This window comes from Shinella sp. GW821-FHT11G07 (genome assembly GCF_058808115.1).
This window is the reverse complement of sequence record NZ_JBXARJ010000011.1, coordinates 164,404-246,532: the sequence shown is the minus strand read 5'-3', so window position 1 is coordinate 246,532 and position 82,129 is coordinate 164,404. Positions and strand designations below refer to the sequence as shown.

Sequence of the window (82,129 nt, the reverse complement as noted above, 5' to 3'; positions counted from 1 at the left end):
TCTTCATCAAAATCTCCTCATGCATATTGCCGAGAAAATTCTACTTTTGAACCCGATTAGTGCGCGGGAGGATTACCCTGCAGGCCTTTCAGAAACTAGAAAAGTCGGCTTAACTTATTGAAAAAAATGGCGCACCCGACAGGATTCGAACCTGTGACCTTTGGAATCGGAATCCAACACTCTATCCAGCTGAGCTACGGGTGCTTGCCCTAGGCGATGACTCGCCTGTCCGATGAGAGGGTTCTTAGCCTAGCTGGGGGCGGGCTTCAATCGGGAAAATGCGGAAATCGGCGTTTCCGGTGGTGTTGAAAGGATAGAGCCGCCGGCGGGGTCGCGGGCGGCTCTTTGTTTTCGGCTTGAACCGGTCAGGCGGTCTGCATCGCGCCGGGGCCGGGGATGGCTTTTTCGGGGACCTTGCCGAGGATGATCATGCCGAGCACCTCGTCCTTGGTAACGTCTTCGGTACGGGCGTGGCCGACCACCTGGCCGTTCTTCATCACCGAGACGCGGTCGGCGAGGTCGAAGACGTCGTGGATGTCGTGGCTGATCAGGAAGATGCCGATGCCTTCCTTCTTCAGCTGCTTGATCAGCTCGCCGACCTGCGCCGTCTCCTGCGGGCCGAGCGCTGCGGTCGGCTCGTCCATGATGAGGATGCGGGCGTTGAACAGGATGGCGCGGGCGATGGCGACCGATTGGCGCTGGCCGCCGGACAGCGCCTTTACCGGCTCCTTGAAGCGCTGGAAGTTCGGGTTGAGGCGGCCCATCACTTCGCGGGTTTTCGCTTCCATCGCCACGTCATCGAGCGTGCCCCAGGGGGTGCGCAGCTCGCGGCCGAGATAGAGGTTGGCGGCGGCATCGACATTGTCGGCGACGGCGAGCGTCTGGTAGATCGTCTCGATGCCGTACTTCTTGGCGTCGCGCGGGTTGTTGATGTCGGCGGGTTCGCCATTGATCAGGATCTCGCCGCCATCGCGCTTGTAGGCGCCGGAGAGGATCTTGATCAGCGTCGACTTGCCGGCGCCGTTATGGCCGAGAAGTGCGACCACTTCGCCGGGATAGAGGTCGACCGAGGCATTGTCCACGGCGTGGATGCCGCCGAAGGAGATGGAGATGTTCTTCAGCTCCACGAGGGGCGTACTTGTGTCCGTCATTGGATGGGCTCCTCTTACTTGGCGCGGGCGCGGTAGACCGTGTCGAGCCAGACGGCGACGACAAGGACCATGCCCACCACGATGCGCTGGAACGGGGTGTCGATGCCGACCAGCACCATGCCCGATTGCAGCGATTGCATGACGAGGGCGCCGAGCATGGCGCCTGCGATTGTGCCCATGCCGCCGGCAAGCGACGTGCCGCCGATGACGGCTGCGGCGATGGTGTAGAGCTCGTCGAGCTCACCCTGCGCGTTGGTTGCGGCATTGAGGCGGGCGGTGGAGATGGCGGCGGCGATGGCGCAGAGAATGCCCATCAGCGCGAAGATTTTTACCGTCACCCAGCGGGTCTTGATGCCGGCGAGTTCCGCGGCTTCCTGGTTGCCGCCGATCGCGAAGACATAGCGGCCGAAGCGCAGGCGTGTCGAGATGAAGGTCATGACGATGCCGACGACGATGGCGATCAGCACGGGGATGGCAATGCCGTGCGGGATGAACAGGCCGCCCTCCGGCCAGGCGATGCCGTTGGCGTCGGCATATTTGCGGGCAATGGCGACGGGCCAGGGATAGGCATTGACGACCGCGATCGCACCGAGCACCAGCGCACAGCCGACGGCGGTCAGAAAGTATTCCGCCCACATCGGGCGCTGCGGGAAGCCGAAGCGCTGGCGCTGCTTGCGTGAATTGATGATGGTGGCGACGATGGCGATGCAGGCGAGGACGCCAACGATCCAACTTGCCGTGGCACCGATCGAGCCCTCGGTGCCGCCGCCCATCAGGCGGAAGGTGGCATCCATCGGCGCGACCGTGCGGCCGCTGGTGACGAACCACGTGGCGCCGCGCCAGACGAGCAGGCCGCCAAGCGTCACGATGAACGAGGGCACGTTGAGGAAGGCGATGATCGAGCCGTGCAGCGCGCCGATGGCCGCGCCCAGCGTGATGCCGGCAAGCAGCGTGATGACCCAGATCGCCGGGTGATTGAAGCCAAGCAGCTGCGGCAGCAGTTCGGCCTGCAGCACGCCCATGCTCATGCCCACGAAGCCGAGGATGGAGCCGACGGAAAGGTCGATGTTGCGGGTGACGATGACGAGCACCATGCCGGTCGCCATCACGGCGACGGAGGCCGTCTGGACGGAGAGGTTCCACAGGTTGCGCGGCGTCAGGAACAGGCCGCCGGACAGGATGTTGAAGCCGATCCAGATGATCAGCATGGCGCCGATCATGCCGAGCAGGCGCGTGTCGATCTCGGTGGCGCGAAAGAAGCGCTTTACCGGGTTCTCGCCCGCCGATCGCGCGCGGTTGGCATGTGCGGTAGTCGTGATGTCGGCCATGGCTTTGCCGTCCCCCCACTTTTGTTGACGTGTCCTTCGGGCGCTCGGATTTTTATCCGTTTCGAGGATGTGTCGCCGTCGCATCCTCCGCCCGCTGCCCATCTTGCGCAAGCGCCGCAACGTATGACGTTGCGGCGCCTGGTGATGGTCAGGTCATTTGCGGTTCATGGCCCGTCAGTTGCAGGCCGCAACCGAGCCGGCAGCGACGCCCTGGCAAGCCGTTTCCTTCGGGATCCAGCCGGCGTCGATGACGACGTTCAGGTTGTCCTTCGTGATCGGCAGCGGTGCGAGGAAGACCGACTTCATCTCGACGCCCTTCGGGCCGCCGTTGAAGGTGGTCACGCCTTCGATTTCGTCCATGGTCTTGCCGCTGGCGAGCGTTGCTGCAATTTCCGCAGCGCGCTTGCCGAGTTCACGGCTATCCTTCCAGACCGACACGGTCTGGGTGCCGAGTGCGACGCGGTTCAGCGCAGCGTGGTCGGCATCCTGGCCGGAGACCGGTACGGAGCCGGCGAGGCCCTGGGCAGCCAGGGCCGCGATTGCGCCGCCGGCCGTGCCGTCGTTCGAGGCGACGACCGCGTCGACCTTGTTGTCGTTCGCCGTCAGGAACTGTTCCATATTCTTCTGGGCGTTTTCCGGCTTCCAGCCGTCGGTGTAGGCTTCACCGACATTCTTGATCTTGCCGGCATCGACCGCTTCCTTCAGCACTTCCTGCTGGCCTGCGAAGAGGAAGTCGGCGTTCGGATCGGACGAGGAGCCCTTGATGAAGACGTAGTTGCCTTCCGGCTTCACCTTGAACACTTCGCGGGCCTGCATGCGGCCGACTTCCTTGTTGTCGAAGGTGATGTAGAAGGCAGCCGGGTTTTCGATCAGGCGGTCGTAGCCGACGACCGGGATGCCTTCTGCGGCAGCCTTCTCGATGGCCGGGCCGATGGCTTCCGAGTCCTGGGCGAGAACGATGATGGCGTTTGCGCCCTGGGCGATCAGCGATTCGACGTCGGTCAGCTGCTTTGCGGCAGACGACTGGGCATCAGCCGAAATGTACTTGTCGCCGGAGGCTTCGAGCGCTGCCTTGATGGCGGCTTCGTCGGTTTTCCAACGCTCTTCCTGGAAGTTCGACCAGGAAACGCCGACCACGAGGTCCTTGGCGTGTGCAACGGAATGCAAGGAAACGATGATGGCAGCCCCTGCCATCAGCTTCAAAACGAACTTCATAATATCCTCCCAAGTGAACACCGGCCGCCTGGACGAACCTCCCGTCCAATCAACGACCGGCCACGATCTTACTGTCTCGATACCCCTCCCGACGGTGCCGGGACTTTTTTCTCGACAGTCGAGAAAATAAATGTCAGAACTTTTGCAGGCTGTCAACATGGCTTGAAAGGCCTTGAATGACGGCACGACAGATGCTTTGGGAGGGGCATGTGTTGCAGCATGTGAGAGTGAGTGGAATCCGGGGATGCTGACCAAGTCGAGCACGGAGCTTGTGCGTCAGCAGAACAGCGCGCTCGTGCTCGCCTCTCTGCGCCGGCACGGGCCGCTCGCCCACACCGATATTTCCCATCATACCGGCCTTGCGTCCGCGACCGTTTCGGCAATCACCGCCGATCTCGAAAAGGCGGCCGTGCTGGAGCGCCGCGAGCAGCAGGTATCTGCGTCGCGCGGGCGGCCGCGTGTCATCTTCGGCCAACGGCGCGATGCCGGCTACCTCATCGCCGTGCGCATCGCCTCCGACATCGTGCAATATTCGCTTGCCGACTATGGCGGGACGCTGCTCGACCGCTTCGAGGAGGCGCGCAATCACGCAGATACCGCGACGCGGCCGTTTGGCGAGGCCTTCGTGGCGGCACTCGACAAGCTGGTGAGCCGCTCGCGGATCGACCGCGCGCAGGTGCTTATCGTCTCGATCAGCAGCAAGGGTCTCGTCGATCCCGCGACGGCGCGTCTTGTCTGGTCGCCGGTCTTCGGTTCGCAGCAGGTCGATTTCGCAGCCCTGCTGCAGCCGCACTGGCGGGCCAAAATCCTGCTCAACAACGAGACTTTGCTCGTGGCGCATGCCATGGCGCAACGCATGGAGAAGGCGGGGGTCAAGAATTTGCAGGCGGTCGCGGCCCTCTCGCTCGGCCACAGCATCGGGCTCGGCATCGCGCGGTTCGATCGCACCAGTGAACTGTCGGTCACGGCGCCGAATTTTGGGCACATGCTGAATTCGTCGGATGGCAAATTGTGCCGCTGCGGCTCGCACGGCTGTATCGAGGCGTCGGCCGGCTTCTACGGCATCCTGCGCACTGCCTTCGAAGTGCCACCGGATACGATCCCCGCAAAATTCGTGCCGCTTGCGGAAATGGACAAGATCGCGCTGCGCGCCCGGCAGGGCCATCGCATGTCGGAATATGCCTTCCGTCAGGCAGGCCTCGCTTTGGGGCAGGGGCTGTCGCGCGTTGTGAGCCTCTACGAAAGCATGCCGATTGCCATCACCGGCCCCGGCACACGCTATTTCGACCTGATCCGGCGTGGCCTGGAGGAGGGTCTCGCCCAGTCACAGCAGGTCCGCCTGTTCGGCGCCCCGCCGATCTCCGTGGTGCCGGAGGAGGCAACGCTGGTGCTGGAAGGTCACCTCGACCGCGCGCTTGCGGAGATGGATCACGATGTCATTGCTGCTCGGACGATCAGCGAGTGACTGCGGCAAGCGGGCCATAGGCTCGAATCCTGTCGCACGCACCACTTTCTTCTTCCGGAGGATCTAAGTATGTAGAAGAAATTGTTGTTAAGGGTGGGAAATGGGTAAGCCGCTACCGGTATTTTTTCATGTCGGCCACGAACTAAATTTGAAGACCAAAGCCCGAAAAGGTTTGGCGCAACTGGATGGCCCGTCGCTGAAAATTTGCGAGAGTGGCACCGGAGCTGAGATCAATTTCCTCACAGAGACTATGAGGAGTGTAGCCTTTGTTCGCCCTCATATGATTGGCTCTGTGATTAAAATCGACTTAGGTTCGGAATATTTATTTATGTCAGTAACAAGATTTATGGTCGGGCAATTTGCGCTGGTGAATCACTTTGGGACCGCTCGCCTCTTTAACGCGCTAGCGGTGACGAGTGCTGGGCCTTCGACATCAGAGTTTCCTATTCGCCGGTCGCTGTCTAAGAAGCGGCGTTTCGCGATATTTATGATCTCTGCCCTTGTTAGTTTTTCATGTATCGCCGGGCTCAGTTTCCTTAAGCGTTATTGGTAGAGGGTTTTTATCGCCATTGACCACGGTCACCACGACGCCTGCGGCGAATCTTAATCCATCCAAACCAGCACGGATCACCTGGATAGGGCGGCCGCCGATCATCTCGGGTCGATACTCCACTGTGGCACGATTCTCTGATGACTTGGGGTGGCCGGGCGGAGAGGCGTGGAGTGTGGTTATCGAAGTAGTCGATGGCGAGGCGCGGGCAAGCTTTTTGGTGCCCGATGCCCCGCATGGGCGCCTCGAAGAGGGGGCCGTGTTTGAACTATTCGAGGGCAGGAATCTCTCCGCCTCTGTGCTCATTCTTGACGAGCCGAGCATATGAAATGCCGTCGGTCCGCACAGTGGCTCGGGTTAACCGCTAAACGGGGAGACGTTGCCCTGGCTGAGCTCCAACAAAAAGACCGGGCGACAGAATCGCCCGGCCAGTTGCTTGGGAGGAGGGTTTCGTCAGGCGACGGAGATCTGGCGCTTTTCCTGGACCGACTTCACGGCCGCATCGGCGAGTGCCAGTGCTGCGAGACCATCGGCGCCTGACGGCGAGATTACGGCGCCCTTTTCGATCGCCGCGATGAAGGCGGCGATCTCGTTGGCATAGGCTTCGGTGTAGCGGGTCATGAAGAAATCGTGCAGCGGCGGACGGGTGTAGCCGTCGCCGTTGGCGATTTCGATCGAGACCGGGCGCTGGTTTTCGGCGGAGACGACGCCCTTGGAGCCGTGCACTTCGATGCGCTGGTCATAGCCGTAGGTGGCGCGGCGGGAGTTCGAGATGATCGCCTGCTTGCCGGACTTGGTCTGGAGGATGACCGAGACGCTGTCATAGTCGCCGGCCTTGCCGATTTCGGGGTCGACCAGAACGGCGGCGGTCGCCGACACCGAGGCGACCTCTTCGCCCAGCAGGAAGCGGGCCATGTCGAAGTCGTGGATCGTCATATCGCGGAAGATGCCGCCGGAGCGCTTGATGTAGTCGACCGGCGGGGCGCCGGGATCGCGGGACGTGATGGTGACCATCTCGACGTCGCCGATCTTGCCGTCATCGATCGCCTTGCGCACAGCCATGAAGTGGGGGTCGAAGCGGCGGTTGAAGCCGACCATCAGCTTGCCCTTGGTTTCTTCCACCACCTTCATGCAGGCGCGCACGCGGTCGACGTCGAGGTCGATTGGCTTTTCGCAGAAGATCGCCTTGCCGGCGCGGGAAAAGCGTTCGATGAGGTCGGCATGGGTGTCGGTCGGCGTGCAGATCACGACGGCGTCGATGTCCCTGGCGGCTTCGATCGCCTCGATCGTGCGCACGTCGCAGCCATACTGCTTGGCAATGGCGTCGGCGGCGGCCGGGAAGGCGTCAGCGACGGCGACGAGCACGGCATCGGGATTGCCGGTCACGGCCTTGGCATGCACCTTGCCGATGCGGCCTGCGCCGAGAAGACCAAATCTCACAGTCATCTTCATACTCTCTAGGTGGACCGCAGGTTTCAGCCTTGCGGGGTAGGGACGGGGCGATGCGCTCGCCCCGCAAAAGCGCCGCGGGAGTTCGCGGAATGGATGTCAGGTCTTGCGCTTCTTCTGGCGGTAGACGTCGACGACGACGGCGGCCACGATGATCAAGCCCTTGACGATCTCCTGGTAGAAAGCATCGACGCGCAGGAAGGTAAAGCCCGATGTCATGACGCCGAGGATGACGGTGCCGATGACCGTGCCGGTGATGCGCCCGACGCCACCGGCAAGCGAGGTGCCGCCGATGACGGTCGCGGCAATGGCATCGAGTTCATACATCACGCCCATGCCGGCCTGTGCTGTCTGGGCGCGGGCGGCGGTGACGACGCCGGCGAGGCCAGCGAGTGCACCGGCAATCGCGTAGACCTTCACAAGGTGCGATTCGACGTTGATGCCGGAGACCCGGGCCGCCTGCACATTGGCGCCGATCGCATAGGTGAACTTGCCGTAGCGGGTGTAGCGCAGCGCGATGTGGAAGATCACGGCGACGACGAGGAAGATCACGACGGGCCAGATGCCGGTGCCGATGAAATTGAACTGTTCCGTCAGGCCCGAGACCGGCTGGCCCTTGGTGTACCACTTGGAGATGCCACGCGCCGAGACCATCATGCCGAGGGTGGCGATGAAGGGCGGGATCTTGGTCTTGGCGATGAGCTGGCCGTTGACGAAGCCGGCAAGCAGGCCGACGCCGACCCCGACCGCCAGAGGCACGATGAAGGGCAGGTCCGTCAGCGAGGGATAGAGTGCGCGCGGCCAGGTGGAGGCTTGCGCCAGCGAGGCGGTGAACATCGCCGTCATGCCGACGACGGAGCCGGACGAGAGGTCGATGCCGCCCGTGATGATGACCTGCGTCACGCCGACCGCGATGATGCCGATGACCGAGACCTGCAGGATGATGATCGTCAGGCGCTGCGGGTTCATCAGGAAGCTCTGGCCGACGAAGATCCAACCGAGGATTTCGTAGACCAGCGCAATGCCGATCAAGACGAGAAAGATGTTGAGTTCCGGCGGGAGCCGGCGGGCAGATTTCTGCGCAGCGGCCTGGGCCTGCGCGGCGGAATTCGTGCTCATGATTACCTCCCTTGGGGCCGCTCGGCGGCCTTAAATCTCACTGGCCCAATCTTGGGACCCGCTGTTACTGGGCTGCCAGTTCCATGACCTTGACCTGCGTCGCCTCCGCGCGGTCGAGAATGCCGGTGACGCGGCCCTCGTGCATGACCATGACGCGATCGCTCATGCCGAGCACTTCTGGCATTTCCGACGAGATCATGATGACTGCGACGCCGTCCTTGGCGAGTTCGGTGACGAAGCGGTGGATTTCCGCCTTGGCGCCGACGTCGATACCGCGGGTCGGCTCGTCGAGGATCAGGATGCGCGGGTTGGTCAACAGCCAGCGGCCGATCAGCACCTTCTGCTGGTTGCCGCCCGACAGGTTCTCGATGCGCTCCGACAGGTTGGGCGTCTTGACCCTGAGCTTCTTGCTCATCTCCTCGCAGACTTTCGTCAGCGCGCCCTCGGAAACGAAGCCGTTCTTGACGAATTTGTCCTGTAACACCGCAATTTGCATGTTTTCCAGGATGTCGAGGATCAGCAGACAGCCGGTGTCCTTGCGGTCTTCGGTCAGGAACGCCATGCGATGCTTGATCGCCGTGTTCGGGCTGTCGATGCTGACTTGCTTGCCGTTGATCGAGATCGTGCCCGAGGTCGCCGGCGTCACGCCGAAAATCGTTTCGGCGACATTCGAGCGGCCCGAGCCGACGAGGCCTGCAACACCGAGGATCTCACCGGCACGCACATCGAAGGACACGTCGTGGAAAACGCCCTTGAGGTTGAGGTTTTTGACCGACAGCACGACATCGCCGATCGGCACGTCCTCTTTCGGGAACATCTGGGTGATTTCACGACCGACCATCATGCGGATAATATCGTCGCGCGTCACGTCGGTGGAGGCATGCGTGCCGATATACTTGCCGTCGCGGAACACCGAAAACTCGTCGGCGATTTCGAACAGCTCGTTCATCTTGTGGGTAATGTAGACGATGCCGATGCCCTGCGAGCGCAGGTCGCGGATGATCGTGAAGAGGTGGTCCACCTCGCGCTCGGTCAGCGCGGAGGTCGGCTCGTCCATGATGAGGACGTCGGATTCGTAGGAAACGGCCTTGGCGATCTCCACCATCTGGCGGTTGGCGACGGAGAGGTCACGCACCTGCACTTCCGGGTCCATCGCGATGTTGAGGCGTTTGAAGAGTTCGGCCGTCTTGCGGTGCATCTCGCCGTGGTCGACGAAGCCGAAGCGGTTCTTGGGTTCGCGGCGGATCCAGATGTTTTCCGCAACCGTCATGAAGGGCATCAGGTTCAGCTCCTGATGGATCATGGCGATGCCGTTCTCCAGCGCGTCGAGCGGCGATTTCAGGCGGATCTTCTGGCCCTTGAGCAGCACTTCGCCCTGGTCGGGCGTGTAGATACCGGCAAGGATCTTCATCAGCGTGGATTTTCCGGCACCGTTCTCGCCCATCAGCGCATGCACGGAGCCGCGCCTCAGCTTGAACTGGACGTCGTCAAGCGCGACGACCCCCGGGAATTCCTTGCGGATACCCTCCGCAGACAAGAGATATTCAGCATTCGGAATGGCGCCGCTAGCACGAACCGCGGCCATGGTGGTCGGACTGACCATCGTCCCCTCCCTCCCGGAGCAACCTGAAACGGGTCGGACGCGCGCACGCCAGCGTGCGCGCGTCCTTCATAGTCTAACTGGCTTTCAAGAGATCGGTGAGCCGATCAGTTCTTGGCCTGGAAGTCGGCGATGTTGGCCGGCGTCACGAGCTGGAAGGGGATGTAGACCTTGGTGTCTACCTTTTCGCCCTTGGCGAGCTTGAGTGCGGCATCGACCGAGCCCTTGCCCTGGCCGGCAGCATCCTGGAACACCGTCACGTCGAGGTCGCCGGCTGCCATGGCGGCAAGGGCGTCCTGCGTGGCGTCGATGCCGGCAATGACGACGCTGTCCATCGAGCGGCCAGCAGCCTTCAGCGCCTGGATAGCGCCGATGGCCATTTCGTCATTGTTGGAGATGACGGCATCGAATTCCAGACCGGCGGAGAGCCAGTTGGTCATAAGGTCGGAACCCTGGGTACGCGACCAGTTGGCGGTCTGCTCCTCGACGATTTCGAGACCCTTGCACTCGTCGGTTGCGATCACGTCCTTGATGTCCTGCGTGCGCACGCGGGCGGCCTGGTTGGACAGTTCGCCCATCATGACGATGACCTTACCCTTGCCGTTCAGCAGGCGGCAGACTTCCTTGGTTTCCAGCGTGCCGGATTCCACTTCGTTGGACGCGACGAAAGCCTGCTTTTCCGGCAGTTCGTTGACGTTCGCCGGCTCGCGATTGACGTAGACGAGCGGGATGCCGGCGTCCGCTGCGGCCTTGGAGAGAGCGGCCGTCGCGTCGGTGTCAACCGGGTTCACGATGATGGCGCTGACGCCGGAAGCGATGAAGTTCTGGACTTGGCTCTGCTGCTTGGCGACGTCGTTCTGGGCGTCTTCGATCTGCAGTTCGACGCCGTCGAGCGTCTTGGCATAGTCGGTCATGCCGTTGCGCAGAACGGTCAGGAAGTTGTCGTCGAACAGCGCCATCGAGACGCCGATCGTTTCGGCGTGGGCGGCGGTGGACATCATCACGGCAAGCGCCGAGCTCAGAATGAATTTTTTCATGTCGTTCTCCTCCTCAACGTGGTGTCCGGCGGCACCACCGACTTGGCCGGAAAGCTGACCCTTGGGCAGCCCGGCCCTTGCTCCTCCCGGGAGGCAGGGGCCAAAACAGAATAAACAAACCGCGAATTCCGTCTTACGGAATGTTTATTCCATTTTCTCGATACAACGTCAAGCCCGTTCCATTTTTTCCGGCGCGGCATCGTCCCATGCTTGGGGAAAAGTGCCGGCGGGCTCACCGCCGGCAAGGGAACTCAGACGTTCTCGCTGATATAGGCGACGCTTTGCGTGACCGCAGCCTTGGGGTCGGCGACGCCGTGGACGGCCGGCGAGAACGGCTCGAAGGACAGTGGACCGGTATAGCCCGCGGAAAGCAAGGCCTTGATCTGGCTGATATTTTCGAGCAGGTCTTCCGGTCCGACCAGAACGCGATGGCCGTCCCGCATGTCGGAAACGGAGACGGCAGGGTCTTCGACGCCGGAAATGTGGACCAGGCCGGTCAGGTCGGCAAAGAGATCTGGCTCGCCGGCCAGATGATGATGGAACGTGTCGTGCACGAGGCGGAATGTCTGTTCCCCGCCCACCGCCTTGATCGCTTCGGCGGCCTCGCGCTTCGAGCGTAACGAGCAGATTTCGAAGCCGAGCGGCTCGACCAGGCCGATGATGCCGGCGGCATCCAGCAGGGGCTTCAGGGCGGTCAGCGCTTCGCGGAGGTTTGCCTGCCGCTCGCCATCCGCCTGGCCGGTGCCGTCGTTCTTGGGCACGAGCACGAGCGCTCGGGCACCACAGGCCGCGGCGTAGTCGATGAGCTCCTTTGCTTCGGCCGCGCGGGCCGGCGTCCACTCGTTGAAACGCTGGAGGGCATTGATCGAGATGATCGTGACGCCGTGACGCTCGGCAAGGGATTTCACGTCGCTCGGCGTCGTGCCGTCGAGAATGGCGTTGCCGTCGAGGTCGTTGCGGATTTCGACGGCCGTCATGCCCAGCGAGACGGCAAGGGAGAAAAAGGCGTCGAGCTTCAGGGCGGGGGCGGTCATGTGGTTGAGGGCGAAATTCAGGGCGGGCATAGAATGGGTGTCCTCCGGTCGTCGAGGCTGCCGACAGGGCGCCTCGCATGCACGCATGAGGATCGGCAAGGCTTTTGCAGGCGTCAAAGGCGAAGGCGGAAAGACCGCCCTCATTGCTGAAAGATTAGTCGTGAGAATGACGGAAAACCATCATTCCCCGCTTCAGATATTCTCCGGCAGGAAGATGTCGAAGGGCAGGAAGGTCTGCCCCGGCACGGCCGAAGGGCCCTTTTCTATGGCGCTGACCATCAGCGAAACGAGTTCACGGCACAGGGCGGGCAGGGGGGTGTTGATCGCCATTGTGACGATATCGTCCGCCAGCCCTGCCTTCGATTCCGGCGTCAGTTCATTGACGATCAGCTGTACCTTGCCCGCAAAACCCTCCTCGCGGATTGCTGAAATCGCCCCTTCCATGCCGCCGCCGGCGACATAGAGGCCGACGAGGTCGGGATGCTGGGCGAGCAGGTTGGCGGTCGCCTCGTGGGTGATCTCGCTGGTGTCGAGATTGACCAGCGTATCCAGCACCTCGAAATCCTGGCCTTTCTCGCGGAAGAAGGAGCGGAAGCCCATTTCGCGCAGTTCATGGCCGTGGAACCGGTGGCTGCCGACGAAAATCGCCACCTTGCCCGGCCGTCTGGCGCCCTTGGCGATCATCCAGGCCGCCGTGCGCCCGACCTTCATATTGTTGAGGCCGATATAGCCCTGGCGCACGTCCATGGCGAAGTCGGAGAGCAGGCAGAACAGCGGGATGCCGCGGGTTTTCAGGTCTTCCGCCATCGTCGTGGTTGCCGGGTAGTCGGGGGCGACGACGGCGAGTGCCTGGTTGCGTGCTGAAAGCTGGCGCAGCATTTCCGTCATCGCAGCCGGGGTCTGCGCATTGATGAAGTCGATCTGCGGAATGATGCGCGCAGTGGTGCAGGCATTGCAGGCGATTTCGATCTCGCGGGCAAAGTTCTGGTAGAAGGCCTGGCTGGGGCGCTGGAAGCTGAAGCCCAGCCGGTATTGCGGCAGGTCCTCGAAGACCCGCTGCCGGATGAGGCCGATCGCGTGATAGCCGATCGCGTTGGCGGCGTCATAGACGCGGCGCGCGGTCTCCTCGCGCACCTTGTGGCGACCGTTCAGCACCCGGTCGACCGTTGCCACGCTGACGCCGGCTGCGTTGGCCAGGTCCGTTATGGTGGGCCGCGACGCCATGTTCCCCTCCCTGAAAGTTTCCATCAGGATCGAATGATAGTGAATGATGGAATTTGACGCATTCTATCATGGCAGGATTGAGAGATGCAAGCAGCGGCGCTATCGTTTGTGCATGAGACGAGACGGGCCGCTGGAGAGCGCCCCGCATGGAGGAGAGAGCGATGAAGCCGACGAAGCGGGACTACAGCCTTCTTGGCCGCGATGCCGAAGCTGCCGTTGCCAATGGGCTGGCTGCCGCCGAGTGGTATCACACCGACATCCCGCGCAAGGAGATGAAGGCACTGATGCAGCGCAGCGACGGGCCGGCGATCCGCGATACCGCGATCTGGCTCGGCACGATGCTCGTCACGGCCGCCGCCGGGATCTGGTTCTGGGGAACCTGGTGGGCGGTGCCGTTCTTCCTGGTCTATGGCGTGCTCTACGGTTCGGCGTCGGATTCCCGCTGGCACGAATGCGGCCATGGTACGGCCTTCAAGACGCTGTGGATGAACGACGCGGTCTACCAGATCGCCTGCTTCATGATCATGCGCAATCCCGTCACCTGGCGCTGGAGCCATACGCGCCACCACACCGACACGGTCATCGTCGGCCGCGACCCGGAAATCGCGGTCATGCGCCCGCCGGATCTTCTGCGCCTGGTGCTGAACTTCTTTGGCCTGCTCGACGCGTGGCACGCCGTCGTCGATATGGTGCGCAATGCATCAGGCGTGATGAGTGCTGCGGAAAAGACCTTCGTGCCGGAATCGGAGCAGCCAAAGGCGATCCGTATCGCCCGCATCTGGCTTGCGATTTATGTCGCGACCATCGCCCTCTGTTTCGCCACGGGGTCGATCCTGCCGGCCATGCTGATCGGCCTGCCACGCCTCTATGGTGCCTGGCATCACGTGCTGACGGGCCTGCTCCAGCACGGTGGCCTGGCGGACAATGTCACGGACCATCGGCTGAACAGCCGCACGGTCTACATGAACCCGTTCAGCCGGTTCATCTACTGGAACATGAACTACCATGTGGAGCACCACATGTTCCCGATGATCCCCTACCACGCGCTGCCGCGGCTGCACGCCATGATCAAGCATGACCTGCCGACGCCGAACCCGTCCATGTGGCACGGCTACCGTGAAATGATCCCCGCCTTCCTGCGCCAGCTGCGCAACGAGGACTACTTCCTGAAGCGCGACCTGCCTGCGACGGCACGGCCCTACAAGGAAGAGTTTCATGCCGAGCCAGCCGTCGTGGCTGCCGAATAACAAGCATTCACTGGAGGAGATGACCATGAGCGATACCTGGATCGAGGTCTGCGCGGCAGACGAGATCGACGAAGAGGATGTCATCCGCTTCGATCATTCCGGACGCACCTTTGCGATCTATCGCAGCCCGGAAGACACCTATCACGCGACGGACGGCCTCTGCACCCATGAGAAGATCCATCTCGCTGATGGGCTCGTGATGGATCACGTCATCGAATGTCCCAAGCACAACGGCCGCTTCAACTACAAGACCGGCGAGGCCAAGGGCGCCCCCGTCTGCGTCGATCTCAGGACCTATCCGGTCAAGGTCGAAGGCGGCACCGTCTTCATCGGGCTCTAGTATCTCTCGGGAGGATCGTTTCATGGCGAATTTCGTCATCGTCGGCGCCGGTGAATGCGGCGCGCGCGCGGCTTTTGCGCTCCGCGAAAAAGGGTTCGATGGCGCGATCACGCTGATCGGCAGCGAAGTCCACCTGCCTTACGAGCGCCCGCCGCTGTCCAAGGATGCCCTGGTCGCCGGGGCCGCCCCGAAGCTCGTTGCCGAAGCGGTGCGCTATGTCGAGGCACGGATCGACGTGCTTACCGATCGCACCGTTCTGGAAATCGACCGTGCCGGCAACCGCATCCTGTTCGATGACGGCGCCGCACTCCCCTATGACAGGCTGCTGCTTGCCACCGGCGCCCGGCCACGCGCCTTGCCGGGCACGCGCCATGGCGGGCGCATCGCCGCGCTGCGCAGCCATGACGATGCTGCACGTATTCGCGCGCATCTGGTGGAGGGCAGCCATGTCGCCATTCTCGGCGGCGGCTTCATCGGCCTCGAGCTCGCCGCAAGTGCACGCACGCTCGGCGCGACCGTGACCCTCATCGAAGGCCTGCCGCGCGTGCTGAGCCGCGGCGTGCCGGCTGAGATCGCAGCGATCGTCGCAAACCGGCATGTCGCCGAAGGGGTGGAGATCTTGTGTGGCGCCAAGGTCGCCGGGGTCGAGGAATTGCCGGGCGAGGTGTGCATCACGCTGGAAGGCGGGCGGATCGTTTCGGCAAACCTGCTCGTTGTGGGTATCGGCGCTGTGCCGAACACGGAGCTGGCGGAAGCGGCCGGTCTTGCGGTTGAAAATGGCATCGCGGTGGATGGCCTGCTGCGCACGTCCGATCCCGATATCTTTGCCGCCGGCGACTGCACGTCCTATCCGTTGCCGCTCTATGGCGACCGCCGCATTCGCCTCGAATCCTGGCGCAATGCGCAGGAACAGGGCCAACTCGCCGCGGCTAATATGCTCGGCGGCGCGGAAGCGCACGCCGCCGTTCCGTGGTTCTGGTCGGACCAGTACGACATGACGCTGCAGATTGCCGGGCTTGCCGATGGTGCGGCCATGACCGTGCGGCGCGAGGTGGGCGAGGGGGCCTTCATCCTGTTCCACCTCGACGCCGAGGGCCGGCTGATCGCGGCGAGTGGCATCGGGCAGGGCAACGTGGTTGCCCGCGACATCCGGCTTGCCGAAATGCTGATTGCCGCGCGCGTCCATCCCGACCCGGCCGAGCTTGCGGCACCCGAAACCAAGCTCAAGAAACTGTTCGCCGCCTGACCGGCGATACCCTGGGAGATGACAGTGAAGACCAAGAGACCGACGGTCGCCGACCTTCAGGCTATGAAGGGCAAGCGCCAGCTCACCATGCTGCGCGTCGTGACGCTGGAAGAGGCCGCGGCCGCCGAGCAGGCGGACATCGACCTCGTCTCCGTGCCGCCGGCACTGCTCGGCCCCGCCTTCCGCGAGGCGGCACCAACCGTCTTTGCCTTCCCCGGGCTCGAATATGGTGATCTCGTCACGACGGACGACTATCTGCGCGGCGCCTTCCAGGCGATGAAGGCAGGTGGGGATGCCGTCTATTGCGCGGCCGGCCTTTCGACGGTGCGGCGCCTGCGGGAGGAAGGCATCCCGGTCTGCGGCCATGTCGGCCTCATTCCCTCCAAGGCGACATGGACGGGCGGCTTCAAGGCCGTCGGCAAGACGGCGGAAAGCGCACTGGAAATCTGGCGCCAGGTCAAGGCGCTGGAAGAGGCTGGCGCCTTTGCCGCTGAAATCGAGGTTGTGCCAGGCGAAATCGCCGCCGCAATCAGCGCCAAGACCTCGCTCGTCATGCTCTCGATGGGGGCCGGCACCGGATGTGATGCGCAATATCTCTTCGCGGACGACATTCTCGGCCAGAACCGTGGCCATTATCCGCGCCACGCCAAGGTCTACCGCAACTTCGCGGCTGAACATGACCGGCTCCAGCAGGAGCGCATCGCAGCCTTCAAGGAATATGCCGAAGACGTGCGCTCCGGCGCCTATCCGGAGAAGGGGCATCTCGTCGGCATCGAGCCTGCGGAACTGGCCTCGTTCCTCGACCGTCTCGACGCCTGAAAAGCCGGTTCCCTCCTGTGGGAAAACCGCCTATGTAGGCGGTCGAAGGCCTGAGGAGACGTTCATGAAAATCATCGACACCGACCATCCGTTCTACCGTCCACTCTGGCGGCGGGTGCTTCTGGTCGCGGTCTGTGCAGCCTGGACGGGTGTGGAATTCTACAACAACGAGCAGACCTGGGGCACGATCTTCCTCGTCGTGACGGCCTATGTGTTCGCGAACCTCATCCTGTTCTTCAAGCCCTCCGATCCGGCGGAAAAGCCGCCGGAACAGGGCGGCGAGACAAAGAGTTAACGCAGCCCAAAACTCTTCTCGACATTGATCCGCCGGATCGTCTCGTCGATCAGCATGTTGGCGATCTTCATGCGCAGCGTTGCATTGATGCGCAGATCCTCCGGCGCGCGGTCGGGATGGTTGTCGCGCGCAAAACTGCGCCGGCGCGCCAGCAGGTCGTCCACGCTTTCCTTGCCATTCAAGGCCAGGTCTTCCGCGACCTGGTCTGGTTCCGTGCGCAGCAGATGCGGCGGCGGTGCGGGTGGGGGCTCGATCATCGGCGGGCTTTGCGGCTCGGGCGGGATTGGCGCGGGATCTTCATAAAGATCCAGATAGGCGGCAGCGGCCTGCGAGCCGGACATGAAGGTCGCACCCGTGCCCAGACCGGCAAAGCCGGAGGTCAGGCCGCGGATTTCTCCAAGGCCTTCGTCTTCAAAAGTGTCGTGGTCGCCATTCTCTTCAGCGGCTTCGCGTGCCTCGGCCTTCAGCCTTTCGAGCACGGATTCAAAAACGGTCAGGCCGAACATGGTGTCTCCTTCGCTCAGTCGGGCGAAAGCATCCGGCTGCGTTGCAAGATCAGATCATAGAGCAGTTTGGCGCTCGGGGGCAGCGCCCTACCTTTCACGGAAATGAGGCTGTATGGCTTGATGTCGATTTCGAAGTCGGTGTTGAGGATGCTGATTTCACCCGCCTGCGCGCCGACATCGGCGATGAAGACCGCCATGTCGCGGGCGACGGGGGCGATCGCGTTCGAGCCGCAGACGATGGCGGTGGTCAACAGGATGGACGAGGTGTTGACGACTGTGGAGGGCAGGGCGACGCCCGCCGCGATGAACAGTTCCTCGATGCGCCGCCTAAGCAGCGTGCCGGCCGGCTGGAACACCCAGTCATAATGCGGCAGGTCGGCAAGGCCGACGACGGACTTTTCCGTCAGCGGGTGACCCTTGCGCACGATGAGACAGGCCTTTTCGATGCCGATCTCGGTGACGTTGAACAGGCGCGGGTTAAGATCGTCCGGTACGCGGGCGATGATGAAATCCTGCCTTGCGGCAAGCAGTTCGTGGGCGAGAACGTTGCTTGTCTCCACGCGCACGTTCACCTCGATGCCGGGATAGGCGGCACTCACCTGCTGGATGGCCGGCACGGCAAGGCTGATCGCCGGCGCCGTCACCGAACCGAGGAAGACCGAACCGCCGGTGCCGGATTTCAGCGCGGAAAGCTCGCGGTCGACCTCACGCAGCTCGAGCAGGATGGTGCGGGCGCGCCGCGCGAAGGCCCGGCCGAAGGCGGTGAGCGCGACACCGCGCGATACACGCTCGCAGAGCTGGGCCTTGAGGATCGTTTCCATTTCCGTCAGCATGCGGGAGGCGGCGGGCTGCGAGATGTTCAGCGCATCGGCGGCGGCACTCACCTGGCTGTGCTCCTCGATTGCCACGATCATGCGGAGATGGCTGAGCTTCAGGCCGCTGCGCAGCAGGGCGACGCCCTGAAGGTTGTCGCCATCTTCGCCTGGAAAAAGTGGCTCGTCCCTGTCCTCTTGCAAGCGCATGTTTACCTCGTTTCATAAAATAGTACATTTGCCCCATGGTATATCAAATTTGATATCACTTTAGAAGCTTATTGCATTTGACAGTTATGGCAATTCGTACGACGTTGCGGCAATGTGCGCTGGGGTCCTTGGGAGTGGGGATCGGCGGGCTTTTGGCCCACCAGTCCAGGCCGTCGCCTGAAAGCGACCCCGCCCGTGCACAGAACAATGCCTGGCCGCAATTCCGGTCAGTGCGCACAAGGGAGAGACCTTTCAATGAAACTGATCACTTCGCTTCTCGCCGCCGCTGCCATCAGCGTTGCGTCGTTCGTTGCGCCGTCCTTTGCCCAGGACAAGGGCATGGTCGGCATCTCCATGCCCACCAAGACCTCGACCCGCTGGATTTCCGATGGCGAGACGATGGAAAAGTTGTTCAAGGACGCCGGTTATACGCCGGACCTGCAGTTTGCTGACGACGACATTCCGAACCAGCTCGCCCAGATCGAAAACATGGTCACCAAGGGTGCCAAGGTTCTCGTCATCGGCGCCATCGACGGCACGACGCTGTCCGACATCCTGCAGAAGTCTGCCGATGCCGGCGTGAAGGTCATCGCCTATGACCGCCTCATCCGCGACTCGGGCAATGTCGACTACTACGCCACCTTCGACAACTTCCAGGTCGGCGTTCTGCAGGCCACCAGCCTCGTCGACGGCCTGAAGGCTAAGTTCCCGGATACCAAGCCGTGGAACGTCGAACTCTTCGGCGGTTCGCCGGACGATAACAATGCCTTCTTCTTCTACGATGGCGCGATGTCGGTCATCCAGCCGCTGATCGATAGCGGCGCGATCGTCGTCAAGTCGGGCCAGACCGGCATGGAAACTGTCGGTACGCTGCGTTGGGATGGTGCCGTTGCCCAGGCCCGCATGGAAAACCTGCTGTCCTCGACCTACACCGACGGCCGCGTTGATGGCGTTCTGTCGCCCTACGATGGTCTCTCCATTGGTATCCTGTCGGCCCTGAAGGGCGTCGGCTACGGCTCGGGCGACCAGCCGATGGCGATCGTCACCGGCCAGGACGCCGAACTGCCGTCCGTCAAGTCGATCCTTGCCGACGAGCAGTACTCGACGGTCTTCAAGGACACCCGCGAACTGGCCAAGGTCACCGTCAGCATGGTCAACGCCATCCTGGAAGGCAAGGAGCCGGAAGTGAACGACACGAAGACCTATGACAACGGCGTCAAGGTCATCCCGTCCTACCTCCTGAAGCCGGTTGCCGTCGACAAGTCCAATGCCGAGAAGATCCTCGTCACGGACTCCGCCTACTACACGGCCGACCAGCTGAAGAACTAATCGTTCTTTCCACTCTCCGGGGTTCGCGCCATGTTGCGCGAACCCTCTTTTCTCCGGATCGCAGAGCGAATAGGCTCGGTTTCCCCGCCTCATGGTGGCGGATGGCCGCTGGAAACTGTCAATGAGCAAAACCCTTCTCGAAATGCGTGGCATCACGAAGACGTTTCCGGGCGTAAAGGCGCTCGACAACGTCAACCTGAAGGTCCGCGAGGGCGAGATCCACGCCCTTGTCGGCGAGAATGGCGCCGGCAAATCTACCCTCATGAAAGTGTTGAGCGGCGTCTATCCGGCCGGCTCCTATGAGGGGGAAATCCATTTCGACGGCGAAGTCCGTCGCTTTTCCACGATCTCCGACAGCGAGCATCTGGGCATCATCATCATCCACCAGGAGCTGGCGCTCGTGCCGCTTCTGTCGATCGCCGAAAACATCTTTCTCGGCAACGAGGTGGCGACGAACGGCATCATCGACTGGAAACTGGCGTTCCGCCGCACGCAGGAACTGCTGAACAAGGTGGGCCTCAAGGAGCCGCCAGGCACGCTGATCACCGATATCGGCGTCGGCAAGCAGCAGCTCGTCGAGATCGCCAAGGCGCTTTCGAAAAAGGTGCGCCTGCTCATTCTCGACGAGCCGACCGCCTCGCTCAACGAGAAGGATTCCGACGCGCTCCTGAAGCTGCTGACGGAGTTCCGTGCACAGGGCATGACCTCGATCATCATCTCGCACAAGCTGAACGAGATCAAAAAGGTCGCCGACCAGATCACCATCCTGCGCGACGGCGGTACGGTCGAGACGCTCGACTGTCATAACGAGGATATTTCCGAAGACCGCATCATCAAGGGCATGGTCGGTCGTGCGATGGAAGATCGCTACCCGGCGCGCGAGCCGAAGATCGGCGAGACGCTGCTGGAAGTGAAGAACTGGAACGTCTTCCACCAGCACCACCGCGACCGGCAGTTCCTGCACGATGTCAGCTTCAACGTGCGCGCCGGCGAAGTCGTCGGCATTGCCGGGCTGATGGGCGCCGGCCGCACCGAAACGGCGATGAGCATTTTCGGCCGGTCCTGGGGCCACAAGATCACCGGCGATGTCCTGATGCACGGCAAGCCTGTCGATGTCAGCACGATCCAGAAGGCGATCAAGGCGGGTCTCGCCTATGTCACCGAGGACCGCAAGCATCTCGGTCTCGTGCTGATCAACAACATCATGCACAACACGACGCTGGCCAATCTCAAGGGCGTGTCGAATGCGACGGTGATCGACAACCACCAGGAAGCCAAGGTCGCGGCGGGCTACCGCTCGAAGCTGCGCATCCGCTCGCATTCGATCTATCAGGAAGCGGTCAATCTTTCCGGCGGCAACCAGCAGAAGGTCGTGCTGTCGAAGTGGCTCTTCACCAATCCCGAGGTTTTGATCCTCGATGAACCGACGCGCGGCATCGATGTCGGCGCTAAGTTCGAAATCTATACAATCATCAACCAGCTTGCCGCCGAGGGCAAGGGCATCCTGATGATCTCGTCGGAGATGCCGGAACTGCTCGGGACCTGCGATCGCATCTATGTCATGAACGAAGGACGCATCGTGGCCGAGCTCTCCAAGGCCGAAGCAAGCCAAGAATCCATCATGCGCGCCATCATGCGCTCCGGGGAGAAACACTAATGGCCACCGATACATCGACCCAGAGAGCCCAGCCTTCGGTGGGAGAGTACCTCAAGAAGAACATCCGCGAATACGGCCTGTTGGTCGCGCTCGTGGTGATCATGATCTTCTTCCAGATCCTCACCAACGGCGTGCTCTTCCGCCCGGTCAACATCACCAACCTGGTGCTGCAGAACTCGTTCATCGTCATCATGGCGCTCGGCATGCTGCTGATCATCGTGGCGGGACATATCGACCTGTCGGTCGGCTCCATCGTCGCCTTCACCGGCGCCATATCGGCAATCATGCTGGTGAAATGGGGGTTGCCGGCGGTCATTGTCGTGCCGCTCTGCATCCTCGTCGGCGCGATCATGGGGGCGGCGCAAGGCTATTGGGTCGCCTACCAGAAGATCCCCTCCTTCATCGTGACGCTCGCCGGCATGCTGGTTTTCCGCGGCATGACCTATGTCGTGCTCGGCGGCCGCCCGGTCGGCCCGTTCCCGAAGGATTTCCAGATCCTCTCCACGGGTTTCGTGCCGGACTTCCTGTCGATCACCGACCCGGCGACGAGCCTGATCAAGAACTACTTCGCCCTCGTGATGATCGTCCTGCTCGTCGCCTACGCGGTCTATGCCGGCCTGCGCGAGCGGCGCATGAACGCCGTGCATGAGACCGAAAACGAGCCCTTCGCCTTCTTCGCCGTGCAGATGGCGATCATCGGCGCAGTCGCGATCTTCCTCGGCTTCCAGCTTTCCACCTATCGCGGCCTGCCGAACGTGCTCGTCATCATGGGCGTGCTGATCGTGCTCTACACCTTCGTGACGACCCGCACGACGATCGGCCGACGCATCTACGCGATGGGCGGCAACGAGAAGGCAGCGAAGCTTTCGGGCATCAACACCGAGCGGCTGACCTTCTACACCTTCGTCAATATGGGTGCGCTCGCGGCCCTTGCCGGCATGATCATCGCGGCCCGCCTCAACTCGGCGACGCCGAAGGCCGGCGTCGGCTTCGAGCTCGACGTCATCGCGGCCTGCTTCATCGGCGGCGCGTCTGCATCCGGCGGCGTCGGCAAGATCACCGGCGCGGTCATCGGCGCCTTCATCATGGGCGTCATGAACAACGGCATGTCGATCATGGGCATCGGCATCGATTACCAGCAGCTGATCAAGGGTCTGGTGCTGCTCGCTGCCGTGTTCTTCGACGTCTACAACAAGAACAAGGGCTGATCGGGCAACCGGCCAGCCATCTGAATTGCATGCGTGTTTGACGGGCTGCTTGAGGCGGCCGGTGCGGTGGCGTCTGTCCACCGCAGGTGCGGAGCTTTGGCGCGAGCCGGCTCCAGGAAGGACTAGGAAATGCTGATTTCGCAGGTAGCAAATGCTGACGGCTCGATCACCGTGGTCGTGCGGGAAGAGGGCGGCACGGGCCGCGCGGTGAACGGTGCGGACAGCGTCTATGCGCTGGCGCTGGAAGCCGCCAACAGAGGCCAGTCTCTGAAGGCCGTCATCGAGGCCAAGGGCCTTGGCGACGAGGTCAACCTCGAATCGGCCTATTCCGACGGCCGTCTGCTGTCGCCGATCACCCATCCGGACGCGGCACACCTGCACCTGACCGGTACGGGGCTCACCCATCTCGGCTCCGCCGCGACCCGCGATTCCATGCACAAGAAGACGTCGGAAGCGGCTGAAGAGACGCTGACGGATTCGATGAAGATGTTCCGCATGGGCCTCGAAAACGGCAAGCCGAAAGCCGGAGAAAAGGGCGTGCAGCCGGAATGGTTCTACAAGGGCAATGGCAGCCAGGCCGTCGCACCCGGTGCAGCCTTGACCTCGCCCTCTTTCGCGCTTGATGGCGGCGAAGAGCCGGAGATGGCCGGCATCTACATCATCGCCGCCGATGGCGCGCCGTTCCGTATCGGCTTTGCCGTGTCGAACGAGTTCTCCGACCACGTAACGGAGCGCATCAACTACCTCTATCTCGCCCATTCGAAGCTGCGGCAGGCGAGCTTCGGTCCGGAAATCCGCGTGGGTGCGGCACCGGACGATATCCGCGGCTTCTCGCGCATCGTGCGTGGCGGCAAGGTGCTCTGGGAAAAGCCGTTCGTCTCGGGCGAGGCGAACATGTCCCACACCTTCGCCAACCTGGAATACCATCATTTCAAATACGGCCTGTTCCGTGCGCCGGGGGACATTCACGTCCACATGTTCGGCACGGCGACGCTATCCTTCGGCGACGGTATCCGCACGGAAGAAGGCGATGTGTTCGAAATCGGCGCCGATGGTTTTGGCCTGCCGCTGCGCAATCCGCTGGCAATCGCCAAGGAAGAAGAGATCGAAATCCGCCAATTGTAATCGATGCGACGGCCTATCGGGCCGCCATGGCACACAGGAGGCTCGACAGCCCATGACCATCCACCAGAACCTGATTGCCGGCGAATGGGTCGGCACGGATGCGATCAGGAACATCAACCCGTCGAACACCAACGACGTGGTGGGCGAATATGCCCGCGCCTCCGTCGAGGACACCAAGGCGGCAATCGCGGCGGCGAAGGCTGCCTTCCCGGCCTGGTCGCGCTCCGGCATCCTCGAGCGCCATGCGGTCCTGCGCAAGACGGCCGACGAGATCCTCGCCCGCAAGGACGAACTCGGCCGCCTGCTGTCGCGCGAAGAGGGTAAGACACTGGCGGAAGGCATCGGCGAGACGGTGCGCGCCGGCCAGATCTTCGATTTCTTCGCAGGCGAGTGCCTGCGCCTTGCCGGCGAAGTGCTGCCCTCGGTGCGCCCGAACATCGGCGTCGAGATCACCCGCGAACCGATCGGCGTCGTCGGTATCATCACGCCGTGGAATTTCCCGATCGCCATTCCCGCCTGGAAGATCGCGCCGGCGCTGTGTTACGGCAACACGGTGGTCTTCAAGCCGGCCGAACTGGTGCCCGGCTGTTCCTGGGCGATCGTCGATATCCTGCACCGTGCCGGCCTGCCGAAAGGTGTGCTGAACCTCGTCATGGGCAAGGGTTCCGTCGTCGGCCAGATCATGCTCGACAGCCCCGACGTGCAGGCCATCACGTTTACCGGCTCCACCGGCACGGGCAAACGCGTCGCACTCGCCTCCGTCGACCATAACCGCAAATACCAGCTCGAAATGGGTGGCAAGAACCCCTTCGTCGTGCTCGACGATGCGGACCTCACCGTCGCCGTGGAAGCCGCTGTGAACTCGGCCTTCTTCTCCACCGGCCAGCGCTGCACGGCCTCCTCGCGCGTCATCGTGACGGAAGGCATCCACGACAAGTTCGTCGCTGCCGTCGGTGAGCGCCTGAAGAGCGTCGTCGTCGATGATGCGCTGAAGGCCGGCACGCATATCGGTCCGGTCGTCGATGAAAGCCAACTGAAGCAGGACACGGACTACATCGAGATCGGCAGACAAGAGGGCGCGAAACTCGCCTTCGGTGGTGAGTTGCTGAAGCGCGACACGCCCGGCTTCTATCTGGCGCCCGCGCTCTTCACCGAGGCGACGAACGACATGCGCATCGCGCGCGAGGAAATCTTCGGCCCTGTCGCCGCCGTCATCCGCGTCAAGGATTACGAGGAGGCGCTGGCCGTCGCCAACGACACGCCGTTCGGTCTGTCCTCCGGCATCGCCACGACGAGCCTCAAGCACGCCACGCATTTCAAGCGCAATGCCGAGGCTGGCATGGTCATGGTCAACCTGCCGACGGCGGGCGTCGATTTCCACGTGCCGTTCGGCGGCCGCAAGGGCTCGTCGCATGGCTCGCGCGAGCAAGGCCGCTACGCCAACGAATTCTACACAACCGTCAAGACCGCCTACACCCTGGCGTGAGACAAAGGCCGTCCGACCTTTCGGGCGGTCCCTTCAAGGACTGGAAAGATGACGAAGAAAGCGGAATGGCCACGCAGGCTGAGATCACAGGAATGGTACGGCGGCACCAGCCGCGACGTGATCTATCACCGTGGCTGGATGAAGAACCAGGGCTATCCGCACGACCTGTTCGACGGTCGCCCGGTTATCGGCATCCTCAACACCTGGTCGGATATGACGCCGTGCAACGGCCATCTGCGTGAGCTTGCCGAAAAGGTGAAAGCCGGTATCTGGGAAGCTGGCGGCTTTCCGATGGAAGTGCCTGTTTTCTCAGCCTCCGAAAACACCTTCCGCCCGACCGCGATGATGTATCGCAATCTTGCGGCGCTTGCGATCGAGGAAACGATCCGCGGCCAGCCGATGGATGGCTGCGTGCTGATGGTCGGCTGCGACAAGACCACGCCGTCGCTGATCATGGCGGCGGCCTCCGTCGACCTGCCGTCGATCGTGGTTACCGGCGGTCCGATGCTGAATGGCTATTTCCGCGGCGAGCGCGTTGGCTCCGGCACGCATCTGTGGAAGTTCTCCGAGATGGTGAAGGCCGGCGAGATGACGCAGGACGAGTTCCTCGAGGCGGAAGCGTCGATGAGCCGCTCGTCGGGCACCTGCAACACCATGGGCACGGCCTCCACCATGGCCTCCATGGCGGAAGCGCTTGGCATGGCTTTGTCAGGCAATGCCGCAATCCCGGGCGTCGATTCCCGCCGTAAGGTCATGGCGCAACTCACCGGCCGGCGCATCGTGCAGATGGTCAAGGACGACCTGAAGCCCTCCGACATCATGACGAAGCAGGCCTTTGAAAACGCCATCCGCACCAACGCGGCGATCGGTGGATCGACAAATGCGGTCATCCACCTGCTGGCCATGGCCGGCCGCGTCGGCATCGACCTGACGCTGGACGATTGGGATCGCTGTGGCCGCGACGTGCCGACCATCGTCAACCTGATGCCGTCGGGAAAATACCTGATGGAGGAGTTCTTCTACGCTGGTGGTCTGCCCGTCGTGCTGAAGCGCCTCGGCGAAGCCGGCCTGCTGCACAAGGACGCGATCACGGTCTCTGGCGAAACCGTCTGGGACGAGGTCAAGGATGTCGTCAACTGGAACGAGGACGTCATCCTGCCCGCCGAAAAGGCGCTGACGCAATCCGGCGGCATCGTCGTCGTGCGCGGTAACCTCGCGCCGAAGGGGGCGGTGCTGAAGCCGTCCGCAGCCTCGCCGCACCTGCTAACGCATCGCGGCCGCGCCGTGGTGTTCGAGGATATCGACGACTACAAGGCCAAGATCAACGACGACAGTCTCGATATCGACGAGACCTGCGTCATGGTCATGAAGAACTGTGGCCCGAAGGGGTATCCGGGCATGGCCGAGGTCGGCAATATGGGGCTTCCTCCGAAAGTGCTGAAAAAGGGCATCACCGACATGGTGCGCATCTCCGATGCGCGCATGTCGGGCACGGCCTATGGCACGGTCGTGCTGCACACCTCGCCGGAAGCTGCAGTGGGCGGTCCCCTTGCAGTCGTGCAAAACGGCGACATGATCGAGCTGGACGTACCGAACCGCCGCCTGCATCTCGACATTCCCGAGGAAGAGCTGGCGCGCCGGCTCGCCGCATGGAAGCCGAAACACGAATTGCCCGCGTCGGGCTATGCCTGGCTGCACCAGCAGCACGTCCAGGGCGCCGACACCGGCGCCGACCTCGACTTCCTCAAGGGCTGCCGCGGCAGTGCGGTCGGCAAAGACAGCCACTGAGGCGCATCAGATTCAGGTCGATATCTTAGTGATGAGGCGGGGCGAAAACCCCGCCATCTTTGTGGGGCAGTCGTATCAGCTCTGGCTTTGCGACTGGCTCTGACCGGCCGATGCCACCGTGATGGATACGCTCATCGTTTCCGCCGCCTTGCCCACCACCATGCCGGAAATCGGGGCGGCGTCCTGGTAGTCGAGGCCGGTCGACAGCCGGACATAGCGGGCGTCCGGGCAGATATCGTTCGCCGCATCGAAGCCCACCCAGCCGAGGCCCTGAAGGTGCACCTCCGCCCAGGCGTGGCTTGCGGTCTGTTCGGGTGCTTCCATCAGCAGGTAGCCCGAGACGTAGCGGGCAGGAATGCCGAGGTGGCGTGCCGCGGACAGGAGGATATGTGCATGATCCTGGCACACGCCCTGCTTCATCTCCAGTGCCTGTTCAGCCGTCGTTTCTGATCCGGTTTCGCCCGGCCTGTAGGCGACGGTCGCATGGATCGTCCCCATCAGGGCGTGCATGCGCGCCAGCTCGTTTTCGCCGGCCGACGCCTTGGCAAGCTCGCGGATCAGCTTGCTCGGTTTGGTCAGCGGTGTTTCGCGCAGATAAAGCCAAAGCGGCACGAAACCCTGGTGCGGGCCGAAGACGCCGGCCCGGTCCTCCGTATCGACCTCGCCCTCGGCGACGATGCGGATCGTCACTTGTTCGGCATTGGTGCTGACCAGATCGACGTGGTTGCCGAAATGGTCGGTGTAGCCGGCCTCAAGGCGGGCGCCGTGCACGGTGGTCTTCCACGCGCGCACGGTTTGTCCCGGCTGGGTCTTCGGCGTGAGCCGGAGCCGTTGCAGCGAATACTGCACCGGATCGTCATAGTGATATTCCGTCGTGTGGCTGATCTTCAGTCGCATGTTCGCCCCCGTGTCAGCCCTAGCGATTGAAGCGGTAGCCTTCGGAGATTTCTTCCCCGAGGCGGTTGTTGTGCACGATGAATTCCTCGATGAACTCATGGAGGCCCTGTTCCATGATGTCATCGATGGTTCGGCTTCGGAGCAGCATCAGCGTGGCCGAAGCGGTCTCGTGCGCTGCATGGTTGTCGCCGTAGAGCTTGGCGAGATAACCGAGATTGCTGACGATCTTGTCGTAGCTGTAGGCGAGCGAGCGCGGCATGCGGTCGTTGAGGATCAGGAAGTCCGCGATGTTGGCCGGCGAATAGTCGCCATCATAGACCCAGCTGTAGGAGCGGTGCGCCGAAACCGAGCGCAGGATCGATTCCCATTGCTTGTTGTCGAGCGACGAACCCACCTTGGCGATCGCCGGCAGCAGCACGTAATACTTCACGTCGAGAATACGCGCCGTGTTGTCGGCTCGCTCGATCGAGTTGCCGATGCGCGAGAAGTTGTAGACGTCGTCGCGTAGCATCGTGCCGTGGAAGGCGCCGCGGATGAGGCCGGTGCGGCGCTTGATCGTGTCGATCACCTCGGGCATTTCCGCCGGGCGGACGCGTTTGGACAGCATCTCCTTGAACTCGATCCAGCACTCGTTCATCGCTTCCCAGGTTTCCCGGGTCAAGGCGGTGCGCACCATGCGCGCGTTGTTGCGCGCGGAGTCGATGCAAGACAGCACGCTTGATGGGTTCGCCCGATCGCGCAGCAGGAAGTCGATGGCGTCCGCGCTCGTCAACCTTTCGTGCACGGTGTCGAAATCGTCGCGCACGCCGGCACTTTGCAGCACGCCGTCCCAGTCGTCGTCGGTGGAGCCGCTGCGCGTCAGCGCCATGCGCAGGCCTGCGTCGATCAGGCGGGCAATATTCTCGCCCCGCTCGATATAGCGGAACATCCAGTACAGGCCGTTTGCAGTTCTTCCGAGCATCGGTATCAGTCCTCCAGTACCCAGGTGTCCTTCGTGCCGCCGCCCTGACTGGAGTTCACCACCAGCGAGCCTTCTTTCAGCGCCACGCGGGTCAACCCGCCCGGAATGATCTGCACCTTGTCGGAAACGAGCACGTAGGGCCGGAGGTCGACGTGCCGGGGCGCGATGCCCTTGTTGACGAGGATGGGGACTGTGGAAAGCGACAGCGTCGGCTGCGCGATGTAGTTCGATGGCCGGGCCTTCAGCTTTTCGGCAAAGGCGGTGCATTCCTTCTTGGTGGCTGTCGGGCCGACGAGCATGCCGTAGCCGCCGGAGCCGTGCACTTCCTTTACCACCAGTTCGTCGAGATGCTCGAGCACGTATTTCAGGCTGTCTTCCTCCGAGCAGCGCCAGGTCGGCACGTTTTCGAGCAGCGCCTTGCGACCGGTATAGAACTCGACGATTTCAGGCATGTAGGAGTAGATCGCCTTGTCGTCGCAAATGCCGGTGCCCGGTGCGTTGGCGATGGTGATGTTGCCGGCCTTGTAGACATCCATGATGCCGGGAATACCAAGCGCGGAGTCCGGCCGGAAGGTCAGGGGATCGAGGAAGTCGTCATCGACGCGGCGATAGAGCACGTCGATCGCCTCGTAGCCGCGGGTCGTGCGCATCTTCACTTTGCCATCGACGACGCGCAGGTCCGAGCCCTCGACCAGTTCCACGCCCATCATGTCGGCGAGGAAGGAATGTTCGTAATAGGCGGAGTTGAAGATGCCTGGCGTCAGCACGGCAATGCGCGGCTTGCCGGAACAGCCGGGGGGCGCAAGGGACGCGAGGCTCTGGCGCAGGGTCTTCGGATAGTCCTCCACCGGCCGCACCTTGTTCAGATGGAACAGCTCCGGGAACATCTGCATCATGGTTTCCCGGTTTTCCAGCATGTAGCTGACGCCGGACGGGGTGCGGGCATTGTCTTCCAGCACATAGAACTGGTCTTCGCCGGTGCGCACGATGTCGGTGCCGACGATGTGGGTGTAAACGCCGCCCGGCGGCTTGAAGCCGATCATCTGCGGCAGGAAGGCGACGTTGCGCTCGATGAGCTCACGCGGCACGCGGCCGGCCTTGATGATTTCCTGCTTGTGGTAGATGTCGTCGAGGAAGGCGTTGAGGGCGATGACCCGCTGTTCGATGCCCTGGGCGAGCTTGCGCCACTCTCTGCCGGAAATGATGCGGGGAATGATATCGAAGGGGATGAGCTTTTCGGAGCTGTCCTCGTGTCCGTAGACTGCGAAGGTGATGCCGGTTTTTCGAAAGAGGTTTTCTGCGTCCCTTGATTTGGCGATCAGGCGAGCCCGATCCTGTCCTTCGTACCAGTCATGGTAGTTGTCATAAGGTTGCCGCGGGTTGGAGTCCGCGTTCATCATTTCATCAAATGCCAAAGGCGTGTTCCCCATTTTTCGCCATTTGAGTACAACATCAGGGGCAATGCAAGAACCATGCTCAATTAGCGGGAAAGAATTCTCACACCGCTTTGGGAATGGTCAAACCGGCCGGCAGGACGGTTTTTTCGTGTGGAGTGAACAGGTCGGGGCGCCTGCTGTGCGGTTTCCTGCGAGGGGTCGAAACCGGTGCTGCCGAAAATAGAGGCAGATGCCGAAAAGCTGTCCCGCCCTGTCTTTCCCTGAACCTAATCATCAAGGAAATTCCTTTGACCATCATCGGCGTCGCGCCTATCGCTCGCGCACCGATTGTTCTTCTGCCGGAAGCCGCATGTCCCTCGATCGCCTGGCGCCAGTCATCTTCGTCCTGCTCTGGTCGACCGGCTGGGTCGTTGCGAAATTCGGCGCCATCGTTTCCGAACCGCTCACCTTTCTCAGCATTCGCTACCTTGCCGCCGCAATCCTCTTCGGCGGCCTGTGCTGGGTGTCAGGTGTTTCCTGGCCGCGCGACACGCGCGCAATCGTGCACGCCGTCGTCTCAGGCGCCTTCCTGCATGGGCTCTATCTGGGAGCGGTCTGGTGGGCGATCGGCGAGGGCGTTCCAGCTGCGCTCTCCTCGATCATCGCGGCTCTCCAGCCGCTGATGACGGCGCTGGCCGCCCCCTTCTTCATCGGCGAGCGGCTGAACGGGCGGCAGAAGGCCGGTCTCTGTCTTGGCTTTCTCGGCGTGTTGCTGGCTGTGCTGCCGAAATTCTTCGGTCACGGTGCTGCGGAAATCCCGACCTTCGCCATCATCGTCAACATGCTGGGCATGGCCGCCGTCACCTATGGCACGATCTACCAGAAGCAACATCTGCCGACCGGCGACATCCGCGCCATTGCGACCTTGCAATATATGGGAGCGTTGATCGTCACTGTGCCTTTCGCACTCGGCCTGGAAAGCCTGCACGTCGATTTCGGCTGGGCCTTCGTCGCGTTGCTCGCCTGGTCGGTGCTTGGCATTTCGATGGGCGCAATCCTGCTGCTGCTCTATCTGCTGCGCAGAGGGCAGGTCTCGCGCGCCGCCTCCCTCATCTATCTTGTGCCGCCCATCGCCGCCCTCCAGGCGGCCGCCATCTTCGGCGAGGAACTGACGGTCCCGATGATTGTCGGTACGCTGATCGTCGTGGTCGGCGTCTACCTCACCAATCGCAAGGACCCGGCGCCGGCGGAATGATCAAACGAAAACGGCGGGCCGAAGCCCGCCGTTTCCTCATTCAGTTGTGATGTCGATTACGCCTGTTCGCGGCGCTGGCCTTCAGAGCGGCGCGGCTTGCCGTTCTGGTTCGGACGACCCTGGCCGTTGCCGGCACCGTGGTTGCGGTTCTGGCGCTCGCCCTGCTTCTGCGGCGGGCGGCCGCCGTGGGGGCGCTTGCCGGCGCCCGGTGCGCCGTCGGAGGCTGCGTGTGCACCTTCGCCGAAGGGCTTACGCGGCGGACGCTGGCCGGCGCGACCTTGGCTGGCGCGATGACCGCTGCCGCTGCGGGGCTTGCGCGACTTGCCGCCCGGGCCTGCCGTGATGACGGCCGGGGCTTCGCCGCTTGCGACGGCGATCTTGATGCCCATCAGCTTCTCGATGTCACGCAGCAGGTGTGCTTCGTCCGGGGCGCAGAAGGCGATCGCGATGCCGTCGCGGCCGTTGCGGGCCGTGCGGCCGATGCGGTGCACGTAGGCGTCCGGCACTTCCGGCAGGTCGTAGTTGTAGACGTGGGTGACGCCAGGAATATCGATGCCGCGGGCGGCAACGTCGGTGGCGACGAGCACGCGGATCTCGCCGTCACGGAAGGCCTTGAGGGCGCGCTCGCGCTGGCCCTGGCTCTTGTTGCCGTGGATCGAGGCGGCCTTGTAGCCGACCTGCTCGAGATGCTTCATCAGCTTTTCGGCGCCATGCTTGGTGCGCGAGAAGACCAGCGACAGGCCGTCAGGATTGGCGTTGAGCGTCTGCTTGAGGATCTGGGTCTTGTGGTCCTTGCCGGGCACGAAGTGCACGTACTGCTCGACCTTGTCGGCAGCCTTGCCGGGCGGGGAGACTTCGACCTTCTTCGGGTTGACGAGGTATTCGCCGGCGAGTTCGGCGATCAGCTTCGGCATGGTGGCCGAGAAGAGCAGCGTCTGGCGGGTCTTCGGCACGAGGCGCGAAATCTTGCGCAGGTCGTGGATGAAGCCGAGGTCGAGCATCTGGTCGGCTTCGTCGAGCACGAGATAACGGGCCTGCGTCAGCGTCACGGCCTTGCGGGCGATGAGGTCGAGCAGACGGCCGGGCGTGGCGACGAGGATGTCGGTGCCGCGGTTCAGCATTTCCGTCTGTTTGTTGATGGAAGCGCCACCAACGACAGTGACGATGCGCAGCGGCGTCTTCTTCACGAAGTCGCGCAGGTTGTCGGCGATCTGGTTCACCAGTTCGCGGGTCGGCGCCAGAATGAGGGCGCGGATGTTGCGCGGATCGGGACGGCGCGGATCAGCCAGAAGCTTTTCGATCATCGGCAGGCCGAAGGCGGCCGTCTTGCCGGTGCCGGTCTGGGCGAGGCCGATCAGGTCGGAGCCTTCCATGACGAGCGGAATGGCCTTTTCCTGGATGGGGGTAGCGGTGGCGAAACCGAGGGTGGAAAGGGTATCGACAATGGTCTTCGAGAGGCCGAGGTCGTGAAAAGTGGTCAAGTGCATACCTTTCGGGGCGCCAAACGCGATAAGCCGGAACGCACCATGCGTTTCCGGTTTCGTTCGGCGTCAAGAACCCCGCGTGAATTGGGAACTTGTGGGTTGGTTGGCAGTCGTCGGCGCAGTCATCCGCAAATGGGAGGCGGATCGTCTCTTGCGCTTGTCCTTCTTAGCATCCCGTTGCAGGGACGTCGGTGGCTCGCTCACGCGGCGGCCGAAGGGCGACGCTGGGGGTCATGTCGTTGTTTTGCGGTGAAAAGTCAAGCCCTAGTTTTCGCAGGTGCGAAAGGATTTGGCCTCAACCCATGCGAAGATCGAACTCCGCGGTCGCGCAAACAGCGCCGTTGATCAGGATTTCGATCCGGTGCGTGCCGGGATAGTAGACCCGCGTGGTGATCGGCCGGATGGCATGGTCCTTGGCGATTGTCTGGCGCCCGCCCGCCGGCAGATCGAGCTGCTTCCACTTGAAGACTTTTGGCGCCAGCGTGCCGTTCGCCTTCACATGATGGATCGCATAATCGATCATCAGCCGTTGCGGGGCTGCATCCTCGTTTGTGACCGTGATGGAAAAGCCGAGCTTGTCGCCGAAAACGACGACCGGTGTGGCGATCGAAAGCGTCGCGACTATGCCCTTTGCGGCCGCGAAGCCGAAATTGGCCAGTGCTTTTGCATCACCCTTCTTCAGGAGGGTGCGCGAGGCGTGCCGCAGCAATTGTCGCCGCTCGGTGGATGCGCCGTCGATATGGCGCTCGACGAAATCCGCCACCAGCGCCGGATGATCCTTGGCGATATCGTTGAGACTGTTGGCGACGGAGCGGCGCACATAGTCCTCGGGGTCGTCGAGGAGGGCGACGAGGATCGGCAGGATCGGCTGCGGGTCCTTGACGAGCGCCGGCAGGCGCATCGCCCAGGGCAGGCGGGGACGGGTACCTTCGCTGGCAAGCCGGCGCACATGATGATTGGCGTCGATGGTCCAGCCGGAGATTTCGGCGAGTGCGCGGTCCTGTTCGGCATGGATGAGGCGGCGGATGCCGAATTCAGCGGTGAAATGCGGCGTCAGGGCCTTGAGGAGGGCGAGTGACAGGTCAAAATGCTCAAGACCATGCTGGGAAACGAACTGGTTGACCGGCAGCAGTGCCCAACCGGAAAGGCCCGGCTTGCCGTCGTTCGGCAGGGCTTGCCGCAGGACGTCTGCCGCTACGACATAGTCGGCGGGCAGCGTTTCGGCGAGTGCCTCCCGAATTCGTTCCGACCGCTGCATCAGTTCCAGCGCCTCCATGCCATCGGTGGCGAGACGGGTGAAGCGGGCGGTGTCGAAGTCTGGCGCATGGCGGGAGATGTGGCGCGCCATGTCCGTCACCGGTCCGGGATGCAGCAGGTTTTTCAGCGGTTCGGCCACGGGTTTCTCCAGTCGTTTGCGGCACCCTAACGAGCCTGGCCGGCACGGGGATAGGGGTGAACACGTCTTTCCAACAGCTTCGTGATCTTCGCCACCCGGAACATGCGGATGACCTGTTGCGTTCGGTCAACGTGCATCCTGCCACAATGCTGGCGGATGCTGTTCGGCGCAGATTCGCTTCTGCGCATCCATAACCTCGCTACGGGAGTGAAACATGACCGCTACGACTTGGATTCTCGCCGCCGACGGCAACCAGGCCCGCTTGCTCAAGGGGGTGAACCTGTTGATCGATGGCCAGCAGAGCCCGGAGCAGGAAGTCTTTCGCTGGGAGCCAAAAAGGGCGCAGGACATCATGGCCGACAAGCCCGGCCGCAGCCACTCCTCCGTCGGCCGTGGCCGGTCCGCCATGGAATATTCGAGTGATCCGGTGCGGGAAGAGCAGCAGAAATTCACCGCCGAAGTGGCCGGCCGCATTGATGACTATGCCGCCGAAGGCGCGTTCGACCGTCTCGTCGTCTGCGCGGCACCGCAGACGCTCGGCGATCTGCGCACGAAGCTTTCGGATAAATCCCGCACCTTGACGATGGCCGAGATCGACAAGAACTTTTCGAACCTGCCGACGGAAAAGCTGATCTCCTCCGTCCGCTCGATCATGTTCGATGCGTAGGCCCTAGCTACGCGGATATGGATCAAATCCGTGCCGCTTGACCCTTCTCCCCGTCGGGGAGAAGGGAAGATGGGTAACATCCTGCCAAACTTAGAAATCGGTCGGAACGCCGCCCTCTTCCTTACGCCTGGCGACGAACGCATCCAGTTCGTCCTCGATCGCCGGGTCGAGCGGCGGCTTTTCGTAGGTGTTGAGCTTTTCCTTGAACACCCGGTTGGCGTGGTCGTAGGTCGTCGGTCGGCCAGCCTCCGTCCATGTCTCGAAATTGCGCCAGTCCGATAGGATCGGCGAATAGAAGGCGGTCTCATAGCGCGCAAGCGTGTGCGGCGTGCCGAAGAAATGTCCGCCCGGACCGACATCGCGCACGGCATCCAGCCCGAGTGCGTCGGCGCTGACATCGAGCGGCGTCAGGTATTCCGCCACCATCTGCAGCATGTCGACGTCGAGGATGAACTTTTCGAAGGAGGCGGTCAGGCCGCCTTCGCTCCAGCCTGCCGAATGCATGATGAAATTGCCGCCGCCCTGGGTCAGCGCCCAGAGCGAGAAGGCGGATTCATATGCCGCCTGCGCATCGATCGTGTTCGAGGCATTGGTGTTCGAGGTGCGGTAGGGAATGTTGTATTTGCGGGCGAGCTGGCCGCCGGCCACCACCGCCTTCATATATTCCGGCGTGCCGAAGGCAGGCGCGCCCGTCTTCATGTCGACATTGGAGGTGAAGCCGCCATACATGACCGGCGCGCCCCTGCGCACCATCTGCGTGAAGGCGATTCCGGCCAGCGCCTCGGCGTTCTGCTGCACCACCGCACCGGCGATCGTCACCGGCGCCATGGCGCCAGCCAGCGTGAAGGGTGTTACCACCACGACCTGGTTGCGCGAGGACATTTCGATGATGCCCTGCAGCATGGGGCCATCGAGGCGCAGCGGCGATGACGTGTTGATGATGGTGAAGAGCGAGGGTTCGCGCTCCATCTGCTCCATCGAAATGCCGCGGCCGATGCGAGCGATCTCGATACCGTCGACGTTGCGCTGTTTTCCCAGCGAATAGACGTGAAAGACCTTGTCGGTCAGCTTTACCATATCCGACAGGCAATCGAGGTGACGCACCGAGGCGTGGATATCGACAGGCTCGACCGGATAGCCACCGGTGGTGTGGATCACGTCATAGGACTGCGCGAGCTTCACCAGCTTGCGGAAATCCTCCTGGTTGCCGGCGCGCCGGCCGCCTTCGCGGTCTGCCACAAAGGGGGCGGAGGCGACCTGCGCGAAGACCAGGCTGTTGCCGCCGATCTCGACATTCCGCAGCGGGTTGCGGGCATGCAGGGTGAAGGCGGGCGGCACGGAGGCCATCATGTCGAGGATGAGGCCGCGATCGAAACGCACGCGGTCCGTACCGGGCGTCACGTCGGCGCCGGCAGCCTTCATGCGATCGCGCGCCTCCGGCAGGATGACGTCCATGCCGATCTCTTCGAGGATCGTCAGCGACGCCTGGTGCACGGCCTCCAGCGCATCCTCCGAAAGCACGGTGGACTTGGCGGTCGTGTTGACGAGATTGAGATATTTCGACGTGGCCGGTGCGCGGCGGGTGCGCTCGGCACCCCGCCCGCCGCCGCGTCGCCGGCGTTCGACGGGCGTGTCGGCGACGTCCGCCTCCGGTTGTTCGAGGTGATTTTCGAGTTTGATCACGTCGCCCATATGCAGTGCAGCCCCGGTCTGGTTTGCCTATTTCCCTTGTTGCACATCCTGCGACGCCATGGCCCATCATTTGCGACAGGGAAATGCTCTCTCGGATAAGAGGCCTGCATGCGGCATTTCCGGCAACGAACGGTTAACCATCCGTTCAAGGATTGCTGGTACTCCCCAAGGGGTACGAATCCCTCCTTCTGTCCCGCTTCGGGGAGTACATGGCGTGGCTGAATCTCAAGACGAATTGCTGGTGGCGGCCTGCGCGCGCGTTTGCGCGCATCCGCATCCGGCTTACGTCAAGAGCAGCGAACTACGCTATCTCGCGGTAAACGATGCCTATGCGCGGCTTTTCGATCACCGGCCCTCCGAGATGATCGGCCTGCGCAGCGACGAAGTGGGCGAGCCGCTCGGCCATGGCGACCGGGACGATCCGGAACGCCGCTGCCTGATCTTCGGCAATCCCGAGCGCGCCCGTTACGCCCATCCCTTCGGTGGCGGCAGCTTCGACATTGCATTGAAGCGCGAGCGGATTTCCCACACGCTTTCCATTCTCATCGGTCTTTTCACCCCTTCGATCGAGGCCTTGGCAACGACGGTTCGCAGCGTTGCGAACGGCAATGGCAATCCGCTGCAGGCGACGAACTTTGCCCCCGTCGACCGCACCGCGACGAACGAAACGCACGTCGTCGACAAGATCGAAGACGCGCTCGATACGCTTGGCGCTGGCATCGCCGTCTTCGGTGCGGACAACCGGCTGAGCTATGCCAATGCCAGCATGCGGGAGTTCTACCGGGTGCTCGTCGGCGACCTGGCGGATGGTCCGGTCAGCCTTGCGGCGTTGACCGAGGCGCTGCACGACCTCGAAGTCGGGCGCAAGCCATCGGCCGAGCGCGAGCGCTGGATGGCCGCCCGGCTCGCCAGCTACGACCTGCCACTCTACGAATCCGCCGCGCGCCACCCCGCCGGCGGCTGGACACGCCTCGTCACGCAGCGCCGGCCGGATGGCGTGCTGGTCGCGCTGCGCCTCGACGTGACGGCGTTGAAGGAGAGCGAAGGGCGGCTGAAGCAGCATGCACAGGAGATCAGCCTCTACCGCGCGCTGCTCGACGAGTTGCCGGTTGCGAGCTTCATGCGGGACGAAAACCAGCGCATGATCTTTGCCAACCGCGCCTATGTCGAGATGACGGGACGGCAGCCGGAAGAGTTGCTGGGCCTCACCACGCTGGAAATGTATCCCGAGCAGGGAGAGGAATTCCACCAGCAGAACCAGCTCGTGCTCGACAGCGGGGAGTTGGTGGAGTCCGAGATCGAGTATCTCCGCCCCGATGGCTCCATGCTGCCGACGATCTCGCGGCTCTACCGCGTCACGACGCTCGATGAAAAGAGCTACCTGATCGGCTCGATCACTGACACGACCGTGCTGAAGAAGCGCGAGGAGCAGTTGATCGAGGCGCAGCGCCAGGCCGAAGCCGCGCGCTCCGATCTTGAAAGCGTCGTCGAGTCGCTGCCTGTCGGGATCGTCGTGGTCGATGAGGACGGTTTCATCGAACTGGTCAACGGCGCCTTCGAGGAGCTTTGGGACGGTGCGTTGCCGCCGATGAAGGGCCAGCCTCTCGGCACGCTTCTCGCCTTTCAGCAGGCGCAGGGGGGAATTTGCGGCGAGGGCGGCCCTGACGTAGAAGGTTACGAGCAGTGCCTTGCCGGCATCCGGGCCGGCGACATGCCGGCGCGCGAGGTTGCCTATGCCAACGGGCGGGCGGTGATCGAAGCGGGTTGTGCGATTTCCGGCGGCCGCTGCCTGCTGACCTATATCGACATTACCGAACGGCGCGAACGCGAGCGCGAAGTGCTGCAGGCCCGCAGCGCGCTCGAGGATATCGGCAGTCTGATGAAGGACGCCGTCTCCTCGATGAGCCAGGGCCTGCTGATCATCGAAGACGACAGGGTGGTGCTTTCGAACGAGGCGTTGTCCAGCATGATCGCCATGCCGGCGCACTTGCTGCAATCCGGCGCCCTGATCAAGGATGTTCTTCAGAGCTGCGTCGATCGCAAGATTGCTGGCTTTGCCGACGAGACGCCGGTCGACGCTAGCGAATTCGGCAAAATCCTCTTCACGGGCAAGCCGGCGACGCTGACCGTCTTCAGCGGTTACCAGCGCTGGCTGCGCCTCGACGTGACGCCGACGGGTCGCGGGCGCTCCGTCATGGTGTTCTCCGATATCACCGATCTCAAGAACCGCGAAGACGAGTTGCGCCGGCTGGTCACCCGGGCCGAGACGGCCGACAAGGCGAAGTCCGAATTCCTGGCCAATATGAGCCATGAAATTCGCACGCCGATGAACGGCGTGCTCGGCATGGCCGAACTGCTGGCCAAGTCCCATCTCGATACGCGCCAGAAGACCTTCATCGACATCATGGTGAAGTCCGGCAACGCGCTGTTGACCATCATCAACGACATTCTCGACTTTTCGAAGATCGATGCCGGCCAGATGACGCTGCGCAACATCGCCTTCAACCCGGTGGAGGCGATCGAGGACGTCGCGACGCTGCTTTCGGCCAAGGCGGCGGAAAAGGATATCGAGCTTGTGGTGCGCGGGGCGGCAAACATGCCGTCGTCCGTCATGGGCGATGCCGGCCGTTTCCGCCAGATCGTCACCAACCTCGTCGGCAATGCCGTGAAATTCACCGATCGCGGCCATGTGCTGATCGACCTGACCTCCCGGGCAACCGAGGGCGGTGTCGAGATCGTCATCCGTGTCGAGGATACCGGTGCCGGCATCCCGACGGAAAAGATGGAATCGATCTTCGAAAAGTTCTCGCAGGTCGACAGTTCCTCGACGCGCCGGCACGAGGGCACCGGGCTTGGCCTCGCCATCACCGACGGGTTGACGCGCCTTTTCGGCGGCACGCTGGAGGCGACAAGCGAGATAGGCAGGGGGTCCGTCTTCACCCTGCGCCTGCCGATGACGCTTGCGGTCGCGTCGATGCCCGCCCGCATCGTACCCGCCCCGACGCCGGGTGCTCGCATTCTTGTCGTCGACGCGCACGATCTTTCCCGCAAAGCCTCGCATGATATGCTGCTTGACTGGGGTTTCGATGCGACGGCGGTCGGGTCGGAGGCCGAGGCGCTTGCCGTACTCGCCGCCGCCGGGGATATGGGCGTTTCGGTGGACGTAATCCTGCTGGATTACCGGCCGGATCGTTCCGCGGATTTCGTCCGGTCGCTGCGGCAAAGCCCTTCGACTGCCGGCATTGCGCTGATCGTGCTCACCTCCATGAACTTGCCGACGGACGACAAGCTGTTTTCGTCGCACGATGTGCACGCCCATCTGATGAAGCCGGTTCGCGCGGAGCTTTTGCGCGAGACCGTGTCCGAAGTGCTGCGCGTGATGCGCAGCGCCAGAACGCCCGCAGTGGTGCCCGCCACCGAGGAATCCAAGGTGCTGCCGCTCCGGCCGCTCGTGGCCGCGTCCGTTGCCCCGGCGGTGGAGGGCAACGTGCTGGATGTGCTGGTCGCCGAGGACAACGAGGTCAACCAGATCCTCTTCACCCAGATGCTGACGGCCGCGGGTGTCAGCTTCCGGTTGGTGGGCAATGGGGAGGAGGCCGTCGAGCTTTACCGTAATACCCGTCCGGGCATGATCCTCATGGACATGTCCATGCCCGTCATGAACGGGTTGCAGGCCAGCCGGGCGATCCGCGACATCGAAAGCGGCACCGGTCACCGTGTTCCGATCGTCGCCGTCACCGCCCATGTGCTCGATGGCGACCGCGAGCAATGCCTTGCCGCTGGCATGGATGATTACCTGGCGAAGCCGATCAGCATCGAGAAACTGGAAGAAAAGCTCGACCGCTGGCTGAAGCGCAGCACGGCGCTGGCGGCCAGTCGTTCATAGAACTGAGTCTCACGCCGGCTTTTGCCCGCAGAGCATTTCGCGCTTTCCGGTAAATCCCGGTCGGCGTTCGACGATGAAGCCGGCGCTACCAAGATTGCGTCGCACGAAGCCGGCCGCTGCATAGGTGCCGAAGCGCCCGCCGGGGGTGGTCAGGCGAAAGACTTCGGCCATCAGTTCCGCCGACCACATGTCCGGATTGCGCGACGGCGCAAAGCCGTCGAGATACCAGGCATCGAAGGGTGTTGTTTCCCGGCCGAGGCTTTCGAGCGCCGGGCCGCAGACGACGGTGAGGTGGACACGCGACTCAAGATCGATCTCGATGCGGCCTGCCGGTGCATCCGGCCAGCTCGCGGTCAGCATCGCGCGTTCCTGCTCGATCTCCGGCCAATGCGCCAGCGCTCGTCCGATATCGGCGCGCGCCATCGGAAATCGCTCGAAGGAGGTGAAGTGCAGGCTTGCGCCTTCCGGCGCGGTTTCCCGCCATTGCCGCCAGGTCTCGCAGAGATTGAGGCCAGTGCCGAAGCCGAGTTCGGCGATGCGGAACGGTGCTGCGCGCTGCCAGCGCGCGGGCAGGTCGTTGCCGGACAGGAAGACATGGCCGCATTCCAGTCGGCCGTCGCTGCGGCAATAAAAATGATCGTCAAAGGCGCGGGAATAGGGCATATCGCCCTCGTGCCAGTCGAGGACTGCTTCGCTCGGCGGCGCTTTTTCAGGAACGTGTTCAGCCATGGCATATGCCGATAGTCGCGCGAAGGCCGCCGGTCAACCGATCGTGGACCTCCTCGTCGTTGGCGGTGGGGTCATGGGCTTGTGGACCGCACTTTTTGCCGCCCGCGACGGGTTTTCGGTGCGCCTTGTTGAAAAACGGACAATCGGTGCAGGCGCCAGCGGCGGCGTGCTCGGCGCGCTGATGCCGCACTTACCGGATCGCTGGAATGCCAAGAAGGCGTTTCAGTTCGCTGCCCTCGTTTCGCTTGAGGGGGAAATTGCGACGCTGGAGGCTGAAACCGGCCTCTCCGTCGGCTACCGCCGCTCCGGTCGTCTCATCCCGCTGGCAAAGCCGCATAACCGGGAACTTGCGCTCGGCCAGGCCCAGGATGCGCTCGCTGTCTGGAAGACGCCGGACCGTTCCTTTGCTTTCGACGTGCTGGAGGCGGCACCGTTGGCCGGTTGGCCGGGAGACGATGCGATGGCGCACGGGCTCGTGCGCGACGGTCTTGCTGCGCGCCTTGCGCCGCGCCGCTTGCTGGACGCCTTGCGATCGGCACTCGACTGTCATCCGAAAGTCGAGGTCACGGAAGGCGTGGGGCTCAAGGCGATCGACCCGGCTGCCGGTCTCGCCCGTCTGGACGAGGGAAGCGATGTCGCTTTTGAAAACTGCGTGCTGTCGGCGGGTGTCGAGACCTTCCCTCTGCTGGCGCCCCTCAATCCGCCGATCGCCCGGCCGGCTGGCACTGGGGTCAAGGGGCAGGCGGCCTTGCTTAAGGCCACCATCGACCCTGCGCTGCCGGTGATTTTTACGGGTGGCCTCTACATCGTGCCACACGAAGACGGCCTGGTGGCCGTCGGCAGCACCAGCGAAAACACTTTTGCGGAACCGACGTCCACCGACGGCCTCCTCGACGCCTTGATCGACAAGGCGCGGGCAATGGCGCCGCTGCTTGCCGATGCGCCTGTGGTGGAGCGTTGGGCTGGGGTGAGGCCGAGGGCGGTCGGTCGCGAGCCGATGGTTGGCCGGCATCCGGATCACGCCAATATCAGCCTGATGACAGGTGGCTTCAAGGTCAGTTTCGGCATCGCGCACAAGCTGGCGCGCGAAGTTCTGAACGAAATCAAGGGCGGCACGCTTGGCGTACCACCCTCGTTCACCTTCGAGGCCCACCTTGCGGAAGCCGGACGGCTTTAGGCATCGCTTACATCCAGTAGGGCGGCACACCGTAATAGTCGTAGATCACCTTGCCGTTGCGACGGTTCCAGTCGTACTCCGCGTCGCTTTCATAGTGCGGCGCTTTTTCGACCTGTTCCTTCGTCAGATCGACGCGGTAGCCGGCAAGGCCTTCGTCATAGTTCAGCTTGCCCCACGGCAACGGATAGTGGTCCTGGCCGATGCCGAGAAAGCCGCCGAAACTCAATACGGCGTAGGAGACCTGGCCGCTGCGCTTGTCGAGGATCAGTCGCTCCACCGCGCCGATATGCTTGCCGTCGGCGCCGTAAACGCTGGTACCTTCGACCTTGTCACTGGCAATGAGGTCCTGGGTTTCGCGAATGTTTGCATCTTGCATGGCCATAGGTGTTTCTCCTTGGTTGTCATGGACAGGAAACGGGCCAAGGCGCTAATGGTTCCTTTTCAAGAGCTTTTGCACGCGGCTCGAACCCGTGTGTGCGACGGCTTCTGCCATTGCCGAGGTGACCAATGACCGACAAGACTTATCCGCGCGACCTGATCGGCTACGGCCGCACCCCGCCGCAGGTGCGCTGGCCGGGCGATGCGAACATCGCCGTGCAGTTCGTGGTGAACTACGAAGAGGGCGCTGAAAGCTGCATCCTCGATGGTGACGCGTCGTCGGAAAACCTGCTCTCGGAAATCGTCGGCGCGGCGGCTTGGCCAGGCCAGCGCAACCTCAATATGGAATCGATCTACGAATACGGTTCGCGCGCCGGCTTCTGGCGCCTGCACCGGCTGTTCACCAGCCGCAACGTCACCACGACGGTCTATGGCGTGACACTTGCGATGGCGCGCAATCCGGAAGCCGTTGCCGCCATGAAGGAAGCCGGCTGGGAAATTGCCAGCCACGGCTATCGCTGGCTGGAATACAAGGATTTTTCGGAAGAGCAGGAGCGCGAGCATATCCGCGAGGCTGTGCGCCTGCACAAGGAACTGACGGGCTCGCACCCGCTCGGCATGTACCAGGGCAAACCCTCGGCCAACACGCTGCGCCTTGTCATGGAAGAGGGCGGCTTCGTCTATTCCTCAGACTCCTATGCCGACGATCTGCCCTATTGGGTACCGGGTCTCGATGGCGAACCCTTCCTCATCATCCCCTATACGCTCGAAACCAACGATATGCGCTTCGCGACGCCGCAGGGTTTCAACACGGGCGACCAGTTCTTCACCTACCTGAAGGACGCCTTCGACGTGCTCTACCAGGAAGGCAAGGACGGCAGTCCGAAGATGCTGAACATCGGCCTGCACTGCCGCCTCGTCGGCCGCCCTGGTCGTGTCGCGGCACTCGCCCGCTTCGTCGACTACGTGCTTGGCCACGAGAAGGTCTGGATCCCGCGCCGCATCGACATCGCCCGCCACTGGATCGAGAACCACCATCCGTCGAAGGCCAAGGCATGATCGACCGCGTCGATTTCCTCGACCGCTTCGGCGGCGTCTTCGAGCACTCGCCCTTCATTGCCGAACGGGCGCTCGATGCCGGTGCTGTTTCGGAACCGCTGACGGCGGGTGGAGTGCATGCCGCGCTCACCGATGCCTTCCGCAAAGCGTGCCACGCGGAACAGCTTGGTGTGCTCACCGCCCATCCCGACCTTGCCGGCAAGCTGGCCATTGCCGGCGGGCTCACCGAGGATAGCCGCAAGGAGCAGGCGGGTGCCGGCCTCGACCGGCTGAACCCGGCCGAACACGCCCGCTTCACCGAACTCAACACCGCCTATACGGAAAAATTCGGCTTCCCCTTCATCATCGCGGTCAAAGGCCTTGACAAGGACGACATCCTCGCGGCTTTCGAAAAGCGCGTAGGCAATACGGCCGATGAAGAATTCGAAACTGCGAAAGGCCAGGTGGAGCGTATCGCGCTCCTCCGGTTGAATGCTCTGCTCCCCGGAGATTAACAATGCCCGACTACCAAAGACCGCCCTTCCTCTCCCCGGGAGGGCTGTCCGATGGCTGAGACACTCACGATCCAACCTTTGACCCAGGCGGCTTTTGCGCCCTTTGGTACGGTGATCGAAGCCGACCCCGCGTCGATGCGCTACATCAACGGCGGCACGACCGAGCGTTACCACGCGCTCGCCGAAGCCGAAGCCGTCGGCGAGGATGCGCGGGTTATCATCAACCTCTTCCGCGCGGCGCCGCGCACCTTCCCCTATACGGTCGACATGATGGAGCGCCATCCCTTCGGCAGCCAGAGTTTTTCACCGATCGACGACCGGCCCTGGCTGGTCGTGGTGGCGGAGGACGAGGGCGGCAAGCCGGGCCGGCCGCAGGTCTTTCGTGCCGGCGGGCGGCAAGGGGTCAACTACCGCCGCAATGTCTGGCACCATCCGTTGATCGCGATCGGTGCCGTCAGCGACTTCCTCGTCGTCGATCGCCTTGGTGGCGGTGTCAACCTGGAGGAGCTCGTCTTCGAGACTCCGTTCATCATCGAACAGCCCTGAGAGGGATTCATGAACAAGCCCGGCCGCCTCACGACCCACGTTCTCGACACCGCACTCGGCAAGCCCGCCGTGGGCCTGAAGATCGACCTCTACTGGATCGAGAACGAGGAGCGCCAGCACATCACGACCGTCACGACCAACAGTGACGGCCGGGTGGACGGCGCGCTGGTCGAGGGCGTCGGCTTCATGCCCGGCATCTACGAACTGGTCTTCCACGCCGGCGACTACCTGCGGGCAACCGGCGCCGCCGTCACCGAACCCGCTTTCCTCGACCGCATTCCACTGCGCTTCGGTGTCGCCGATCCGTCGAGCCATTACCACGTGCCGCTGCTGCTTTCGGCCTACAGCTACTCGACCTATCGCGGGAGCTAAAGCACAGCCTTCATCGGCTTGCCCGCCACATAGGTCTCGTGTACCGCACGATCATCCCCCATCGTCTGGAGCAGGAAAAGTTCGTCGGTGAGCGAGCGGACGACCTCCATCTTCAGCGCCATGGCGGGCGTGGCGGCAGCGTCGAGCACGACGAAGTCGGCATCCGTGCCGGCGTCCAGCGTGCCGATGCGGTCTGCGAGTGACAGGGCTTCGGCGTTACCGAGGGTCATGTGATAGAAGCTGTCGTACGGGTTCAGCCGCTCGCCGAGCAACTGCTGGATCTTGTAGGCCTCGTCCATCGTCTTCAGCATGGAATAGCTCGTGCCGCCGCCGATATCTGTCGCGACGCCAATGCGCACCGGCTTTTCCCGCCGCGAGAGCGCCTTCAGCGGAAACAGGCCGGAGCCGAGGAAGAGGTTGGAGGTGGGGCAATGCACGGCCACCGCGCCGGCCTCGCTCATCGCATCCGCCTCGCGCCCGGAGAGATGGATGCAGTGGCCGAACAGGCTTCTGGGTCCGAGCAGGCCGTACTGCGCGTAGACGTCCGTATAGTCGATCGCATCGGGATAGAGTTCGCTGGTGAAGCGGATCTCGTCGTGGTTTTCGGACAGATGCGTCTGGATGTGCAGGTCCGGGAATTCGCGGGCCAGTGCCGCCGTCATTTCCATCTGCGCCGGCGTCGAGGTGATGGCGAAGCGCGGGGTGATGGCGACGTGGTTGCGGCCCTTGCCGTGCCATTCGGCGATGACCGCGCGGGTCTCGTCATAACCCATCTGCGGCGTGTCGAGCAGGCCCTGCGGGGCGTTGCGGTCCATCATCACCTTGCCGCCGACCATGCACATACCGCGCTTTAGCGCTTCGGCAAAGTAGGCATCGGCCGAGGCCTTGTGCACGGAGCAATAGGCGACCGCCGTCGTCGTGCCGTGGCGGATCATCTCGTCGTAGAAGTGACGCGCGATGCGGGCGGCATGGGCGCTTTCGACAAAGCGGCATTCTTCCGGGAAGGTGTAGGTGTTCAGCCATTCGAGCAGGTTGGCGGCATAGGAGCCGATCACCTGCATTTGCGGGAAATGCAGGTGCGTATCGATGAGTCCCGGCAGGATGAGGTGCGGCCTGTGGTCGATCTCGTCCACATCGTCCGGGCTGGCGGCGCGTATCTCGGCATAGGGACCGATGGCGGCGATCTTTCCGTCCTCGATGAGCAGCCCGCCATCCTCCTCGTAGCGATAGCTCGCCGCATCGTCGATCGTTTCCGGCCGGCGGAGGAAGGAGAGCAGGCGTCCACGGATGAGGGTTTGGGTCATGGGCGGTCAGCTTCCTTCTGCGGCGGTTTCGAACCAGGCGGTGATGAGGGCGCGCTCTTCCTTCGTCATGCCGGTGACATTGCCCGGCGGCATGGCGTGGCTGCGGCCTGCCTGCAGATAGATCTCGCGGGCATGCAGGGCAATCTGAGATTCGCTTTCGAACACAACGTCTTTCGGCGCGACGCGCAGGCCCTCCCAGACAGGCTCGGCCGCATGGCACATCGAACAGCGCGTCGAGACGAGATCGCGCACCGCCGGGAAGTGGCTGTTTGCGGCGAAGCGCTGGGCTGAGGGCGCAAGGCCTGCATCGGCGCTTTCACCGGTCAATACCTTCGGCACGGTGGAAAGCCACATGATGAGCAGGAAGAGGAGGGCCGTGACGAGCCAGGTCCAGGTGGGTTTGCCCTTGCGCGCGTGGGTCGTGTTGAACCAGTGGCGGATCGTCACGCCCATCAGGAAGACGAGGGCCGCGATGATCCAGTTGAAGGCCGTCGCGAAGGCCAGCGGATAGTGGTTCGACAGCATGAAGAAGATGACGGGCAGCGTCAGGTAGTTGTTGTGGGTGGAGCGCTGTTTGGCGATGGCGCCATATTTCGGGTCCGGCACGCGCCCTGCAATCAGGTCGGCAACAACCACCCGCTGGTTCGGCATGATGAGGAAGAAGACGTTCGCCGACATGATCGTCGCGGTGAAGGCGCCGAGATGCAGGAAGGCGGCGCGGCCGGTGAAGACCTGCGTATAGCCCCAGGCCATGGCGACGAGGATGAAATAGAGGACGATCATCAGCCCCCAGGTGTTTTTGCCGAGCGGCGATTTGCAGAGCAGGTCGTAGAGGATCCAGCCCACGGCCAGCGAGGCGAGCGAGATGAAGATCGCCACCGGCGTCGAGACGTCCAGCACATTGCGATCGATCAGGAACAGATCGGCGCCGCCGTAATAGACCAGACAGAGCAGCGCGAAGCCGGAAAGCCAGGTCGTATAGCTTTCCCATTTGAACCAGGTCAGGTGCTCGGGCATCGAGGCGGGCGCCACGAGATACTTCTGGATGTGATAGAACCCGCCGCCATGCACCTGCCACTCCTCGCCGTAAGCGCCAGCCGGCAGGTGCGGCCGCTTCACAAGGCCGAGGTCGAGCGCGATGAAATAGAACGACGACCCGATCCAGGCCATGGCGGTGATGACATGCAGCCAGCGGACCGCAAAGGTCAGCCACTCCCAGGCGATGGCATATTCGTACATGTGGGCGCGTCCCTTTCGTCTTGTCTTCCGGCACGTACATTGCGCAATATTTACGGGTGAGGGAAGGGCGGACCGAACGCCTTGCATCCACCGGTTCACTTTGAACGGAACCTCTTCGGGACCAAGGGTATTTCTGCGCTATGGCATACGAACTCTATTATTGGACCGGCATTCAGGGGCGGGGGGAATATATCCGCCTAGCATTGGAAGCGGCCGGCGTGCCCTATCGGGATGTCGCACGGGAAGAGGGCGACCAGGTCATCGCCGCGGTGAGCAGCGAGGTTTCGACGCCGTCCTTCGCGCCGCCCTTTCTCAGAGACGGTGATGTGGTCGTGGGCCAGGTGGCAGCGATCCTGCTTTATCTCGGCGACAAACTCGATCTTGCGCCCAAGGATGCGGCGCTCAGGCTCTGGACGCATCAAATCCAGTTGACCATCGCCGACTTCGTGCTCGAAGGCCATGATGTTCACCACCCGATCGGCGCTGGAGAATATTACGAGGACCAGAAGCCCGAATCAAAGCGGCGTGCCGTGGAGTTCCGTGAGCAGCGCGTTCCGAAATTCCTCGATTGGTTCGAGCGCATTCTGGCCAGAAACCCCAAAGGCCCCGCGCATCTCGTCGGCAGCCGGCTCAGCTATGTGGATCTGTCTCTGTTCCAGGTCATGGATGGCCTCATCTACGCCTTCCCGACATTGATGGGCGAGCTTGCTCCTCGGTATCCGCATATCAAGGCGGTCTGCGCAACTGTTGCCGACCACCCGAAAATCCGTGCCTATCTTGCGAGCGATCGCCGTCTTCCGAGCAATGAGAACGACCTGTTTCGGCACTATCCAGAATTGGACGCCAAGCCTTAGCGCCGCCGCGGACGGCTTTTTCGACGGTGGAAGGAAGTTCAGGATTTCGCCAGTTTTCAGGTGGGCCTTTGTGGGTATTTTTTGACTGGAGCGCTGCTAACGCCAGTCAGGTAACGCCACGGTTTTTCCGTCCTCTACGGACCAATCCCGATACATCTCATAGGTGACTTTTCCCGCGGTCATACCTTTCACCAACCTGCGGCATGCCTCCTGAACTACCTCTTCGGCACCGATTGAGTTGAGGCTTTCAAGTTCATCTCCCAGTCTTCCGTCCTGTTTCAATTCGGATTGGCCATCTTCAATGCAACGGGCGATTAACCGGGCGTGAGAGTCGGGATTTTGCTTTAAGCGCGTGACGATTTCCTGGAATTCTTGCTCGATCCATCGGGGTCCTTCGGCGAACGCACTGGCGGGCAGCAGCAACGAGAGCAGAAGGTTTGTGGCAACAAATCGATCTAGCTTCAATCTGTACGTCCTATTGTTGGTCCGGGCCGGTACTTCCTAGCTTATGGAGACAATCTCAAGTTCCTGCCCGCCCATGCTCACGACGTCGCCCACGGCCTTGCCCATCAGCAGCCTTGCCACCGGCGCGACGTAGGAAATCGTTCCTGCCTTCGGGTCGGCTTCGTCTTCGCCGACGATGCGATAGGTCTGTACCCGGCCGTCGTCGCGGCTGAAGGTCACCGTGTTGCCGAAGGCGACGGTGTCGTTTGATGTTGGTTCGGCCATGACCTGCGCCGTGCGGACGCGTTCCGCGAGATAACGCAGGTCGCGCAGCGGGCCGGCCGATTGGCGCCGCCGTTCGTTGACGTCCTCGATCGTGTTTGCGGCCTCGTATGCCGTGCGCGCCGCGGCGAGTTGCGTTTCGAGTGCGGTCAGGCCCGCTTGCGTGACGAGATTGGGATGGGGAGAAATCGGCCGGTCGGGCAGCAGGGTTTCCGATGCCGCCTCGGCGCTTTCTTCCTTTACGAACGCAACGCTCAATGTCCCACTCCATTCAAATGCGGCTTACCCCCGACAGGCTCAGCGGGTCCTTGCTGGCCAATCTAAGCTTCCTTCGGCATCGTCGCCAGAATCCATTCGCGAAACGCGCGGATTTTCACAATGTTGCGACGGTTCTCCGGATAGGCGAGCCAATAGTCGCGGCCATCGTTACAGGTGATATCGAAGGGCTGGTAAAGCAGGCCGGCCGCGATCTCAACGCGAAAATGGCCGGGGTTGAGGATCGCGACCCCCTGGCCGTTCATGGCCACCTGCGCATCGATCGTCTGAACGCCCAGTTCGTTGCGTGGGTAACGTTCGAGGCCCGGCTTGTCGATTCCGGCTGCGGAGAACCAGATGGGCCACCAGACGTCCGGGGCACTGATGATCGGCAGTTTCAGCAGGTCGGCCGGTTCCTTGACGCCGCCGATCGTTTCGGCGAGCGCCGGGCTCAGCAAGGGGGCGAAATCCATTCGCATGACGCGGTGGCATTCGAGGCCCGGCCAGTCGCCCTTGCCCCAGCGGATCGAGATATCCGCCTCTTCCCGGGCGAAATCGATCACCTCCTGCGACGTGGAAAGCCGGACCGCGATGTTCGGGTGCTTGAGCTGGAAATCGCCGAGTGTACGGCTCAACCATTGCGTGGCGAAGGTGGGCGTCGAATGGATGTGCAGCTTCTGTTCGGTTGCGCCGCGCAGATCGGCTACCGCCTCCGCGAGTTTAGCGAGCCCTTCGGCCACCTTGGGCGCCAGCCGCTCTCCGGCCTCGCTCAGCATGACCTGCCGGGGTTGGCGCAGGAACAACGTTTCGCCAAGCGTCTCCTCGAGCAGCTTGATCTGGTAGCTGACGGCCGTCTGCGTCATGCCGAGCTCGTCGCCGGCGCGGGTGAAGCTCGCATGCCGGGCTGCCGCCTCGAAAACACGAAGCGCATTGAGCGGGAAGTTGCGCGACATCTTCAAGGCTGAGTTCTCTTTATGCATGCAGACGAAGGTTCGATTGGAGTTCCATCACCTTTCGGCGCACCCTGCAAGCAATGGAAACGAGTTTTTGAGGTTTCGCCATGACATGCATTACCGATCACGGGCCGGCGGACGCCCTGCAGTTTCGCGAGCCGAGCCTTTGGCATAAGCTCTCTCTCGTCTTTCGTCGGCGGACGGCACAGCGCCTCCCGCGGCTCTACCCGCAGGAGCTTTCCGATCACATGAAGCGCGATCTCGGGTTCCTTGAGGGCCGCGGCCGCTAGAGCATTTCCGATTTCCAGGCGGCGAAGGCGAGCAGCACTTCGGCGGCGGTCATTGCGGCGATGACTTCCGGCCGCTTGTCATCGACCGCCGTGCCGCCGATCGGCAAGACCAACCGCTCGGCCTCCGCGCGATCCACGCCCTGTTCGTCGAGATAGTGGAGGAACGTGCCGCGCTTCGACTTCGAACCGACCATGCCGATATAGGCGAGGTCGGTGCGGGCGAGCGCTTCGCGGGCGATCAGGAAGTCGAGTGCGTGGTCATGGGTGACGATGACCACGGCCGAGCCGGCCGGGATATCGGCGATCAGTGATTCCGGCATGGCGTTCAACCGGTGATGCACCTCGGAGGTGAGGCGGTCCAGTTCGGTCTCGCGCGTCTCGACGACGAACACCTTCAAGGGCAGCAGTGTCAGCGATTCTGCAAGTGCGCGCCCGACGTGCCCGCCACCGAACACCCAGACCTGCGGCTTCTGCCGTTCGTCCGTCGCGATCCGCCGGTCGAGGGCCTGGCGTGCTCCCTCGTCGGCAAAGGTGAAGGTGAGTTCGACACGACCGCCGCAACATTGGCCGATATCGGGGCCGAGGGGGATGTCGAGCTTCGCTTCACCGCCGGCACTGCCGAGCATTTTTCGCGCGTTTTCGATTGCCACATATTCAAGCTGGCCGCCGCCGATCGTGCCGTGGATTTCGGTCGGTGCCACCAGCATGAACGTGCCTTCGTCGCGCGGTGCAGAGCCTTTGACGGCGGTAACATCGACGATGACGACACGGTGTTCCCGGGCGAGAAAGCCCTCGAGACTATCCTGCAGAAAGTTCATTTTTGCTCTTCTTTTTGGGCCGCGAGCCGTCCGGGTCAATCAGCAAGTGATCGGAACCAGACAGGCCGGAGACCTTAAAGGCCGGACCCGTCGACCCGCTGAAGGCGAAGAAGACGGTGTTCGGTCATCCTCTATTGGGCGGTCCAGCCGCCATCGACGGAGATGTGGGTGCCGTTGATCGACTTTGCCGCATCGCTGGCGAGGAACAGGGCGATCGCCGCCACCTCGTCGACACCGACGAACTCCTTGGTCGGCTGGAACTTCAGCATGACGTCGGACTTCACCTGCGCCTCGCTGATGCCGCGCGCCTTGGCCGTGTCGGGGATCTGCTTTTCGACGAGCGGTGTCAGCACATAGCCGGGGCAGATGGCATTGGCGGTGATGTGGTCTTCGGCGATTTCCAGCGCGACCGTTTTCGTCAGTCCCAGGATACCGTGCTTGGCCGCGACATAGGCGGATTTGAACGGCGAGGCGACGAGGCCGTGCGCGGAGGCGACGTTGATGATGCGCCCCCAGCCCTTGCGCTTCATGTGCGGAATGGCGGCGCGGATGGTGTGGAACGAGCTGGAGAGATTGATCGCAATGATCTGGTCCCACTTCTCGACAGGAAAGTCCTCGATCTTTTCGACATGCTGGATGCCGGCATTGTTGACGAGGATGTCGACGCCGTCGAACTCTTCCACTGCCGTCTGGATGAGGTCGGCAATCTCGTGCGGCTTGGTCATGTCGGCCGGATGATAGATGACGCGGCCCTTGCCGAGGCCGTCCAGCTTGGCGCGGGTCGCCTCGATCTCGTCCGCCGGGCCAAAACCGTTGATGACGACATTGGCGTCGCCTTCCGCAAAGGCCGTGGCGATGGCGAGGCCGATGCCGCTGGTGGAACCGGTTACGACGACACTCTTCATGTTTTTCATCTCCGATATGCTGCTTTGCGGTAGCCTACGCCTAAAACTCGAGCGATGACAATTGCGTTTTCCGCGCGGTAGAGTGGCGGTGAGGGCAGAGCGCGGCTTGCGTTTTATTTTCCTTTGACATTCGTTTTGATGTTGTATTGAAGATTCCGAAGGGCCTGGGAGCGGCCTTCAGCTGGGAGGAAAGCATGGGCGGATATGTTCTCGCGATCGATCAGGGCACGACATCGAGCCGGGCGATCGTCTTCGACGGCAGCCAGAAGGTCGTCGGCTCCGGCCAGAAGGAATTCACCCAGATTTTTCCGCAATCCGGCTGGGTCGAGCATGATCCGGAGGAAATCTGGGACAGCGTCGTCTGGTCGGTCAAGGCCGCGCTGAAGAAGGCCGGCCTCACCGCCTCCGACATTTCCGCCATCGGCATCACCAACCAGCGCGAGACGGTCGTCGTCTGGGAGCGCGAGAGCGGCAAGCCGATCCACAATGCCATCGTTTGGCAGGATCGCCGCACCGCCTCCTATTGCGAAAAGCTGAAGAAGCAGGATCTCGAAAAGACCTTCACCAAGAAGACCGGCCTGCTGCTCGACCCCTATTTTTCCGGCACGAAACTCTCCTGGATGCTGTCCAACGTGAAGGGCGCGCGTGCACGGGGTGCCAAGGGCGACCTCTGCTTCGGCACGATCGACACGTTCCTGATCTGGCGGCTGACGGGCGGCAAGTCGCATGTCACCGACGCCACCAATGCCAGCCGTACGCTGATGTACAACATCGCAGCGAACGACTGGGACAACGAATTGTTGGACATCCTGCGCGTGCCAAAGGCCATGCTGCCCGAAGTGCTGGATTGCGCGGCCGATTTCGGCGTGACGGAGAAGGCGCTGTTCGGCGCGGAAATCCCGATCCTCGGCGTTGCCGGCGACCAGCAGGCCGCGACCATCGGCCAGGCCTGCTTCGAGCCGGGCATGATGAAATCCACCTACGGCACGGGCTGCTTTGCGCTGCTCAACACCGGTCCCGACATGGTGCGTTCGAAAAACCGCCTGCTCACCACCATCGCCTATCGGCTCGACGGCGAGACGACCTATGCGCTGGAAGGCTCGATCTTCATTGCCGGTGCCGCCGTGCAATGGCTGCGCGACGGGCTGAAGGTCATCAAGGCCGCACCCGATACCGGCGACCTTGCGGCACAAGCCGACCCGACGCAGAACGTCTACCTCGTGCCGGCCTTCACCGGTCTCGGCGCACCGCACTGGGACCCGGACGCCCGTGCTGCGATCTACGGCATGACGCGCAACACGGGACCCGCGGAATTTGCCCGCGCAGCCCTTGAGGCCGTCTGCTACCAGACGCGCGACCTGCTCGACGCCATGCACAAGGACTGGAAGGCCAACGGCAAGGAAACCGTGCTGCGCGTCGACGGCGGCATGGTCGCCTCCGACTGGACCATGCAGCGCCTGGCCGACATTCTGGACGCACCGGTCGACCGCCCGACAATCCTGGAGACGACGGCGCTTGGTGCAGCGTGGCTTGCCGGGCAACGCGCGGGCGTATGGCCGGATCGCAAGGGTTTCGCCAAGTCCTGGGCGCGCGATACGCGTTTTGAGCCGAAGATGGACGAGAAGACACGAGCGGTGAAGATCAGGGGTTGGAAGGACGCGGTGCGGCGGACGTTGAGCGCGGAGTAGGGGAACTCAAGTATTCTCTGCCGTTGCAATGAGCGCCCCCAATGCCATCTGCACCGACAATTGAACGACTTTCCTACTTGGTCTTCTCGTCGTTTTTCATCATGGGCTCGGGCACATGGTGGACATGGACCGGCATGACGTAGCGATGATTCTTGCGCGGCTTTTTAACCTGCCTTCTGAAGTTCATTGACGCTGCATAGACGGCTGCTTGGTCCGCTTCATCATGCCCAGAGGACTTTACGATATAGGTGCTCGCATGTTTGCCATTCGCATCCGTTCGGATGCCAACGGTCGCGATTTTTGTCGTGTCGCAGCCCGACAGGGCAAGCACCGCCAAGCACAGTGCCGACGTAATGATTTTTCTCACGATGATCCCCGATTTCCCCAAATGCGTGCAATCTCCTACGAGAAGTTTTCTACTTCGGCAAGAGTCAATTTGTGGCTGTTGCCTCAAGTAGTTGACCGCTCTTCAGTGCGTCGCTTTCAGGTGCTATCGGTTGGGGCATGTACCCATCTCCGACCATCGTCCCCGGCCGATCCTGCGGCACCTGCACGCTCTGTTGCCGGCTGCCGGACATTGATCTTTTCGAGAAGCCCGCGAATGTCTGGTGTCGGCATTGCATCGCGGACAAGGGCTGCTCGATCTATGCGGATCGGCCTTCGGTCTGCCGGGATTTCCTCTGTCTGTGGATGACCGATGAGGCGCTAGACGAGGCATGGGCGCCATCCCGCTCGCATATGATGATCTACCGGCAGGGGCCGCAGATTACAGTGCTTGTCGATCCTGACCACCCCGACATCTGGCGAAGCGAGCCGTATCACGCGCAATTGCATCGATGGGCTCGCAAGGCCGAACCGGCTGGCGGCTACGTTATCGTCTTCTGGCGTGACGACGTGTTCAAGCTCTGATTCGCGCCGGCAGCCACCGTCATGGTCTTTGGGGGCGACGCCCGAAGACAGCGGTTTTTCCCGGGGTGGAGGCGACCTGCCGGATCGATGGCGGCGTCGGTGAGCGTTCGCGTGCTGCCGATCCTGGCAAGCGATAATGGGTGTGCGGCACGTAGATAAGGTCGTGTTCCGCGACGATCACGACCATGCTGTGCGGCAGGTCGAGGTTCGCCAGGCAGTCGCGCATGAAGCGGTGAAACTCGACGGCGATCAGCGCGTTGAAAACCACCTCCGCATAGGCCAGCGGTTCGTGGGCAACTGTGCTTGTGCCTGTCGGCGTGACCTCGGTCACAAAGCCATATTGGTAGTGGTCGCCGCGCGGGATCGTCCCTGCCAGCGCCAGCACGTCGTGCATGCCGTCGATCGGGGCGGATTCGATTGCATCGAACGCGCCCTGCCATGCGCTACCGACCGCGTTGCACTCATCCGCGATCTCGGCATCGGTCTTCGCCAGGAAATCATAGACCCCACGGTTGTAGAGACTGACCTCGACACCCTGGTGGAAACGCCCCGCCGCATCGACGGCGCGCTCGTGCGCGGAGAGGTCAAAGCCAAGACCGGTGAAGGTCTCGGGCATTCCCGGCTGGTAGCCGGCGTGGCGAAAGGCTGCATTGGTTGTCCGCGGGATCTCGCCTGCCTCGTCGCTGATGCGAAGGTCGAGAACCGGATCGAAATTTCTGACGGGCAGATCTTTCAGAATTGCTGCAAGCTTGTCCTTGCCGTTCGAAAAGGCGCGTTGCGCGACGATCTCCCGGGTGAGAGCGAATATCTCGGATTTCCACGCGCGGAACGCCTCGATGAGCCTTGCGCGCTCGCTGTCCATCGTCATGGGAGGGGCCTCCGTTTCGACCTTTCCTAACATTCCGGAATTAAGATATTTCCTGCTCCGTCGCGCAGACTGAGACAAGCCGGGCTGATGGCCGGCGCTGCCGGCTGTTTCTGCCGATCATCAAAAATATTCCGGTGCGCCCTGTCGGCTGAGACGCTACTCCTACGTCTTTCAGCCAACGGGAGTTCACCATGCTGTATGCCGTTCTTTGTTACGATGACGAAAATGAAGTCAACGCCTGGTCGAAGGATCTGGATGACAGGGTCATGGCCGATCTCGGTGCGGTCAACCAGAAATATGCCGAGGCCGGCAAGCTGGGACCCGTCGCGCGGCTGATGCCGACGACGGCGGCGGTCACCGTGCGCAAGGGCGCGACGGACGACATCGTCATGGACGGGCCCTTTGCCGAAACCAAGGAGCAGTTCCTGGGGTTCTTCGTGCTCGATGTGGAAACGCTGGAGGAGGCGATTACCTTCGCTCGCGAGCTTTCCGCGGTCAATCCGGCCAACGGCACTTATGAAGTCCGGCCGCTGCAGTTCTTCAATCCGGGAGTACCCATAACATGACAGAGCTTGCCTGGATCGATCTGGCACTGACTTCGGCTCGGCCGCAGGCCATGGGGGCGCTTCTGCGCTACTTCCGCAACCTCGACCTCGCAGAGGAGGCCTTTCAGGAGGCCTGCCTTCGTGCGCTGAAGACCTGGCCCGACAAGGGCCCGCCGCGCGATCCGGCAGCATGGCTGATCTTCGTCGGCCGCAACAGCGGTATCGACCAGGTGAGGAAGCGCGCCAAGCACCAGCCGCTTCCGCCCGAGGAGGTGCTGTCCGATCTGGAGGATACGGAAAGCGATCTCGCCGACCGGCTGGACGGCGCGCATTACCGCGATGATATCTTGCGGCTGCTGTTCGTCTGCTGCCACCCGGACCTGCCGGCCACACAGCAGATCGCGCTGGCGCTGCGCATCGTTTCCGGCCTTACGGTCAAGCAGATCGCCAAGGCGTTCCTCGTTTCGGAAGCGGCGATGGAGCAGCGCATCACCCGGGCGAAGGGGAAGGTGGCGGCCGCCGGCATACCCTTCGAGACGCCGGATGCCGTGGCGCGGGCCGAACGGCTCGGCATCGTCGCGGCGATGATCTATCTCGTCTTCAACGAGGGCTATTCGGCCGGCGTGCCGGAGAGGGCGGATGCGCCCTTCTGTGCGGAGGCGATCCGGCTTTGCCGATTGCTGCTAAAACTCTTTCCCTCCGAGCCGGAGATCATGGGGTTGACGGCGCTCATCCTCATCCAGCACTCGCGGCTGGCGGCGCGCTTCGACAAGGACGGCCAGATCGTGCTCTTGGAAGACCAGGACCGTGCGCTCTGGGATCGTGGGCTGATCGACGAGGCGCTGGTGCTGATCGACAAGGCGATCCGGCACCGCACGCCCGGCGCCTTCCAGATCCAGGCGGCGATCGCAGCCCTTCATGCGCGCGCCGCGACGGCGGCGGAGACGGACTGGCTGCAGATCGACCTGCTCTACCAGACGCTGGAACGTCTTCAGCCGTCGCCGGTGGTGCGGCTCAACCGTGCCGTTGCAGTTTCGAAACGCGAAGGGCCGGAGGCGGCGCTGGCGCTCATCGAGCCGCTGGCGGACAAACTCAACGGCTACTTCTATTTTCATGGTCTGCGCGGCGGCCTGCTCAAGCAGCTTGGCCGCTACCGCGAAGCGCACGAGGCTTTTGACCGCGCCATCGCGCTTGCCACCACGTCGGCGGAGGCGGCGCATATCCGCCAGCATCTCGACAGCGTGCAGCGTGAGATGGCTGCCGCCGAAAAATAATCGGCTTTCGATGTCGGGTTGGCCGCCTGCCGGGCGTCCTTGATACGAACCGACCAATCATATTCCACCGAGGAGACAGACATGACCGACACCGCCGAAATCAAGCCCGCCAACAACCGCGAACTGGTGCTGACCCGCGTGCTGAACGCCACGCCCGCCCAGCTCTTCAAGGCGTGGACGACGCCGGAAATCCTGAAGGAGTGGTTCATGCCGAAGCCCTACGCGATTGCCCTTGTCGAAATGGAGCCGCGTGACGGCGGCAAGTTCCGCACCGTCATGACCGGCCCGGACGGTTTCCACATGGACAGCACCGGCGTGTTCCTCAAGGTGGAGAAGGATCGGCGCATCATCACGACGGATGCCTTCGGCCCGGACTGGAAGCCGACCCAAAAGGCCTTCTTCAGCGCCGAAATCCTTTTCGATGATCTCGGCAACGGAAAGGCCCGCTACACGGCAATCGCCCGCCACTGGACTGTCGAGGACTGCGAGGCGCATGAGAAAATGGGGTTCCACGAGGGCTGGGGCCAGGTGGCAGGCCAGCTCGAAGAGGTCGCCTCCAAGCTTTGAGGTGATGAACGGGGCGGGGAAACCGCCCTGTTTTCGTTCGGCCGCGATCGTCCTGTAAACACACTGTTTCCCGATCTGCCCTTTCAACCTGCCACTGCCGGCCATATCTCTGGGAAAATCCCTCTCTTCTGGAACATCCCATGGAACTTGGCCTCTATACATTTGCCGATGTCGATCCCAATGCCGCCGACAAGGGGCGGGAAGGGGAGCGGCGGCTGAAAAACCTTCTCGAAGAGATCGAACTTGCCGATCAGGTGGGGCTCGATGTCTTCGGGCTTGGTGAACATCACCGGGCGGATTATGCCGCCTCGGCGCCGGCCGTGGTGCTGGCGGCTGCTGCGGCGCGCACGAAAAACATCCAGCTCACGAGTGCGGTGACGGTGCTGTCGTCGGACGATCCGGTGCGGGTTTTTCAGCAATATTCCACCGTCGATCTCATTTCCGGCGGTCGGGCCGAGATCATGGCGGGGCGGGGCTCCTTCATCGAATCGTTCCCACTCTTCGGCTATGCGCTCGATGACTATGACCAGCTTTTCGAAGAGAAGCTCGACCTGTTGCTTGCGCTGAACGAGAGCGAGAAGGTCTCGTGGACCGGCGTGATGCGGCCGCCGCTGGCGGGGCTTGGCGTCTATCCGCGCCCGACGGATGGCAGGCTGCCGATCTGGATTGCCGTCGGCGGCACGCCGCAGTCGGTGGCGCGCGCGGGCGCCTATGGCCTGCCGCTGGCGCTTGCCATCATCGGCGGCACGCCGTCGCGCTATGCGCCGCTGTTCGATCTCTACCGCGAGGCGGCACGCCGGGCGGGGCAGGACGAGGCGAAATTGAAGACCAGCATCAATGTGCACGGCTTCATTGCGGACAGCACGCAGGCGGCGGCCGATGCCTTCTACGGGCCGCAGGCCGAGGTGATGAACCGCATCGGCCGCGAGCGCGGCTGGGGGCCGACGAGCCGGGCGCAGTTCGACCAGTCGATCGGTCCGACCGGCCATCTCTTCCTCGGCGATCCGGAAACGGTGGCGAAAAAGATCGTCGACCATCAGCGGATTTTCCGCAACGATCGCTTCCTGCTGCAGATGGCGATCGGGTTGATGCCGCATGACCAGATTCTGCGCGGCATCGAGCTTTACGGCACCAGGGTTGCGCCCCTGGTGCGCGACATGCTGGCGGCGGAGCAGAAGGACGCAGTGGCCGCTTCCGCCTGACAGCAGCGCGCGGGCGTGATAGACACGCCCGCGAAAGAGAGATGCGATGACCCTCGAGAATGACGATGACCTCAACGGCCTGAAGGCGATCGGCCGGATCTGCGCCAATGTGCTCCAGCACATGTCGACCTCCATCCGGCCGGGCATGACCACGGCCGAACTGGACCTGATCGGCCGGAGAATGCTGGAGGAGGCGGGTGCACGTTCGGCGCCGGAAAGTTGCTACGCCTTTCCGGGTGCGACATGCATCAGCGTCAACGAGGAGGTGGCGCACGGCATTCCGGGTGACCGGGTGATCAAGGACGGCGATCTCGTCAATATCGACGTTTCCGCCGAGCTCGACGGCTACTTTGCCGATACCGGGGCGTCCTTCACCGTCGGGCGCTCGACGCCGGCTGTGGAGCGTCTTTGCCGGGATGGCAAGCGGGCGCTCTGGGTCGGCCTGAAGGAAGTCAAGGCCGGCAAGCCTCTGGCGCAGGTCGGCAATGCCATCGGCGAATTCGCGCGCAAGAACCGTTACACGCTGATCGCCAACCTCGCGAGCCATGGCGTCGGCCGCTCGCTGCACGAGGAGCCGACGGAAATCGCCACCTGGCCGGACCCGCAGGAAAAGCGCCGCATGACGGACGGCCTCGTCTTCACCGTCGAGCCGTTCTTGTCGCTCGGCGCCAACTGGGCTGAAAGCGGCAAGAACGACGAGTGGACGCTCTACAGCGATCCGCGCGCACCGACGGTGCAGTTCGAGCACACGGTAGTGGCGACACGGAACGGACCGCTCGTGGTGACGCTGCCCGGTTGAACCTTCACCGGCGCTGATCCGACGATCAATTAATCTTGTTTGTCGGCGTTATGTTGCAGTGCGATGGTCGCAGCATGATGCAACAAACGCCCGCCCTGTCGCGCGAGCCCGTCCGGGCGGCCATCGCCGGTGCTATCGCCATGGCTGTGGCTATGGGGCTCGGCCGCTTCTTCTATACGCCGGTGCTGCCCGGCATGATGGCCGGCCTCGGGCTCAACGCTGCGGACGCCGGCATCATCGCGGCGGCGAATTTTGCGGGTTACCTGCTTGGCGCGGTGCTGGCCGCCTATGGCTGGGCGGCGGGTCTGGAGCGGCGACTGGCGATCGGCGCGCTGGTTTCGACGGTGCTGCTGCTTCTCGTGATGGCTCTGATTTCCGACATTGCGGCACTCTCCGTCGTGCGGTTCCTGGCGGGGCTTGCCAGTGCCTTTGCCATGATTTTCACCTCCGGCATCGTGCTTTCGATCGGGCTCCGGCATCAGGATGCGCGCGTGCAGATGGCGCATTTTTCCGGCGTCGGCCTGGGCATCGCAGTGTCGGCCGTTCTCGTCTACCTGCTGTCGCTCGTCCAGTTCCCGGCCATCGCCGCCTGGCGCGCGGACTGGCTTGCCGGGGCCGTGCTCGGCGCCATCGGTCTTGCCGCCGTCCTGGTTCTGCTGCCGCGACCGAAAGGTGGCGCCTCGGGCTTGCGCGAGCCGCCGATCGTCTGGACCCGGCCGCTCGTCGCGCTGACACTGAGTTACGGTCTCTTCGGCATCGGCTATGTCGTGACCGCCACCTTCATCGTCGCCATTGCGCGGGAGGGGGCGGAGAGCCCGTTGCTCGAATGTTTAACCTGGCTCGTCACCGGTGCCTCGGCGGCGATTTCCCTCGTCGCGTGGAAGCCGGTCGTGCGGCGTTACGGCGTGGCGATGGCCTATCTCGCGGCGATCCTCGTCGAGATGGTGGGCGTCGCCGTCACCGTCACGCTACCCTTCCCGGCCTCGGCACTGATCGGCGGCGCGCTGCTGGGCCTCACCTTCATCGTCATCACCGCCTATGGCCTCCAGCTCGGGCGGGTTCTGGCGAGCGAGAGCCCGCGGCAGGTGCTGGCGCTGATGACGGCGGCGTTCGGTGTGGGGCAGATCCTGGGACCACTCGGCGCAGGCTTCCTGGCAGCACGCACGGGAAGTTATGTGCTGCCGAGCCTCGCGGCCGCAGGCATCCTTCTGCTTGCCGCAGCCATCACCGTCGCGGGCGGCGCGCTTTCCATTAAATCTCGGTAATACAAGGTTGCGGCGATTGTTGCGCTGCGCAAACTCCTTTAGTTTCAGCGCGAACCGGCAGCACGGCTGCCCCATGCAAACGAGAGTTTCGCACCTTGTTCCACTCCTTCTTCCCGCAGCCAAAGCTGTTTTTCACCTCCGCCGCTATCTGGACAGCGATCTGTATCGCCGTCTGGTATACGGTCGGACCGCAAATTGGCGCCGCGATCGGATTGCCGCCGCTTGCCCCGGGGGAGAAAGCCCCGCTCGGGCTTGCCTTCTTCCTCTCTCCGGACAATCTCTGGTTCTATCTCTACTTCTTCATTTTCGTGCTGGTTTTCGGCTTCGCCTGGAAAATCATCGCGCGTGACCATCCCTGGACCAACTGGTCTATCTGGGGCAGCGCGTTCATCGTTTTCATTGCCTATTTTGCCGTGCAGTTGCAGGTGGCGCTCAACAACTGGCGTGGTCCATTCTTCGACATGTTCCAAAAAGGTCTTTCAGGCGACAAGAGCGTCACTGCGGGGCAGCTTTGGGGCCTGCAATGGTACTTCCTTGAAATTGGTATCGTTTTTGTTGTGGTCAACGTTGTCACCGCATTCTTTACCAACCACTATGTCTTCCGTTGGCGAACGGCCATGAACGACTACTATATGTCGCTCTGGCCGAAACTGCGTCACATCGAGGGTGCCTCGCAGCGTGTGCAGGAAGATACGATGCGCTTTGCCAACATCCTTGAAGGACTGGGCGTCGTCTTCATCAATTCGATCATGACGCTCGTCGTCTTTCTGCCGTTGCTTTTCCAAATGTCGGAATATGTCGGCGACGTGCCGATCCTCGGCGCGATTCCGCATTCTTTGTTCTGGTTGGCCATCGGCTGGTCGCTGTTTGGCACCGCGTTGCTGGCATTCGCGGGCATCAAGCTTCCCGGGCTCCAGTTCCGCAACCAGCGGGTGGAAGCGGCTTATCGAAAAGAGCTCGTCTATGGTGAGGACCACGCGGAGCGCGCGGATCCCGTGACCGTGCGCGAACTCTTTGTGAATGTGCGGCGCAACTACTTCAGGATGTACTGGCACTACTGCTATTTCAACGCCGCTCGCTTCACCTACAACCAGCTGGACGCGATGTTGCTGACCTTCATTCTTATTCCCACCGTTGCGGCAGGTCGTATCACGATGGGTGTCTGGCAGCAGATTGCCACCGCCTTCGGCGAGGTCAGCAATTCCTTCCAGTATCTCGTCAGCTACTGGTCGACGATTGTCGAACTTCTGTCGATCCACAAACGTCTGAAGGCCTTCGAAGCGGCGATCGAGGGCGAGCCCTTGCCGGAGATCGACCAGCGCTATCTTGAAACTCAGATGGAAGAAGAGGGCCGGCCGGCCTGATCAAGCGACTGCCAAACGAGACATCAGAGGGCGGCGCCAGTCGCCCTCTTTTCTTTTGCGAGAATGTCCATCGCCTCGGCATAGCTGACGCAAGCGACGTCCTTTTGTCCGCAGGTCTCCGTCAGGAACCGGTCAAGGGCGCGCCAGTAGGCGCCGGCGTTCATCTCGACGAAGTGGAAGCCGAGCTGGAGGGGGATGCGTTCGCCGTCATATTGTCTGGCGAAGGCGTCGCGATAGGCTTTCAGCGTGCTTTCCTCGAAGGCGGTGCTTTTCTCCGGGGCCTCCTTCGCCTTGGAATGGCGGACATAGAGATTGTAATCCATCGCGATGACGGGGCGTTGTGATGCGCCTTCCGGGACGAGGGGTAGCGCGAAGCGGGCGAGCTTGCCGCTGGCGACCGGCATTGCCGGTCCCTTCGAGACGAGGCTGGCGTCGTAGGTGAAGCCGTTGTCCTCCAGCGCCTTCACCAGTCCGCTGCCGGCGGAAAGATAGGGTGCACGAAAGCCCTTGATGTCTTCCGCGACGAAGCGTTGCCAGTCGGCGGGCTCGCGCTCGCCCACACCGGCATTCTGCCAGCCGTTCTTCAGCGCCTCGTGGAAGAAGGTGAATTCGGCCTTCCAGTCCGCAGCACTCCACTTGCCGCCATCGAAATGGCCGCAGGCGTGGCTACCGATATCGTGGCCTTCCAGCTTCGCCAGCCAGATTTCGCCGAGCCGCAGGATCGTGTCCTCCTTGTCCGGCGAAAAGCCGACATTGGAACGGCCGCGTTTTTCGTGTGGCGCCTGGTAGTTGGCGCGTTCGTCCTTGGGGAAGAGGAAGGTGCAGGAGAGGAAATAGGTGAAGTGCGCGCCGGTGCGCTTGGCCATGGCGCGGCTCTTCTCCCAGAGCAGGTTGTCGTGCGCACCGTCGAAGGAAACTATGACGAGCTGCTTGCGCTTCGGCGTTTCGATCGCGTCGTCCTTGGCAAGCGCCGTGCCCGAGACGAGCCCGGCGACGAGGAGGGGGAGGACGATTCGAGACGATAGTTGAGACAAGATGGGCACCCGCGACAATTTGCAAAGGGTCTGTCATCGGTTCCGAATGCGGCAATCCTTTGATCGGACTGGAATTGTCGCCCGGTGAAGGCTATTCCAAAGAGAACGGCCAGGGGCCGACTTTTCTTCAAGGGGCTTTTTCATGACGTTGCTCATCGCCGGTCTCGTTCTCTTCATCGTCACCCATCTGCTGCGGCCCTTCGCGCCCGGCCTCCGCAATGCAGGCATCGCAGCACTCGGCAAGCCGGGCTGGATGGCGCTGCACGGCGTGCTGTCGCTGGTAAGCCTCGCGCTCATCGCCTACGGCTTTGTCGATGCGCGCGAAAACGGCGGCACTATGCTTTATTTCCCGCCGACCTTCATGGCGCATATCGCGCTGACGCTGATGTTGATTGCCTCGATCTGTCTCGTCGCCGGCTTCCTGCCGGCCGGCCATATCCGCACGAAGATGAAGTTCCCCATCCTTGTCGCGATCAAGATCTGGGCGCTGGCGCATCTTCTGGCGAATGGCGAGAGCTATTCGGTGCTGCTGTTCGTGACGATCCTTGCCTGGGCGGTCATCCTGCGCATCACGCTGAAGAAGCGCATCGCCGCCGGCGAGACAAAACTGCCGGTTTTCGTCTCGGCGAAATACGACCTGATTTCGGTCGTCGTCGGCCTCGCGCTCTATCTGGCCATCGTCTTCTGGCTTCACGAGTGGTTGATCGGCGTGGCGCCGCTGCCCTGATCCCGGGCCTGATCCTCGCCTGATCCCGGGCTTTTCGCGCCTGCCCCCTTACAACGCGGCCAAAATGGAGTAGAAGGCGCAAACTCCAATCGTCAGCAAGAGCCGGGCAGGGAATGGTAAATCAGGACGACAGCTTTATCCGCGAGGTCAACGACGAACTCCGGTCCGACCGGATGCGTCTGGTCTGGCTGCGTTTCGGCCGGATCTTCATCGGCATCGCCGTGCTGGTCGTTCTCGGCACGATCGGCAAGGTGAGCTACGAATACTGGCGCGACAGCGAAGCGTCCGCCGCCGGCGACAGCTTCCTCGCGGCACTCACGCTTGCTCGTGAAGGCAAGAACGAAGAGGCGCTTGCCGCACTGACCGCGCTGGAAAAGGATGGCTTCGGCTCCTACCCGGTGCTCGCCCGCATGCGCTCTGCGTCGCTTCTTGCCGAGACGGATGCACAGGGTGCCGTCAACGCGTTTACCGCGATCGCCAAGGATACGTCGGTGCCGGCAGCGCTGCGCGATGCAGCCCGCCTGCGCGCCGCGTACCTCCTCGTCGATACCGGGACGTATGAGCAGGTCTCGGCCGAAGCCGAGCAGCTTGCGACCCCGCAAAGCGCGCAGCGCCATTCCGCGCGCGAAGTTCTCGGCCTCTCCGCCTTCAAGCACGAGGACTACGCCCGTGCCAAGGAATGGTTCGATGCCATCATCAATGACAGCGAAAGCCCGCGCAACGTTGCCAACCGCGCGCAGATGCTGCTTGACCTGATTGCCGCAAGCGGCAAGCTGTCCTCCTGATCCGGTATCCACCGGACCACCGAAACGGAACACGTTCATGAGCTTCACCGTCGCCATTGTCGGACGACCCAATGTCGGCAAGTCCACCCTGTTCAACAGGCTCGTGGGCAAGAAGCTCGCGCTTGTCGATGACACGCCCGGCGTCACCCGCGACCGTCGGCCGGGCGATGCCCGCCTGATCGACCTGAAATTCCGCATCATCGACACCGCCGGTCTCGAAGAGGCAGCACCCGAGACGCTGCAGGGCCGCATGCGCGCCCAGACGGAAGCCGCGATCGACGAGGCGGACCTGTCGCTCTTCGTCGTCGATGCCAAGATGGGCCTGACGCCCGTCGACCAGGCGCTGGCCGACATGCTGCGCCGCAAGGGCAAGCCCGTCGTGCTCGTCGCCAACAAGTCGGAAGCCCGTGGCTCCGATGGCGGCTTTTACGATGCCTTCACGCTCGGTCTTGGCGAGCCGACGGGGATTTCGGCCGAACATGGCCAAGGCATGCTGGATCTGCGTGACGCGATCGTTGCCGCAATCGGCGAGGAACGCGCCTATCCCGAAGAAAACGAAGCCGTCACCGATGTCGACCTGCGCGCCGAGGCGGCTGCCGAAGGCGTGGAAAAGGACGACGACTACGAGCCGGAATATGACGAGACGAAGCCGCTGCGCGTCGCCATCGTCGGCCGCCCGAATGCCGGCAAGTCCACGCTGATCAACCGCTTTCTCGGCGAAGACCGGCTGCTGACCGGCCCGGAAGCCGGCATCACGCGCGACTCGATTTCCGTCGAATGGGACTGGAAGGGCCGCACGATCAAGATGTTCGACACGGCCGGCATGCGGCGCAAGGCCAGGGTGCAGGAGAAGCTGGAAAAGCTCTCCGTCGCCGACGGCCTGCGCGCCATCCGCTTTGCCGAGACGGTGGTCATCATCTTCGACGCGACCATTCCGTTCGAGAAACAGGACCTTCAGATCGTCGATCTCGTGCTGCGCGAAGGCCGCGCGGCGGTGCTCGCCTTCAACAAGTGGGATCTGATCGACGATCCGCAGGCCGTGCTTGCGGAGCTGCGTGAAAAGACCGAGCGGCTGCTGCCGCAGGCGCGCGGCATTCGCGCCGTGCCGGTGTCCGGCCAGACGGGCCGCGGCCTCGACAAGCTGATGCAGGCCGTCATCGAGACGGACCGCACCTGGAACCGCCGCATCTCGACAGCCAAGCTCAACCGTTGGCTCGATGCACAGCAGACGCAGCATCCACCACCGGCCGTTTCGGGCCGCCGCCTGAAGCTGAAATACATGACGCAGGTGAAGGCCCGCCCGCCGGGCTTCATGATTTCGTGCACGCGCCCCGATGCGCTGCCGGAATCCTATATCCGCTACCTGACGAATGGCCTGCGCGCCGACTTCAACCTGCCGGGCGTGCCGATCCGCATCCACTTCAAGGCGGCGGATAACCCGTTCGCCTCGAAGGCGAAGAAGCGGCGCTGAGCGCAGCCCTTTCGATCAGTCTTTCGGCAGCTTGTCCTTGGGGACCAGCGCGCCGTGATGCTGGATGACGGCGGCGGCGGTTTCGGCAGCGAAGCGTGCTGCCTCCTGCGGGCTTGCACCTGTTGCAAGGCGGGCCAGGAAGGCACCGTTGAAACTGTCGCCGGCGCTCGTGGTGTCGACAATGGTCCTGACCTCGGCAGACGGCACATGGCTGCGCTCACCGCCGAAGACGAGCGTTGCGCCCTTCTCACCATCCTTCACCACCAGGTTTTCAACGCCGAGCGCCCGGTAGCGGGCAAGCGTTTCCTCCAGCGAGGCATCGCCGAAATGGGTCGTCTCGTCGTCGAGGCTGGGCATGACCAGCGTTGCGGCGCGCGCGCCTTCGGTGATGGTGGCGCGCATGCGTTCGGTATCGTCCCAGAGGCGTGGGCGGATGTTCGGATCGAAGACGACGCGCTTGCCCGCGGCCTTGGCGCGGCGAAGCTCTGCGAGCAGGGTGTCGAGATTCTCCGGCTGCACGATCGCTAGCGTGATGCCGGAGAAGACGACGATGTCGGAGGCTTCGATGGCCGTGCGCAGCCGGTCGCCGTTGTGGGCCAGCAGCTTTGCCGCGGAGACGGAGCGCCAGTAGGAGAAACTGCGCTCACCATCCTTCAGGTGGATCATGTAGAGGCCGGGCGAACGGCCCTCGATGCGGGCGACATGGGTGGTGCCGATGCCGTGCGCTTCCATGAAGGCGAGCATTTCGTCGGAAATCATGTCCGTTCCGACGGCGGAGACGTAGTCGACGCTCCAGTCCGCCGGCAGGTATTGGCGGGCATAGTAGGCGGTGTTGAAGGTGTCACCGGCAAAACCCTTGCGCAACAGGCCGCCTTCGGCCTGCATCAGTTCCACCATGCACTCGCCGATCGAAAGCAGCCGTCCTGCCATGTCCTGAAATCCTCCGGTTCACTCCGCCGGAAAGAGGAAATACGATCAAAGAGTTGGCGGGGCAAGGCTATGCCGGCGCTTTCTGCGCAGCGGATGGAATGGGCCGCCGTGAAGACCGGCCTCGACCTGTTTGATCGCGCTGATGCAAGACGAATCTTGACGCGCGGCGGATCATTGCTCCATCCGTAACCAGCAAGTCCGCGCTCCGAAGGACAACCGACCCCTCCGGTCGAGCCGCGTCCATGGATCGTGATCAACTCTCACCCGTCAAAGGTGCCGGCCTCATGAACATCAAGCAGCTCGAAGTGTTGCGCACGCTTCTCGCCACGGGTTCGACCATTGCGACGGCCAAGGCCATGGGGCTCAGCCAGTCGGGTGTGAGCCGGCTGTTGGCACAGCTCGAATCCGATCTGGCGCTGACGCTGTTTGCCCGCGACAAGGGACGGCTGATCCCGACGCCGGAGGCGACGATTTTGGCGCGGGACGCAGAGAATGTTTTGCTCGCCGTCGATCGCATGTCCGGGCATGCGGAGGATCTGCGCAACGGCGCCTCGGGGCCGGAAACCGTGCGGATCGGCCTGCCGAGCAGCATGTGGGAGAATTTCGCGCCCGCCATGCTGATCGATTATGTGCGCGCCTTTCCCGGCGTGCGCATCGAGACCTTCTTCGAATCGACGACGGCCATCAACAAGCTCGTCGAGGAGCGAACCATCGATCTCGGTTTCCTGCGCATGGAAGGGGAGGTCGGGCCGGGCATCGTGGTCGACAGGGTTGCCAGCGGCCAAAGCGTTTGCGTCATTCCGGAGGGACACCCACTCGCCGAACTGGAGGAAGTCACCGCAAAGCACCTGCGCAACGTGCCGCTCATCCTCATCGGCCGGCAAAGGCCGAACCGCATGGCGCTCGACCAGGCGTTCAAGCGGGCAGGGGTGAAGCAACTGGTCAAGATCGAGACCCACACCAACAGTTCTGCCTGTTCCTATGTGGCGCACGGACTGGGCATCACGATCATCAGCAGCTTCTATGCGAATCTCTATCGTCACCTTCCGGTGGTGCACCGCCCGTTCGTGCCGCGCAGTACGCAGGAATTCGGCCTCGCACGCGCCGATGGCGTTCCGTTGTCCATCGCCGCACAGGCGCTGAGCGACGCTCTGAAGAGGCAGATTCAATTTTCGCAGAATAGCAAATGAAATCAGCTAAGTGAGGCGGTTCCTGTGCCTTGGCTGATGCGGGCGAGGATGGGCCGAGTCTGCATAGGTATATGACAAAAACGCATAATATTGCGCGTTTTTGTTCAATCACTCATAGTCGTTCCCAACGAAACCGATGACGGCCGCCGGGAATGATGGCCATCAATCGTGGGGAAACAATGCTGAGATTCATCCTGAACCGCCTGGTGATGGCGCTTCCGACGATCGCGCTCGTGTCGATCACGGTTTTCGCGCTGATCCGCTTCATTCCGGGCGACCCCGCCGCGCTGATGCTCGGCGACATGGCCGAGCCGGACCAGATTGCTGCCATGCGCACCGAGCTTGGTCTCGACAAGCCGATGCCGCAGCAATTCCTGATCTGGGCCGGCAATGTGCTGCAGGGCGATTTCGGCCAGTCGATCGTCAACGACGAGGCGGTGCTGCCGCTGGTCGTGTCGCGCTTCATGGTCAGTGCCGAGATCGTGCTCGTCGCCGTGCTTCTGGCCAGCCTGATCGCCGTGCCGGCCGGCGTGATCGCCGCCTGGCGCCAGAACAGCCTGACGGATCTGGCTCTTGTCGGAACGGCGACCGTTCTCCTCTCCATCCCCACCTTCTGGCTCGGCCTGTTGCTGCTGCTGTTCTTCGGGCTGGAACTCGGCTGGCTACCGGTGCTGGGTTACGTGTCGATCCGCGAGAATTTTGCCGGCGGCCTGCTCTATCTGGTGCTGCCGATCATGACGCTGGTTATCCATGAGGCGGGCGTGCTGATCCGCATGGCACGCGCCTCGACGCTGGAAGTGCTGCGCCTCGATTATATCACTCATGCCCGGGCCAAGGGGCTTTCCGAAAGTGCGGTGCTCTGGCGCCACGCCTTCAAGAACGCCTTCGGCCCGACTTGGACGATGATCGGCCTCATCCTCGGCAACCTGCTTGGCGGCATCGCCGTCATCGAGACGGTGTTCACCATTCCGGGCCTCGGCCGGCTGATGGTCGACAGCATCTTTGCCCGTGACTACCCGGTCATCCAGGGCTGCCTGCTGTTCGTTTCGCTCTCCTACGTGCTGGTCAACCTCGTGATCGACCTTCTGTATCCCCTCTTCGATCCGCGGGTTGTTGCCGAATGAAAAAGGTCTCTCTCAACGCACTTATCGGCGGCATCCTCATCGCCCTGCTGCTTGCCACCGCTGCCCTTGGCCTCGTCTGGACGCCCTTCGATGCGATGCAGCTCTCCTTCACTGCGCGCCTTGCCGCGCCCGATGCGAGCCACCTCCTCGGCACCGACGAATTCGGCCGCGACGTGCTGAGCCGCCTGATGGTCGGCGCTCGCGCCAGTGTGTGGATCGGCCTGCTGACCGTCGGCTTCGCCACCATCTGCGGCACGCTGATCGGCCTTGTCAGTGGCTATGCGCGCGGTTGGGTGGATGGCGTCATCATGGCCGTCAACAATGCCTTGCTCGCCTTTCCGGGCATCCTGCTGGCGCTCGGCCTGCTCGCGGTGTTCGGCGCCAACCAGTACGGCATCATTTTTGCGCTCGGCATCGCCTATACGCCGTCGATGGCGCGCGTGGTGCGCGGGGCGGTGCTGTCGCTGCGTGAGCGGGAGTTCATCGAGGCCTCGCGGGTGATGGGCAATGGCGAGCTCTACACCATGGCCCGCCATATCCTGCCGAACTGCCTGGCGCCGATCACCGTGCTCGCCACGTCGATGTTCGGCTGGGCGATCCTGTCGGAAAGCGCGCTGTCCTTCCTCGGCCTTGGCGTACCGCCGCCGGCGCCGACCTGGGGCAACATGCTGGCCGCCGGCCGGCCCTTCATCGAGCAAGCTGTCTGGCTCGGCCTGTTTCCCGGCCTCTGCATCGCGCTGACGCTGCTCGGCATCAATCTCCTGGGCGATGCCCTTCGCGACAGGCTCGACCCGCGCATGAGAGGTCTGAAATGACGGATACGCTTCTGACCGTTCGCGACCTCTCTCTGGCGGTTGCGCTGAACCACCGGGCGGTCGTCAAGTCCGTCTCCTTCGACATCGCGCCCGGCGAGATCTTTGGCATTGTCGGCGAAAGCGGCTCGGGCAAGACGCTGGCGACGCGCGCCCTGATCTCGCTGTTGCCGCCGGCCATCAAGGTGACGGGCGGCTCGGTCCTCTACAAGGGCCGGGACGTTCTGAAGATGAAGAACCGAGAGTTGCGCAGCCTGCGCGGTGCCGAGATCGGCGTCGTCTTCCAGGAGCCGATGACCTCGCTCAACCCGTCGATGACCATCGGGCGGCAGCTGGAAGAGGGGCTCATCCTGCACAGCAAGGCGTCTCCCGAAGAGCGTCGTGCGCGCATCCTCGAGATGCTGAAGCGCGTCGGCATCCGCGATCCCGAGGGTGCGCTGACGGCTTATCCGCACGAGTTTTCCGGCGGCATGCGTCAGCGTATTATGCTGGCCTCGGTCATGCTGCTGAAGCCGGCGCTGCTGATTGCCGACGAGCCGACGACAGCACTCGACGCCGTCATCCAGCGCGACGTGATGGAACTGATGGTGGAGCTGACGCGGGCCGAGGGCACCGCCGTGCTGTTGATCAGCCACGACCTTCCCATGGTGGCACGCTATACCAGCCGCATCGTGGTGATGGAGCAGGGCGCGATCGTCGAGCACGGCCGCACCGAGGACCTGCTGGAAGCACCGCAGCATCCCTACACGAAGAAGCTGCTCTCCTCGCTGCCCTTCCGCGGCGAGGTGCGGGCGATCGATACGGCGAAGGCGCCGATGGTGTCGGCCCGCGATATCGTCGTCGACTATGCGGGTCGCAAGTCGCTGCTCCGCAGAGGCAAGGCGAAGCGGGCGCTGCATGGTGTCAGCATCGATATACACGAGGGCGAGGTGGTGGCACTCGTCGGCGGTTCCGGCTCGGGCAAGACGACGCTCGGCCGCACCATTGCCGGCCTCGTCAAGGAAAGCGGCGGCGAAATCCGCTTCCAGGGCCGGTCGCGTGATGCCGACTGGACCGACTACCGCCTGAACTGCCAGATGGTGTTCCAGGACCCCTATTCCTCACTCGATCCGCGCATGACCATCCAGGCGCTGGTCGAGGAGGCTTTGCGGTTGGTGCCGGGCTTGGATGCCGCGGCCAAGCGCAAACGCGCGCTGGAAACACTGGAGGAGGTCGGCCTTGGCACCGACTACGCTGAGCGGTATCCGCACGAGCTTTCCGGCGGCCAGCGTCAACGCGTGGCGATCGCCCGTGCGATTGCCCGCCGCCCGCGCTTCCTGATTGCCGACGAGCCGGTCTCCGCGCTCGACGTGACGGTCCGGGCGCAGGTGCTCGACCTCTTCTCCGATCTGCAACGCCGCTACGGCTTCTCCTGCCTGTTCATCAGCCACGACCTCGGCGTGGTCGAGCAGGTCGCCGACCGCGTCGTCGTCATGCAGGACGGCCGGATCATCGAACAGGGCGACCGCGACACGATTTTCGACAGCCCGAAGGAGGCCTATACGCGCCGGCTTCTCTCGGCCATTCCCGCGCTCGACCAGAACGAACGGGGCGGCGTGACCCTGAAATGGCGCCTGGAGAATTGATGTGAACACGTCTTCGAACGCCCCTTCCGTCGCCGAGCAGCTTGCCGGGATCTGCGACGCACAGCCCTTCGTGACGCGCTTTGCGATCCGCAATCTCCGGACCGGCGAGACGATCGAACGCGGTGCCGGCGAGGAAACGCCGTCGGCCAGCACGCGCAAGACCTCTATCATGATGGCCGCGCTGAAGGCGGTGCATGAGGGCCGGCTCGATCTTGACGAGCAGATCACCTACGAGGCGCGTTTTGCCGAGGAAGTGGCGAGCGGCATGTTCCGCTACCTGACGCCCGGCATCGTCATTTCGCTACGCGATGCCATTACCGGCATGATGGTGCTGAGCGACAATGTCTGCACCAAGATGGTGTTCGAGCGCCTGACGCTGGAAGAGGTCGGTGCCTATTGCAAGGCGATAGGCATGGAGGGAACGCACCACCGCTTCCTCATCCCGCCGCTGGCGCTTTCGCCGGACCATGCGCTGACCTCCGTCACTACGACGACGGCGCACGACCAGATGTTCCTCCTCCAGACGATCCTCGACGCGCAGTCGGCTGCCGAGGCGGTGGCGCGGCTCGGCACCTCGCCGGAACTCTGCGCCTATGCCCTGCAGACGCTGAAGAACCAGATCCTGCGCTACGCCATCCCCTCGCGCCTGCCGTTCGGCACGGTGGTGGCGCACAAGGGCGGTACTGGCAAGCGCGGCCGCATGAATGCCGGCATCGTCTACCGCGACGGCGCACCCTTCTACATCATCGCCGCCTTTACGGACGCGGTGCCGCTGGTCATGCCCGACGGCACGCCGGGCTACACGATGGCGCTCGAGACCATCGGCAGGCTTTCACGCACCTGCTGGGACGGATTCAACACATGACAATCAACGACAGAACAGAGGGTAGAACAATGAAAAAGCTTCTTCTTTCGGGTGTGGCCCTCATCGCCGCAACCCAGATCGCCACCGCGCGCGACGTCACCGTGGCGCTGAGTTCGGACCTGCGCAGCAGCAATCCCGGCGTCAACCGCGACGGCAACACCGACAGCGTGATCCTGCACATCGTTGAGGGCCTCGTCGGCTACAACAATGGCGGCGAAGTGAAGCCGCTGCTTGCCAAGAGCTTCGAGACCTCGGCCGACGGCCTCACCTATACGTTCAAGCTGCGCACCGACGTGAAATTCCACAACGGCAAGCCGCTGACGGCCGACGACGTGGTGTGGAACTGGACGCGCTACCTGAAGCCCGACACGAAATGGACCTGCATCAAGGACTTTGCCGAGGGCGGTGCTGCGGCAGTGACCGGCGTGACCGCGGTCGATGCCGGAACGGTCGAGATCAAGCTTGCAAAGCCGTCCGCCGTCTTCCTCGGCCTGATGTCGCGGCCGGAATGCGGTTTTACGGGGATCATTTCACCGGACTCCGTCGCTGCGGACGGCAGCTTCGCCAAGCCGATCGGCACCGGCCCCTTCCAGTGGGACGAGTGGAAGAAGGGTGAATACATCCACCTCACCAAGTTCGCCGACTACGTCTCGCCGGAAAACAATGGCCAGCCGGACGGCATGGTCGGCTCCAAGCGGCCGCTGATGGATGGCGTCAAGTTCATGATCATTCCGGACGCCTCGACCATCAAGGCAGGTCTGCAATCCGGCGTGCTCGACACGGCGGAAATCTCGCCGGACCTCATCCCGGAATTCAAGGATAGCGAGAAGACCCAGCTCATCGTCGCGCGCAACAACGGCAAGAACCTCCTCTACATCCAGACCCGCGACAAGGTGTTGAGCAAGCCCGGCGTGCGCCGCGCCATGGCGATGGCGCTCGACCTCGACCAACTCGTCGCTGCCGCCTCCAATGGCACCGGCGAGGCGAACGGCTCGATGGTCTCGCAGGACTCCGTCTACTTCAGCGAAACCCAGAAGAAGCGGCTGCCCTATGACATCGAGGCCGCCAAGAAGGAACTGGCGGATGCCGGCTACAATGGCGAGCCGATCTCGATCATCGCCAACAAGCGCGGCAACGTGCCGAGCTTCCCGGCTGCCGTCATGGCGCAGGCCATGATGCAGCAGGTGGGCCTCAACGTTCAGATCGAAGTACTGGACTACGCGACCCAGGTCGACCGCCGCCGTTCCGGCAACTACCAGGTCATCTCCCAGTCGGTATCACCGCGCCTCGACCCGGCGCTGATGTATGCCTTCTATGTCGGCAACAAGGACGAGAACGCCTCGCTGATGTGGGACGATCCGAAGGCGATCGAACTGATGAAGGCGGCCTATGTCGAGGCCGACCAGGCCAAGCGCCAGAAAATCTTCGACGAATTCCACGAGCTGATGCTGAAGGAAATGCCCGGCATCTTCCTCTACGACATGGTCGATGTGTGGGGCGCGACGAAGGCGCTTAAGGGCCAGCCGGTCTGGCAGTCGAATGCCCGTCTCTGGGAAGTGTCGGTCGAGGAATAGGCCCGGTTTCCGCGCCGCAGGCGGCCCCGGCGCGGGCCAGTTTGATCATCATCATTGCGGCCCGGCGGCCTATCCGCCGGGCGCCTGGCCCGCTGTTGTCTGCGGGTGGATAGAAGCGAGGACGGATTATGGATCGGGATGCCGTGGCGGCACTTTCCGCAGCAATCGAGGCGATGGCGCCCGATTTTACGACGATCAGCGACAGCATCTGGGATTTCGCCGAGCTGAAATTCGAGGAGCAGCAATCCTCGACACTTCTGGCGAAGGCGCTTGAGGACAACGGCTTTGCCGTGCGCCGTGGCGTCGCCGGCATGGAGACGGCGTTCATCGGCGAGGCCGGCAGCGGCGCCCCGGTCATCGCCTTCCTGGGCGAATTCGATGCGCTGGCCGGCATGAGCCAGCTCGCCGGCATTGCCGAGGCGAAGCCGGCTGTCGATGGCGCCACCGGTCATGGCTGCGGTCACAACCTGCTCGGCGTCGGTTCGCTGATGGCGGCCATTGCGCTCTCCCGTCATTTGAAGACGCATAACCTGCCCGGTACGGTGCGCTACTACGGTTGCCCGGGTGAGGAGGGCGGCTCCGGCAAGACCTTCATGGTGCGGGCCGGCCTGTTCGACGATGTCGACACCGCCCTGACCTGGCATCCGGCCCCCTTCAACGGCGTGCGCTCGACCAACAATCTCGCCGTGCTCGAATATTTCTACCGCTTCAAGGGCATTGCCGCCCATGCGGCCAACGCCGCCCATCTCGGTCGCTCGGCGCTCGACGCGGTAGAACTGATGAATGTCGGCGTCAACTTCCTGCGCGAGCACATGCCGCAGGATTGCCGCGTGCACTACGCCATCACCGATGCGGGCGGCAAGGCGGCGAACGTCGTCCAAGCGAAGGCCGAGGTGATGTACCTGATCCGCGCGCCGGAAATGGCGCAGGCGCTGGCTCTCGCGGCACGGGTGGACAAGGTTGCGCGCGGCGCGGCGATGATGACGGAGACGGAGGTGGAGATCGTCTTCGACACCGCCTCGACCAACCTCCTGCCCAATCTCGCGCTGGAGACGGCGCTGCACGAAAATCTGGTGGCGCTCGGCCCCGTCGCTTTCGACGAGCGGGACATCGCCTTTGCCCGGTCGATCCAGGAGACCTTTACGGAGGAGGCGATCAGCAGCAGCATCCGGCTCTACCGGATCAAGGACGACGTCTTCTCCAACGCCCGGATCGACGGCTCGACACCGCTGCATCTCGGCCTGCGCGCCTTCGAAGGCGAATCCCATTTCCGCGCCGGCTCCACCGATGTGGGTGACGTCAGTTGGGTGACGCCGACGGCGCAATGCTGGACGCCCGCCTGGGCCATCGGCACCAATCCGCACACCTGGCAGGTGGTGGCGCAGGGCAGAAGCCCCGCCGCGCACAAGGCGATGGCGCACGCCGCCAAGGCGCTCGCCGCCACCGGGCTTTCGCTGCTGACCACGCCGGACCTGCTTGCCGCAGCGAAGGCCGAATGGCGGGAGAAAACAGACGGAAAACCCTATGTCTGCCCGATCCCGGCCGATGTAATGCCGGGTGTGGGGCTAACGGAACGACCGTAAAGCCGGACGAGACAGGGCGGGTTCGTCCGGCGGTATTTCACGCCGGACACTGTCCAATCAGTCTCGCGATGTCCTCGCGCCGGAACGGAACCTGATTGACGTCGACGGGCTCCTGATAGGTGCGGGCATATTGGTGGCCGGAATAGACGGCTGCCGCGATCAGGCCCGGCGCGAGGCAATCGCCGAGCCGGGTCACGGTCCTGATGCCGGCATCGGCCCACTCGTCTTCCCGCGCCTTGAGCGCCAGCCAAAGCGTTTCGTCCGGCAGGCGGGCGGTGACGGGCACGAGCGTGGCGCAATCGACCGGCCGGATCTTTCCGCTGTAGATGCAGGACAGCTTCAGCTGATCCTTCGTGCGGCCGCCCAGTGCTTGTGCCGTGATGATCTCGACGCCGAGATCAATGAGGCGGCGCTGAACGCGGCCCTGTTCCAGCGTGTTCTTGCTCCACGGGGATACCTGGGCTTCGGGCGTCACGAAGATCACGGTGCGGCCGGCCTTCGCGAGCAGTTCGGCAAGCACGCTGCCTATGTAGAAACAGTCGTCGTCGAACACGACGACCGGGCCATCGGCGGGCACTGCCTGGGCGCCGTCGGAGAGGATGGCATCGGGCGAGACGACGGTGCCTTCCGCCAGGAAATCGAGCGGCGTGCGGTGGGTGCGGCCGACGCCGTCGGTGCGCCAGCGTGCGCCGGTGGCGATCGCCACATGGGGGATGGCGTATTGCAGCACGTCGTCGGCGGAAAGCGGGCTGTGCAGATAGAGTTCGGCGTTGACGCGAGTGCTTAGCTGGCCGACGCGCCAGTCGCGCACACGGCCCCAGGTGGCGAGCCCCGGCAGGCGACATTCGCGCGCAACGCGGCCGCCCCATTCGCCACCGCCTTCCGCCAGAACCACATCGACGCCCCGTTCGGCGAGCGCCCGTGCGGCCTCCAGGCCGGCCGGGCCGCCGCCGATGACAAGGGCGGGCTCGGGTGTTTCGGCCCTTGTGATGATCTCCGGGTGCCAGCCCTTGCGCCACTCCTCGCCGATCGTCGGATTCTGCGTGCAGCGCATCGGTACGTTGGTGTTGTCGCCAGAGGTACAGATGTTGCAGCCGATGCATTCGCGAATGTCGTCGATGCGGCCGTCCTCGATCTTTTTCGGCAGGTAGGGATCGGCAATCGAAGGGCGTGCCGCGCCGATGAAATCGAGAATGCCCTGCCTGACCACCCGCACCATGCTGTCCGGTGACGTATAGCGGCCGACACCGACCACCGGCTTGGTGGTGACGGATTTGACGAAGCGGGTATAGGGCTCCTGGTAGCCCTCCTCGGAGAAGCGGGCCGTCTGGCTGTCGTTCGACCAGTCGGACAGGTTGACGTCCCAGAGATCGGGAAGCTCGGCAAGGGCTGTGATGATGTCCTTGCCTTCCCCCTCGCTGGTGATGCCAGACGGTCCCATCAGTTCGTCGACGGCCAGGCGTATGGCGAGCGCGCAGGTATCGCCGATCGCCTCGCGCGTATCGTCGATGATTTCGCGAAACAGCCGGAGCCGGTTTTCGAACGAGCCGCCATATTCGTCGCTGCGGTCGTTGTGGCGGCGGGACAGGAAGTGCTGCAGCACGCTCATGTCATGGCCGGCATAGAGATAGACGATGTCGAAGCCGGCCCGTTTGGCGCGGAGTGCAGCGTTGCGATACCAGCGCCGCATGTCGGCGATGTCGGCCTTGTCCATGGCGCGCGCCTGGACGGGATCGAGGCTGTCGGTGATGGTGTGGGACGGGGCGAGCGGGATCATCCGGCTGAAACGGTTGGCGACATGCAGGCCGTTGTGCACGAGCTGGATGGCGGCGAGGCTGTCATGGGCGTGGATGCGTTCGGTCACGGCCGACAGCGCCGGCAGGTCGCCATCATCCCAAAGCCGGGCTTCGTTGGCCGGCGTCAGGTCGGAGGTCGGGTGGATTTCGGCTTCCTGGGTGGAGACGACAGCCCAGCCACCCTCCGCCTTCATGCCGCGCAGCTGGGCTTCCGCATTCGGATAGCGGTAACCCATGCCGGAACAGTGCGGCACCTGGTAGAAACGGTTGCGCGCCGTGACCGGGCCGATCTTGACGGGTTCGAAGAGAATATCGAAGCGGGGATCTCGGGTCATGGCCTGTCATCCTGAAAGAAGCTGAGGTCCGCCGCTTGAGGGGGCGGCGGTCGGATGATCGACAGGATATCGGGAACGCACAAGCAGGCAAGAGAATTGCTATACGTTTGTATAATTCCTTCATGGCAAACAGTTTTGATCTTAGTCCGTTTCGTCATGATGGGTCCGTTTGGGTTTTGACCCGGCTCTCGTTTGACCGGTGCGCCTATCACCCGGAAAATCTCCGTTCGCCCGTTTACGCTCCCCGGGGTGCGCGTTACATCTGGCCTATCGAAACAGAAGCCGGAGCGCGAACGCATGGCGAAGTCCCACAAGAAGGCCGAGGATTGGTGGCGCGGCGCGGTGATCTATCAGGTCTATCCCCGCTCGTTCCAGGATACGACCGGCGACGGCATGGGGGATCTTCGCGGCATCACGAAGCGGCTCGGGCACATTGCCTCGCTCGGCGTCGATGCGATCTGGCTCTCGCCCTTCTTCAAGTCGCCGATGGGGGATATGGGCTATGACGTTTCGGACTACTGCGATGTCGACCCGATGTTCGGAACGCTCGCCGATTTTGACGCCATGCTGGCGGAGGCCCACCGCCTCGGCCTGAAGATCATCATCGACCAGGTGATCTCGCACACATCCGACCAGCATCAATGGTTCGTGGAAAGCCGGTCCAGCCGTTCGAACCCCAAGGCGGACTGGTATGTCTGGGCCGAACCGAAGCCGGACGGCACGGCGCCCAACAACTGGCTGTCGATCTTCGGCGGCCCAGGCTGGGAATGGGACGGCGTGCGCAAGCAATACTACATGCACAACTTCCTGACCTCGCAGCCGGATCTCAATTTCCACAATCCGGATGTGCAGGACGCGCTTTTGAAGACCGTGCGCTTCTGGCTCGACCGCGGGGTGGATGGCTTCCGTCTCGATACGGTGAACTTCTATTTCCACGACAAGAAGCTGCGCGACAACCCCCCCCATGAGCCGGACCCCGACGGGATCGGCCTCGATGCGCCAGACGTCAACCCCTACGGCATGCAGACGCACCGCTACGACAAGACGCAGCCGGAGAATGTCGGTTTCCTGAAACGCTTCCGGGCGCTGCTCGACGAGTATGAGGGGCGCATGACGGTCGGCGAGGTGGGCGACGGCGCGCGCTCGCTGAAGACGGTCGCCGAGTATACCAGCGGCGGCGACAAGCTGAACATGTGTTACACATTCGACCTGCTCGGGCCGGATTTTACCGCCGATCATGTGCGCAAATGCGTGCAGAGTTTTCAGAAAGCGGTGACGGACGGCTGGGTTTGCTGGGCTTTCTCCAACCACGACGTCAACCGCCATGTCAGCCGCTTCATCAAGACACCGGAGGAACGCGAGCGCGTTGCCAAGCTGGCGATCACCCTGCTTTCGACCCTGCGTGGCTCGATCTGCCTCTACCAGGGCGAAGAGCTCGGCCTGACTGAAGCCGATCTCGCCTTCGAGGACCTGCGCGACCCCTACGGCATCCGCTTCTGGCCGGCCTTCAAGGGCCGCGACGGATGCCGCACGCCGATGCCCTGGCAGCACAACGAGGCCCATGCCGGCTTCAGCACGGGAAAACCCTGGCTGCCGGTGCCGGAGGATCACGCCCGCCACGCCGTGGACACGCAGGAAAAGGTCTCCGGCTCCGTGCTCAACCACTACCGTGCGACGCTTGCCTTCCGGAAGGCGCACGACGTGCTTCACGACGGCGACATGGCCTTCCTGCACTCAAACCAGGACATCCTGGCCTTCACCCGTGAGAAGGGCGGCGAAAAGCTGCTCTTCGTCTTCAATCTGACGCGGGAAAAGGCCGAGTTCGTGCCGGCGAAATCGCTGAAGCTCGGCGAACCGCTGCCGGTGCCCGGCTTCGGCGCGAAGCTGAAGGACGGGACGATCGAGCTGGACGGGCTGGATATGGCGTGCGTGCGGCTTTGAAGGTTTGGGCCTGGGCGCTTGGATTGCGCACCGGGAGAAACGGTTCTCTCACCCGATCAGCGCAAACCGGTCCACATCCACCATGCCCTTATCCGAAATCTTCAGATGCGGGATGACGGGGAGTGGCAGGAAGGCAAGTTGCAGGAAGGGTTCTTCGAGCGTCGCGCCCAGCGCGAAGGCGGCCTGGCGCAGGTGGTGCAGCGTGTCGCGGACCGTCTCGTAGGGTTCGAGGCTCATCAGGCCGGCGACGGGCAACGCGATCTCGCCGGTCACCTTGCCGTCCTCCACCACGACGAAGCCGCCCTTGATTTCGCCCAGGCGATTGGCTGCGCGCGCCATGTCATCCTCGTCGACGCCGACGACGCAGATATTGTGGCTGTCATGGCCGACGGTCGAGGCGATGGCACCTTTCGTCAGCCCGAAACCCTGCACGAAGCCGTTGGCATGATTGCCGTTCTTGCCGTGACGCTCGATGACGGCGACCTTGATGATGTCCTGCGCGAGGTCGATGGTCGTCTGGTTGCCCTTGGAAGGCAGGCGGTAGCGGCGGTGCTCGGTGATGATCTTGCCCGGCAGGACGCCCATGACCGGCGTTTCGCCATCCGTGACGGGAACTGCGAAATGGGCGGCGGCGACGGGCCGTGCCTTGACGCTGTCGAGACCGACGGGTGCCACGGGCTTGCGGGTCGCGAAAAGCGCGTCATCGACCTTCCGCCCGCCCGAGAACACGATCTCCGCCTTGCAATTTTCCAGCGTGTCGATGATGACGAGATCGGCCCGCCAGCCGGGCGCGACGAGGCCGCGATCGCGCAGCCCGAAGGCCTTGGCGGCGGAAATCGAGGCGGCACGATAGACGGCGAGCGGCGCGCGACCGTGGCCGATCGCGGTGCGGATCATATAGTC

The 82,129-nt window shown here is 63.0% G+C and carries 75 protein-coding genes and 1 tRNA gene (1 of these 76 cut by a window edge); 43 read left to right on the top strand and 33 right to left on the bottom strand.

From position 1 onward, the window contains the following. Positions 1-127 precede the first annotated feature (127 nt). From AC1RT2_RS22115 to xylF, 4 genes are all read right to left on the bottom strand, one after another. Positions 128-204, bottom strand: a tRNA-Arg gene (locus tag AC1RT2_RS22115). 161 nt (positions 205-365) lie between these two features. Then, positions 366-1,151: an ATP-binding cassette domain-containing protein gene (locus AC1RT2_RS22110; protein ID WP_069057946.1), complete on the bottom strand. Its 786-nt coding sequence runs from the start codon at positions 1,149-1,151 to the stop codon at positions 366-368. A gap of 14 nt (positions 1,152-1,165) precedes the next feature. After that, the gene (locus AC1RT2_RS22105; protein ID WP_069057947.1) at positions 1,166-2,479 is read right to left on the bottom strand and encodes a sugar ABC transporter permease; all 1,314 of its coding nucleotides are present in this window, start codon (positions 2,477-2,479) and stop codon (positions 1,166-1,168) included. Positions 2,480-2,653: 174 nt separating this feature from the next. Then, positions 2,654-3,694: a D-xylose ABC transporter substrate-binding protein gene (gene xylF / locus AC1RT2_RS22100; protein WP_069057948.1), complete on the bottom strand. Its 1,041-nt coding sequence runs from the start codon at positions 3,692-3,694 to the stop codon at positions 2,654-2,656. Positions 3,695-3,938: 244 nt separating this feature from the next. Between xylF and AC1RT2_RS22095 the strand changes: the two genes are divergently transcribed. After that, positions 3,939-5,159, top strand: coding sequence for an ROK family protein (locus AC1RT2_RS22095; protein ID WP_493105348.1), 1,221 nt, complete (start codon positions 3,939-3,941; stop codon positions 5,157-5,159). Positions 5,160-5,259: 100 nt separating this feature from the next. After that, positions 5,260-5,712, top strand: coding sequence for a hypothetical protein (locus AC1RT2_RS22090; RefSeq protein ID WP_493105346.1), 453 nt, complete (start codon positions 5,260-5,262; stop codon positions 5,710-5,712). A 450-nt stretch (positions 5,713-6,162) separates the two neighbouring features. Here AC1RT2_RS22090 and iolG read toward each other — a convergent pair whose 3' ends face one another. The 6 genes from iolG to AC1RT2_RS22060 all read right to left on the bottom strand — a co-directional run bounded on the left by iolG (position 6,163) and on the right by AC1RT2_RS22060 (position 13,172). Further along, a complete protein-coding gene (gene iolG / locus AC1RT2_RS22085; RefSeq protein WP_493105344.1) occupies positions 6,163-7,155 on the bottom strand; it encodes an inositol 2-dehydrogenase in 993 nt (330 codons plus the stop codon). A gap of 102 nt (positions 7,156-7,257) precedes the next feature. Further along, entirely contained in the window at positions 7,258-8,277 is a 1,020-nt protein-coding gene (locus AC1RT2_RS22080) for an ABC transporter permease (RefSeq protein WP_493105342.1), read from the bottom strand. Between the two features lie 64 nt (positions 8,278-8,341). Then, positions 8,342-9,880, bottom strand: coding sequence for a sugar ABC transporter ATP-binding protein (locus tag AC1RT2_RS22075; protein ID WP_493105340.1), 1,539 nt, complete (start codon positions 9,878-9,880; stop codon positions 8,342-8,344). 104 nt (positions 9,881-9,984) lie between these two features. Next, the gene (locus tag AC1RT2_RS22070; RefSeq protein ID WP_069057952.1) at positions 9,985-10,914 is read right to left on the bottom strand and encodes a sugar ABC transporter substrate-binding protein; all 930 of its coding nucleotides are present in this window, start codon (positions 10,912-10,914) and stop codon (positions 9,985-9,987) included. Between the two features lie 251 nt (positions 10,915-11,165). Beyond that, complete coding sequence (locus AC1RT2_RS22065; RefSeq protein ID WP_493105338.1) at positions 11,166-11,978, bottom strand: TIM barrel protein; 813 nt, start codon at positions 11,976-11,978, stop codon at positions 11,166-11,168. A 162-nt stretch (positions 11,979-12,140) separates the two neighbouring features. Next, positions 12,141-13,172, bottom strand: a complete 1,032-nt coding sequence (locus tag AC1RT2_RS22060; protein ID WP_493105336.1) for a LacI family DNA-binding transcriptional regulator — start codon at positions 13,170-13,172, stop codon at positions 12,141-12,143. Between the two features lie 146 nt (positions 13,173-13,318). Here AC1RT2_RS22060 and AC1RT2_RS22055 point away from each other — a divergent pair, with 146 nt between their 5' ends. The 5 genes from AC1RT2_RS22055 (at position 13,319) to AC1RT2_RS22035 (ending at position 17,119) form a co-directional block, all read left to right on the top strand. Continuing rightward, entirely contained in the window at positions 13,319-14,419 is a 1,101-nt protein-coding gene (locus tag AC1RT2_RS22055; protein WP_493105334.1) for a fatty acid desaturase family protein, read from the top strand. 25 nt (positions 14,420-14,444) lie between these two features. Continuing rightward, positions 14,445-14,759, top strand: a complete 315-nt coding sequence (locus AC1RT2_RS22050; protein ID WP_493105332.1) for a MocE family 2Fe-2S type ferredoxin — start codon at positions 14,445-14,447, stop codon at positions 14,757-14,759. 22 nt (positions 14,760-14,781) lie between these two features. Further along, complete coding sequence (locus AC1RT2_RS22045; protein ID WP_493105330.1) at positions 14,782-16,005, top strand: NAD(P)/FAD-dependent oxidoreductase; 1,224 nt, start codon at positions 14,782-14,784, stop codon at positions 16,003-16,005. A gap of 24 nt (positions 16,006-16,029) precedes the next feature. Continuing rightward, the gene (locus AC1RT2_RS22040) at positions 16,030-16,824 is read left to right on the top strand and encodes a 3-methyl-2-oxobutanoate hydroxymethyltransferase (RefSeq protein ID WP_493105328.1); all 795 of its coding nucleotides are present in this window, start codon (positions 16,030-16,032) and stop codon (positions 16,822-16,824) included. Positions 16,825-16,888: 64 nt separating this feature from the next. After that, on the top strand, positions 16,889-17,119 hold the full coding sequence (locus tag AC1RT2_RS22035) for a hypothetical protein (protein WP_069057958.1): 231 nt from the start codon (positions 16,889-16,891) through the stop codon (positions 17,117-17,119). Here the strand turns inward: AC1RT2_RS22035 and AC1RT2_RS22030 are convergent. Together AC1RT2_RS22030 and AC1RT2_RS22025 are read right to left on the bottom strand one after the other, a co-directional pair. Next, positions 17,116-17,625, bottom strand: coding sequence for a hypothetical protein (locus tag AC1RT2_RS22030; RefSeq protein WP_493105325.1), 510 nt, complete (start codon positions 17,623-17,625; stop codon positions 17,116-17,118). The genes AC1RT2_RS22035 and AC1RT2_RS22030 overlap by 4 nt on opposite strands. 14 nt (positions 17,626-17,639) lie before the next feature. After that, complete coding sequence (locus tag AC1RT2_RS22025) at positions 17,640-18,647, bottom strand: LysR family transcriptional regulator (RefSeq protein ID WP_493105323.1); 1,008 nt, start codon at positions 18,645-18,647, stop codon at positions 17,640-17,642. A 255-nt stretch (positions 18,648-18,902) separates the two neighbouring features. Here AC1RT2_RS22025 and chvE point away from each other — a divergent pair, with 255 nt between their 5' ends. The 6 genes from chvE (at position 18,903) to araD (ending at position 27,240) form a co-directional block, all read left to right on the top strand. Then, positions 18,903-19,976, top strand: coding sequence for a multiple monosaccharide ABC transporter substrate-binding protein (gene chvE / locus AC1RT2_RS22020; RefSeq protein ID WP_493105321.1), 1,074 nt, complete (start codon positions 18,903-18,905; stop codon positions 19,974-19,976). Positions 19,977-20,097: 121 nt separating this feature from the next. Then, positions 20,098-21,633 (top strand): multiple monosaccharide ABC transporter ATP-binding protein, encoded by a 1,536-nt coding sequence (gene mmsA / locus AC1RT2_RS22015; RefSeq protein ID WP_069057961.1) that lies wholly within the window; start codon positions 20,098-20,100, stop codon positions 21,631-21,633. After that, the gene (gene mmsB / locus AC1RT2_RS22010) at positions 21,633-22,841 is read left to right on the top strand and encodes a multiple monosaccharide ABC transporter permease (protein WP_493105318.1); all 1,209 of its coding nucleotides are present in this window, start codon (positions 21,633-21,635) and stop codon (positions 22,839-22,841) included. Before mmsA ends, mmsB begins: the two co-directional genes overlap by 1 nt. Before the next feature lie 129 nt (positions 22,842-22,970). Next, positions 22,971-23,966: an AraD1 family protein gene (gene araD1 / locus AC1RT2_RS22005; protein ID WP_493105316.1), complete on the top strand. Its 996-nt coding sequence runs from the start codon at positions 22,971-22,973 to the stop codon at positions 23,964-23,966. A gap of 52 nt (positions 23,967-24,018) precedes the next feature. Further along, positions 24,019-25,452 carry an aldehyde dehydrogenase family protein gene (locus AC1RT2_RS22000; RefSeq protein ID WP_493105314.1) on the top strand — a complete coding sequence of 478 codons (1,434 nt, stop codon included), beginning with the start codon at positions 24,019-24,021 and terminating at the stop codon, positions 25,450-25,452. 48 nt (positions 25,453-25,500) lie between these two features. Beyond that, complete coding sequence (gene araD, locus AC1RT2_RS21995) at positions 25,501-27,240, top strand: L-arabinonate dehydratase (protein WP_493105312.1); 1,740 nt, start codon at positions 25,501-25,503, stop codon at positions 27,238-27,240. Positions 27,241-27,315: 75 nt separating this feature from the next. Here araD and AC1RT2_RS21990 read toward each other — a convergent pair whose 3' ends face one another. From AC1RT2_RS21990 to AC1RT2_RS21980, 3 genes are read right to left on the bottom strand one after another with little or no spacing between them, the layout of a single operon-like run. Next, positions 27,316-28,137, bottom strand: a complete 822-nt coding sequence (locus AC1RT2_RS21990; protein ID WP_493105310.1) for a transglutaminase family protein — start codon at positions 28,135-28,137, stop codon at positions 27,316-27,318. A gap of 19 nt (positions 28,138-28,156) precedes the next feature. After that, the gene (locus tag AC1RT2_RS21985; RefSeq protein WP_069057968.1) at positions 28,157-29,098 is read right to left on the bottom strand and encodes an alpha-E domain-containing protein; all 942 of its coding nucleotides are present in this window, start codon (positions 29,096-29,098) and stop codon (positions 28,157-28,159) included. A gap of 5 nt (positions 29,099-29,103) precedes the next feature. Next, on the bottom strand, positions 29,104-30,528 hold the full coding sequence (locus AC1RT2_RS21980) for a circularly permuted type 2 ATP-grasp protein (protein ID WP_493105308.1): 1,425 nt from the start codon (positions 30,526-30,528) through the stop codon (positions 29,104-29,106). Between the two features lie 316 nt (positions 30,529-30,844). Between AC1RT2_RS21980 and AC1RT2_RS21975 the strand changes: the two genes are divergently transcribed. Then, entirely contained in the window at positions 30,845-31,729 is an 885-nt protein-coding gene (locus tag AC1RT2_RS21975) for a DMT family transporter (RefSeq protein ID WP_493105306.1), read from the top strand. 56 nt (positions 31,730-31,785) lie between these two features. Here the strand turns inward: AC1RT2_RS21975 and AC1RT2_RS21970 are convergent, their stop codons facing one another. Both AC1RT2_RS21970 and AC1RT2_RS21965 read right to left on the bottom strand, forming a co-directional pair. Next, positions 31,786-33,210, bottom strand: a complete 1,425-nt coding sequence (locus AC1RT2_RS21970) for a DEAD/DEAH box helicase (RefSeq protein ID WP_069061297.1) — start codon at positions 33,208-33,210, stop codon at positions 31,786-31,788. A 298-nt stretch (positions 33,211-33,508) separates the two neighbouring features. After that, positions 33,509-34,609: a DNA alkylation repair protein gene (locus AC1RT2_RS21965; protein ID WP_493105304.1), complete on the bottom strand. Its 1,101-nt coding sequence runs from the start codon at positions 34,607-34,609 to the stop codon at positions 33,509-33,511. A gap of 214 nt (positions 34,610-34,823) precedes the next feature. Between AC1RT2_RS21965 and AC1RT2_RS21960 the strand changes: the two genes are divergently transcribed. Further along, positions 34,824-35,276, top strand: coding sequence for a host attachment protein (locus AC1RT2_RS21960; RefSeq protein ID WP_069057972.1), 453 nt, complete (start codon positions 34,824-34,826; stop codon positions 35,274-35,276). A gap of 90 nt (positions 35,277-35,366) precedes the next feature. Here AC1RT2_RS21960 and AC1RT2_RS21955 read toward each other — a convergent pair whose 3' ends face one another. After that, positions 35,367-36,968 (bottom strand): trimethylamine methyltransferase family protein, encoded by a 1,602-nt coding sequence (locus AC1RT2_RS21955; RefSeq protein ID WP_493105301.1) that lies wholly within the window; start codon positions 36,966-36,968, stop codon positions 35,367-35,369. Positions 36,969-37,182: 214 nt separating this feature from the next. Here AC1RT2_RS21955 and AC1RT2_RS21950 point away from each other — a divergent pair, with 214 nt between their 5' ends. Then, positions 37,183-40,854 (top strand): PAS-domain containing protein, encoded by a 3,672-nt coding sequence (locus AC1RT2_RS21950; RefSeq protein WP_493105299.1) that lies wholly within the window; start codon positions 37,183-37,185, stop codon positions 40,852-40,854. 9 nt (positions 40,855-40,863) lie between these two features. Here the strand turns inward: AC1RT2_RS21950 and mnmC2 are convergent, their stop codons facing one another. After that, on the bottom strand, positions 40,864-41,583 hold the full coding sequence (gene mnmC2 / locus AC1RT2_RS21945; protein ID WP_493105297.1) for a tRNA (5-methylaminomethyl-2-thiouridine)(34)-methyltransferase MnmC2: 720 nt from the start codon (positions 41,581-41,583) through the stop codon (positions 40,864-40,866). On the opposite strand from mnmC2, the gene AC1RT2_RS21940 reads away from it, so the two are divergent. Continuing rightward, positions 41,582-42,760, top strand: coding sequence for an NAD(P)/FAD-dependent oxidoreductase (locus AC1RT2_RS21940; protein WP_493105295.1), 1,179 nt, complete (start codon positions 41,582-41,584; stop codon positions 42,758-42,760). The two genes, mnmC2 and AC1RT2_RS21940, sit on opposite strands and share 2 nt — an antisense overlap. Before the next feature lie 7 nt (positions 42,761-42,767). Here AC1RT2_RS21940 and AC1RT2_RS21935 read toward each other — a convergent pair whose 3' ends face one another. Further along, complete coding sequence (locus tag AC1RT2_RS21935; protein ID WP_493105293.1) at positions 42,768-43,142, bottom strand: PRC-barrel domain-containing protein; 375 nt, start codon at positions 43,140-43,142, stop codon at positions 42,768-42,770. A gap of 125 nt (positions 43,143-43,267) precedes the next feature. On the opposite strand from AC1RT2_RS21935, the gene puuE reads away from it, so the two are divergent. Genes puuE through uraH form a run of 4 tightly spaced genes read left to right on the top strand, consistent with a single transcriptional unit; the run spans position 43,268 to position 45,609 of the window. Next, on the top strand, positions 43,268-44,197 hold the full coding sequence (gene puuE / locus AC1RT2_RS21930; RefSeq protein WP_493105291.1) for an allantoinase PuuE: 930 nt from the start codon (positions 43,268-43,270) through the stop codon (positions 44,195-44,197). Continuing rightward, a complete protein-coding gene (gene uraD / locus AC1RT2_RS21925; protein WP_493105289.1) occupies positions 44,194-44,691 on the top strand; it encodes a 2-oxo-4-hydroxy-4-carboxy-5-ureidoimidazoline decarboxylase in 498 nt (165 codons plus the stop codon). Before puuE ends, uraD begins: the two co-directional genes overlap by 4 nt. A 51-nt stretch (positions 44,692-44,742) precedes the next feature. After that, a complete protein-coding gene (locus tag AC1RT2_RS21920; RefSeq protein WP_493105287.1) occupies positions 44,743-45,237 on the top strand; it encodes an ureidoglycolate lyase in 495 nt (164 codons plus the stop codon). A gap of 9 nt (positions 45,238-45,246) precedes the next feature. Then, positions 45,247-45,609: a hydroxyisourate hydrolase gene (uraH, locus tag AC1RT2_RS21915; protein WP_493105285.1), complete on the top strand. Its 363-nt coding sequence runs from the start codon at positions 45,247-45,249 to the stop codon at positions 45,607-45,609. Here uraH and guaD read toward each other — a convergent pair. Continuing rightward, complete coding sequence (gene guaD / locus AC1RT2_RS21910; protein WP_493105283.1) at positions 45,606-46,913, bottom strand: guanine deaminase; 1,308 nt, start codon at positions 46,911-46,913, stop codon at positions 45,606-45,608. The two genes, uraH and guaD, sit on opposite strands and share 4 nt — an antisense overlap. 6 nt (positions 46,914-46,919) lie before the next feature. Beyond that, positions 46,920-48,152: a urate hydroxylase PuuD gene (locus AC1RT2_RS21905; RefSeq protein ID WP_493105281.1), complete on the bottom strand. Its 1,233-nt coding sequence runs from the start codon at positions 48,150-48,152 to the stop codon at positions 46,920-46,922. Positions 48,153-48,292: 140 nt separating this feature from the next. Between AC1RT2_RS21905 and AC1RT2_RS21900 the strand changes: the two genes are divergently transcribed. Next, positions 48,293-49,006: a glutathione S-transferase gene (locus AC1RT2_RS21900; RefSeq protein ID WP_493105279.1), complete on the top strand. Its 714-nt coding sequence runs from the start codon at positions 48,293-48,295 to the stop codon at positions 49,004-49,006. A gap of 96 nt (positions 49,007-49,102) precedes the next feature. Here AC1RT2_RS21900 and AC1RT2_RS21895 read toward each other — a convergent pair whose 3' ends face one another. The 3 genes from AC1RT2_RS21895 to AC1RT2_RS21885 form a co-directional block, all read right to left on the bottom strand. Further along, positions 49,103-49,471 (bottom strand): hypothetical protein, encoded by a 369-nt coding sequence (locus AC1RT2_RS21895; protein WP_493105276.1) that lies wholly within the window; start codon positions 49,469-49,471, stop codon positions 49,103-49,105. Between the two features lie 36 nt (positions 49,472-49,507). Next, entirely contained in the window at positions 49,508-49,990 is a 483-nt protein-coding gene (gene greA / locus AC1RT2_RS21890) for a transcription elongation factor GreA (RefSeq protein WP_493105274.1), read from the bottom strand. 62 nt (positions 49,991-50,052) lie between these two features. Further along, positions 50,053-50,967, bottom strand: a complete 915-nt coding sequence (locus AC1RT2_RS21885; RefSeq protein ID WP_150129841.1) for a LysR substrate-binding domain-containing protein — start codon at positions 50,965-50,967, stop codon at positions 50,053-50,055. A gap of 80 nt (positions 50,968-51,047) precedes the next feature. Here AC1RT2_RS21885 and AC1RT2_RS21880 point away from each other — a divergent pair, with 80 nt between their 5' ends. Continuing rightward, entirely contained in the window at positions 51,048-51,230 is a 183-nt protein-coding gene (locus AC1RT2_RS21880; RefSeq protein ID WP_493105271.1) for a hypothetical protein, read from the top strand. Here the strand turns inward: AC1RT2_RS21880 and xdhC are convergent. Together xdhC and AC1RT2_RS21870 are read right to left on the bottom strand one after the other, a co-directional pair. Next, a complete protein-coding gene (xdhC, locus tag AC1RT2_RS21875) occupies positions 51,227-52,048 on the bottom strand; it encodes a xanthine dehydrogenase accessory protein XdhC (protein WP_493105269.1) in 822 nt (273 codons plus the stop codon). The genes AC1RT2_RS21880 and xdhC overlap by 4 nt on opposite strands. A 131-nt stretch (positions 52,049-52,179) precedes the next feature. Beyond that, the gene (locus tag AC1RT2_RS21870) at positions 52,180-52,953 is read right to left on the bottom strand and encodes a 3-hydroxybutyrate dehydrogenase (protein ID WP_444796744.1); all 774 of its coding nucleotides are present in this window, start codon (positions 52,951-52,953) and stop codon (positions 52,180-52,182) included. A gap of 194 nt (positions 52,954-53,147) precedes the next feature. Here AC1RT2_RS21870 and glpK point away from each other — a divergent pair, with 194 nt between their 5' ends. Beyond that, positions 53,148-54,641: a glycerol kinase GlpK gene (gene glpK, locus AC1RT2_RS21865; RefSeq protein ID WP_493105267.1), complete on the top strand. Its 1,494-nt coding sequence runs from the start codon at positions 53,148-53,150 to the stop codon at positions 54,639-54,641. A 73-nt stretch (positions 54,642-54,714) separates the two neighbouring features. On the opposite strand, the gene AC1RT2_RS21860 is transcribed toward glpK, so the two are convergent. Continuing rightward, positions 54,715-55,008, bottom strand: coding sequence for an energy transducer TonB family protein (locus tag AC1RT2_RS21860; RefSeq protein ID WP_150129842.1), 294 nt, complete (start codon positions 55,006-55,008; stop codon positions 54,715-54,717). Between the two features lie 137 nt (positions 55,009-55,145). Here AC1RT2_RS21860 and AC1RT2_RS21855 point away from each other — a divergent pair, with 137 nt between their 5' ends. Next, positions 55,146-55,550, top strand: a complete 405-nt coding sequence (locus tag AC1RT2_RS21855; RefSeq protein ID WP_069057992.1) for a YkgJ family cysteine cluster protein — start codon at positions 55,146-55,148, stop codon at positions 55,548-55,550. Positions 55,551-55,569: 19 nt separating this feature from the next. Here AC1RT2_RS21855 and AC1RT2_RS21850 read toward each other — a convergent pair whose 3' ends face one another. After that, positions 55,570-56,418 (bottom strand): hypothetical protein, encoded by an 849-nt coding sequence (locus AC1RT2_RS21850; RefSeq protein WP_493105265.1) that lies wholly within the window; start codon positions 56,416-56,418, stop codon positions 55,570-55,572. 191 nt (positions 56,419-56,609) lie between these two features. Between AC1RT2_RS21850 and AC1RT2_RS21845 the strand changes: the two genes are divergently transcribed. From AC1RT2_RS21845 to sbmA, 7 genes are all read left to right on the top strand, one after another. Beyond that, entirely contained in the window at positions 56,610-56,984 is a 375-nt protein-coding gene (locus AC1RT2_RS21845) for a YciI family protein (protein WP_493105263.1), read from the top strand. Further along, positions 56,981-58,237, top strand: coding sequence for an RNA polymerase sigma factor (locus tag AC1RT2_RS21840; protein WP_493105261.1), 1,257 nt, complete (start codon positions 56,981-56,983; stop codon positions 58,235-58,237). The genes AC1RT2_RS21845 and AC1RT2_RS21840 overlap by 4 nt, the downstream gene beginning before the upstream one ends. 81 nt (positions 58,238-58,318) lie before the next feature. Beyond that, complete coding sequence (locus AC1RT2_RS21835) at positions 58,319-58,804, top strand: SRPBCC family protein (RefSeq protein WP_493105259.1); 486 nt, start codon at positions 58,319-58,321, stop codon at positions 58,802-58,804. Between the two features lie 140 nt (positions 58,805-58,944). Continuing rightward, the gene (locus AC1RT2_RS21830; protein WP_493105257.1) at positions 58,945-60,006 is read left to right on the top strand and encodes an LLM class flavin-dependent oxidoreductase; all 1,062 of its coding nucleotides are present in this window, start codon (positions 58,945-58,947) and stop codon (positions 60,004-60,006) included. Positions 60,007-60,052: 46 nt separating this feature from the next. Next, the gene (map, locus tag AC1RT2_RS21825; RefSeq protein ID WP_069057998.1) at positions 60,053-60,805 is read left to right on the top strand and encodes a type I methionyl aminopeptidase; all 753 of its coding nucleotides are present in this window, start codon (positions 60,053-60,055) and stop codon (positions 60,803-60,805) included. Between the two features lie 74 nt (positions 60,806-60,879). Next, entirely contained in the window at positions 60,880-62,070 is a 1,191-nt protein-coding gene (locus AC1RT2_RS21820) for a YbfB/YjiJ family MFS transporter (protein WP_493105255.1), read from the top strand. Between the two features lie 95 nt (positions 62,071-62,165). Further along, on the top strand, positions 62,166-63,434 hold the full coding sequence (sbmA, locus tag AC1RT2_RS21815; RefSeq protein ID WP_493105253.1) for a peptide antibiotic transporter SbmA: 1,269 nt from the start codon (positions 62,166-62,168) through the stop codon (positions 63,432-63,434). A 23-nt stretch (positions 63,435-63,457) separates the two neighbouring features. Here the strand turns inward: sbmA and AC1RT2_RS21810 are convergent, their stop codons facing one another. Beyond that, positions 63,458-64,468 (bottom strand): polysaccharide deacetylase family protein, encoded by a 1,011-nt coding sequence (locus tag AC1RT2_RS21810; RefSeq protein ID WP_493105252.1) that lies wholly within the window; start codon positions 64,466-64,468, stop codon positions 63,458-63,460. Positions 64,469-64,610: 142 nt separating this feature from the next. Here AC1RT2_RS21810 and AC1RT2_RS21805 point away from each other — a divergent pair, with 142 nt between their 5' ends. The 3 genes from AC1RT2_RS21805 (at position 64,611) to der (ending at position 67,451) form a co-directional block, all read left to right on the top strand. Further along, positions 64,611-65,195 (top strand): NnrU family protein, encoded by a 585-nt coding sequence (locus AC1RT2_RS21805; RefSeq protein ID WP_493105251.1) that lies wholly within the window; start codon positions 64,611-64,613, stop codon positions 65,193-65,195. Between the two features lie 113 nt (positions 65,196-65,308). Further along, the gene (locus tag AC1RT2_RS21800; RefSeq protein ID WP_069058003.1) at positions 65,309-65,980 is read left to right on the top strand and encodes a tetratricopeptide repeat protein; all 672 of its coding nucleotides are present in this window, start codon (positions 65,309-65,311) and stop codon (positions 65,978-65,980) included. 37 nt (positions 65,981-66,017) lie between these two features. Further along, entirely contained in the window at positions 66,018-67,451 is a 1,434-nt protein-coding gene (der, locus tag AC1RT2_RS21795) for a ribosome biogenesis GTPase Der (RefSeq protein ID WP_069058004.1), read from the top strand. A 15-nt stretch (positions 67,452-67,466) separates the two neighbouring features. Here der and AC1RT2_RS21790 read toward each other — a convergent pair whose 3' ends face one another. Continuing rightward, entirely contained in the window at positions 67,467-68,381 is a 915-nt protein-coding gene (locus AC1RT2_RS21790) for a sugar kinase (RefSeq protein WP_493105248.1), read from the bottom strand. A 284-nt stretch (positions 68,382-68,665) separates the two neighbouring features. Here AC1RT2_RS21790 and AC1RT2_RS21785 point away from each other — a divergent pair, with 284 nt between their 5' ends. The 7 genes from AC1RT2_RS21785 (at position 68,666) to AC1RT2_RS21755 (ending at position 77,154) form a co-directional block, all read left to right on the top strand. Next, positions 68,666-69,571 (top strand): LysR family transcriptional regulator, encoded by a 906-nt coding sequence (locus AC1RT2_RS21785; protein ID WP_493105360.1) that lies wholly within the window; start codon positions 68,666-68,668, stop codon positions 69,569-69,571. A 179-nt stretch (positions 69,572-69,750) separates the two neighbouring features. Then, entirely contained in the window at positions 69,751-70,695 is a 945-nt protein-coding gene (locus AC1RT2_RS21780) for an ABC transporter permease (RefSeq protein ID WP_493105246.1), read from the top strand. After that, the gene (locus tag AC1RT2_RS21775; protein WP_493105243.1) at positions 70,692-71,510 is read left to right on the top strand and encodes an ABC transporter permease; all 819 of its coding nucleotides are present in this window, start codon (positions 70,692-70,694) and stop codon (positions 71,508-71,510) included. Before AC1RT2_RS21780 ends, AC1RT2_RS21775 begins: the two co-directional genes overlap by 4 nt. Beyond that, positions 71,507-73,132, top strand: a complete 1,626-nt coding sequence (locus AC1RT2_RS21770) for an ABC transporter ATP-binding protein (protein WP_493105241.1) — start codon at positions 71,507-71,509, stop codon at positions 73,130-73,132. The genes AC1RT2_RS21775 and AC1RT2_RS21770 overlap by 4 nt, the downstream gene beginning before the upstream one ends. 1 nt (position 73,133) lies before the next feature. Then, positions 73,134-73,997, top strand: a complete 864-nt coding sequence (locus AC1RT2_RS21765) for a serine hydrolase (protein ID WP_493105239.1) — start codon at positions 73,134-73,136, stop codon at positions 73,995-73,997. Between the two features lie 29 nt (positions 73,998-74,026). Then, positions 74,027-75,571 (top strand): ABC transporter substrate-binding protein, encoded by a 1,545-nt coding sequence (locus AC1RT2_RS21760; protein WP_493105236.1) that lies wholly within the window; start codon positions 74,027-74,029, stop codon positions 75,569-75,571. A 128-nt stretch (positions 75,572-75,699) separates the two neighbouring features. Further along, positions 75,700-77,154, top strand: coding sequence for a M20 family metallopeptidase (locus tag AC1RT2_RS21755; protein ID WP_493105234.1), 1,455 nt, complete (start codon positions 75,700-75,702; stop codon positions 77,152-77,154). Between the two features lie 37 nt (positions 77,155-77,191). Here AC1RT2_RS21755 and AC1RT2_RS21750 read toward each other — a convergent pair whose 3' ends face one another. Next, positions 77,192-79,285, bottom strand: coding sequence for an oxidoreductase (locus AC1RT2_RS21750; RefSeq protein ID WP_493105232.1), 2,094 nt, complete (start codon positions 79,283-79,285; stop codon positions 77,192-77,194). Positions 79,286-79,582: 297 nt separating this feature from the next. Here AC1RT2_RS21750 and bglA point away from each other — a divergent pair, with 297 nt between their 5' ends. Beyond that, a complete protein-coding gene (gene bglA / locus AC1RT2_RS21745; RefSeq protein WP_493105227.1) occupies positions 79,583-81,226 on the top strand; it encodes a beta-galactosidase BglA in 1,644 nt (547 codons plus the stop codon). A 48-nt stretch (positions 81,227-81,274) separates the two neighbouring features. Here the strand turns inward: bglA and ade are convergent, their stop codons facing one another. Then, a protein-coding gene (gene ade, locus AC1RT2_RS21740; protein ID WP_493105225.1) for an adenine deaminase crosses the window boundary here: on the bottom strand, positions 81,275-82,129 show its 3' portion. The gene runs 840 nt beyond the window's last position; only the last 855 of its 1,695 coding nucleotides appear in the window; the start codon falls outside the window, past its right edge; the stop codon is at positions 81,275-81,277.

Excerpts from the sequence above, each read along its gene's own strand:
- AC1RT2_RS21785 (WP_493105360.1), top strand. The coding sequence starts at position 68,666 with ATGAACATCAAGCAGCTCGAAGTGTTGCGCACGCTTCTCGCCACGGGT.
- AC1RT2_RS21940 (WP_493105295.1), top strand. The coding sequence starts at position 41,582 with ATGGCATATGCCGATAGTCGCGCGAAGGCCGCCGGTCAACCGATCGTG.
- AC1RT2_RS22060 (WP_493105336.1), bottom strand. The coding sequence starts at position 13,172 with ATGGCGTCGCGGCCCACCATAACGGACCTGGCCAACGCAGCCGGCGTC.
- araD1 (WP_493105316.1), top strand. The coding sequence starts at position 22,971 with ATGCTGATTTCGCAGGTAGCAAATGCTGACGGCTCGATCACCGTGGTC.
- AC1RT2_RS21835 (WP_493105259.1), top strand. The coding sequence starts at position 58,319 with ATGACCGACACCGCCGAAATCAAGCCCGCCAACAACCGCGAACTGGTG.
- AC1RT2_RS21840 (WP_493105261.1), top strand. The coding sequence starts at position 56,981 with ATGACAGAGCTTGCCTGGATCGATCTGGCACTGACTTCGGCTCGGCCG.
- glpK (WP_493105267.1), top strand. The coding sequence starts at position 53,148 with ATGGGCGGATATGTTCTCGCGATCGATCAGGGCACGACATCGAGCCGG.
- AC1RT2_RS22045 (WP_493105330.1), top strand. The coding sequence starts at position 14,782 with ATGGCGAATTTCGTCATCGTCGGCGCCGGTGAATGCGGCGCGCGCGCG.
- der (WP_069058004.1), top strand. The coding sequence starts at position 66,018 with ATGAGCTTCACCGTCGCCATTGTCGGACGACCCAATGTCGGCAAGTCC.
- AC1RT2_RS21780 (WP_493105246.1), top strand. The coding sequence starts at position 69,751 with ATGCTGAGATTCATCCTGAACCGCCTGGTGATGGCGCTTCCGACGATC.
- AC1RT2_RS22055 (WP_493105334.1), top strand. The coding sequence starts at position 13,319 with ATGGAGGAGAGAGCGATGAAGCCGACGAAGCGGGACTACAGCCTTCTT.
- xylF (WP_069057948.1), bottom strand. The coding sequence starts at position 3,694 with ATGAAGTTCGTTTTGAAGCTGATGGCAGGGGCTGCCATCATCGTTTCC.
- AC1RT2_RS21870 (WP_444796744.1), bottom strand. The coding sequence starts at position 52,953 with ATGAAGAGTGTCGTCGTAACCGGTTCCACCAGCGGCATCGGCCTCGCC.
- AC1RT2_RS22035 (WP_069057958.1), top strand. The coding sequence starts at position 16,889 with ATGAAAATCATCGACACCGACCATCCGTTCTACCGTCCACTCTGGCGG.
- AC1RT2_RS21905 (WP_493105281.1), bottom strand. The coding sequence starts at position 48,152 with ATGTACGAATATGCCATCGCCTGGGAGTGGCTGACCTTTGCGGTCCGC.
- AC1RT2_RS22110 (WP_069057946.1), bottom strand. The coding sequence starts at position 1,151 with ATGACGGACACAAGTACGCCCCTCGTGGAGCTGAAGAACATCTCCATC.
- AC1RT2_RS22025 (WP_493105323.1), bottom strand. The coding sequence starts at position 18,647 with ATGCGCTTGCAAGAGGACAGGGACGAGCCACTTTTTCCAGGCGAAGAT.
- AC1RT2_RS21855 (WP_069057992.1), top strand. The coding sequence starts at position 55,146 with ATGTACCCATCTCCGACCATCGTCCCCGGCCGATCCTGCGGCACCTGC.
- mmsA (WP_069057961.1), top strand. The coding sequence starts at position 20,098 with ATGAGCAAAACCCTTCTCGAAATGCGTGGCATCACGAAGACGTTTCCG.
- AC1RT2_RS21760 (WP_493105236.1), top strand. The coding sequence starts at position 74,027 with ATGAAAAAGCTTCTTCTTTCGGGTGTGGCCCTCATCGCCGCAACCCAG.
- mmsB (WP_493105318.1), top strand. The coding sequence starts at position 21,633 with ATGGCCACCGATACATCGACCCAGAGAGCCCAGCCTTCGGTGGGAGAG.
- AC1RT2_RS22080 (WP_493105342.1), bottom strand. The coding sequence starts at position 8,277 with ATGAGCACGAATTCCGCCGCGCAGGCCCAGGCCGCTGCGCAGAAATCT.
- AC1RT2_RS21830 (WP_493105257.1), top strand. The coding sequence starts at position 58,945 with ATGGAACTTGGCCTCTATACATTTGCCGATGTCGATCCCAATGCCGCC.
- AC1RT2_RS21770 (WP_493105241.1), top strand. The coding sequence starts at position 71,507 with ATGACGGATACGCTTCTGACCGTTCGCGACCTCTCTCTGGCGGTTGCG.
- mnmC2 (WP_493105297.1), bottom strand. The coding sequence starts at position 41,583 with ATGGCTGAACACGTTCCTGAAAAAGCGCCGCCGAGCGAAGCAGTCCTC.
- xdhC (WP_493105269.1), bottom strand. The coding sequence starts at position 52,048 with ATGAACTTTCTGCAGGATAGTCTCGAGGGCTTTCTCGCCCGGGAACAC.
- araD (WP_493105312.1), top strand. The coding sequence starts at position 25,501 with ATGACGAAGAAAGCGGAATGGCCACGCAGGCTGAGATCACAGGAATGG.
- AC1RT2_RS21790 (WP_493105248.1), bottom strand. The coding sequence starts at position 68,381 with ATGGCAGGACGGCTGCTTTCGATCGGCGAGTGCATGGTGGAACTGATG.
- AC1RT2_RS21820 (WP_493105255.1), top strand. The coding sequence starts at position 60,880 with ATGATGCAACAAACGCCCGCCCTGTCGCGCGAGCCCGTCCGGGCGGCC.
- AC1RT2_RS21800 (WP_069058003.1), top strand. The coding sequence starts at position 65,309 with ATGGTAAATCAGGACGACAGCTTTATCCGCGAGGTCAACGACGAACTC.
- AC1RT2_RS22075 (WP_493105340.1), bottom strand. The coding sequence starts at position 9,880 with ATGGTCAGTCCGACCACCATGGCCGCGGTTCGTGCTAGCGGCGCCATT.
- AC1RT2_RS21990 (WP_493105310.1), bottom strand. The coding sequence starts at position 28,137 with ATGCGACTGAAGATCAGCCACACGACGGAATATCACTATGACGATCCG.
- AC1RT2_RS21775 (WP_493105243.1), top strand. The coding sequence starts at position 70,692 with ATGAAAAAGGTCTCTCTCAACGCACTTATCGGCGGCATCCTCATCGCC.
- AC1RT2_RS22065 (WP_493105338.1), bottom strand. The coding sequence starts at position 11,978 with ATGCCCGCCCTGAATTTCGCCCTCAACCACATGACCGCCCCCGCCCTG.
- AC1RT2_RS21845 (WP_493105263.1), top strand. The coding sequence starts at position 56,610 with ATGCTGTATGCCGTTCTTTGTTACGATGACGAAAATGAAGTCAACGCC.
- AC1RT2_RS21985 (WP_069057968.1), bottom strand. The coding sequence starts at position 29,098 with ATGCTCGGAAGAACTGCAAACGGCCTGTACTGGATGTTCCGCTATATC.
- AC1RT2_RS21880 (WP_493105271.1), top strand. The coding sequence starts at position 51,048 with ATGACATGCATTACCGATCACGGGCCGGCGGACGCCCTGCAGTTTCGC.
- bglA (WP_493105227.1), top strand. The coding sequence starts at position 79,583 with ATGGCGAAGTCCCACAAGAAGGCCGAGGATTGGTGGCGCGGCGCGGTG.
- AC1RT2_RS21935 (WP_493105293.1), bottom strand. The coding sequence starts at position 43,142 with ATGGCCATGCAAGATGCAAACATTCGCGAAACCCAGGACCTCATTGCC.
- puuE (WP_493105291.1), top strand. The coding sequence starts at position 43,268 with ATGACCGACAAGACTTATCCGCGCGACCTGATCGGCTACGGCCGCACC.
- AC1RT2_RS22000 (WP_493105314.1), top strand. The coding sequence starts at position 24,019 with ATGACCATCCACCAGAACCTGATTGCCGGCGAATGGGTCGGCACGGAT.
- AC1RT2_RS21755 (WP_493105234.1), top strand. The coding sequence starts at position 75,700 with ATGGATCGGGATGCCGTGGCGGCACTTTCCGCAGCAATCGAGGCGATG.
- uraD (WP_493105289.1), top strand. The coding sequence starts at position 44,194 with ATGATCGACCGCGTCGATTTCCTCGACCGCTTCGGCGGCGTCTTCGAG.
- AC1RT2_RS21750 (WP_493105232.1), bottom strand. The coding sequence starts at position 79,285 with ATGACCCGAGATCCCCGCTTCGATATTCTCTTCGAACCCGTCAAGATC.
- AC1RT2_RS22090 (WP_493105346.1), top strand. The coding sequence starts at position 5,260 with ATGGGTAAGCCGCTACCGGTATTTTTTCATGTCGGCCACGAACTAAAT.
- uraH (WP_493105285.1), top strand. The coding sequence starts at position 45,247 with ATGAACAAGCCCGGCCGCCTCACGACCCACGTTCTCGACACCGCACTC.
- guaD (WP_493105283.1), bottom strand. The coding sequence starts at position 46,913 with ATGACCCAAACCCTCATCCGTGGACGCCTGCTCTCCTTCCTCCGCCGG.
- AC1RT2_RS21920 (WP_493105287.1), top strand. The coding sequence starts at position 44,743 with ATGGCTGAGACACTCACGATCCAACCTTTGACCCAGGCGGCTTTTGCG.
- AC1RT2_RS21885 (WP_150129841.1), bottom strand. The coding sequence starts at position 50,967 with ATGCATAAAGAGAACTCAGCCTTGAAGATGTCGCGCAACTTCCCGCTC.
- AC1RT2_RS22030 (WP_493105325.1), bottom strand. The coding sequence starts at position 17,625 with ATGTTCGGCCTGACCGTTTTTGAATCCGTGCTCGAAAGGCTGAAGGCC.
- AC1RT2_RS21960 (WP_069057972.1), top strand. The coding sequence starts at position 34,824 with ATGACCGCTACGACTTGGATTCTCGCCGCCGACGGCAACCAGGCCCGC.
- AC1RT2_RS21850 (WP_493105265.1), bottom strand. The coding sequence starts at position 56,418 with ATGACGATGGACAGCGAGCGCGCAAGGCTCATCGAGGCGTTCCGCGCG.
- chvE (WP_493105321.1), top strand. The coding sequence starts at position 18,903 with ATGAAACTGATCACTTCGCTTCTCGCCGCCGCTGCCATCAGCGTTGCG.
- iolG (WP_493105344.1), bottom strand. The coding sequence starts at position 7,155 with ATGACTGTGAGATTTGGTCTTCTCGGCGCAGGCCGCATCGGCAAGGTG.
- AC1RT2_RS21975 (WP_493105306.1), top strand. The coding sequence starts at position 30,845 with ATGTCCCTCGATCGCCTGGCGCCAGTCATCTTCGTCCTGCTCTGGTCG.
- AC1RT2_RS22070 (WP_069057952.1), bottom strand. The coding sequence starts at position 10,914 with ATGAAAAAATTCATTCTGAGCTCGGCGCTTGCCGTGATGATGTCCACC.
- AC1RT2_RS22105 (WP_069057947.1), bottom strand. The coding sequence starts at position 2,479 with ATGGCCGACATCACGACTACCGCACATGCCAACCGCGCGCGATCGGCG.
- AC1RT2_RS22050 (WP_493105332.1), top strand. The coding sequence starts at position 14,445 with ATGAGCGATACCTGGATCGAGGTCTGCGCGGCAGACGAGATCGACGAA.
- map (WP_069057998.1), top strand. The coding sequence starts at position 60,053 with ATGACCCTCGAGAATGACGATGACCTCAACGGCCTGAAGGCGATCGGC.
- AC1RT2_RS21805 (WP_493105251.1), top strand. The coding sequence starts at position 64,611 with ATGACGTTGCTCATCGCCGGTCTCGTTCTCTTCATCGTCACCCATCTG.
- AC1RT2_RS21980 (WP_493105308.1), bottom strand. The coding sequence starts at position 30,528 with ATGGGGAACACGCCTTTGGCATTTGATGAAATGATGAACGCGGACTCC.
- AC1RT2_RS21900 (WP_493105279.1), top strand. The coding sequence starts at position 48,293 with ATGGCATACGAACTCTATTATTGGACCGGCATTCAGGGGCGGGGGGAA.
- AC1RT2_RS21955 (WP_493105301.1), bottom strand. The coding sequence starts at position 36,968 with ATGGGCGACGTGATCAAACTCGAAAATCACCTCGAACAACCGGAGGCG.
- AC1RT2_RS22095 (WP_493105348.1), top strand. The coding sequence starts at position 3,939 with ATGCTGACCAAGTCGAGCACGGAGCTTGTGCGTCAGCAGAACAGCGCG.